Source organism: Bradyrhizobium nitroreducens (genome assembly GCF_002776695.1).
In the GTDB taxonomy this organism is placed as follows: Bacteria; Pseudomonadota; Alphaproteobacteria; order Rhizobiales; family Xanthobacteraceae; genus Bradyrhizobium; species Bradyrhizobium nitroreducens.
The window spans coordinates 1268636-1379292 of the sequence record NZ_LFJC01000003.1 but is presented as its reverse complement, the minus strand read 5'-3'; the positions used below and the strand labels follow the sequence as shown (position 1 = coordinate 1379292).

Below are 110657 nucleotides of genomic sequence, written 5' to 3'. Positions count from 1 at the left end.
GTCCGTCGTCGTCGGCAACGGCTTGAGTCGTGGTGACCGGTGCGGCCGGTGGCGGCGGCATCGCGGCAGCTTGTGAAGGCGGCGGTGGAGGCGCGAGCGGTGCGGGCGAATAGGCCGGCATGTAGGTGCGCGACACGACCGGCTTCGGCTTGTGAACCGGCGGTGCCGACGCAGGTTTCGGCGGCAGCGCAGCGGCGCGTGCGCGCGGGTCAATCGGCCTCGCATCGGCAGACGGTTTCGGCGCAGGCGGTTTCGCCATCTCGCGCGCCATCTGCTCCTGTCCGGCTTTCAGCTCGGCGATGTTGGCCTTGAGCTGCTCGATCTGCTGCGCCATGGCGGCGAGGTCGCGCGTCATCGATTGCACCGACTGCGCGGCATCTGACGCTGTCGCCGCAGGCGCGGCGGCCGCAACCTGAACCGGGGGCGGCGCGGCCGGGGCGGCTGCCGTTTGGTCGACGGCCGCTTGCGCCACTGGCGGAGCGGCTTGTTCTGCAGGCGGCGCGGCTTGCGCGACGGCGACCGGCGCAGTCTGCGCTGTGGAAGGCAGCAGCGACGTCAGCGAAGCCAATGCGGGGGTCCATTCGGCGAGCGCCTGCCTGGCCTTGTCGCCATGCTGCTCCCAGGCGATCGTGGCGGCCGCGCTTGATCCGGCAAACAGGAACGTGACGAACGCACCGCGCAGCCACTTGCGCACGGCGGATCGCTTCTGCGGGCCACGACCCTCGTTCGCCGCGACGCGTATGGCGGTGTCGACCGAGGGCGGTGTCGCCGGCTGCGGCTCCGTAACTGGACTGAACTTGGGCTCCACAGAGATCTTGCGCTCCAGAGAGGCTCTCGGCTCCGGCGCGAATTTCGGCTCCGGTCGCGGCGCGACGTCGGGCGCCAGCGCGGGCGCGACACTGATCGGGCGCGAGGCCAGCACAATGTCGGGCGAAATCTGAATCGCGTCGTGCGGATCGTTGTCCTTGACCGTGTCCTTCACGATCTCATCGACGATTTGCTTGGGGTTCAGCGTCGCGAGCATCGCAGCTCCTCTGAGGCCCAGGCGCTCGAAGCCCGGGTGTTAAGTCCTGGTCGTCCGCATTGGCGCGAGCCGATCTGTTGCAGTGAGCCCATCCAAACGGATGAGCCCGGCCCAATGACGCACGAGTCCAGCCGGGTTTGACCAAAGCAAGGCGAGGGGATGGAGATGATGCGACGCTCTTCCGCCGTTTGTGGTGATGGAACCTCGGTTGCCGAACACGCGCAATTGTTCCGCACTGCCTTGTTTTCAGCACGATTTGGGCAGCATCTCGCGGTGCTGGGGGCGCTGCTATCCGCTATCGGGGGCCGGCGGTGCCAAGATCTTTCATCGCTCTGTTTATTGTTGCCTTGCTGCCGCTGGGCGGCTGCATGCAGACCACGCTTTCGCCGTCGACCGACGCGAGCATGACGCCGCGCGACCGGCAGTTGCTCGCGCATACGCCCTATGCGCAGGCGAACGTGCCCGAGCAATATCTCCGTCACATCGTCGATTACCAGCGCAAGGAGCAGCCGGGTACCATCCTCGTCGATACCGACGCCCGCTACCTCTATTACGTGCTGCCTGACGGCAAGGCGATCCGCTACGGCGTTGCGGTCGGCGAGGAGGCCATGGCGTTCTCTGGCGTCGCGCGGGTCGGCCGCCTGGCAGAATGGCCGGATTGGGTGCCGACGGCAGATATCCAGGCGCGGCTCGGACCGTATCCGGCGCGCGTTCCCGGCGGCCCGGCCAATCCGCTCGGCGCGCGCGGCATCTATCTCTATGTCGGCAACAAGGACACGCTCTACCGCATCCACGGCACCAATCAGCCCGAATATATCGGGCAGGCGATCTCGTCCGGCTGCATCCGGATGCGCAATGAGGACGTGATCGATCTCTATGACCGGGTGAAGCTGAATTCGATGGTCGTGGTGCTTCCGCCCGGACAGAGCGCGCGGGCCGAGGCGGGTGGAAGCTGGCGTGGATAGGGCGGGGCGCGCATGCCGTCCAGCGTCCTGTTCTGCGACAATTTTAGCCATTGTTTTGCGCCGTCCCTAACGTCTCGCGCCTAGCGTGCAGCGAGCAAGGGGGTGCTCGCATGTATCTCGTGAAGAATTCGCCGCGCGCGCTGTTCGCCGCGCTGATTCCGCTGGCCATCGTCGAAGCCGTGCTGCTGGTCTTCGCTCTCGCGGGAGGACAGCTGACCGATCCTGTCGGCGTGCCAGCGCCCGATCAGATTCTGGTGATGTATGCCGGCCGCATGGCGATGAACGCGGCCTTCCTGTTCGCCGGACATATCGTGCTGCGGCAGTGGACTGTCTCGAGCCGGCTCGCCTACGGCCTGATGGGCGGCGTCATGGCGGCATTGAGCTATGGCATCGCGATCCGCAACCACATTCAGCTAGCGGCGCCCGGCGACGGCACGGTGATGACCATTGGTCTGCTGCCGGCCATCGCGGGAATGATCGGTGGCTTCCTCTACGGTCAGTTCGCCGGGCTCAGTCCGGTTGCGCGCGCAGACGGGGAAGTGTCCGCTGCCGACGCATCGGGGAAGCCCCCGCCGCTGGCGTTCAATGGGCCGGTCCGCGTCCGCACGTCGTTCGCGGGCATCGTCATCGCCGCGCTGATACCGACGGTGCTTGCAACTCTGCTGCCCTACACGTTGGTGCCGCTGCTCATGAACGGCTTTGGGGACAAGAGCACCGCACATATCTTCGCGGCGGTGATCCCGGCGCAGACCTTCATGGTCATGATGGTGATCTCTGTCATTCCTTCGAGCATCTTCATGCTCTGCGTTCACCACCTCGCGCGAGCTTCGAGCCGTCGCAATGCGTGGGAATATGCGGCGATCGGCGGCGTGGCGGCATTCGGCTGTGCGCTCTTGCTCGCGTTTGCGTTGCCGCTGCTGGCCCTTCTCGTGGTGCCGGCGGCATTCTGCGGAGCTGTCATGGGCGCGATCTATCGCCGCTTCGCCGGCCTCGAGCCGATGCCGCTACCGGAGGCCGTGATCGCGACCGATCCGAACACGCTGGTCGATGCCGATCATCCGTCGCGCCACCAGCATGGCGTCATTCTCAGCAACTGATCGCCGGGGACAAGGAAATGAAAGAGATTGCGGCGCTCGGCGCGGGATTGGCGATCGCGGCCGTGGCGGCGCTCTGGTTCGCGACCGGTCCTGTGGTGGTGAATGCCGAGATCAAGCCGCTTCAGCCGAGCGCGGATATGCCGGTCTTCAGGCCCGTTCCGACCGCACTGGCCGGGCACGACAACCGGTGACAACTTCGCCCTAGTTTTCAGGCCGGGCGACGCGCCATTGCAGTGTCGTCGCAGTGCCGTTGGCATCGCCCGGCGCCTTGTCCGCGGGCGAGGTGTAGAGCGGGCGATAGCGGTACGCCCACATCCTGCTGCCGTCGTTGCGGCTGATCACGGTGAAGTCGCCGATAGCCTTGGCGTCGGCCGTCGCGGCGAGCGGTACCCAGCTCTCGGTGCATTTGCCGTTGCAGTTCGACGTCTTTCCGGTGGTATCGCGCTCGTAAGTATAGAGCGTCATGCCCTTGAGATCGACGAGCTTAGGGCCCTGCTTGGTGATGACCACCTTTGCCGGCGCGGTCGTCGCCTCGGGTTTCGGCGGAGGAGGGGCATCGCCGCCGCCATGGCCGTTGGCAAGCGCAGGCGCGGTCGAAAGCGCGATGGCCGCGGCCGCGATGAGACACCTGAACATCCGAACCCCCGAACTGCAAAGTTAATCGCGCGTTAAGCGCAGAATGTTGCCGACCGTAGCAGCCGAAGGTTAGTTCCTGGTTTCGCGGGCCTGCGACAATTACGTACAAAGTGCCGGATCACGCCTGAATATCGCGCAGCGGCGCCCGGCTCAGATCGTTGCCGGCGGCAATCGCCTTGCGCAGCAGCCGCATCAACTCCTCGCCCTCTTTCGCGCTGAGGCCGCGCAGCATGATGCGCTGGGCGGACTCCACGGCCGGCGTGATCTTGCGCAGCGTGCGCCGGCCCTCGTCGGTGATCACGAGCTCACGGGCGCGGCGGTCGCGGCTGGAGGCGCGGCGCTCGGCAAGCCCCTTCTGCACGAGGCGATCGATCACGCCCGTGATGGTGGTGCGGTCATAGGCGATCAATCCCGCAAGCGTCACCTGGTCGAGCCCCGGATTGGCCTTGATGGTCGCGAGCGCGGCGTATTGCACCGGCGTCAGGTCGAAGCCGGCGTCTTCGACCTCGGCGAGGAACACCGCGACCGCAATCTGCTGGAAGCGGCGCGCCAGATGCCCGGGCATGTCGTTGTTGTCTTTCACCGAATTCTCCGTTGCGACAAGGACGGCGCGGATCGTTGACAAGTATACTGATCGTCAGCATACTGATCAATATCGAAGAAGACGTTGCCGGGAGAGGTGTCATGCAATTTCATCTGAATGGATTTCAGCCGGGCGATCCGGAGATTGCCGATCCTGCCGAGCGCGTTCAGGTCTCGGGTGCGCAAGGCGCCGTGCCGCGTGAGGTGGATGTTCTCATCGTCGGCTGCGGACCTGCAGGCCTCACGCTCGCGGCGCAATTGGCGCAATTTCCCGATATCAAGACCTGCATCGTCGAGCAGAAGCCGGACCGCCTGCTGGTCGGGCAGGCCGACGGCATCGCCTGCCGCACCATGGAGATGTTCCACGCCTACGGTTTCAGCGAACGGGTGTTGAAGGAGGCCTATTGGGTCAACGAGACGACGTTCTGGAAGCCGGACGAGCGGCGGCCCGAGACGATCATCCGCAGCGGACGGGTGCAGGACGTCGAGGACGGGCTGTCGGAATTCCCGCATGTCATCCTCAATCAGGCGCGCATTCATGACGGCTTTCTCGACGTCATGCGCAAATCGCCGGCCAAGCTCGAGCCCCATTACAGCCGCCGCTTGCTTGACCTTCAGGTCGATCCGGCTGCCGGTCCCGCCGACCACGCCGTGACCGTCCGCCTCGAACGCGTCGACGCCGCGAACGAGGGCAAGGTCGAGACGGTCAAGGCGCGCTACGTGGTGGGCTGTGACGGCGCCCGCAGCACGGTGCGCAAGTCGATCGGCCGCGAGCTGCACGGCGATTCCGCCAACCACGCCTGGGGCGTCATGGACGTGCTGGCCGTGACCGATTTTCCGGACATCCGCTTCAAGTCGTTGATCCAGTCGGCGAAGGACGGCAGCCTGCTGATCATTCCCAGGGAAGGCGGCTACATGGTCCGCATCTATGTCGAGCTCGCCAAGCTCGACATCGGCGAGCGCGTCGCCAATCGCAACATCAGCGCCGACGACGTGATTGCGAAAGCGCAGCGGATCCTGAAGCCGCATACGCTGGAGGTGAAGGAGATCGCCTGGTGGTCGGTCTACGAGATCGGCCAGCGCCTGACCGACAAGTTCGACGACGTGCCGGACGCGGAGATCGCAACGCGCCTGCCGCGAATCTTCATCGCCGGCGATGCCTGCCACACCCACAGCCCGAAGGCGGGGCAGGGCATGAACGTCTCGATGCAGGACGCCTTCAATCTCGGCTGGAAGCTCGCCGGCGTGCTCCGCAAGCAGTGCGCCCCGACCCTGCTGCATTCCTATTCGGCCGAGCGCCAGTCGGTTGCAAAGGAGCTGATCGATTTCGACCGCGAATGGGCCGGCATTCTCGCCTCCGCCGCCAAGGCGGGCGGCGCCGATGCCGCCAGGACGCAGGACTATTTCGTCCGGCACGGCCGCTACACCGCGGGCACCGCGACGCACTACACGCCATCGATCCTCACCGGCGCAGGCTCGCACCAGCATCTCGCGGAGGGCTTCATCATCGGCAAGCGCTTCCACTCGGCGCCCGTGATCCGGCTTGCGGACGCAAAGCCGGTGCATCTCGGTCATGCCGCGCAGGCTGACGGACGTTTTCGGATCTACGCGTTTTCTCCCGCCGAGAATCCCGCAGCATCGGACTCGGCTATACGTCACTTGTGCAAATTTCTCGCGGAGTCCCCGGAATCTCCGATCCGGCGCTATACGTCCGGGACGTCCGATGTCGACAGCGTGATCGATCTGCGCGCGGTGTTTCAGCAGGATCATCGCGAGCTTGCGCTCGAGGCAATGCCGCCCATGTTGCTCCCGAGCAAGGGCCGTTACGGCTTGTACGATTACGAGAAGATGTTCTGCCCCGACCTCAAGAGCGGTCACGACGTTTTCGCCATGCGCGGCATCGACCGGCGGTCAGGCTGCATGGTCGTGGTGCGGCCCGACCAATATGTCGCAAGCGTGCTGCCGCTCGATGACTTTGCCGGGCTTGCGTCCTACTTCGATGCGTTCATGTTGCGGATCAAATGACGGTCCGGCAGCGCCGCTTACGCGCTACGCCGATGAACGGCGGATGAATATTGAACTGCACGCGGTGTGCGGTTCAGTCTTTTGACGGATGAGCCCCTTCTGTGCGGAACGCCCGTTCCGCTGGCGCGTTCCGACTCGCATGAGGAGGAACACGTCATGAAATTCAAGAGCATTATGATTGCCGCATTGCTGCTCGCTCCAACAGCGGCGATGGCCGCGCCGGGCATCGTCACCGTCTCGACCGGCCTGCGCGCCGGGCCGGGGCCGGGTTTTCCACTCGTCGACCGAGTCCCCGAGGGCGCTCGCGTCAACATCCATGGCTGCCTGCGTGGCAATGCCTGGTGCGACGTCAGCTTCTCGGACGATCGCGGCTGGGTGTCGTCGCAATATCTCGAATATCTCTATCGCAATCACTACGTCTATCTGCCCGACTACGTCGACGAGATCGACGTGCCCGTCGTTCCGTTCGTGCTGACATCGTACTGGTCGAGCTATTATGGGGGCCGGCCGTGGTACCACCGCCACGCCTACTGGAATAGCTACTGGACCTCGCACCAGCGCGTTGCGACGCGGATGACGATCGACCCGCGTGCGGCCCGCATCGGACGTGCGGCAACGCGCGATGCGGCGGTCGCTCTGGAACGGGAAGGCGTGCGGGGCAAGGGCGCCGCCGCGATCTCCGGACGTAACGCTGCGAACTCACGGCCCGATGCGGCGATCGGCAAGCGCGACGCGGCGATCGCAAAGCGCGACGCGGCGATCGCGAAGCGCGACGCCGGGATCGCGACGCGCGACGCTGGGAAACGCGATGCTGCGGTTGCCGTCGACCGGACCCGCGCCGGACGGAGCGAGCGTATCGCGCATCAGCGGAGCAATGTGCAGACGCGCAATCCGCGCGATGCCCAGGCACGCATGATGCACGAACGGCAAGCGAGCCCCGCCGCGGCGCATGCCCAGCCGATGGCGCGTGCGCATGAAGCACCGCGTGTGTCCGCCGCACCTGCCGTGCGGCCCGCGATGCCGCATGTCGCGCAGCCGAATGTGAGTCGGGGTTCGCCGATGAATGCCCATGCGCAGATGCCGGCGCCGCATGCGGCGGCACCTGCAATGCCGCACCCCGGCGGCGGTGGCGCCCCCCATATCAATGCGGCGTCGCGCGGTGGCGGTGCACCGGCCGGCGGCCCCGGGCAAAAGCACTGAATCCATCAAGAGCCGCAGCGTCGTTCGAAAAGCCCGGCCCCTCGCGCCGGGCTTTTCTCCGTCATGAGGATGTCGAGAAAATTTAACTCAGTTCTTCGCGGGCAGATTTCATCGATCGTAACATGTCTACCCAAAGCTGTAAGCATCCACTCGGGGCAGCGGGGCACGGGAGGATGACATGAGACAGAGCCAGGCGGAGACGCGCCGCCACAATGTCGCGAAGCGTTCGATGACGAAGGAGGCCAAGCAGCTGGCCAGCCTGATTGCCGGATTGCGCGAATCCCTCGACGGGATCCTCAAGGAACGGACGAGTGCCAAGCTCACCGGCGCCGAGATGGGTCTGCTCGATGAGCGCCGCAACAACCTGCTGCTCACCATCGCAGCCCTCGACGACCGCCTCTCGGCAGTGCAGGGGCTGATTGATCTCGGCCGCCCCCACGTCATCCGCGTGCATTAGCGGATCCCGGACGTGGGATGATCGGTTCCGTCGCCGATGTGACGGGCCGGGTCCCGGCGGCCGATCCTGCGGCAGTTGGAGTCGCGCTTCCGTGGGCACGCCGATGCCGGCCGCGAGCGCCATGCTTTGCGGTTGGCACCAAATTGCCACGCTCCCGGCGAATTGCCGCCAAAGCCCGCTGCCACGAGGAGGCCGGGTGCAGGGCGACGCAAGGGGATGCGAATTGGCCTACAAGATGGTCGCAGAACGCGACAACGAAAAGTATAGTTTCGCCCGCGAGAGCCGGCTGCTCATCGTGGCGAAGGCGAAGGTGTGGGCGAGCGAAGGGTGGCGGGTCGTCATCACCGACCAGGACGGCAAGGCCTACGCGCCGCCCGAGTTCGATCAACTGTTGGCGGCGTGACCGACAGGCGGGCGGGGGACGACGTTTGACACCGCTGTGTGGATTGGGGCGCGACCGGATCGTGCCCCTGATCGGTCTTGCGGCCGCCGGCGTTTTGACGGCGACGGTTGCAGCCGCTCAGAATCTCGACGCCGGCAAGTCGCCTGCGAAGCTCTTCGCCGACGGCTGCGCGACCTGTCATCGCAGTCCGCGGGGCCTCGCCAAGGGGCGCTTCAGCCTGACGCTGTCCTGGTTTCTGAAGGACCATTACGCGACCAGCTCGGACTCGGCCAAGGTACTCGCCGCCTATCTGGAATCGGTCGACGAGCCGTCGCCGAGTGCCCTAGCCAAGCCTGCCAAGAAACCCGCGCGATCCGCACCATCGCGTCCGCCCAAGCCGGCGCAGAGCCAGTAGGCCGCCCGGCTCCTGCTAACCGCGCCGATAGGTCTGCGCGAGTAGCCGCGCGTGCACGGCCCGCAGCTCGGCGCTCATGCGCGTCTGTCCCGTCGTGACATAGGAGAGCCAGGCGCCGTCGGCGGCCAGACGCACGGTTAGCAGATCCGGCGCGCCGTCGGTCGCGCGATGACGCTTCAGGCGCGCCTTGATCCAGTCGTTCCAGAGCTTGCGCAGCGGCGGATCGGTGACGACGACCATGCTCAACGCCGCCCATGGGGTCGCGAAACCGAACGCCTTGCCGGTGAACACGGCATTCACATAGGCCCGCGTGAAGCTGCCGCGTGGCTTCGGATCGGCTTCGACGGCGGCGTCAATCTCGGCATCGACGCGGGCGAGGAGATCGGCAAACAGGCCTTCGATCAGTGCTTGCTTGCTGCCAAAATGGTGAAACAGCCCGCCCTTGGTGACACCGGCCGCCTCGGCGACCGCCTGCACCGTGACGCCGGAGACGCCGTGGTCCATCGCGATCGCCGCGGCGTGGTCGAGCAGGGCGCGCCGGACCTGCTCGGGCTGCTTGGCGCGGGTGTAGCGGCTTTCCGGCATCAATGCGCCGTGGTCTGCGAGAACAGGTTGATGATCACGACCCCTGATACGATCAGGGCGATGCCGACGAAGGCCGCGGCGTCCAGCATCTGGCGGAACAGCACGAAGGAGACGGTGGCGGTCAGGATGATGCCGACCCCGCCCCAGATCGCATAGGCGATGCTCAAGGGGATGACGCGGATCGCGACCGACAGCGCGTAGAACGAGGCGACATAGAACAGCACCATGGCCAGCGTCGGCCAGGGCCGCGTGAACTGCGCGGATTGCTGCAGGAAGGCCGATGCGGTGACCTCGAGAATGATGGCGAGGGCGAGCGCTGCATAGGCATTGAAGGTTGGCGTCATGGTCAGCTCGGGACAAGAGAAAGATACCGCGCGGTAGGTATGTTTAACACGCCGCTCTTGGCTTCGGCCCGCGCCAGGTATCACATGTGAGTGACGGGCCTGCGACATGGGTGAAAAGCGGAACGAAGCCGCCGCGTGATCGCGCGGCGGCTCCAGCTGGTCGTGGTGGTTCGATCCCTGTCAGTTGACCCGTACGGAGAGCTCGACGTCTTCGGCGAACGGCGTCGACATGTAGCGGCTTCCGGCCTTGCGTACGCGCGCCAGATAGTCCGGGCTGTCGTCGGCATTGTCGGCGACGATGATCGCGCCAGTCCCGAGATGGCCTTCGAGCAGATCGAGGATCTCCGGGTAGAGCGCCTTGGCGCCGTCGAGCAGCACGAGGTCAATCGTATCGGGCAGATCGGCGCTGAGCGTCTTCAGCGCGTCGCCTTCACGGATTTCGACGAGATCGATCAGGCCGCCGGCGATGAGGTTCTTGCGCGCCCGAGCCGCCTTGGACGGCTCGAACTCGCTGGTGATGAGGTGGCCGCCGCCATTGTCGCGCAAGCCCGCGGCAAGGTGGAGCGTCGAGATGCCGAACGATGTGCCGAACTCGACGATCGTCCGGGCGCGGGAGCTGCGCGTCAGCATGTAGAGCAGCGTTCCCGTCTCGCGCGAGACCGCGAGCGGGACGTCCTTCAGGCGTCCGTACAGGTCATGGTAATCGGTCTTGCTCTGCATCATCCGCGCCCGGTCTGCATCGGACAAATCGGCGACGGCGGCTCGCATTGCGCCATTTGCTGACTCGGCCTCGTCGAAGAGGCGATCCAGCAGCGGCGCAAGCGATGTGATGGTCGAGGTGGTCATTCGATATCTCCGGAAGGTGGAAGGGAACGTGTGCTTGCGTGCCGACGGAAATACGACTAATTCGTCGCATTTCCTATTCGCATTGCCGGAGAGCGCGATGGCCGAGCGTCGAAGCCGTTCAATTTCCTCGCGAAAACAGCCGCAACAGGTTCGCTCCAGCGAGCTCGTGGCGGCCATTCTCGATGCCGCTGTTCAGGTTCTGGCGAGGGAAGGCGCGCAGCGTTTCACCACGGCGCGGGTGGCGGAGCGGGCCGGGGTGAGCGTCGGGTCGCTCTATCAGTATTTTCCCAACAAGGCCGCGATCCTGTTCCGTCTCCAGAGCGACGAGTGGCGACGCACCAGCGAGCTGTTGCGCGATATCCTCGCGGATCGGAGCAAGCCGCCGCTGGTGCGGCTGCGCGCGCTGGTCCATGCCTTCATCCGCTCCGAGTGCGAGGAGGCCGCAATCCGCGTTGCGCTGAGCGATGCCGCGCCGCTCTATCGCGACGCCCCCGAGGCGCAGGCCGCGCGGGCCGCCGGTGAGGACATCATCGCGGCGTTCATGCGGGAAGCGCTGCCCAAAGCGCCGAATGCGACGCGCGTGCTAGCCGGCGAGCTGATCAAGACGACGCTGAGCGAGATCGGCAAGCGGTTTTCGGAAGCACCGCGCAGCGAGGCCGAGATCGCGCGTCACGCCGGCGGCCTGGCCGACATGTTCTGTGCCTATCTCGGAGAGTTGGCGCGACGCTGAGGTGCAGGCGCTGCATGACTCCGGCCTGGAAGTGCCGCGCTATGATCGCTGCGCTTGCGTCGCGGCGCGATTGTCCTTACGGACCTCTTTCATGCTCGTCATCTCCATTCAAAGCCAGGTGATCCACGGCCATGTCGGCAACAGCGCGGCCGCCTATGCCATCCAGGCGGAGGGCGTGAACGTTGCGGCAGTGCCGACGACGCTGCTCTCCAATCATCCGCGGTACCCGAGCCTGCGCGGGCGGGTGCTGGAGACCGAGCTCGTCGCCGATCTTCTGAGGGGTGTGGAGGAGCGCGGCCTCGTCGACGAGGCGGCCGTGCTCGTGACCGGCTATCTCGGCTCGCCCGGAAATGCCGCCGTGATCGCCGATTTCGTCGAGCGGGCGCTCACGCGGAATGCGAAGCTCGTCTATCTCTGCGATCCCGTGATCGGTGATGACGGCCGCGTTTACGTCGCAGACGGCATTTTGGACGTGGTCCGGCACCGGCTGCTGCCGGCAGCAAACCTGACGACGCCCAACCAGTTCGAGCTCGAGCTGCTCTCGGGCCTCACGATCGCTGACGTCCAAGGCCTGCGCGCGGCGTGTGCGGCGCTGGCGGCGACCGGCCGCATCGATGTCGTCGCCACCGGCTGCACGCTCACCGACACGGCGGCAGGGCAGGTGGAGACGATCCTGTGCGCCGACGGGCAGTTGTCGCGCTTTGCGACGCCGCGCCTGCCGATCCGCCCCTACGGCACCGGCGATCTCCTCACCGGCCTGATTGCGGCCCATCTGGCCAAGGGTGAGGCGACCGAGGCTGCAGTGCGGCTTGCGGTCGAGACGATCTTTGCGGTGCTGGTGCGCACGCAGGAGGCCGGCACGGCCGAGATGCGGCTGGTGCCGTTGCCGATTCCCGGCGCGTAAAGCGTAACGGCGTCAGGTCGCGCGCTTGCCGGCCGATTGAGCCGATTTCTGCGGCTTCGCGGGACCCTTCTGCTCGCGTGCGGCCTGGGCCTTTGGCGGCTTTGCATGGGCCGCGGCGCGCACCACCTTCTTGGACTTCACGCTGGCGACTTGCTTGCCGTCGCCGGTGCCCCGCCGCGAGATGTACTCGGGGCCGTCGACCGGGCCGACATGCGGCGGATCGCGGCCGAGATAGGGCCGGCCGATGCCGTACGCCTTGCCATTGGCATCGACCCACTTCCACAGGATTTCGGTCGAGACCCAGCGTTGTGCGCGGTTATTCCCCTGGGTGCTGACGATATCGGCCGCCATGCCGTGGCCATAGCCGCCGCGCATGCTGCCGCCATGATAGGAACGGTCGGAGGCGGCCTTCAGGCCGCTCGCGATCGACTGGCGATAATCGTCGCGGAATGCGCTGGTAATGCCGGGCGAGAGACCGGCGGCTTCGGCGGCGAGCAGCGTGCGGAAAAGCTTTTGCTTAAAGCTCTTGTCCATGCCGCCGATGACGTAGTCCATCATCGACATGCCGGCGTGCTCGGCCGCCTTCGGATCCTTCCAGCCAAAATCCTCATCGACCAGCTTGGTGAAGCTGCGCATCACCGTGACCGTCTTGCCCTTGCGCTTGACGGTGACGGCGCGGCGCTCCTGAACCTTGATCGAGTCTTCCTTTGCGGTGCGCTGATAGAGCGCCCAGAGATAGCGGTCGATGCAGGCATCCATGACGAAGCATTCGTCGAGCACGGCGACGGTGTCGGCTGGCGGGGATGCCTTGCTCACAGGCGTGACGGGGCCGCTTGCGATCGCCGCGGCGGACAGCGCGTCCGTCGACACGATCTCGGTGGGATCGGCGGATGCCAGCTTGACGGGCTCCGCGGTCGCGGCGGGAGCAGCCTCACTCACGACGGGCTCCGGTTCAGGCGATATCTGCGGTGCGGGCGGTGCCTCCACCGGCAGGATCAGCGCCGGATCGGCCGAGGCGAGCTTGACGGCGGGAGCTGGCGTCTCGGGCGCGGCTTCAGCGATCGTCGGGGCCGGTGCTGCGGCGACGGCAGCAGCAATGTCGGCGGTCAAGGCGATGCCGTCCTCGATCGTCGCAGCGCGCGGCACGTCGGCGAGGTCGAGCCGGCCGAGATCCTTGGCGCGCGAGATCGCAGCCGCATTGGCACCGCTGTTCTCGATGAGGGCTGGAGCATAAGCGGAGAGGGAAAGCGCCAGCCAGCCGGCGAGCACGGCCGACGGGCAAGTGACCGCTACCAGAAGAGACCGCCGATCGTTCATGATCCCTGCCTCCAAACGGTTCTGCCCGAACCCGTCTTGTCCGGACAGTCATGATGCAAACAGTCTGACGCAAACAGTCTTGCACGGAAAGGCACGCAGCGCGTCGATTGTTCGGAGGACCGTGTGGCAGTGCAATGGCGCAAATCCGTGAAAACAGGCTTTTCGGAGGGGTGTTGCCGAGGTGCAACGCGGGTTCCATGAGGGTGTCTCACCGCCGCGTCACGCGCAATCTTGTTGCGGCGGGCGCGCTTGGTCGGCCATGACGCAGGCCTCGCTTTGCCCCCTGGACGCCTTCGAGCCCACCGAACCCCTGAGGCACTATCTTGCGGGCCGCCGCGATTCGCCCAAGGCCTTGGACGCATTAAACATATCGCCATGCACTACGCGCGTTATTGCAATGCAGCAAAGCATGTCGCAATGCAACAAATCAGGCCTAAATATGCTCCGACTCGTCCACTCAGGAGCATCACCAATGAACAAGAAGACTCTGTCGATCGCTGCCGCCATCCTGGCGATCGCGGGCAGCAGCGCGGCTTTCGCTGCCGAACTGCCGACTTACGAGGCCAATGGATTTCCGGTCTCGCCTTTGCAGGTTCGCGTCCTCGGCGCCGCGCATGTCGAGCAGCAGACGGCTGCGCCGACCACGGTCGCCTCGGTCCTCCAGGCCAAGGTCCTCAGCCCTCGCAAGGTGAAGACCGCGACCGTCGGCGTGGCCCGCTAAGCTGATGTTGTGAATGGCAGGTGGGTTCCGCGGAGAGGCGGGATCCACTGCTTCACGTGACGTCTTAGCGGTCGACGTTGCTTGCGCGTCGCGCGATGTCTCGGCGCGATCAATCGATGCCGATGCGCTGATTGAGACTCCGGCCGCGAACAAGTTCGCGTGAATGAGCCGGTGATGTATCTCCGTTCATAACGGACGTGATCCATTTAACGGTTGCTTTGCAGACCGCATCGCTTGATGCGGCTGCCGCGCTTCTGCGGCCTATGTTGCAATCATAATGGAAGGCCGTCATGCCCGTTGCGCAGAAAGTCGTTGCCGCTCCCAGGTCGCCGCGCGCGTTGATTCTCAAGCACGCCACTTTGCTCGCGGCCGCGGTCTTGTTCGTATTCGTGCTCAGCCTGACATACGGGCTCGATCTCAGCCCCGGATTCTTCTGAGCGATCGTCCACAGCGCGCGAGGTTGTGCGCGTGCCAGCCCTGCGGCTGCATGGGTTGAGGCCATTGGCGCGCTGACGTAAGGCTGATCCATGGATCAGCGGACGAGCGGCGCTGAGGCTCTTTCCCAGAAGAACGATGCAGGGCCTGCACTGCTCGGCGTCACTTGCGGCCTTGCCGCGGCGCTGTTCTGGGCGCTCGGCTTTGCCGGCACGCGGCATGGGCTCAAGGTCGGATTCACGCCGGTCGATCTTTTGGTGCACCGCTATGTCTGGTCGGGGATCGCGTTCCTGCCGCTGGTGGCGCGCGCCGGCATCAAGGATCTCTGCGGCATCGGCTGGAGCAGGGGCCTCGTGCTGATGGTGCTCGGCGGCCCCGTGATGTCGCTGATCTCCTACACCGGCTTCCTGTTCGTCCCGCTCGGCCATGGCAGCGTGATCCAGCCCTCCTGTGCGACGCTCGGCGGCCTCCTGCTCGCGGCGTTCGTGCTGGGGGAGCACATCACCGCCTCGCGCCTCGTGGGCGCCCTCGTCATCGTCGGCGGTCTTGGCGTGATCGGCGCGGAATCGATCGGCCATATCGGCGCCGAGGGCGTGCAGGGCGATCTGATCTTCGTGCTGACGGGATTGATGTTCGCCGGCTTCGGTGCGGCCCTGCGGCACTGGCGCGTCTCGGCGGTCTCGGCCGCGCTGGTCATCAACGTGCTGTCGCTGCTGCTGTTGCCGGCCTACATCGCGATTGTCGGGCTCGCCCATGTTGCGGCGATCGGCGTCACCGAAAACGCCATCCAGGCGCTGGCGCAGGGCGTGCTCGCCGGTCCCGCCGCGCTCTATCTGTTCGCGGTCTCGGTGCAGCGCCTCGGCGTTGCCCGCGCGGCCGTGTTTCCAGCCTGCGTGCCGGCGCTGACGCTGCTCACCGGCTGGCTGCTGCTTGGCGAGGCGCCGACGATGTTGCAGACCGCGGGCCTCGTGACGGTGCTGTGCGGGTTTTATCTGGCGCAGCGGCAGCGATAGGTGAAACAAGAAGGCCGCCCGGAAGGCGGCCGCTCAAGTCTCAAGACGTGATGCAATCGAACAGGTAACCCTGCAAGCCAGCCCCGGGTCGTGAAAATCGATACGCGCTGCAAACGCCTGCCCGGCACGTCGAAGCTTATACCGATTTTTCGGCGGGTTAAGAGGGATTGTGCGTTCCGGAGCTGGAACCGGCGTTAGCCTTACCGCGGGCGGCTGGGCCACCCCGTCCGCGCGCTCAAGCCTTCCGCACGAACTCCGACTTCAAGTTCATCGCGCCGATGCCGTCGATCTTGCAGGCGATGTTGTGGCCGTCGCTGGCGTCCTGGAGGCGGATGTTGCGCACCTTGGTGCCGCCCTTCACGACCGAGGAGGAGCCCTTGATCTTGAGATCCTTGATCACGATGACGCTGTCGCCGTCGGCGAGCACGTTGCCGTTGGCATCGCGCACGCCAGCCTCCTGCGCGGCATTCGCGGCCGCCTCCACCGTGCCGCTCCATTCATGGCCGCATTCCGGGCAGACCCAGAGATCGCGGTCCTGATAGGCGTGCTCGGAGTTGCAGGCGGGGCATTTCATCGCGTCAGTCATGGCAGGTCTCATCAAGCGCTTCGTTCGCGGCGCGACCGTAGGGGCCGGAACCAGGAAAGCAAGGGAAAGCTGCGGAAGCCGGGAAGGGCGATCCGTCGAAGGTGCGATATCACCGAAACGGCGCGGCGGCGCGCTGTTGATGCAAATCAACCTCGGCCGCTCGGCCCGTTCTAGGCTTTACCCGTCGGCAAGCCACGACGGGGAATCGCGCGATGTCGCACAGTGCTCGTATCTACATCGGCCTCGCCATCCTCATTGCGTTGTCGGTGCTGTTTCTGTTCAGCGTCGTCCACACCGCTGCCGGGGCCCCGAGGTCCGGTCCGCGCGCGGTCGCCGAAGGGCATCGCCTGGCGCAGGCGTGGTGCCAGACCTGTCACGCCGTCGAGCCGCGCATGGCCGGCTTCTTCGATGAAGCCCCGAGCTTCCAGGCCATCGCCGACCGCAGCGGCACCACCGCGCTGTCGCTCAAGGTGTTCTGGCGGACCAGCCACCAGAACATGCCGAACCTCGTGATCTCGCCGGAGCAGTCGGACGTGCTGTCGGCCTACATCCTGAGCCTGCGCGGCAGGTGAGGGCCCCCCGAGGCCATTTTTGCGAAAACAACCCCATGCACAGTAGACATGTCCTTGATAAGGCTGTCTATTTCGGTTAAGTCGAATGTTCGATTAAGCAGAATTGAGCTTGCGGCGTCGGGCAAAACAGGGGCGGGCCGGCGCACATGGCCGTGCGGGCGTGCGGCATCATCCCGGATTGCGCTGTGCGCCGTCCGGGCTAGGTTGTCGCGGCCATCCGCAGACGGGCCCGCCATGTCTTTCCTCCTCAACATCGATGTTCCCGACGTGGCGCAAGCCACGCGCTTCTACACCGCCGCCTTCGGCCTCACCGTCGGCCGCCGCTTCGGCACCGATTTCGTCGAGCTGCTCGGCTGGCCCGCGCCGGTCTATCTCCTGACCAAGCAGGCTGGCACGTTGGGGGCCGGCAGCGACCACCGCCGCTATGCGCGGCACTGGACGCCGCTGCATGTCGACGTCGTCGTCGAGGATGTCGATGCGGCCGTCGAGCGCGCGCTGCGCGCCGGCGCGATCCTGGAGGCACCCGCGCGCGATGCGCCGTATGGCCGGATCGCGATGCTGGCCGATCCGTTCGGGCACGGGTTTTGTCTGCTGGCGTTCAGCGAGAAAGGGTATGACGCGCTGTTGGCAAGTAGCCCGGATGGAGCGCAAGCGTAATCCGGGAGTTCACCCCTCCAAGGCAAAACCCGGATTGCCGCTTCCGCCTTCGCTCTTCGAGCTACGGCGGACAAGCCGCTCCATCCGGGCTACGCTGCGCTCGCAGCCGAGATCACGGGACGACATGCCGGCAAAGCCGAAACGGAAGCTGAAGACCTACCAGACCTCGCTCGGCTTCTATGACCAGGCGGTGGCCGCGCCCTCGATGAAGGCGGCGCTTCAGGCCTGGGGCGCAAGCTCCAATCTGTTCCATCAGGGCGCCGCGAAGGAGACCGACGATCCCGATATCGTCGCGGCGACGCTGGCAAGGCCGGGGGTCGTGCTCAGGCGCCCGGTCGGATCGGACGGCCCGTTCACCGAAAGCGCCGAGCTGCCGACCGATCTCGCCGATGATGACGCCAGGCCGAGACGCAAGACCCGGAGCAAGATACGGCCGGCCAAGGCCGCCAAGACACCATCCGGCAAGACCGACACTCAGGCCGCCCGCAAGGCCGCCGCGGCATTCGAGAAGGAGGAGCGGCGGCGCGAGGCTGCGCGTGCCAGGGAGGAGGCCGCCCGCGCCAGGGCGCGCGCGCGTCGCGACAAGGCCGTCGCCGCGGCCGAGGCGGCAATGGACAAAGCGAGGCGGCAGCACGAGGCGAAGGCCGAGGAGATCGAAGCCGCGCGCGCCGTGCTCGACGACCGCGCCGAGGCCGAGCAGGCCCGCTGGGACAAGCAACGGGCGAAGCTCGAACAGGCCCTGCGCCGCGCGCGTGCGTAGGGCCTCGCTGCGATCGACGAGCTCGCGGGAGCATTTCCTTTACCATGCCATCCGGTCCCGGCCGAGGCGGCTTCCGGTTAGGAGTTGCAGGAAAGTTCTGCGCTATCCTGGCCCCGATTTCGGCAGGGTTGGAAACGTTGCCGCGAGCTTTCACGGAGCTGTCATGAGCGATCATCGCGCCGCCGTCAGGCACAACACCTTGCGCACCGGCATCGTCGAATTCGACAACGGGGCCGGCAGCACCGTCAGCGTGCCCTGCACGATCCGCGATGTCTCCGCCACCGGCGCGCGGCTTTCGCTCAACAGCTCGGCATGGATCGCGGAAGATTTCACGCTCGTTTTCGCGAGCGGCCTGCGCAAGGCCTGCCGCGTCGCCTGGCGCAAGGAGCGGCTGGTCGGAGCTGCGTTCGCCGACGGCTATGCCAGCGTGGACGAGCAGGCCGCCATGATGACCGCGGACGAGCAGGCCCGGCACCGCCTCGGCATCGGCGCGCGCGTCAGGTGCGCGCGCGAGATGCGCGGCTACACGCAAAGCCAGCTCGCCGAACGCCTCAGCGTCACGCCCGCCTTCGTGGGCGAGGCTGAGCAGGGCGAGGTGGACATTCCGCTGTACCAGCTGATGCACATCGCCGATTTGCTGATGGTCGGTCTCGACGGGCTGGTGGCAGGGCCCGTGCCGGAGGAGGTCGACGCGGCGTAGGGCTACGCTTGCGGAAACGCCCGAGCGAGCGCCTCGTCCTTCGAGACGACCGCTTCGCGGTCTCCTCAGGATGAGGCTGAGCGGCGTCGTGCCTGTTGAAGCTGTTGCCGCGCACGCCGCCTCATCCTGAGGAGCCCGCTTCAAAGCGGGCGTCTCGAAGGATGGCCGCGGAAAAACTCGCGCGAAATTTGCTTGCCTTGCCTGACGTCCTTTTGCACTCTCGCTGCGAAGGAGACCAACGCATGACAAAGATGACCGTCGCCTGCGCGCTCGGAACCGCCCTCGTGCTGGGCGGCCTCGCAACATCCGCTGCCGACGCCCGCACGCGCAAAGCCGTCGTCGTTCGCGCGCCACAGGAGCGCCTCGTCGTCACCGCGCCCGTGCTGCGGCCGACGCCGTGGGATTACAACGTCGTTCCGCGCTATCGCTATCGCCCTGAGGACGACAAGGTCGATCCTTACGGCCCGCCGCTGGTGCCGTCCTATGTCCGCTACGAGGGTTGGCGCTGGCCGTATTGGTGGTGAGCGTCTCCGACGGGACAACTGACCATTCGCAGCCCGGATAAACGATCTGTCCGGGCTACGCTTGACGCGCCCTGACCGCCGTCCGCCGCCGCGTGAGGGGCGCGCTTTCCTGGTCCCCGAGGCCGGTGGCGCGATCGCTTAAAAAATCTAGTAATCTCAATGGCATATCCAGTCGCGGGCGGCGGCGGTCAACAATCGGGCCGAGGCGCCGGTTGAGGCTTTCGCCGAACGGCACCATATTGCTGGAATGTTGAAAGACGCGTTCGAGAACCTCACGGCGGCCGTCACGACGATCAACACGCCGATGCCTGCCAGCATCGACGAAGGAACTCTGCTGGCATGTCTGAAGGGGGAGATTTCCGAGCGAAAAATGGCGCGTGTACGTGCAGGCGTTGTTCGACGAGGTCGATGTATCCGTCATCCACAATCTCGTCGTTGACCGTATCGTGACGTTCGGCGAGTTGTTGAAGGCCATCGACGCCTGGCAGGTCACGGAGTCCGAGAATGAAAGATGGGTCAGGGAGATGGCTTCCTTCGAGGTGGGAAGATCTCCTGCAGAAGGCGCTGGACGCGCTCGATAGTCTGGAGGGCGGCGCCGGACCGTGGACGTTCGGCGGCGGCACCGCGCTGGCACAGATCCTGGATCATCGCATCAGCTACGACGTCGATATTTTCCTGGATTCGAGCAACGACCTGAAGAACCTCGCGCCAAATACGAACCCGGTGACGAAGTCGCTGTGCGATAGTTGGCAATGATTTGTGCTTGATGCATATCGCTTCGCTCCATCCATGCTACGCGCTCTTCAACCGCTCCGCCATGCACTCGGCGATGGCGACCGTGGTCAGGTGGGTATTTGCGCGCGGCACTTCCGGCATGATCGAGGCATCGATCACGCGCAGGCCCGTGCAGCCGATCACCCGGCAGTCGGGATCGACGACGGAACGCGGATCGCTGGCTGCGCCCATGCGGCAGGTGCCGCTGGCGTGCTGGGCATCGCTGCACTCGGCGAACAGCCAGTCATCCAGCTCGGCATCGCTGAACGGCTCGGCCATGGAGCGGCCGCTGTTGCCGTAGTCGACGCGGGATGCGATCTCGGTCACGGCCGGTTGCAGGCAGATGTCGCGCAGGCGGCGGACGCCGTCGCGCATGCGTTCGAGGTCGCGCGGATCGGACAGCATGCGTTCCTCGACCGCAGGGTCGGCCTCCGGGTCGGTCGTGGTGATGCGGACGTGGCCTTGGCTGAAGGCCTGATAGACCGATACGGCGATGCGTCCCAGCGAGACCACGGCCAGCGCCTGCGGCGTGCGGGCGAGATTGCCTGCGATCATGATCATGTCGTTGTCGCCGGCGCCCGCAAGCCCCGACGAATAGCGCAGGCAGCAATTGGTGTGCCGGTGCATCAGCGTCGAGACCTGGCGGTCGTCGCGCAAATGCAAGAGCGCATTGACAATCGGATGGTCCAGCAGGTTCTCGCCGACCGGCAGGTCGGCGCGGACCGGAATGCCGAGCCGCTCCAGCAGCGCGGCGGGGCCGATGCCGGAGCGTTGCAGGATGGCCGACGAATGGATCGCGCCGGCGCAGAGGATCACCTCGCGCGCGGCGCGGGGCGTATAGGACTGGCCGCTGACGCGAACGCGCACGCCGCTGGCGTGCAGCCGGTTGCCCTCGAACACGATGGTGTCGACCAGCGCGTTGCCGACGATGGTGAGGTTGGCGCGGCCGCGCACCGGCTCCAGATAGCCGTCATTGGTGGAGATGCGCAGGCCCGCTTCGCTGTTGATCGCATAGGGCGAGACGCCGGTGCCCTCGGGGGCGTTGTGGTCCTCGCACCAGTCATAGCCCAGCGCCAGCGCCGACGACCGCAGCGCCCGGTCGACATTGCCCCAATCCGGGATCGGCGCGCGATACACCGGGATCGGACCGCGGTCGCCGTGATAGGGCGCATCAGGGAAATTCTTGTCGGTCTCGAGCTTGCAGAAGAACGGCAGCATCTCGTCCCATGACCAGCCGGTGCAGCCCGCGTCCGCCCAGCGGTCGAGATCATCGGGGATGGCGCGGATCGCGATCTGGCCGTTAATGGTCGAGCTGCCGCCCATCGCACGGCCGCGCCAGAGCAGCAGCGGCTCTTGCCGTTCGGTGCGCCGCGCGAGCAGCTTCGGCCAGCGGAAATCGTCATCGCCGATGGCGCGCATCGGGTTCGGGATGCGAATATGCTCCGGCGTGGTCGCCGTGCGCAGATCCTGCCCGGCCTCCAGCAGCAGCACGCGATGGGTGGAGTTTTCGCTGAGCCGCGCGGCCAGGGTCGCGCCGGCGGAGCCGCCGCCGATGACGATGGTGTCGTAGTCCTGCTCAAGCATTTTCGCTTGCTCCATTCCCCGCGCATCATTCTACGCGCTCTTGAACGCGACCCGGCGATGTCGCGTCGTTATCACGACGCGCGGTGTCGATCACCGCGCCGCGTGGCCAACACATAGATCATTGCGCGAGACCGTTTCCAGCCATCCCGCGCACAAAGTTGCGGCGGGGCAGCGATGATAAAACGCGCAGAAAGAGGGGCAGCGCAACCGTCGCGTCGAGATTGCCGCGCAAGGCCGGGAGCAGATCTCAACGGCATGGAGCCCGTCATGCGCGGCGGGGCTTTCGCATATGACTTGTTGCGGCGGCCTGCGCTCACGCCTCGTCCTTCGAGACGGCGCTAACGCGCCTCCTCAGGATGAGGCTCATGGACGTCAGTGCCTGTTGAGACTGGTGCCGCACATTCAGTCCTCATCCTGAGGAGCCCGCCTCAAGCGGGCGTCTCGAAGGATGGCCGCAGGGAACGCTCTCATCTGCGATAGCCCTGTGATGCGCGGGCTGTGAGGTTAACACATTGGTTAGATCTTTGCGGTCATTTTCGCGACCTCAGTCAGCGAGGAGACACCATGTCCGACATCACCATTCCCGGCGGCAAGATCCGTTCCTTCGTCGAGCGGATCGAGAACCTCGACACGGAGATGCAGGAGTTGAGCGAGCAGAAGAAGGAAGTCTTCGCGGAAGCTAAGGGCGACGGTTTCGACGTGAAGATCCTCAAGGAGATCATCAAGCTGCGCAAGGAAGACAAGAACGAGCGCGACGAGCGGGAAAGCCTGCTCGACCTCTACATGCGCGCAATGGAGACGGCCGCGCCGGAGCAGGCGAAGGCGGCGTGAGACGGTCAGGTTGATCGGTGAGGAAGAGACGGTCGCGATCCCCGGGATTGCGGCCGTCATGCGGTGGCAACGACCCAAGGTAAAGCACCGTCATTCCGGGGCGCGCGAAGCGCGAGCCCGGAATCCATTGCGCCACGCGTCGTGCCATCAGATGGATTCCGGGCTCACGCCCAAGCGGGCGCGCCCCGGAATGACGGCGTCGGTCATCAATAGCGGCTGCCGCTGCTCTTCTGCTGGGTGATCCAGTCCGACAATGATTTCGGTTTCGCTTTCACCATCCGGACGGGTGATGCCTTCGCATTGTCGCGGACGCCCTTCGTCGGGCCGGTGCGCGTCGCCTGCGATGCGCCTGCGCCCTTCGAGGCCGCCGTCGCTGCCTCCGCGGCTTCCTTCTCGAGCCGCAGCTGCTTCAATCGCGCCATCTTGAGGCGCTCCGCCTCGACTTCGGGGCGTTCGGCGAGCAGCGGCTTGGCTTGAGCAAGCTCGGCCGGGACCACGACCCCGAGAATGGTCGTCTCGCCGAGCGCCTTGCAGGCCTCCAGCCGATGCAGTCCCTCGACCAGAACGAGCCGGTCTCCATCGAGCCTGATGGAAATGGGGGTCTGTTGCCCGATGTCCAGCATGCTCTCCGCGATCTCCGCGACGGTCTCGGGCTTAAGCGCCTTTTTCTGCTTCGTGGGAACGAAGATCTTCTCGATCGGGAAGGTTTCCGGTTTGGGCATAATGTGACTCCGCTTCTACCGGGCCCGTCGGAACGCATGCCGGGGGAGTCAGGAGTTTAGGGGGGAAGAGGTCGACCGCAAAGGCAATTCGGCGGCTGGGTGCGAGGAACGAATGCAGAAGCGTTCGATTGACCGGCATCACCTCACGCTCAAAGGAGACACGGATGGAACTGTCCGGAAAGAAGATCGCGATTCTGGCCACCAATGGCTTCGAGCAATCGGAACTCGAAGTGCCGCGCGACGCGCTCAAGGCGGCCGGTGCGACCGTGGAGATCATCTCGCTGCAGCCCGGCGAGATCAAGGGTTGGGACAAGAAGGACTGGGGCCGCCCCGTCAAGGTCGACAAGACCCTCGATCAGGCCACTGCTGCCGACTATGACGCGCTCGTGTTGCCCGGCGGTCAGATCAACCCCGACCTGCTGCGCGTCGAGCCCAAGGCGCTTCAATTCATCAGAAGCGTCTTCGATGCCAAGAAGGTCGTCGCCGCGGTCTGCCATGCGCCCTGGCTGCTGGTCGAGACAGGGATCGCGAAGGGCCGCCGGATGACGTCGTACAAGTCGATCAAGACCGACGTCGCCAATGCCGGGGCAAAGTGGGAGGATTCGGAGGTCGTCGTCGACCAGGGCGTCATCACCTCGCGCAACCCCGGTGACCTCAAGGCGTTCAGCGCGAAGATCATCGAAGAGGTGAAGGAAGGGCGCCACATGCAGCGCAGCAGCGCGGCGTAGCCACGATTGCGGTGACGGTGCACTGGATCGACGCCATCCCGCCGCGGTCGTGGTGGAGGGGCGACAGCGAGTGATTTAGTGCACTGGCACCGTAATACGCAAGGGACATTAGGATGAGTTGAGTTATAGCGAACCCATCAATAGCCGTCGCGACATGATGGATTTCGCAAGGGCTCAATCCATTACGGACTCAACGGCCTGCTTTTCCACGAAGGAGGTGTTTGCTGCGCAGTGGCGAAGCTGAAAGGGCTTGCGGCATGACAGCGGCCGCACAATGAAGGGTCCCTATTTCCAACGAGGGCGTGGGGGCGACGACATCCGTCCCTCGATAAAAGTGTCAAGAAGAGAGTAGTGGAATACTGCAATTCGGCTGCGCCAATAGTGCTCGACCGCCGACGTGCTTGTCGCAAAGTTCGTCAGAACAAAACGCTTCTTGGCGCTCAGGTTCCTTCGAACCATATCGGCTGCATGATCGAGAGCGCGCTCGGATGACGCGAGGCCAATCGCAATAAGCCCACCTTGGGCAAACTCACCATAAACGACTGCTTCCATCTCACGGAGGATTGAGAAACCTCTGCTATGAAGCAATTCAAGGCAAAATTCTCGGTGTCTCCGTTCATCTGCTGCGACGAGCCGCACTCCAAATCCGAGAAGCGTCGCTGCGGCCCTTCGATTAGTTGAAACAACGGACATTGTTTCGTTGAGGGTAAACTCGGCGGCCCGGTCTAAGAACGAGAGGACATGTGCATTGTCGACAACAGACAGTGGGCCAACTACTACCAAGCGTTGACCAAGGTGCAGCGGCAGTCGTTCATTCAACGACGTTTGTACAGCCCGCCGCAATAAGTCCTCAGTCGGAGTGGCTCTATTTCCGTGAGATCGTCCCACCAAGCCAAATCCATCTCGCGGAAAGACAGAGAAAAATTCGGCGGCCGTCGTCGGCGCACCGGAAGCCCAAACGACCTGCATTATTCCATCAACGCACGCCTTCACGTAGGTCGCCGCTCGGCTGGATGCGGCAAGCCGTGGCGCTGGCCCCGTGGGCATTTGAAGCACATGATTGCCGATGACAAAAATGTAGTCAAAGGCAGGGCGAAGTGTATCGAGCAGCCGTAGGTCCAATTTGTGTCCGCGACTTACGCCAAACGTTATTGGCAGCGTAACGATCGCGATCTTCACCGATTGGCTAGGACGCGCGCGGACGAACTTGGTTGCCCTATCAATCGTCGCTAGATTGGTGTTGACTACACAGAACGTCACTAAGGGCCATTTTGATGAAGGGCGACTGCCTTTGCTGACCCACGGTGGGATAAGTCGTCGAATTCTGTGATAGGTGCGTCCGGACTTGGTAGCCATTTCGCCAATGCCTGTGAAGGGCGCCAACTCACCATACGGTTCGTCGAAAGTGGGTGCCCGGCTTGATGTGGGCTTTGACGCGCTCAAAAACCGAAAAGCATAAGCGTCAAACCCAAAAGTACTTCCTAGAGAGATCGTATCTGTTAGAGCTTTCCCGCCGAGGCTTGAAACATGCTCACGTACTTCCTCGGGAAGCTCCAACAGCATTGTATGTCCGTCGCCGACTAGCCGAACGTGCTCTAACTCTTGGCTAAGATGCTTTGGAATAGCTTGCGCAAGCTCCCTCTTTGCCACCGGCAGTAATACGCTGCAATCGCGCCAGATGGCAGCTGAAAGCTTGGATCGATGTCGCATCAGATCATAGGACTTGAGCAGAGCTTTAATGTACTGGCTGCGAGCACTGCAAAATCTGGCAATCTCGCTTTCTATTAGTGGGAAATCAGAAAATTTGTTGGCCTGGAGCTCTTGATGCAGTTCCAGCTTCATTGTGGCGAAATCGCAAAAACGAATATCACCCATCAAAGACCGAAATCCCCAGACGGCTTGGTCTCCGGTGTTAATTTCGATCTTTAGAGAACTGTGTTCATGGTCATTGCCTACATCTATTTCGGAAAACGAAATGACGTGGTTGTCGCCGTCAATATTTTGAATGAGGCTGTGGTTGCTGCCTGGACGATCGACCAGAACCGGAATGACAAACGACGGCACGTCTCGAGCGATAATCAGACATCCATTAAGGATAGGCATCGCCTGATCTCATTTCATTAAGCCAGATCGGCGATAGTACTCGAAGCAAAGATCGAAGATCTTGGTTACGTATTCTGATGGTCGTTGGCGATCGATTTGCGGGTAGGGCAGAGCTTCAATCTTCGACCGTGTCAGCTTCGATTGAATGAACGGACTACAGTACAGCGTATCGGGCAGAATAATTGCCTCAATGGCGCCGTCGATCGCGAGCGGTCCCTCGAATTGCAGTTCTATGCCCGAGACCCGGTTGTCCATCGTATTGCTAAGGCGCTGGCTGATCAGGGCAAGATAGCTTTTGGCTTCTAGTTCAGATGGATCAAGAGATACTGCCGGCGCGGATCGAGCTCGCAAATATGCATCAGCAGATTCGAAAAACAGAGAAATCACCCGGCCTGGGGTGTCGGTATTCGGCTCAAGGCCGAAATCGTCGAGTCTCATATCTTTGTGAAACGCGTCTGCATATAAAGCTCTGTGAAATCCGCCGCTGTCGAACGGAAATATTCTTTTAATGGGAGCAACAGCGTTTGATCGAAAGAGTATGCAGACTGGAAGGTAGTGATCTAGCCCGGTGGCGCCTTCATTGGAGTTGATGCGGTACGACGGACGTCCGTAGAAAAAGTAAAGTAATGGCTCGCCTTTGAAGACGTCGCATTCGCGTGGCTCTAAGACGCCGTCTTCGAGAACGTTTGTCATTCGATAAACGTCTGTCGTGTGCACGAGCGGCAGATAGGGCGTGGCGGCAGGCTGCTTTTGAATGAGATTTCTTAGACGTTGCCTAGGCATGGTCAATCTATGCATGAAAGCTGGTCTGGACGCCTGTGCGCTCTGATTGATCAGTCATAATGTACCGTCAAAATTAAACGGGCTCAGCACGCTAAAGCCTCTCAACTATCGATTGCAATAGGCCGTTTGATCTAACTGAAGAAAAAGGGGCCCGCTATAGCGGGCCCCTTCTAGACCAGTCGGCAATGAAGAGCACCTATGGTCTCACGAACACCCCGTCGTGCTGCCGCAAGTATCGCACTTCATACACGTGCCATTCCGCACCAGCGTGAAGTTGCCGCACTCGCTGCACATCTCGCCCTCGTAGCCCTTCGCCTTGGCTTCCGCGCGGCGCTCGGCCTTGCTGGGGGCCGCAACCGCGGCGCTGCCGGCCTTGCTCCACTGAAGTTGCTCCAGCTTCTCCGTGGGGGAGAGGTCGTGCTGGACGTCCTGCTTCAGGGCGACGGCGCCTTCGAGGGCGTCGCCGACACGGGCTGACGCACCGTGGGAGGCGAGGGCGGTGACCTTGCTGCCGCCTGACGGAGCGCTGTCGTTGCCTTGCGCGACCGCGGCGCTGCCGCCGCGCATCACCACGAGGTTGTCGGTCCGCGAGCGGGTGAGGCCGCGCGAGACCAGGCGGGTGGCGTGGTGGCCGCCGTCCTCGTCCGGCTCCTTGCCTTCCTCGACGCCCTTGCCGAGCGCGTCGAAGCCGGTCTCGTTGGGATCGACATGGGCGAGGTCGAAGCGCGACATGTAGCTCACCGCGAGCTCGCGGAAGACGTAGTCGAGGATCGAGGTCGCGTATTTGATGCTGTCGTTGCCTTGCACGGGGCCCGCCGGCTCGAAGCGGGTGAAGGTGAAGGCATCGACATACTCGTCGAGCGGCACGCCGTATTGTAGACCGAGGGAGACCGCGATCGCAAAATTGTTGATGAAGGAGCGGAGCGCGGCGCCTTCCTTGTGCATGTCGATGAAGATCTCGCCGAGACGGCCGTCGTCATATTCGCCAGTGCGCAGGTAGACCTTGTGGCCGCCGACGACCGCCTTCTGGGTGTAGCCCTTGCGGCGATCCGGCATCTTCTCGCGCTCGCGCATCACGATGATGCGCTCGACCAGCTTCTCGACGATCTTCTCCGAGACCTGCGCGGTGCGCGCCGCCATCGGCTTGTCGTGGAAGGCCTCGACCGCATCGTCCTCGTCCTCATCGTCGCTGATGAGCTGCGAGTTCAGCGGCTGCGAGAGCTTGGAGCCGTCGCGATAGAGCGCGTTGGCCTTCAGCGCGAGCTTCCACGACAGCATGTAGGCGGACTTGCAGTCCTCCACCGTGGCGTCGTTCGGCATGTTGATGGTCTTGGAGATCGCACCCGAGATGAAGGGCTGCGCCGCCGCCATCATGCGGATGTGGCTCTCGACCGACAAATAGCGCTTGCCGATCTTGCCGCAGGGATTGGCGCAGTCGAACACCGGATAGTGCTCGGCCTTGAGGTGCGGAGCACCTTCCACCGTCATCGCGCCGCAGATGTGGACGTTGGCCGCCTCGATCTCGCGCTTGGTGAAGCCGACGGCCTGGAGCAGGTCGAAGCCGGGGGCTGCGATCGCCTCGGCACCGATGCCGAGCTGGTCGCGGATGAAGTCCTCGCCAAAGGTCCATTTGTTGAAGGCGAACTTGATGTCGAAGGCGGTCGGCAGGGCCTTCTCGACCTTGGCGATGGCTTCATCGGTGAAGCCCTTGGCCTTCAGCGTCGAGGCGTTGATGCCGGGGGCGTTGGAGAGCGAGCCGTGGCCGACGGCGTAGGCCTCGATCTCCGCGATCTCAGCTTCGCGATAGCCGAGCGCACGAAGCGCGGCCGGCACCGCCCGGTTGATGATCTTGAAGTAGCCGCCGCCGGCGAGCTTCTTGAACTTCACCAGCGCGAAGTCGGGCTCGATGCCGGTGGTGTCGCAATCCATGACGAGGCCGATCGTGCCGGTCGGCGCGATCACCGTGGTCTGGGCGTTGCGATAGCCGTGCTTCTCGCCGAGCTCGAGCGCCGCATCCCAGGCCGCCTGAGCGTGGCTGACGAGGTCTGGCTGCGGGCAGGAGACGAGGTCGAGCGGCACCGGGTTGACGCTGAGCGCCTCGTAGCCGTTGGACTGGCCGTGCGCGGCGCGGCGGTGGTTGCGGATCACGCGCAGCATGTGCGGCGCGTTCTTCTTGTAGCCGGGGAAGGTGCCCAGTTCAGCAGCGATTTCCGCGGAGGTCTTGTAGGTGATGCCGGTCATGACGGCGGTCAGCGCGCCGCAGAGCGCGCGGCCTTCCTTGGAGTCATAGGGCAGGCCCATGGTCATCAGCAGGCCGCCGATATTGGCGTAGCCGAGGCCGAGCGTGCGGAACTCGTAGGAGAGCTCGGCGATCGCCTTCGACGGGAACTGCGCCATCATCACGGAGATTTCGAGCACGACGGTCCAGAGCCGGCAGAGGTGCTCGTAGCCGGCGACGTCGAACCGCTTGGTCTCGGTGTTGTAGAACGTCAGCAGGTTCGCCGAGGCGAGGTTGCACGCCGTGTCGTCCAGGAACATGTATTCCGAGCACGGATTGGAGGCGCGGATGTCGCCGGACGCCTTGCAGGTGTGCCAGTCGTTCATGGTGGTGTTGAAGTGCAGGCCCGGGTCGGCCGAGGCCCAGGCGGCGTAGCCGATCTTCTCCCAGAGGTCGCGCGCCTTCAGCGTCTTCGTCACCTTCTTGGAGGTGCGGGCGTTCAGATTCCAGTCGCCATCGGTTTCCACGGCGCGCAGGAAGTCGTCCTTCAGCGAGACCGAGTTGTTGGAGTTCTGGCCGGAGACGGTGAGATAGGCTTCGCTGTCCCAGTCGGTGTCGTAGGTGTCGAACGCGATGTCCTTGTAGCCCTGCTTGGCGAACTGGATGACGCGCTTGATGTAATTGTCAGGCACGAGGCTGCGGCGCGCGAGCTTGATCTCGCGGCGGAGGGCAGGGTTCTTCTCGGGGTCGAAGCAATCGTCGCCCGAGCCTTCGCAGTTGACGCAGGCCTTCAGCACCGCTTTGAGGTGCTTCTGGTTGATCTTGGAGCCGGTGACCAGCGCAGCAACCTTCTGCTCCTCCTTCACCTTCCAGTCGATATAGGTCTCGATGTCGGGGTGATCGACGTCGACCACGACCATCTTGGCGGCGCGGCGCGTGGTGCCGCCCGACTTGATCGCGCCGGCGGCGCGGTCGCCGATCTTGAGGAAGCTCATCAGGCCGGACGAGCGGCCGCCGCCGGAGAGCTTCTCGCCTTCGCCGCGCAGGCGGGAGAAGTTCGAGCCGGTGCCGGAGCCGTATTTGAACAGGCGGGCCTCGCGGACCCAGAGGTCCATGATGCCGCCCTCGTTGACGAGGTCGTCACCGACGCCCTGGATGAAGCAGGCGTGCGGCTGCGGATGCTCGTAGGCCGACTTGGACTTGGTCAGCTTGCCGGTGAAGGGGTCGACGTAATAGTGGCCCTGGCCGGGGCCGTCGATGCCATAGGCCCAGTGCAGGCCGGTGTTGAACCATTGCGGCGAGTTCGGCGCGACCATCTGCATGGCGAGCATGTAGCGGAGCTCGTCATAGAAGGCCTGGGCGTCGTCGTCGCTCGTGAAGTAGCCGCCCTTCCAGCCCCAATAGGTCCAACAGCCGGCGAGGCGGTCGAACACCTGCTTGGCCGAGAGCTCGCTGACATAGCGTTCCTTCTCGGGAAGCGCGGCGAGGGCCTCGGTGTCGGGCACGGAGCGCCACAGGAAGGAGGGGACGGATTCCTCCTCGACCTTCTTCAGGCGCGCGGCAACGCCGGCTTTGCGGAAATACTTCTGGGCGAGCACGTCGGAGGCGACCTGCGACCACGCGGTCGGGACCTCGACGCCGTCAAGTTTGAACACGACCGAGCCGTCGGGATTCCTGATCTCCGACGTGGTCAGCCGGAAATCGATCCCGGCGTAAGGTGACTGTCCCGAAGTGGTGTGGCGCCGCTCAATCCGCATCGTCTTGCCCCGTCCTATTCTTTGACCGGTCGCCTCCGTTCAGGCGTGCCGGGTCGACATTTCGTTTCGCGGTGCCCCTTTGGCCATTGGCCGTAGGGCTCCGCAGTTCAGCCGGTGGACCCGGCCCTGTTTTTTCCCGGCGCGATGGCGCGATGCGTGCATCGATCCATCCCGCCGGCATATCCACACCCATCCGCCCCCAAGGGGATGTGCGCGACATGCGTTCAACGCCCCACTGTCACAACGTCTACCGATGCCATCCGAGCCTGTTGCCGGCCCGTTCTGGCGCCCGAAGAGTCCGCCTTTCGAGGACAGACAAGCCCTCATCCGCTGCCTTTGGCTGGCTTGGCGGAGTGCCGATTTGCGAGACCCTTTGGGGGAGTGCCGGCGGGACGCAAACTCACTCGCGCCGAACGGACCGAAAGCTAGGACTCTCCGTTGCGCCCGTCAAGAACTAGTGCGAGTTCCTGAATCAAATACTAAATGTGGTGGATTGTGGGGGATAACAGGGGGCCTAGCCGCACCTGTTGTGGAGGCAAGTATCGGTGAGTCCTGAAGGATTCCCAACTGGAAATATTTGCATCCCGTGATGCTGCGGGCGCTTCATCCCGCTGTTCACAGGGCAGGTATATTTTTGGGCGCAGGGATTGCGTCAGCAGGACTCACGTAGCCCTACGGAAGGTGAGGGCAGGCATGCCCGCCGAGGTGGTGGTTAAGGGTGCGAATCCGCGCCAAGCTGACCGTAAGATTTTGCCGGATACCCCCATGCTTGATTCGACTCGGCCGGTGCCGCGACCGCGCATCGCCCCGGCCGGCCTGATGTTCCTCGCGATCACCTCGATCGGCTGGGGTTTCAATTGGCCCGTGACCAAATTCCTGATCGGCGAGCTCCCGCCGTTGACCTTGCGCGGGGTGACGGGGGTGCTCGGCGCGATCCTTCTTGCGCTGCTGGCACTGGTTCGCCGGCAGAGCCTGAGGGTCGAGCCTGGAATCTGGCCGCGCCTGCTCACCGCCGCCGTGCTCAACGTCACCGGCTGGATGGTGCTGATGGGCCTGGCGCTGCTCTGGCTGCCCGCGAGCGAGGCGGCGCTGATTGCCTATACGATGCCGGTCTGGGCCTCGATCATCGCCTGGCCGGTGCTGGGCGAGCGCCCCACAGTGCTGCGCACGCTGGGGCTGGTGATGGCCTTCGTCGGGCTCGCCTCGATCATGGGCGGCAACGGCATCGCCGCCAGCGTCGAGAAGCTGCCGGGCATCATCATGGCGCTCGCGGGCGCGCTCGGCTTTGCCGTCGGCACGGTGTTCTCCAAGAAGTATCCGATCAAGTTGCCGCCGATCACGGCTGCGGCCTGGCAGATCGGCATCGGCTGCCTGCCGATCTCGATCATCGGCCTCTTGGTCGAGACCTCGCATTGGGACAAGGTGACGCCGGTCGGCTGGTGGCTGCTGGTCTATTCGACCGTGGTGCAGTTCTGCATCGCCTATGTCAGCTGGTTCGCAGCGCTGGCGCGCCTGCCGGCCTCGGTCGCCGCGATCGGCACCATGGCGGTGCCCGTCATCGGCGTCGTCGCCTCGGCGATCGCGCTGCACGAGCCGCTGGGACCGGGCCAGATCGCCGCGCTGATCTTCACGCTGGCGGCGGTGGTGCTGGCGACGCGGTGAGCGAACTACTCCGCAGGTGCCATCCGCACCGCGCGGCCGCCGACCTCGACGGCGTGCTTGCGTGCGCTCGCCCAAGTCTTCCAGGCGTGGACGGCGACCCCCAGCGAGCAGATGCCCCAGAACACCGGATATTCGTAGCCGCCCGTGTTCCAGGTCCAGCCGAACCCTTTCACGACCTGGAGCGAGTAGACGGCTACCGCCATCAGCGCGACCGAGCCGAGCGCCGCGAAGCGCGTGCAGATGCCGAGTGTCAGCGCAATGCCGATCGAGATTTCGGCGGCGGCAGCGAGGTAGACCCATGCTTCCGGCGGCGACATGCCGGCGGCAGCGAAGAATTTGACGATGGGCGGATTGAGAACGCCAAGGCCGATGAACTTTGAGGCGGCATGCGGAAAATAGAACGCGCCGCATGCGATGCGGACGATGTTCTCCATCTTCGTGGGATCGAAATTGTCTGCTTTGATCCGGAAATCGTCGGGCGAAATGATCATGACTGTTCTCCTTGCGGAAAACATTGGGCTCGAAAGGCGCAATGCGCCTTGATGCAACTCAAACGCCTGGTGCGCTCTAGGTCTGGCGCGGCTCTCCGGCGCCCAGCGCCTTCCGGATCATCTCCGCCAGCTGGCTTCTCCGATACGGTTTCGTCAGCAGCAGCACGCCGTCGTCGAGCTTGCCGTGATGGACGATGGCGTTGTCGGTGTAGCCGGAAGTGTAGAGCACTTTCAGGCCCGGCCGGCGCCTGGCCACCTCTTCGGCGAGCTCGCGCCCGCTCATGCCGCCGGGGATGACGACGTCGGTGAACAGCAGGTCGAAGGCCTGGCCGGCCTCGATCAAGTCCAGCGCGGCCTTGCCGTCGGGCGCGGCCACGGTCTTGTAGCCGAGGCTCTGGAGCTGCGCGGTGACGAAGTTGCGCACGAGGTTGTCGTCCTCGACGACGAAGATGGTCTCGGCGCCGCCCTCGACCTGCGGCGCGACGACGGGGGCAACCTCCGCGGTACCTTCGCCCGGGGGCAGATAGAGCTTGATCGTGGTGCCGTGGCTTTCCTCGCTGTAGATCTTGATGTGGCCGCCGGACTGCTTGACGAAGCCGTAGACCATGGAAAGGCCGAGGCCGCTTCCCTTGCCGACCTCCTTGGTGGTGAAGAAGGGCTCGAATGCCTTCTGCTGGGTGTCGGGCGACATGCCGGTGCCGGTGTCGCTGACGGCGAGCATGACGTAGGGACCGGCCACCACGTCCGCATGGGCCTGCGCGTAGGCCTCGTCCAGCACGACGCGGTGGGTCTCCAGCAGCAGCTTGCCGCCGTTCGGCATGGCGTCGCGCGCGTTGATCGCCATGTTGAGCACGGCATTGGTGAGCCGGGACGGATCGATATGCGCGGTCATCAGCCCCTGTTCCAGCACGGTCTCGATCTGGATCTGCTCGCCGAGGGTGGGGCGCAGGAGTTTTGCGATGTCGGCGATCGCGGCGTTGATCTCGACGTTGCGCGGCTGCAGCGGCTGCCGGCGCGCAAAGGCAAGCAGATGCTGGATCAGCTCGGCGCAGCGCTCGGCGGCGTCGTCGATCAGCCGCGCCACGCGCTGCAGCTCGGGCTGCTGCTTCAGGCCCTCCACCAGCAGCTCGGTGTTGCCGGAGATCACGGTCAGCATGTTGTTGAAGTCGTGTGCGACGCCGCCGGTCAGCTTGCCGATCGCATCCAGCTTCTGCGACTGGTACAACTGCCGCTCGGTCTCGCGTGACATGGTCGCGTCGTGATAGACCAGCACCGCTCCGGAAATGTCGCCTTGCCCGTCCAGCATCGGCCTGCCGCTGATCATGAGATGACGCGGAGGATTGCCGCTGTGCGGGCGGACGATCATCTCCATGTCCTCGAACTTCTCGCCGCGCAATACGCGCACCGAAGGCAGCTCGTCGGCCTCCATCGGCGTGACGCCGTCGCCGTGAAACACCTCCGACATCGCACGCAGATTGCGCAGGTTCATGCCGGTGCGATGCAGCAGCATGCGCTCGGCGGCCGGATTGGACAGCAGGACATTGCCCTCGGCATCGATCACCAGCACCGCCTCGGCCATGCTGTGAAACGTGCTCTGGAGCACGTTGACCGACAAACGCAGCTCGTCATGCGCGGTCACCAGATGCTCGGTGCGCTCGGCCACCGCCGCTTCGAGCGCCTGCTTGGCGGCCGTGGTCTCGCTCAGCGTGCTCTGCAGCTGCCCTGTGGCGCGCCGGCTCTCGCGCATCACCAGGGCGACCAGCATCAGGATCAGCACGGCGCCGGCGACGTCGATGCCGAGCAGCACGATGCCGGTACGGCGCGAATCCTGGGACCGCGCGGCGAGCAGGCGTTCCTCCTCCGCGCTCAGATGGTCGAGATTGGCCATTACCGTGTCCATGAGGCCGCGGCCCTCGGCCTTGCCGTTGAGCGCGGCAATGCCTGCCTCGTCGTTCGCGGCACGCAGGCGCATCGCCGTCGCGGCGATCTCGACGCGACGCAGCGCGAGCGGTTCGATGCTCTCCAGCAGCGTGACCTGATCGGGGTTGTCGCGCAGGCCGCGCTTGAGCTCGGCAAGGGCCGGCGCGATCTCGGCGTGGACCGCCTCGAACTCGGCGCTGAAGCCCGGGCTGCGGTAGAGTTCAAAGCCGCGCGCGGCACTCTCGGCGCGGCGCAGCAGCACGCGCAGATCGGAGATCTTCTTCTGCACCTGGACGGTATGGTTGACCCAGGCCGCATCGGACCGCGACTTGACGTCGAGGGCGATCGAGGCTGCGGTGATGATCAGGAGGATGGCAAGTCCAGCACCGAGAATGACGCGCTGCGTTGGAATCAAGGGGCTTCTTTCTTGTCCTTCGGCTGCGCGCTCTCGCCCGTGAGGCATTCCCGGATCGTGGTCAGCAGCGTTTCGGGCGTGAACGGCTTGCGCAGGCACCGCGTTGCGCCCAGCTCGAGCGCCATGCGGAGGAAATCGGGAGAGGGCGAGGCGGATGATGCGAAGGCGTAACCGGACATCGCGATCAGCGGAGTAGCCGGCGCGCGTTCATGAAAGATGCGGATCGACTCGAAGCCGCGCATATGCGGCATGAAGATGTCGACCAGCATCACCTCGAACGTCTGCGCTTCCAGCGCAGCCAGTCCTGTTTCACCACCGTCGGCCAGCGTGACGTCGAAGCCCTGACGTTGGAGGAGGACCTCGATGGTCGCGCCGACCATCGGATCGTCATCAACCACGAGAATACGCGGCATGACACTTCCCAGTAGATCGAAGTCCCCACTGTCACTGGTGATATCCGCGAATCGTGGGTCGGGTCAATTTTGGATTGGATCAGGGGAGATATGCACGGTGCGGTGAATACGGGTCCGTTTACGTCGATTTGTACGCATCATCGCCGGCGGCGGCCCGATATGGGCGCCATCGCCGTGACGGATGAATGCGCGAAAAAAGGCGTCGCAGCGCTGCGACGCCTTCCTTCAAACGTGTGCTGAGCAGTTACGGGCAGGGATGCCGCTGGCCGTCATAGCCGAGATAGGTGCCCGAAGCAGGGTCGTACGACTTGTAGCGCTGCGCGCAATACGCCGTGGAATCGCCGCCGCTATCGGGGACCACCGCCACTGACGGCTCATCGTAGTAGCTGTCGCCATAGTAGTAGGGGTCGTCATAATAGCCGCCGCCGTAATAGGCGTAGGAGCCCAGGCCGCCGATCGCCGCGCCGGCCGCAAAGCCCGGCCAGAACCCGCCGCGGCGATGGTGGTGATAGCCTCCACCGTGCCAGTTGTTTCCGCCGTTCCAGTTGCCGCTGCGGCCCTGCCAGGTGCCGCCGCTGGCGGCTGCGAAGTTACGGGCTGCGCCACCGGTGAAGGACGTGCCGCCGCTCGGACGGGCCGCTGCGCCGGCCGCGAAATTGCCACCACCCCCGTGGAAGGCGGCGCCGCCGCCACCCATTCGCGCACCGCCGCCGAAGCCGCCGCCGCCCATGCGCGCGCCGCCACCGAAATGCGCGCCGCCGCCGCCACCACCACGACCGCCATGGCCCTGTGCGAAGCTCGGCGTTGCCAGCGGGAGAACCAAGGCCACCGCCGCAGCGGCACTCAAGACTTTCAGACTTTTCATGATTAAAACTCCTTTTCCCGGAAGCAAACCCTATGAGAAGGCCGGGGTTCCTTGGATCACGCCAGTTTGCGCGTCGATGGAGCCTCGCTCGCGTCCGCTGTACCCGGCATGAATGGATCGCGTCCGATTTGCGGCAGCGCCTGGACCGGTCATCACATCTGCGGAGGCACCGCTGCCGCCGCCGACTGGACATTTCGCCGCCCGGATGGCATCAGGGCCCGACGAAGCAGGGCCCTTGCCGCATGAAACAGTTCTTCCTGAAGTTCTTCACCTGGTGGAATGGCCAGACTTTTGGCACCCAGCTCTGGACCAAGCGGTACGGGGAGTTGGTCGGCCAGGATGAGCAGGGCAATCTCTACTATCGCACCCGCGGCGGGGCGGTCGATCCGACCCTCGGCTTCGAGCGGCGCTGGGTGGTTTACAACGGCTATGCCGAGGCGAGCCGGATTCCGCCGTCCTGGCACGGCTGGATTCATCACGTCGTCGACGTGCCGCCGACGCAGGACAACTACCAGCCGCGCGAGTGGGAGAAGCCGCACCAGCCGAATCTCACCGGCACGGCAATGGCCTATCGTCCCTCGGGCTCGACCCTCGCCAGCGGCAAGCGGCCCAAGGCGACCGGCGACTACCAGCCCTGGACCCCTGGCTAGCTTCAGGCCAACGCGCCAGCCGCCATCGTCGACGTCAGAAGCGGATGCATATGCATCCGCGCCAACAGCTGTGGACAACGGGAACAGCGGGGACGGCGCATGCGCGGCCGTTGCACCAACGCGAGCGATGCGGCTCAATGATCCCATCTTACGGAGATGGGAGACCATCGCGTTCGGTTCGGGCAACAGTTCGCGACTGTCCCGAGATGCAGCGGCCGCCGAGGAAGGACTCGATCGGGAGATAGGCCCCCGGTCTGGAAGCTCCGACATCGCCCGATGGGAATGTGCAGCCGCCGTAAGACAGGAAAGGCCGCTTGGGAAACCGAGCGGCCTTTTTCTGTTGGGGACTTGCGCGACGTCTCGTGCCCCGGACGCAGCACTTCCCACACCGCGCGCCCTGGACATGGAGGCGATCAACGGCCGGCGCTTTCCGCTTCGCAGCGATTCAGATGAAGCGGTGACGAGTTGCCGGCCGGCATCATCTCATAAGGCGGCTTCCAGCCCGGCAGCTCCGTGACACGCCGGCGCCAGTCGTCAATGGCGGGGAAGGCGGCCGCAAGATCGAAGCCTGTCTCCTCGGCCGGATAGTAGAGGTAGCCCAACAGCGAGAAATCGATGATCGTCGGGCGGTCGCCCAGCATGAAGCGGCGGTCGGAGAGGTGACGTTCCACGATCGAGAAGGCGCTTTCGGTGCGCGCACGCAGGTAGGCCAGCACGGCCGGATGGCACGGCTCCGGCACGAAGCATCGCTGAAACCGGTGCTGCGCAAAGCTTGACGTGAATTTGTGATTGTCGAACAGCAGCCAGCGCATCGTCTCGAAGGTCTCCTGGCGGGTCGGAGCGAACACGCCGTGAGTCTCGGCGAGCCACATCAGGATCGCACCTGACTGGCTCATATGCCGGCCATCGACTTCGAGGACAGGAATTTCGCCCATGACGTTGGCTGCGGCCCGCCAGTCAGAAGTGCGGGTCTCACCGCCAGCGAAGTCGACACCGACCGGCTCCCAGTCGAGCCCGGCGCAGTTGAGGAAGAGGGCAACCTTGAATGAATTGCCCGAGGCTCCGACACAATGCAGCCGGTACCGCGCCATGGTCAGATCCTCCCTTGCGCGCGCGGCCGGGAGGCCGGAGCGGCGCACGAGGCGGATTGTCGCGGCAGGCTCCTGCCAACGTCATGTCAGCAGTCCGGTGGTCCAGAGCGTTTGTGCGGCGCCCAGGACACGAGAGTGGAGATTAAGCGACCCGTTCCGCCGCGCGCTTCACGGCCTCGAGGCGCCGCGCCTGGTTTTGCGCGCCCCGTTCCTTCAGCAAGGCCATCACTTCGGCCGATGCCGTATCCGGCGAGCCGGAGTTGAACGGCGGGGCGGGGTTGTATTCCATCTGGAGCTGGATCGCTTCCGCCGTGGTGCGATCGACCAGGATCGACACCAGCGTCAGCGCGAAATCGATGCCCGCGGTGACGCCGCCGCCGGTGATGCGGTTGCGGTCGATGCAGACGCGCGTCTTCGTTGGCGTCGCGCCGAACTGGCTGAGCATCTCCATCGCGCTCCAATGGGTGGCGGCACGGTAGCCCTTCAGCAGGCCGGCGGCGCCGAGCGCCAGCGATCCCGTGCAGACCGAGGTCACGTATTGTGCGCCCGCGGCCTGCCTGCGCAGGAAGCCGAGCACCTCCTCGTCGTTGAGCAGATCGTTGGTGCCGCCGCCGCCCGGCACGCAGATCACGTCGAGCTGCGGGCAGTCCGCGAACGTCGTGGTCGGCGTCAGTGTCAGCACGGAATCGCTCGACACCGGCTCGATCCGCTTCCAGATCAAATGCAGCTTCGCACCGGGCACCATGGCGAACACCTGCAAGGGACCGGTGAAGTCGAGCTGGGTGACGCGCGGAAATATCAGGAGACCGATCTGGAGCGGTGACGACATCGGCGGATCCTTTCAAAGATGAGCTTGACGCGCGCAGAATGGCATGCTGCCTTTGCGTCTTAAATGGCATAATTCCCACTATTTCGGACATTGACCATGATCGGCATTCTGATCTTCCCGGACTTTCAGCTGCTCGATGCGGCAGGTCCGATCTCGGTGTTCGAGGTCGCGGCGCGCTGCGCCGGCACGCCGCTGGCGCTACGAGTGCTGGCGCTGAACGCGGGCCCTGTGCGCAGCTCGTCGGGCGTCGAGATGATGGCGCGTGATTTCAAGTCGGCGAATGCGATCACCACGCTGATCATCGCGGGCGGCGTAGGCGTAACGGATGCGGCGCGTTGCGAGGCAACGCGCGCCTTCGTGCTGCGGCTGGCCAAGCGCGGCGTGCGGGTCGCAAGCGTCTGCTCGGGCGCTTATGTGCTGGCCGAGGCCGGCCTGCTCGATGGCCGCCGCGCCACCACGCATTGGGGGCGCACGCGCGATTTCGTCGCGCGTTATCCCAAGGTGAAGTTCGAGCCGGACCAGATCTTCACCCGCGACGGCAATGTGTGGACGTCGGCGGGCATCACCGCAGGGATCGACCTTGCGCTCGCGATGGTGTCCGAAGATCATGGCGAGGAGATCGCGCAGCAGGCCGCGCGTCACCTCGTGCTGTATCATCGCCGCAGCGGCGGCCAGTCGCAGTTCTCCTCGCTGCTGGAACTGAAGGCGCCGAACGGCCGCTTCGGCGCGCTGCTGTCCTGGGCGCGCGAGAATCTCGACACGAGGCTGACCGTTGAAGATCTCGCCGATCGCGCCGGCATGAGCGCGCGGCATTTTGCCCGGGCCTTCGCCGCCGAAACCGGCACGACGCCGTCGAAGGCGATCGAGCGGCTCCGCCTCGAAGTCGCGCGCGAGCGCGTGCAGTCCTCGCGCGAGGGCATCGAGCTCGTTGCGGAGGCGACCGGCTTCCGCGATCCCGAGCGGATGCGGCGAGCCTTCATCCGCGCCTTCGGCCAGCCGCCACAGGCGCTGCGGCGCGCGGCGCGGGCGGGTTAGGGCGTCGCATCATGTGGACGAAGTCGATCGGCTTGGTCCTGTTCGTCACACTCGCGATGACTGCATTTTGCCTTGGGCAGATTGCGCGACGGCGCTTTCCAAAAACCTACACCACGATCGATAAAGCCCTGTCCTCTCTCGAACTGGTGCTTCTGGCAGCCGTGTTGTTTGGACTGTTTTACCTCACGCGCTGAAAATAGGTTACGGCCGAGCCTCCAGCTTTCCGCCAGCACTGCTCGACATATCCGCGCGCCCCGTCAGCCGCCGCGCGATCGGCATCAGCATGTACGGCGCGAGGTGAATTGGAAACTGCGTCACCGCGAAATAGAGCCAGGTGGCGGGCGGCAATGCGCCGGCCGTTGCCGCCAGCATCAGGCCGAGATTGCGCTGTGACACCATCAGCCCGAGTGCCAGCGCGCGTCCGGTGCCGATGCGGCGGAACAGCAGCGTGGTGACGGCGAGCAGGGCGAAGTAGATCGCGAAGGACAAAGCTGCGAGGCTGATGGTGACAAGCGGCTGAGCGAGGAGGTCGCTGACGACATCGCCCATGACCGCGGCGGCGAAGATGAAGAGGATGATGATGTTGAGGCCGTCGATCGGCGTCTTGTGACGCTGGATTGCCTCCGCGCCGACAATCCAGCGGATGGCGGTCGCGGCCAGCAGCGATGCTGTGAGGATGCCGAGCAGTTTCAGGCCCAGCGTCAGCGGCGTGATGCTGAGCATGTCGCCGAGGAAGAGGCCTGCGAACATCGAGGCAGTGAAGGGCACCAGCGCGGTCGAGGTCACCAGCGTGATCAGCACGAGCGTGGCATCGAGTCCCATCAATGCGGCGAGGGCAGGCGAGGCCATCATCGGTGAGGCCATGCTCTGGAGCATCAGCGCGAGCGAAAGCCCGGGCGCGCGGGCCGTGAGCCCGGTTGCGTGCGCGATCAATCCGACGATCAACGGCACGCCGATCGTGGTCCAGGCCGTGGCAGTTGCAACCAGCGCCGGGCGGCGCAGATGGCTGTAGAGCGCGGCCAGATCGACCCGCATGAAGGAGATGCAGAGCAGGCCGAGGATGGCCTCGGTGAGATACGGACGCAGCAATGCGCCGAGCGGCGGCACCGCGGCTGCGATGAACACGACAGCGGCGACGCCGCGGGTGCCCTGGCTGCCGAGCCAGGTCAGGACGCGCAAAGGAAGGGCGAGAGCAGTTGCGAGGATGGAAGGCATCTATGAGTGTCGGGCTACGGGCTATCCCAATCCCTTCAGCCACGCGCCGATCTCGCCGATAGCGACATTGGCCTGTGGCAGCAGCTTGCCCATCGTAAAGAACCCGTGGAACTGGCCGGGATAATGCTTGAACGTGACGGGCACGCCGGCCTGCTTCAGGCGCGCGGCGTATTCGTTGCCCTCGTCACGCAGTGGATCGGCGCCGGCGGTCAGCACGTAGGCCGGCGGCAGGCCCGCCAGATCTTGCGCCCGTGCCGGCGACGCGCGCCAATCGTGGATGTCCGCGGCGCCGTTGAGGTAGTGGTCGCGGAACCAGCGGATCACCGAATGCGTCAGCAGCACGCTGGTCTCGGGCTCGCTGTGGGAGCCGTGAGTCATGGCGAAATCGGTGGCGGGATAGATCAGCACCTGGCCCGCGAGCGCAGGGCCGCCGGCATCGCGCGCGGCGAGCGCGACGACCGCGGTGAGGTTGCCGCCGGCGCTGTCGCCGCCGATGGAAAGGCGGGCGGCGTCGATGCCGAGCTCGCGTGCGTTGGCGGCAACCCATTTGGTCGCCGCGATGGCGTCATCGGCGGCCGCGGGAAATTTGTGCTCGGGGGCGAGGCGGTAATCGACCGAGATCACGATCAGCGCGCCGGCGTCGGCAAGCTGCCGGCAGGCGACATCGTGGGAGTCGAGATCGCCGATCACCCAGCCGCCGCCATGGAAGAATACCAGCGCCGGCGACAGTCCATCTTGCCGGCGCGGCTCCTTCGGAACGTAGAGGCGGGCCGGAATCTCCCCGTGCGGCGCCGGGATCGCAAGCTGTGCGACGCGGGCAAGTTCGGGCGGCTCGGGGTTGGTGGCAAAGCGGGCCTGCGCGTAATAGGCGCGGGCCTCGGGCGCCGTCAGGGTCTCGTAGGCCGGGCGGCCGGCATCCTGGAAGGCCTTGTAGACGGCAGCGGCATCGGGATCGAGCACAACGGGCATGGGGAGTGACCTCGGGGGTGTTTCCAGTCGGGGGCATTCGGAAGGCGATGCCCGCCTCGCGCCCCTGGGAGGGGCGTCCGACTATCCCATTCGGCAGCCGGTCTGGCCAGACTCGGCCGGGAAGGGCAGGGATGCCGCCCTTCCCCCGCCGTATTCGCCGTGTTAACCGGAGGGCCTGCGAGCGGCGGTATCCCCTGTAGAATGTCCAGCAAGCCCGATTCGCTGTTGAAGCCGCGCGAGATGTTTCGAACCATTACTCTGACAGGTCTTGCGGCGCTTTTGGCCGCCACCGCACTGACGGCCGCGACGCCGGCTCAGGCGCAAATCGGCACGATCTTTTCCGACCCGCCGCCGCTGCGGCCGCCCGGTAATATTCCGCGCGGCCAGCCGCAACCGCAGCAGATCCCCGACGACGACGAAGAGGTGCCGGAGCTGCCGCCGCAGGGCCGCGTGCTGCCGTCGCGCCCCATGCCTCCGCCGCCTCAGGGACGGCAGGGCAATGTGATGCCGGGGCCGGTCGAGACCCAGCCGTTGGCGCCGCCGCCGGGCTCCACCGTCGCCCCACCCAACCAGCCGCCGCCCGTGGCGGTCGCGCCGCCAGGTGGCGCCCAGCCGGGCGCGCCGGGGCGTCAGCCGCAACAGAAGGGCGGACCGGGCGGCGCCGTGCCGCAGACCCCGGCGAGCCTCCAGCCGGGCGACGAGGTGGTCACCGAACCGCCGGCGCAGAAGATCGTGAACAAGAAGGCGACCTTCTCCGGCCTCGACAAGATCACCGGGCGCATCATCAATTTCGACGAGGAGATCGGCGAGACCGTCCAGTTCGGCGCGCTCAGGGTCAAGACCGACGCCTGCTACACGCGGCCGGCGACGGAGGCCGCCAATACCGACGCCTTCGTCGAGGTCGACGAGATCACCCTGCAAGGGGAGGTGAAGCGGATCTTCTCGGGCTGGATGTACGCGGCAAGCCCGGGCCTGCACGGCGTCGAGCACCCGATCTACGACATCTGGCTCACCGACTGCAAAGAGCCGCAGCAGACCATCGCGACCGCTGCACCGGATCCTGCGACCAAGCCGCCGGCTCCGCCGCCGCCCGCACAGAAGAAGGCCGCGCCCAAGCAGGTGCAGCAGCGTCCGCCGCAGCCTCTGCCGCCGATCCAGCCGCAGCAACCGGCGCCGCCGCCGCCTCCGCCGCCAGAGCAGCGGCCGGGTCTGTTCGGTATCCCCGGGTTTGGCCGCTAGGCCAAATCCCCCCGGGTTTGGCCGCCGGGCCAAATCCGCCAGCTTCGGCCGCTAGAGCGTTTTCGAGCGAAGTGGACACCGGTTCGCGTGAAGAAAACGCGTCAAAACAAGAATCTAGAGCTTCGGTTCTGATTCAATCAGAACCGAAAATGCTCTAGTGTCCTGAACCAAAAGTTCGTGGCATTTTAGGCCTTGGCGGGCAAACTGTAAGCGCAGAAGCGCTCGATCGAACTAAGGATGTCGTCGGCTGATTTTGTCCATCGGAACGGCTTTGGTTTGGCGTTGTGAAGTTCGATGAAGGACTTAATGTCGGTGCGCAGCGCAGCCACGCTGCGATAGATACCGCGCCTGATTTTGCGCTCGGTGATGAGCGCAAAGAAACGTTCGACCTGATTGAGCCAAGATGAACTGGTTGGCGTCAGATGCACGTGCCAGCGTGGCCTCTTGGCCAACCAGTTGCGGATCAGCGGCGTCTTGTGGGTTGCGTAATTGTCCATGACAAGGTGAACGTCCAGACTGTCTGGAACAGCGGCTTCGATCTCATCGAGAAATTTGCGGAACTCCACGGCGCGATGGCGCCCATAACACTTGCCGATGACCCGGCCAGTTGCGATGTCGAGGGCAGCAAACAGCGAGGTCGTCCCGTGGCGCTTGTAATCGTGACTGCGGCGCGCCGCCTGGCCAGGCCGCATGGGGAACATGGGCTGGCTGCGGTCCAGCGCCTGGATCTGCGATTTCTCATCGACACACAGTACAATGGCGCGCTCGGGCGGGGCCACATAGAGGCCGACCACGTCGCGAACTTTGGCAACGAAATCTGGGTCGGTTGAGAGCTTGAAGGTCTCCAACCGATGCGGCTGCAGGCCGAAGGCGCGCCATATCCGCTGTACTGTCGAGACAGACAGCCCGCTGGCCCGTGCCATACCGCGTGAACTCCAATGCGTCGCATCGGCAGGCTTCGTCTCAAGGGTGCGGACGATCACCGCCTCGATCCGGGCATCCTCGATGGTGCGCGGCGTCCCTGATCGCGGCTTGTCCAAGAGACCTTCAAGTCGATGCTCGGCGAAGCGCAGACGCCATTTGCTAACCGTGTCAGGATCAATAGCCAGGCGGGCCGCCACGACCTTGCTCTGCTCGCCTTCAGCACAGGCCAAGATGATCCGAGCCCGCAGCGCCAACGCCTGCGCCGTGCTCCGGCGCGACGCCAGCGACGTCAACTCAGCGTGTTCCATCTCATCGAGCCCCAGCGGGGCAAAGCGTCGACCCATAACCGATCCTCCCCAAAATCGAGAGATTCCGCTAGGTTCGAGTCGATTTGGAGTCCGTCGAACTTCAGATTCGGGACACTAGAGCATTTTCGGTTCTGATTGAATCAGAACCGAAGCTCTAGATTCTCGTTTTGACGCGTTTTCTTCACGCGAACCGGTGTCCACTTCGCTCGAAAACGCTCTAGTGGCGCAGGGTCGAAATTGGGGAGGAGCGGAAAAGGGCCGTTAACGCCAGTTGCGCCCGGAGCTCCACCAGGATTTCCGGCGCGACGGGCTGGCGACGCACTTCGGGCCGCTCAGCGTGCTCCATGGCCGCAAGCAGCCCCGACAGCCAAAGCCGGCTACCTGCCTCGCTTCGCCAATTCTGGTGCTGCCGTTCTGGCCGCATCGCTTGCCTCGCTCCCTGTTGCCGGACGCGGGAGACAATCCCCGGCACGGCCGCCTGTTCCGCTCATACCCCCGAAAGAATCCGGGGAGATGTGATCCACTTCACATAAGTCTGGTCGGACCTGTCCTAGACCGTCGCCATGAGCAAAGAGACCCAAACCTCATTTGACGTGCAGGACGACCTCCGCACCGATTTTGCCCTGATCGTCACCGGCGTCGGGGCGGCTCTGGTTGCGCTGGTCTATCTCCTGCTGGTCTGAAGCGAGCCGAAGGCTCCCGGCGCGTGCCTTTTTGGCGCGCTCTTCGATACGTCTGCGCGCCAATTCATTAGGTTCAGGGTTTCGGGATATTTCCGTGGCGTGGTCGCGGCCGCTTTTGGGCCGCGCAGGTTCCGCAAAAATCCGTCAAGCGCGGCGCGTGCTGCGGCTGCTAATCATCCACCGCTTTTAAGATCGGTTGATAGCGGCCAGCTTTTGCTTCCGCTTTGGTCTGCGGCGGCGCTTTATCCCGGCCCCGCATCCGCCCAAGAAAATTGCTAAGCACGTCCGACCATGGCCCTGACTGATTCGAACGTCCTCAAACTCGCGCCCGATGCCGGAACTCCCGCCTATCGGAGCGCTCCGCATAACATCGAGGCGGAGCAGAGCCTCCTGGGCGCGATTCTGGTCAACAACGATGCCTTTTACCGCGTCTCCGACTTCCTGGAGGCGAAGCATTTCTTCGAGCCGCTGCACCAGACCATCTTCGAGACCGCCGGCAGCCTGATCCGGATGGGCAAGATCGCAACGCCCGTCACCCTGAAGACCTTCCTGCCCGCCGACACCGATGTCGGCGGCATGACCATCGGGCAGTATCTTGCGCGGCTCGCCGCCGAAGCGACCACCATCATCAACGCGCAGGACTACGGGCGCACCGTCTACGACCTGTCGCTGCGGCGCGACCTGATCGGCATCGGCGAGGACATGGTCAATGTCGCCTATGACGCACCGGTCGACTTCCAGCCGCGGGCGCAGATCGAGGACGCCGAGCGAAAGCTTTATGAGCTCGCCGAGTCTGGCCGCTATGACGGCGGCTTCCAGAAATTCTCGCAGGCGCTGGCGGTCGCGGTCGATCTCGCGGCCAAGGCGTTCCAGCGCGACGGAAAGCTGTCGGGCATCTCGACGGGCATGCGCGACCTCGATACCAAGATGGGCGGCCTGCAGCACTCCGACCTCATCATCGTCGCGGGCCGTCCCGGCATGGGCAAGACCTCGCTTGCGACCAACATCGCCTACAATGTCGCACGCGCCTACGTCCCGGAACTCCAGGCCGACGGCACCACGAGGGCCGCCAATGGCGGCGTGATCGGCTTCTTCTCCTGCGAAATGTCGGCCGACCAGCTCGCCACGCGTATCGTGGCCGAGCGCACCGGCGTTCCCTCCTCCCACATCCGCCGCGGCGGCATCTCGGAGGCCGATTTCGAGAAGATCCGGGAGGTCTCGATCGAGCTGCAATCCCTGCCCTTCTATGTCGACGCCACCGGTGGCCTGTCGATCGCGCAGCTGATGGCGCGCGCGCGCCGGCTGAAGCGCCAGAAGGGCCTCGACCTGCTGGTGATCGACTACATCCAGCTGCTCTCGGGCTCGGGCAAGCGGAGCGATAACCGCGTGCAGGAGATCACGGAGATCACGACCAGCCTGAAGGCGCTGGCGAAGGAACTCAACGTTCCCGTGATCGCGCTGTCCCAGCTCTCGCGCCAGGTCGAATCCCGCGACGACAAGCGGCCGCAGCTCTCCGACTTGCGTGAATCCGGATCGATCGAGCAGGACGCCGACGTCGTGCTGTTCGTGTACCGCGAGGAATATTACCTCGCGATGAAGGAGCCCCGCCCGGGCACGCCCGAACACGAGAAGTGGCAGCTTGACATGAGCCTTGCGCACGGAAAGGCAGAGGTCATCATCGGCAAGCAGCGCCACGGCCCGACCGGCACCGTCGATCTGGCGTTCGAAGCTTCGGTCACGCGGTTCGGCGACCTCGCGCCTGACGCTCAGCTGCCGGCTCGCAGCGGCAACGACTACTGAGTTCCTTGAACCGAGCCTGCCTCTTGCGTAAAACGACGCCATGACAATGGCGTCCGACCCGAAAACGATCTCGCAATCCGGCCTCCTCTCCGCGGAAGCCAATCAGGCTGCCGCGCTCGCTGCCTATGGCGGCGTGCTGACCGTCGATCTCGACGCCATCATCGCCAACTGGCGCAAGCTCGAGAAGACGGCGGTGCCGGCCGAGTGCTCGGCGGTGGTCAAGGCCGACGCCTATGGCTGCGGCGCCGAGCAGGTCGCGCGTGCCCTGAGCAAGGCCGGCTGCAAGACCTTCTTCGTCGCCACCATCGAGGAAGCGCGCAAGGTGCGCGCGGCCGTCCCGGAGCCCACGATCTACGTGCTCGGCGGCTATTTCCAGAACACCGGCGAGCACTACGCCAAGATCAATTGCCGTCCTGTCATCGGCGACCTCAACGAGCTCGCCGAATGGGACGTGTTCTGCCGCCGCACCGGCTGGACCGGAGGCGCGGCTATTCACATCGACACCGGCATGAACCGGCTGGGCCTCACGCTTTCGGAGGCGCAGGCCATCATTCCCCGCATCAACGCCGGCGATCACGGCATCACGCTGGTGATGAGCCATCTGGTCTCGGCCGAGCAGCTCAACAGCCCGGTCAATGCGAAGCAGCTCGCGGCCTTCCGCGGCATCGCCAGCGAGTTCTCCGGCGTGCCGGCGGCGCTCGCCAATTCCTCCGGCATCTTCCTGGGGGCGCCGTTCCAGTTCGACCTGGTGCGGCCGGGGGCTGCGCTCTACGGCGTCAACCCGACGCCGGAGGCAGACAATCCGATGCAGCCGGTGGTGGACCTCAAGGCACGCATCGTGCAGATCCGCAACGTCGAACGCGGCGAGAGCGTCGGTTATGGCGGCACATGGACTGCGCGGCGGCCGACCAAGCTCGCCATCATCGCGGTCGGCTATGCCGACGGCTATTTCCGCGCCGCCAGCTCCAATGACGGCACCCGCGGTGCCGAGGTGATCGTCGCCGGCAAGCGTTGCCCGGTCGCGGGCCGAATCTCCATGGATCTGATCGCGATCGACATCACCGATCTGCCGCCGAATGCGGTGCGGCGCGGCCATATGGTGACGCTGCTCGGCGAGGGCATCACCGTCGACGAGCTCGCGCATCATTTTGGCACCATCGGCTATGAGGTGCTGACCAGCCTCGGCCACCGCTACGCCCGCATCTACAAGGGCGGCAATGTCGAGGAATCGCTGGCGAAGCCGGACCCCGCGCCGAACGCCGCGCAGCCGCCCTCGCCGCCGCCGATCGAGCAGCCCACGGCCCCGCCGCCGCTACCGGGCTGAGTTCTCGTGCCCCCGGGCGCAGCGCCGCGTGACTTCGACGGTGCGCTGCTGGGCCCGGGCCCATCTCTCAACATCGGACCGTGCGGCCCTCTGGGTCCCGGCTCGCGCTCCGCGCGTCCGGGACACGAGGCCGGTTCGCTTACTTCTTCTTCCTGTTGTCCAGCGCCGACTTGCAGGTGGCGCTGAGCTGGTCGTGCTTCTCGCTGAGGCAGGCGACGATGCGACCGCCGCCCGGCGCGATGCCGGCGCAGAATTTGTCATAGTCTGCCTTGCAGGCGCCGCGCGGGTCGGAGGATTGTGCCGACGCAAGCCCGGAGAGCGCGACGGCGACGACGATGGCGGCAAAGTTCAACTTGGACATGATGTCTCCGGTATGGGGCGGCAGCAGCCGGTAGCTCTACATGAAGATCGCGACATTCAACATCAACAACATCAACCGCCGCCTGCCCAATCTCCTGGCATGGCTGCGCGCGGCGAAACCCGATGTCGTCGCACTTCAGGAGTTGAAGGCAAGTGATGGCGAATTTCCGGCGGCGGCGATCGAAAAGGCCGGCTATGGCGCGGTGTGGCACGGACAAGGAACCTGGAACGGGGTCGCCATCCTCGCCCGCAAGGCCGAGCCCATTCTCACCCGCGACCGCTTGCCGGGAAGACCCGGCGATCACGAAGCCCGCTATATCGAGGCCGCCGTACGCGGCATCATCGTCACCAGCATCTATCTGCCGAACGGCAATCCGCAGCCGGGTCCGAAATTCGACGCCAAGCTCGACTGGTTCGCGCGCCTCAAGCGCCACGCCAAGACCTTCATCAAGCAGGATCTGCCCGTCGTGCTCGCCGGCGACTACAACGTCGCGCCCACGGAGATCGACATCTATCCGACGCGCTCATGGGACAAGGATGCGTTGATCCAGCCGAAGAGCCGCGCGGCCTATGCCTCGCTGGTCGAGCAAGGCTGGTGCGACGCGATCCGCGCATTGCACCCGGACAAGCGCATCTACACGTTCTGGGACTACAAGCGGAACCGGTGGCCGCGCGATGCGGGCCTGCGGCTCGATCATCTCCTGCTCAGCCCTGCCATCGCCCCGCGCCTCGCCAAGGCCGGCGTCGACAGACGCGTCCGCGGCGAGGATGGCGCCAGCGATCACGCGCCGGCATGGGTGGTGTTGCGGTGACGGCCTAGCCCCATCAGGGTCGAATCATGGACACGCTACGCCTTGCCCCTACAAGAGCAGCGAGAGCGTCGGCTCACCACAAATTCTTGCCGTCGATCATGTTCACCGGCACCGCATCGAGATCGAAATCATCGAACAGGCGCGCGTTCACCGCGACCTTGGGATTGTCGAAATCGGGTTTGCCGGTCGACCAGTCCGGCGATTCCGAATAGGTGCCGCAGCCGCACGTCGCGCAGAAATGGTGTTTGACCGTGCGGCCTCCCCAGAGATAGGTCGCGACATTCTCCGGTGGCGACAGCAGCCGAAACTGCGCCGGCGTGTAATAGGCCCACAACGCGCCGCGCTTGGCGCAGAGCGAACAGGTGCAGCGCGTCACGCTCGAAGGCGCCTCCGTCACCTCGAACACCGTCTCACCGCAATGACAGCTTGCCTCGATCGGCATGACCCGCGCTCCCCGTTTGTCAGGAGATGGTCGTAGCCGGCCCCTGCTGCCAACATGCTGTCAGCAGCGCAACCTTAGGGAACTTCGTTCGCGGAGAGCCGCTTGGCATTGGCGGCGACGTGCTCCCGATAGCGCTGGACGATGGCTGCCGGCGTTGCCCCGGCAAGCAGGCTCACGGTTGCCTCGAACGCCGCGGCGATCTTCTCGCTGACCATCAGCACAGCTTCCCGCCCGGCCGCTTCGTCGCCATGGCTGAGCTTCTCGCAGCGCAGCCGCACCACCTCGCCCGCCTCCAGCGCCAGCATTGTGCCGGCAACCCAGGGAAAGCCGTTGTCGGACCCGCTGAGCACTGCGTGGCGGTCGAGGGCGGAGAATGAATGGTGGTCGGGCATCGCGAGCCTCAAATTCTTTGAGCGGACGCTCCGACCAATACGCGTCAAATTCTAAGGATCCGGCCGGGGAACCGGTTGGATTGGGCACCCCTGCAACATCAGCCGTTAACCAAGGCCCTTGACGCGATATGCGTGGCTGACCGCGAATGAAGCCGTGACGGCCGTGCGCGGCTGTCACGGTCAATGCAAGATCAGGAAGAACATTCCATGCGTCTCGTCATCGGATCCGACCACGCCGGCTGGCTGCTCGAGCAGACCGTGATCGACCACATCCGCAAGCTCGGCCACGACGTCCATTCGGCCCATTAGTGCGTCGGGCATGACGACGTCAACGTCATGTGCATCGGTGCGTGGATCGCCGGCGCCTGGCTCGCCGTCGATCTCGTGTCCTCATATCTCTCCGCTGAATTCTGCACCGACGAAGACTTCCGCCGCAGGGTGGAGAAACCGCGCGTCATGGACGAGCAAGGCTGACGGCGCGCTGCTGCTCTTCTTCCGTCACTGCGAGGAGCGAAGCGACGAAGCAATCCAAAAATGCATCCGCGGAGAATATCTGGATTGCGGCGCTGCGCTCGCAATGACGGTGCTAGACTGCTGCGATTCCCGGAGCGTCCCCTTGGCCTTCCTCTTTGTCCTCGCCGTCGGCCTCGTCGCCGGCACCATCTCAGGCATCGTCGGCACCGGCTCGTCGATCATGCTGATGCCGGTGCTAGTCTATGCCTATGGGCCGAAGGAAGCGGTGCCGATCATGGCGGTCGCGTCCGTGATGGCGAATTTCTCGCGCATCCTGGCCTGGTGGCGCGAGGTCGACTGGCGGGCCTGCGCGGCCTATTCGGTTACGGGGATTCCGGCCGCGGTGCTGGGCGCGCGCACGCTGCTGGCGTTGCCTTCGCATGCCGTCGATCTCGCCATCGGCGTCTTCCTGATCGCGATGGTGCCGGTGCGGCACTGGCTGGCGCAGCACGACCTCAAGGCCAATCTCTGGCATCTGGCCATCGGCGGCGCGGTGATCGGCTATCTCACCGGCATCGTGGTCTCGACCGGTCCGCTCAGCGTGCCGCTGTTCCTGTTCTACGGTCTGTCCAAGGGCGCCTTCCTCGCCACCGAGGCCGCGAGCTCGCTCGGACTCTATTTCGCGAAGTCCGTCACCTTCGAACGTTTCGGCGCGTTGACCGGCGAGGTCTTCATGAAGGGCCTGATCGCGGGTGCCTCGCTGATGTCGGGCGCATTCATCGCAAAACGCTTCGTGCTGCACCTGAAGCCGGACGTGTTCCGCCTGCTGATGGACGCGATCATGATCGCCGCCGGGCTCTCGATGCTGTGGAACGCGACGCAGCCATAAGCCGCCGCGATCAGGCGAATTCGGGTGCGATCGGCGGGCTGTCGGCGAGGACGCGGGTCTCGGCCGCCGGCCGCTTCTCGAGCCCATGCAGCACGGCATCGAGCGGCTGCGGCCGCTGATAGAAATAGCCCTGCCCGAACCTCACGCCCATCTCGCGCATGGCCTCGGCCTGTTCGGCGCGCTCGATGCCCTCGGCGACCAGCGTGAGCCCGAGCGTGCCCGCGAGCGATGCGATCACGCCGACGATCGCCTTGTCTTCCGCGCTGTCGGGGATTTCGCTGATGAACGCCTTGTCGATCTTGACCTTGTCGAGCGGGAAGCGCCTGAGATGCGCCAGCGAGCTGTAGCCGGTGCCGAAATCGTCGAGCGCGATCGTGGCCCCCAGGCGCCGCAGACGATGCAACGTCTGGGAGGCGCTGGCGATGTTGTTGATCAGCGAGCCCTCGGTGATCTCGAGCTCCAGCAGCGAGGGCGCAACGTCGAAGCGCGCGCAAGTCGCGCGCAGCTCGGCGGCGAGCGAATGATCGGCGAGCTCGGAGGGCGGCAGATTGATCGCGATCCGGATCTGCGGCCTGCCGGCAGCCGCCAGGCGTTGCAGCGCCCAGCAGGCATCGGTGAGCACGTAGCGGGTCAGCCGTGCATTGTTGCCGCTGCGCTCGATCAGCGGCAGGAATTCGGCCGGACCGATCACCCCATGGTCGGGATGGCGCCAGCGGATCAACGCTTCCAGGCCGACGATCTCCTGGCTTTCGAGGTCGACCTGGCTCTGGTACCAGACCTCGAACTGCCCCTCGGCAAAGCCCGCGGGAATCGCGAGCTCGAGATCCCTGCGGCGGCGATAGTCGCGCTGCAGCGCCTCGTCCAGCACGGCGACCGTGCCGGGCGCCTTGCTCTTGGCATGATAGAGCGCGATGTCGGCGAGCGTCGGCAGATGCGACAGCTCCGGATCGTCGGCGCGGCGCACGGCAAGGCCGATGCTGGCACGCGGCACGACCTGCTTGTCATGAAGCCGGATCGGCTCGGAAATGGCGGTAAGCACCTGCTGCGCGAAAGCGTGCGCCGACGCTTCGTTGCTGACCTCGGGGCGGATGACGACGAATTCGTCGCCGCCGAGCCGGGCGACCCAATCCTCGGCCTCGACCGAGGTGCGAAGACGCCGGGAAATCTGCACGAGGAACTCGTCGCCGGCCTCGTGGCCGAACGTGTCGTTGATGCCCTTGAAGTCGTCGAGATCGATGAAGCAGAACGCGACCAGCGCGTCCGGCCTGCCTCCATCGCGGCTCGCCACGGCCAGCCGCTCCGTCAGGGAGCGCCGGTTGGGCAGCCCCGTGAGCGGATCGTGCCCGGCCATGTGCCCGAGCCGGTCGAGCGCACCCGATGTCGTGTGCTGCATGGCGTTGAAGGCGCGCGCGAGCTGGCCGAATTCGTTGGAGGATTTGACCTCCGCCGGATAGGCCCGGCCGTCCTGCTTGCTGCGCTGTATCGCCGACATCATGGCCGCCAGCGGCCTGCCGATGAAGATATTGGCGGAGATCCGCATGGCGATCAGGGTCGCAAACGTTGCGAGCAGGCCGACCACCAGCAGCAGCACCAGCCGGCTGCCCGCGTTCGCGTAAAGCGCCGCGTGGGAATAGGCGATCGCGATGCGGCCGGCCTGAACGGCGGCCATGTTGCCGTTGCTGTAATGGATCGGACGCGAGACCTCCGCGATCGACGGGCCCTCCGAGCGCGCCACCACGCGGGCAATCGCAGCGCCGGTATCGTCATAGACGGCCGCTGCCGCGATGGTCTCGTCGTGCATGATCTCGTTGAGCACGCCCGTGACCTGGTCGTAGCGCATTTTCCAGAGCGGCTCGGCGATCAGCTCGGCCCGGCTCTCGGCGACGCGGGCCATGCGGGCGTCGAGCTGCCTGATCTGCGACCAGAAGCTCGAAGCCTCGACGCCGGCGGAGGCGAGCAATTGCACCAGCAGCAGAACGGGCACGGTGGCCCATATCATGGCGCGAACGACCGGTCGCAGGCGCGGCGCGTCCGGCCCGTTGCTTTCAGGATCGGTCATCGCCTCATCCTTGCGCATCAGTCGGCGGCGCCTTCGGGAACTGGCAGGGACGAAATAAGCGCGTCGAGGGAAAAGTCATAGTCACCGCAGCGGCCCGCCTTCGCCCTGAATCGCGCAAAGTCGATCCGGCCGAACGCACGGGTCTTGATGAGGTCACGGACCGAATCGAGATTCTGGCGGGTGATCGCCGACGTCTTGACCTCGACCCGGGGTGAGACCGCCGCGAAATCGCAGCCATCGGCATAGTCGCGCAGCAGGACGATCGACCAGCCGCCGAGCAGGAAATGCCCGCCGTCGGTCAGCAGCAGGCGGCCTGCCCTGATCTCGCGCAGCGCGTCCTCCGACCAGTTGAGGCCGACCAGCTGGATGTCGCGGCCGGGCACGAGGCCGGCGGCGACCACCGCGCGCAGCGCACCCAGCGCCATCGGATCGTTCCCGGCCCAGATGCCGGCGGGCCGGATCTCCTTGCGCGAGGCCCAGCCCAGATAATTCGTGGTGACCTGCTCGGCCTCCGACTGCGTCCAGTTGGCGAACAGCAGCCGGTCCACCACGACGTCGGGCGCGGCATCCACCGCCAGCTTGAGACCGGCATTGCGCGCGATCGAGGCGGGCGTGATCTCGTCGCCGCCGATGCCGAGAAGGTGGATCTTGCCATCCGGGCTCTGCCATTTCTCGGCGCGCGCCGTCGCGATCAGCGCGTTGGCCATCCGCGCGCCCGCGGTCTGAAGATCGGTCGTGATATCGCCGAGCCAGGTCTTGAGCTTCTGGCGCGGCGGTCCGAGACGTACCGCATCCTCGCCGATCAGCGTGTTCGAGAGCAGCAGCGTCTTGACGCCCGCAGCCTCGGCCGCCTCCAGGATCGGGACGGCCGCGGATTCCTCGTTCGACAGGATGAGGAAGTCGGGCTTGTCATGACGCGCCACCACGCCGAGGCCGAGCTCCTGCATGGTGCGGTAATTGCGTTCGCTGGTCAGCACCTCGACATGGGCGTCGAGCCTGCGGCCGGCGGCCTGCATGCTCTGCGCGACCATGTCCCAGAACACCTCGCCGGTCTTGCCGGGATTGATGAAGACGATCTCGAGGGGCTTCGCAGGAGGATTGGCAAGGCTCGGGCCGGCGGGCGCGAAAACGCCGCAGGCGGCGCCCACAGCGAGCAATAGTCGCAGGAATCTCGTCATTTCACTTCGCCGCCCCAGATGGTTCCAAGGTTGGACCTGCGTCCGCTAACACTTCGCAAAATCCACCCGGCCACAACGGCATAGAGCTAATGAAAGGTATATCTGCCGCGCCGAATTGAGGTATTCGAGGCGGCGGCGATCACCCTCGTCATTCCGTGCTATCAGCAAGCTGAAACCGCGACTCAAGCGTCCCCCATGGCCAAGAACACGCTTTCCTTCGTCTGCCAGAACTGCGGCGCGGCCTATAACCGCTGGCAGGGCAAGTGCGAGTCCTGCGGCGAGTGGAATACGCTCGCGGAAGAAGACACCAGCGGCAGCGTCCCGGTCTCGATCCGCTCCAAGCGCAAGGGGCGAACGTTCGCGCTGGAGAGCCTTGCCGGCAAGAGCCCGGATGCGCCGCGACTGTCCTCAGGCATGACCGAGCTCGACCGCGTCACCGGCGGCGGCTTCGTCCGCGGCTCGGTGCTGCTGGTCGGCGGCGATCCCGGCATCGGCAAATCGACGCTGCTGACACAGGCGACCAGCATGATGGCGCGCGCCGGCCACCGCATCGTCTACATCTCCGGCGAAGAGGCGGTCGCGCAGGTGCGGCTGCGCGCCGAGCGGCTCGGCCTGTCGGATGCGCCGGTGCAGCTTGCGGCCGAGACCTCGGTCGAGGACATCGTCTCGACGCTGTCGGAAGGCGCCGTCCCGCGCCTCATCGTGATCGACTCGATCCAGACCATGTGGACCGACACCGTGGAATCGGCCCCCGGCACGGTGACGCAGGTGCGCGCCTCGGCGCAGGCGCTGATCCGCTTTGCCAAGAAGACGGGCGCGGCCATCATCCTGGTCGGCCACGTCACCAAGGACGGGCAGATCGCAGGTCCCCGCGTGGTCGAGCACATGGTCGACGCGGTGCTGTCGTTCGAGGGCGAAGGCTCGCAGCAATTCCGCATCCTGCGCGCGGTGAAGAACCGCTTCGGCCCGACCGACGAGATCGGCGTGTTCGAGATGACGGGCCTGGGCCTGCGCGAGGTCACCAACCCTTCCGAGCTGTTCCTGTCCGAGCGCGATCTCGGCACGCCCGGCACCGCAGTCTTCGCGGGTATCGAGGGCACGCGGCCCGTTCTGGTCGAATTGCAGGCACTGGTGGCGCCGACCTCGCTCGGCACGCCGCGGCGCGCGGTGGTCGGCTGGGACCCGAGCCGGCTATCGATGGTGCTGGCGGTGCTGGAAGCCCATTGCGGGGTCAAGCTGTCCGGTCACGACGTCTATCTGAATGTCGCCGGCGGCCTGCGCATCCACGAGCCAGCGGCCGACCTCGCCGCCGCCGCGGCCCTGGTGTCATCCTTGGTTAATGCGCAATTGCCGACGGATGCGGTCTATTTCGGCGAGATCTCGCTGTCCGGCGTGGTGCGCCCGGTGGCACAGACCCCGGCCCGGCTGAAGGAAGCGGCGAAACTCGGCTTTCAGCGCGCCGTGCTGCCCGAATCGGCCCGAGGCGAGACCGGTGGCGACGCAGGATTGTCGTTGAACGCGGTCAACAGCCTGACCACCTTGGTCGCCGAGATCGCCGCCCGCGGCTCCCGCCGGGGCGAATCGAATGCGCCAGCGGAGAAAAATGCCACACCGGCAAGATTCCGCCGTGGAGAGGGTTAGCCGGAGGTGACGCCGGAGGCCCCCGCCGCTATACAGCCGTCACAAAAGCAGCATGGGATTGCGTGGTTGCGGCCTTGCCGGGAACGCCGTCTGCCCCTCTTTTAGGGCAGCGGCCAAGCACCGATTCGCTAGAGCACCTTTGACGTACGAGCGGACCAGACCAGCCGATGCCAGTAACCATCCTCGACCTGATCCTGCTCGGTGTGATGCTGATCTCGGGCCTGCTCGCCATGGTCCGCGGCTTCATGCGCGAAATCCTGTCGATCGCGGCCTGGGGCGCGGCGGCGATCGTGACGCTGTACTCCTTCTCGAAACTGCTGCCGACCGCCAAGACCTATTTCAACAACGACACGGTGGCGAGCGTCGTCGTGGTCGCGGGCGTGTTCGTCGGCACCCTGGTCGTGGTCTCCGTGATCACGGTCCGGATCTCCGACATGATCCTGGATTCGCGCATCGGCGCGCTGGACCGCACCCTGGGTTTCCTGTTCGGCCTGGCTCGCGGGCTTTTGATCGTCGTGGTCGCGTTCCTGTTCTTCACCTGGCTGGTGCCGGACAAGCAGCGCCCGGACTGGGTCACGGGGGCAAAGTCCCGTGTGGTGCTCCAGGGAACCGGGGATTGGCTGATGGCCCTCTTGCCTGACGACCCCGAGAACACCATCTTGAAGAGATTCAAGAAAAACAAACCAGATGATGATCAAGCTGATTCCGAGCAGCAGCCTTCGGGCAGTGGCGACGGATACAGTAAACCTGCTCGTGACAGTTTGAAGAAACTGATCGAGAAACCTGCGGCGCGTTGATTGCCCTTAGAGAGAGGCGCGGACGAGATGCGACACCCTGACCAGGACGCCCAACTTGATCTCGATCCAAACGCCGGCCCAGGTCCGGCCGCGCTAGAGGTTCAGGACGATCTGGAGGGGGATACGCTGCGCGAGGAATGCGGCGTCTTCGGCATCTACGGCCATCCTGATGCTGCCGCCATCACCGCGCTCGGTCTGCACGCCCTTCAACACCGCGGCCAGGAAGCCGCAGGCATCGTCTCCTACGACGGCAGCCGCTTTCACAGCGAACGCCGGCTCGGCCTCGTCGGCGACACCTTCTCCCGCCGCGAGGTGATCGACCGCCTGCCCGGCAACATGGCCGTCGGCCATGTCCGCTACTCCACCACCGGCGCCACCATCCTGCGCAACGTGCAGCCGCTGTTCGCCGAGCTCAATGCCGGAGGCCTTGCGGTCGCCCACAACGGCAACCTCACCAACGGCCTGACGCTGCGCCGCGAGCTCGTGAAGAGCGGCGCGATGATGCAGTCGACCACCGACACCGAGGTGATCCTGCACCTGGTCGCGCGCTCCAGGCGCAGCCGCTTCATCGAGCGCTATATCGACGCGCTGCGCGAGATCGAAGGCGCCTATGCGCTGGTCTCGCTGACTAACAAGAAGCTGGTCGGTGCGCGCGATCCGCGCGGCATTCGTCCCCTGGTGCTTGGCGAGCTCGATGGCTGCCCGATCCTGACCTCGGAGACCTGCGCCCTCGACATCATCGGCGCGCGCTTCATCCGCGACATCGAGCCCGGCGAAGTCATCGTGTTCGACGAGAACGGCCAAGACATCCACAAGCCGTTCCCGCCGATGGCGCCGCGCCCCTGCATCTTCGAATACATCTATTTCGCGCGTCCCGATTCCGTGGTGCATGGCCGCTCGGTCTACGAGGTCCGCAAGGCCTTCGGTGCCCAGCTCGCGCGCGAGAGCCACGTGCCGATCGACGTCGTGGTGCCGGTGCCGGATTCCGGCGTGCCCGCCGCGGTCGGCTACAGCCAGCATTCCGGCGTGCCGTTCGAGCTCGGCATCATCCGCAACCACTATGTCGGCCGCACCTTCATCCAGCCGACGCAGGCGATCCGCGAATCCGGCGTGCGCATGAAGCATTCGGCCAACCGCGCCGCGATCGAAGGCAAGCGCATCATCCTGATCGACGACTCGCTGGTGCGCGGCACGACCTCCAAGAAGATCGTGCGCATGATGCGCGATGCCGGCGCCAAGGAAGTACACTTCCGCCTCGCTTCGCCCCCGATCCTCTATCCTGATTATTACGGCATCGACCTGCCCGATCGTGGCGGTCTTCTGGCGGCGACGCACTCGCTGGAAGAAATGCGCGAGATCATCGGCGCCGACTCGCTCGCCTTCCTGTCGATCGACGGCATGTACCGCGCCATGGGCGAGCCCGGCCGCGACCCCGCCAATCCGAAATTCTCGGATCACTGCTTCACCGGGGCCTATCCGACCCACCTCACCGACCAGACCCAGACCGAGCAGCAGCCGCGGCAATTGTCGCTGCTGGCGGAGGCGAGCTGACCTTGAGTTGTCATTCCGGGGCGCGCGCAGCGCGAACCCGGAATCTCGACATGGTTTAGTCACCTCTGGATTCCGGGTTCGATGCTTCGCATCGCCCCGGAATGACGGCGTGATGGGACTTGTCCCGGCCATCCACGCCTGTAAAACCCCGCCATGACAAAACCCCTCGCTGACCGCATCGCTCTCGTCACCGGCGCCTCGCGCGGCATCGGCTTCGCCACGGCCCTCGCGCTGGCGAAGGCCGGCGCGCACATCGTGGCCACTGCGCGCACGCAAGGCGGGCTGGAGGAGCTTGACGACGAGATCCGCAAACTTGGCGGCAGCGCCACCCTGGTGCCGCTCAACCTCACCGATACCGACGGCATCGCGCGTCTCGGCGCCGGCCTGCACGAGCGCTATGGCAAGCTCGACATCCTCGTCGGCAATGCCGGCGTGCTCGGCCCCTCCTCGCCGATCGGTCATATCGAGCTGAAGACCTTCAACGACGTGATGGCCGTCAACGTCTCCGCGAACTTCCAGCTGATCCGCTGCATGGAGCCGCTGCTAAAGCAGTCCGATGCCGGCCGCGCCGTGTTCATCACCTCGGGCGCCGCCAACAAGGCGACCGCCTATGTCAGCCCCTACGCTGCCTCAAAGGCCGCACTGGAGACGCTGGCGCGCGCCTGGGCGCAGGAGACAGCGAACACGAAGCTGCGCGTCAACCTGTTCAACCCCGGCCCGGTCCGCACCCGCATGCGCGCCACGCTGATGCCGGGCGAAGACCCGGCGACGCTCGACACACCCGAGCAGGTCGCCGAATTCATCGTGCCGATGTGCGCACCCGACTGGACCGAGACCGGCAAGTTCTACGACTACAAGACCCGCACCCTGATGAGCTTCCGCGCGCCGGCCTGATTGACTTGGGCACCTCCCCGCGTTTGACTGCCCGCGCTCACGCGGCAGCAAGCCGCGAGCCAAAAAAGGGAGGTCGCCATGGCGCCATGGCATGGTCGCGCAGGTCATGCGCGTGCGGTCGGAAAAATCTCTCGCGCTGTCCTCATCCTGATCGCCGCCCTCGCCTTCGTGCTCCCAGGCATGGCGAGAGCCGGCGATGTCCCGACCTTCGCGGTCGATCCCTCCTGGCCGAAACAGCTGCCCAACAACTGGATCCTCGGCCAGGTCGGCGGCATCACCGTCGATGCGCAGGGCCATATCTGGGTGATCCATCGCCCGCGCTCGCTCACCGACGACGAGAAGGGCGCAAGCCTCACTCCGCCGCGCTCGAAATGTTGCGTATCGGCGCCGCCGGTGCTCGAATTCGACGCCGACGGCAATCTGCTGCGATCCTGGGGCGGTCCGGGCCAGGGCTACGAGTGGGTCGGCCGCGAGCACGGCATCGAGGTCGACGAACGCGGCTTCGTCTGGGTCGGCGGCAATGCCGACAACGACAACGCCATCCTGAAGTTCACGCTCGACGGCAAGTTCGTCGCCCAGATCGGCAAGATCGCCCCGAGCCTTGGCAGCAACGACACGACGCAGCTCGGCAAGCCTGCCGAGACCGCGATCGACAGGGAGGCCAACGAGATCTACGTCGCCGACGGCTACGGCAACCGCCGCGTCATCGTGTTCGACGCGACGACGCTCGCCTACAAGCGGCACTGGGGCGCCTACGGCAACAAGCCCGATGACACCAAGCAGGCGGCCTACGACCCCAAGGCCCCCGTGTCACAACAATTCGGCACTCCCGTCCATTGCGTGAAGCTCGCGAGTGACGGCCTCGTCTATGTCTGCGACCGCATCAACAACCGCATCCAGGTGTTCAGGAAGGACGGCAGCTTCGTGAAGGAGTTCTTCTTCGAGAAGAACACGCTCGGCAACGGCGCGGTGTGGGACATCGCGATCTGGCCCGATCCGAAGCAGACCTGGCTGCTCAGTGCCGACGGCGAAAACAACGAGATCAGGGTGATCAGGCGCGAGGACGGCAGCGTGGTCGGCAGCTTCGGGCATAGCGGCCGCAATGCCGGGCAATTCCACTGGGTGCACGCCATGGCGATCGACGCCGGGGGTAACGTCTATACCGCCGAGGTCGACACCGGAAAGCGCATCCAGAAATTCAAGCTGACCTCGGACGCGCTCAAATAGCGTCTCAACGCATTTTGCACAAAAGTTAACCGACGGATGACGCTACGACGCAGCATCATCCGGCTTTAGGCGCATTGCCGCCGGCGCTGGGACAGGCTAGAGCCATCACAAGGACCAAGACTCCGCAAGAGAGCCGTCCGCATATTTGACAATGGAGGAAACCTTTTATGACGACGACGTTCGCGCGCCGCTCCGCGGCCCTTCTGGCTTGTGCCGCCTTCGGTTTTGCAACATCCGCTTACGCGCAGGACAAGACCGTCAAGATCGGCGTGCTCAACGACATGTCGAGTCTCTATGCCGACATCGGCGGCCCGAACTCCGTGGTCGCGATCAAGATGGCGGTTGAGGATTCCGGCCTGCTCAAGAAGGGCTGGAAGATCGACGTCATCAGCGGCGACCATCAGAACAAGCCCGACGTCGGCGTCAACATCGCCCGGCAGTGGATCGACAACGAGAAGGTCGATGCGATCGCGGATACCCCGAACTCCGGCGTCGCGCTCGCGGTCAGCAACCTCGTCAAGGAAAAGAACGCGGTGCTGCTGAATTCCGGCGCCGCCTCCGCCGACCTGACCGGCAAGGCCTGCACGCCGAACACGATTTCCTACACCTATGACACCTACATGCTGGCCAACGGCACCGGCAAGGCGTTGACCAAGGCCGGCGGCGACAGCTGGTTCTTCCTGACCGCGGATTACGCTTTCGGCCACGCGCTCGAACGCGACACCACGGCGGTCGTGACCGCCAACGGCGGCAAGGTGCTCGGCAGCGTCAAGCATCCGATCAACACCGCGGACTTCTCGTCCTTCCTGCTGCAGGCGCAATCGTCCAAGGCCAAGGTCGTGGGGCTTGCCAATGCCGGCGGCGACACCACGAACTCGATCAAGCAGGCGGCCGAATTCGGCATCGTCTCCGCCGGCCAGAAGCTCGCGGCGCTGCTGCTGTTCATCAACGACGTGCACTCGCTGGGCCTCAAGACCGCCCAGGGCCTGACCTTCACCGAATCGTTCTACTGGGATCTGAACGACAAGACCCGCGTATGGTCCAAGCGCTTCTCGGCGCTCGCCAGCAAGAACGCGATGCCGTCGATGACCCAAGCCGGCAATTACGCGATGGTGCTGCACTATCTGAAGGCGATGGACGCGCTCGGCGGCAATCCCCATGATGGCGCCAAGGTCGTCGCCAAGATGAAGGAGCTGCCGACCGACGATCCGCTGTTCGGCAACGGCCCGCTGCGGCAGGACGGGCGCCGCCTCATCCCCGCTTACCTGTTCGAGGTGAAGAAGCCCGAGGAGTCGAAGGGACCGTGGGACTATTACAAGCAGATCGCCACGATCTCGGCGGAAGACGCAGCCAAGCCGCTCAAGGACAGCGATTGTCCGCTGGTGAAGAAGTGACCGCATAGCGGTCGCGCATACCCACCGACATCATGCCCGGGCTTGTCCCGGGCATTTTCGTTGCTGGGCTCCAAAAACGCTGCCGGGTGGGCAAAGCGAAGCGTGCCCACGACTTGCCTGCGATCCGCGAGAGATGGTGGGCACGGCGCTTGCGCGCCTTTGCCACCCTACGAGACCGTCTACGAAGCCGTCTTCGTCGCACCCAGCGTCCGCACCGCGATCGCCACGCAGACCACCATCAGCATCGCCGCAAGCAGGAACGGCGCGCCGGGCAGATGCAGCGGCGCGCTGACGCCGATGAAATAGGAAAAGGTCAGCGTGAACAGGAACGGGCCGACGAGCTGCGAGACGCTCTGCACGCTCGCAGTCGCGCCCTGGAGCTGACCCTGCTGATCGGGCGCGACCAGCCGCGTCATCAGCGCTTGCGAGGCGGCGCCCGAGATGCCCCACAGCGCCAGAATGGGAATCCCGATCCAGGAGAGCGGCCCGGTCGGCGCAGCGCCGAGGACCAAGAAGCCGAGCGCGCCACAACACAGGCCGAGCAGCAGCGCGTTTCGCTCGCCGAGCACGCGCACGATGGGGCCGATCGCGAGCCCCTGCACCACCATGGCGCAGATCCCGACCATCGCCAGCGTCAATCCCACGGTCTTGGAATCCCAGCCGTAGCGATAGGTCGCATAGAGTACGAAGGTCGAGGGCAGCACGACATGGGCGACCTGCGCGATGAAATTGACGACGGACAACGCGGCAAGCATCGCATTGGAGCGCAGCAGGCGGAGCGCACCGACCGGACTGGCGCTCCTCCAGCGGAACGGCGCGCGCTTGTCGGGCGCGAGCGATTCCGGCAGGACGAATAGCCCATACAGCGCATTGGCGAAGCTGAGGGTGGCCGACGCCCAGAACGGCAGCCGCGGATCGATGTCGCCGAGCAGGCCACCCAGCGCTGGCCCGAGGATGAAGCCGGCGCCGAAGGCTGCGCCAATCCGGCCGAACACCGCCGCGCGCCGCTCCGGCGGCGTGATGTCGGCGATATAGGCAAACGCAGTCGAGATGCTCGCCGAGGTGATGCCGGAGATGACGCGGCCGACGAACAGCCAGACCAGCGACGGCGCCAGTGCCATCAGCACATAGTCGGCAGCGAGCCCGAAATTCGACAGCAGCACCACCGGCCGCCGCCCGAAACGATCCGACAGCGCCCCGAGCAGCGGCGAGAACACGAACTGCATCAAGGCCCAGGCCGTGCCGAACAGGCCGAAGATGCGGGCCGCATGCGCGGTGTCGTTGTCGACGAAGCTTTCAATCAGCTTGGGCAGGATCGGCATGATCACGCCGAGCGCGAGCATGTCGAGCAGGATGGTGATGAAGATGAAGGCGACGGCACCACGCCGGACGGGCGCAGCGCTCTGCGCTGTCACCTCGCCGGCGCCCTCGCTCACGACGGCCGCTTGCGCTTGTGCGCGAAGGGATTGGCCTTCTCGCGCAAGGTGATGCGCACCGGCGTGCCCGGCAGATCGAAAGTCTCGCGCATCGAATTGGTGAGGTAGCGCAAATAGGACTGCGGCACCGCGTCGGCGCGCGAGCAGAACAGCACGAAGCTCGGCGGGCGTGCCTTGTTCTGCGTGATGTAGTTCAGCTTCAGCCTGCGGCCGGACACCGCGGGCGGCGGATTGGCCTGGATCGCCTGCTCGAACCAGCGATTGAGCGCCGAGGTCGGCACGCGCCTGTTCCAGACCGCGTAGGCGTCTTGGATCGCCTGCATCATGCGGTCGATGCCCTCGCCCATCAGGCCCGAGACGGCGACGATCGGCACGCCCTTGACCTGCGGCAGCCAATGGTCGGCGTCGCGGCGGAGGCCGGAGATTGCACCGCCACCCTTGGTCTCCATCAGGTCCCATTTGTTGACGGCGAGCACGACCGCCCGGCCCTCGCGCTCGATCAGATCGGCAATGCGCAGATCCTGCTCCTCGAAGCGGTTCTGCGAGTCCATCACCAGCACGACGACTTCGGCAAAGCGCACCGCGCGGAGCGCGTCGGCAACCGAAAGCTTTTCCAGCTTCTCCTCGATGCGCGAACGTCGGCGGAGACCTGCGGTGTCGAACACGCGGAAATCGCGGCCCTTCCAGTTGATCTCGACCGCGATGGAATCCCGCGTGGTCCCGGCCTCCGGGCTCGTCAGCAGCCGCTCCTCGCCGAGCAGATGGTTGATCAGCGTCGACTTGCCGGCGTTGGGCCGGCCGACGATGGCAACACGGATCGGACGCGTCGCGGCCTCCTCCTCCGTGAGCGGCGCGCCCTCGTCGTCCTCGTCCTCGTCCGCGTCGACGGGCTCCGGCATCAGCTTGGCGAGCGCGTCGTAGAGCTCGCCCATGCCCTCGCCGTGCTCGGCCGAGATCTGGATGGGATCGCCGAGGCCGAGCGCGAAGGCTTCCATCGCGCCGGCATCGCCATGCTTGCCCTCGCTCTTGTTGGCGACCAGCAGCACCGGCTTGTTGGCCTTGCGGGCGAAATCGGCGAAGGCGCGGTCGGTGGGCGTGAGGCCGATGCGGGCGTCGATGACGAAGAACAGCGCATCGGCCTGCGCAATCGCGGCCTCGGTCTGCTCCTGCATGCGCGCAGTCAGCGAGCCCTTGGCGCCCTCGTCGAGGCCGGCGGTATCGATGATGGTGAACTCGAGGTCGCCGAGCCTCGCCTCGCCCTCGCGGCGATCGCGGGTGACGCCCGGCAGGTCATCGACGAGCGCGAGCTTCTGTCCGACCAAACGGTTGAACAGCGTCGATTTGCCGACATTGGGCCGGCCGATAATGGCTATCGTGAAGGACATCGGTCATTCGTGCGCTGCGAGGGCCGCGCCTGTCAATGCAGTGGAAAAACTAGCGCGAGAAGCTGCCGCTCGGCAGCGGCGCCGGGAAGCCGCCCTGCGTCTGCTGCTGCGTGGTCTGGGTCGGTTGCGCCTGCTGGACCGGCTGGTCCGGCGGCGGTGCGGTGGTGCGCTTGCGGACGATCTTGTGCTTGGGGGGCGGAGCGGCCGTGGCCGGCGCCGCCTCCGGCTGGGCCTCGCCGTCGACCTCGCCGGCGGGCGCCTCCGCCGGCGCAACGGCTGCAGCGGCCGGCTGTCTTGTGTGCTTCGCCTTGGCCCCCTTCGCCGGCTTGGCCGGCTCGGGCGGCGGCTCCGCAGGCAATGCCGCCACCGCAGGCGCATTCGGGTCGGGCTGCTGCTGCGCGCCCTTGTACAGATCCTTCGGCACGCCCTGCTCGAGGCCGGGGACACCTTCCGGGAAGACCGGCTTGCGGTCGCCCGGCAGCTTCTTCTTGGTGTCGAGGAAGTCGAGCATGTCGCTTGGATCGAAGCTGGAGCAGCCGCCCAGGACGCCCGTGAAGGCGATCAGGACGGCGGCTGCGATCAAGCGTGGCGTGCGGCGCATCTTGTGTCTCGTTTACGTCAGAGAACCGTCGTCAGCTGTTCTTGCTCAGCTCTTGGCGACGGGCGGAAGCAGAGCCTGGAGCGCCTCGGCGCGCGAGCGCAGGCCGGGCGGTGTCTCGCCGTCCTCGGCGATCGCGTCGAGCCACTTGCGGGCCGCGGTCATGTCGCTGTTGCGCCAAGCCGACAGTGCAAGCATCTCGCGGGCGCTGTGGCGGAAGGTGGACTTGGACTTGGGCGCTGCAGAGGGCTCCAGCCGCTGCTGCATGTCGGCATAGGACGCGCTGTCGAGCAGCAGGCCGGCGGCGCGGATCTTCGCCAGATCCTGCCACTCACCGCCCACGCCGCGATCGGCAGCAATGTCGTCATACATTTTCGCGGCAGCCTTGGCATCGCGGGGCGCCGCCTCGGCCGCGGCGCGCAGCCGCGCCAGGGTGCGATAACCCGACGGCGCCTTGGCGGCGAGCTCGGCGAAGGCAGCTTCCGCCTCGGCGTGCTTGCCCTGCTCGGACAGCTCGGCGGCCTTCTCGAAGACGGCGCCGGCCTCGGCGGCCTTCTTGGCCTCCAGATATTGATAACCGCGCCAGCCGCCGACAGCGGCCACGATCAGCACCATCAGGGCGATGAAGTAGATCGAATACTTGTCCCACAGCTTCTTGAGCTGTTCGCGACGTACTTCTTCGTCGACTTCGTCAAATAATTCAGACACTTATGCTAATCCCATGCCCGGCCGGGTGCGCGCGCCGAAGCGTCCGCGTCAGGAATCCCGTCCCCCACGTGGCGGCGAGGTACCCTAACGATATGGCGCTGGCAAGGCAAAGCGAGCCCGATCAAGGCGTTAACCACCCGGGAGAGCCCGGATGGACCTGCCCGGCTCAGGCCCCCAACAGCTCCCGCAACTGCCGCTTCAGCACTTTGCCATTGGCATTGCGCGGCAGCGGGTCGGCCGTGATCGCCAGGGTTTCGGGAACCTTGTAGTCGGACAGACGCTCGGCGCACCACGCCCGCAGGTCCGCGTCCGCCACCGGTCCGCGCGTCACCACCACGGCGTGGACGCGCTCGCCCAGCACCGGGCAGGCCTTCGCGATGATCGCACTCTCGACCACGGCGGGATGGCCAGCCAGCACGGATTCGACCTCGGCCGAATAGATCTTCAGGCCGCCGCGATTGATCATATCCTTCTGCCGGTCGAACACGCGGACAAAGCCCTGCGCATCGACCGAGCCGAGATCGCCCGAGTGCCAGAATCCGCTGGTGAAGCTTTCGGCGGTGGCCTTCGGATTGTTCCAATAGCCCTTGATGACGGAGGCGCCCTGGATCCAGAGCTCGCCGATCTCGCCGCGCGGCAGCTCGCGGCCATCAGGATCCATCGCAACGATGCGCGCGCCGGGGCACGGCAGTCCGACGCTGTCGATGTGGCTCTCGGTCAGCTCGCCCGGCATGATCGTCGAGGGGGACGTCGTCTCGGTCGCGCCGTAGCAGTTCATCAGCTTCAGGCCGGGAATCTTCGCCTTGAGCTTCTCGATGGTGGCAACCGGCATCGGCGCGCCGCCAAAGCCGCCGATGCGCCAGCTCGACAGATCATAGCTGTCGAAATCGGCCTGCAGCAGACAGAGATTGTACATCGCCGGCACCATCACGGTGTAGGTGACACGCTCGCGCGCGGCGAGCTTGAGATAATCGGCCGCCTTGAACTCCGGCATGATGATCAGCGCGCCGGCGCAGCGGATCATGGTCGTGATGTTGGCGACGACGCCGGTGACATGGCCGAGCGGCACTGCGGCGATCGACCGGTCCGCCTGCGTCAATCGCAGGCAGGACACGAACACCATCGAGGAATGGACGATGTTGCAATGGGCCAGCATCGCGCCCTTCGGCTTGCCCGTGGTGCCCGACGTGTAGAGGATCATCGCGGTGTCCTCCTCGCTCACCTCGACCGGCGCCGGCGCCGGGGCGTTGTCTGCGAGCGCGGCGAAGTGCGAGCGCGCCGGATCGTCGTCGACGGCGATGCGGCGGATCAGATCAGGCACATCCTGCGCGTCGGGCAGCCGCTCGGCGAGCGAGGCTTCATGGACCAGGATCTTCGCGCCGCAATCGGTCAGCACATAGGCGATCTCCGGCTTCTGCTGGCGCGTGCTGAGCAGCACCGTGACGAGCCCCTCATGCGCGGCGGCGAACAGCAGCAGCGGAAATTCGATGCGATTGCCGAGCAGGATCGCGACGCGATCGCCGCGCTGCAATCCCAACTTGCGAAAACCCGCGGCGATCCGCCTCGCCTGCTCCACGGCCTGCCGCCAGCTCAGCCGGACATTGCCTGCGATCAAGGCCTCGCCATCGCCATTGCGGGCGCAGGCGTCCGCGATCATCGCCCACAGGCTCGCCGGCCGGTCGCAAAAGGCCGGCACCACCCGATCGCCGAACCGCGCCTCGAGCCGCATCGGCGGGATCTGAGATTGCGACCAGTCCATCGAAACGCCCTCGGCTTGTTGTGTTCTCACCTTCCGCGCACGGATATCCCGATCAGGTCTTGTGCCGACCGGCTAGACGCCGATCACGGGAACGCCAATCACGACCGGATGGAACGCGAACGCCAGCGCGAGATAGGCGACGATGCCAACTGCGACGGCGATCAGATCGTTGGTGACCCCACCGACCGGGATCGGCGGTCCGCCGGCGTCGGTGCGATGCTTCAGCGAGATGCGGTCATAGACCGCCCAGCCCAGGAACGAGCCGAACAGGATCATGGAGCCGAGATCGCCATTGGCCAAAAGATGCGCCGCCGCCCACAGCTTGATACCGGCCAGCATCGGATGCTTCAGCGTCGCGTAGATGCGACCGCGCAAATAGGAGGCGACCACCATGATCACCGCGGGCAGCATCAGGGCGATCGTGATGTGCTTCATCGCCTTCGGCGGATACCAGACGTCGATCCAGCCGGAGCTGCGGTAATGGGCAAAGCCCCAGATGATCAGCGCGAGCCCCGCGAACGAGACCAGCGCGTAGAGGATCTTGTAAGTCCCCTCGCCCAGCTTCGCGATCGCCTGCGCGCGCGCGTCTCGTTTCGTTGTGAAAACATGGGTGGCAAAGAACAGCACCAGCCCCAGGATCATGACCAGCAGACCCACGACATCCTCCCCGCAAAGCAGCCCCCGGCTCTGAGGTATCATCGATTGACCGCCGGTCGCAACTGATGCGCTACTGACCAATCTGCCGGTTGTCGACGTAGCGGATCGCGATCGGCCGCCCCGCCAGGGCACCACCGAGGTTACTGGTGAATTTCAGCGGTAGACAGGCCTTCAACGATGAATTGATCGCATTGAGATAGCTGGTGCGGATATCCGCCGGCACGCCCGCCGTTGCAAAGGTCAATCGCGGCGGCCCGATCAGGCCGCCCGCCTTGTTGAAGCTGAAGCGCACCGCCATCTGCATGCCCGCCCTCGCATTGTCCGCCGGCGGCGACCAGCAGGTGCGCAACTCGGCGAAGAGGTCGCCGATCGTGTCGAGATCGTGATCCGGCTTCCGGTATTTGGCGCGATCGGCCTCGGACGGCACGCTTTCGATCGTCAGCTGAAGATTTTGCCCATAGGGATAGTCTATCTCGGGGATACAGGGGCCGGGCTCGAGCGGGCTGCAATAGGACGGTGTGCAGGGTCGGCCGTCGAGCACGCTGCACGGCTCATGCGCGAACGGGATCGGATTGATCTGGCGCGGGCGCGCGTCCGCGGCGATCGCTGATGTCGCCAGCAGGAAGAGAACAAGGAAGCCGCGCCACATGGAATGAACTCGGGATGTCACGAGAAGAAGTGGCATTGCCCATGAATGCGTCAACCCCGCGCGCATTCACATGCTCGCGCGCGAGAGGGCGCGTTGCGCCCTACCCCTTCTTCTTGACGTCCTTGACGTTGGTGAACTCGATGCCCTCGGCGCGCTCCTTGGTGTAGCCGAGATAGAACTCGTTCCGTGCCAGATAAACGGGATCGCCGTCGACGTCGTCGGCGATGCTGGAGGTGTTGGCGGCGATGAAGGCATCGAGCTTCTTGCGGTCCTCCGAGGAGACCCAGCGCGCCAGCTGGAACTCGCTGACTTCGAACTCGACCGGCAGGGAATATTCCGCCTCCAGCCGCGCCTTCAGCACGTCGAGCTGCAGCGCGCCGACCACGCCGACCAGCGCCGGTGCGCCGTCGCGCGGGCGGAACACCTGCACCACCCCCTCTTCCGACATCTGCTGCAGCGCTTCCTTCAGCTTCTTCGCCTTCATCGCGTCGGTGAGACGGACGCGGCGGACGATTTCCGGCGCGAAGCTCGGCACGCCGACGAAGTTGAAATCCTCGCCTTCGGTCAGGGTGTCGCCGATGCGCAGCGTGCCGTGATTGGGAATGCCGACGACGTCGCCGGCAAAGGCTTCGTCGGCGACCGAGCGGTCCTGGGCGAAGAAGAACTGCGGGCTCGACAGCGGCATGCTCTTGCCGGTACGCACCAGCTTGGCCTTCATGCCGCGGCTGAGCTTGCCCGAGCAGAGGCGCGCGAAGGCGATGCGGTCGCGATGGTTCGGATCCATGTTGGCCTGGATCTTGAACACGAAGGCGCTCATGCGTGGATCGGTCGCCTCGACCTTGCGCTGGTCGCTGTCCTGCGCGCGCGGCTCGGGCGCGAACTTGCCGAGACCTTCCAGCAAATCGCCGACGCCGAAATTGCGCAGCGCGCTGCCGAAATAGACCGGCGTCAGATGTCCCTCGCGGAACGCTTCGAGCTCGAACGGTTTGGAGGCCTCGGTGACGAGCTCGAGCTCGTCTTTTACCGCCGAGACATCGAGATTGGCATTGAGCTTGGCCAGTTCCTCGATCTCGATCTGCTGCGCCGCGCCGGTCTTGGCGCCGCCGCCTTCGAGCAGGCGCACGCCGCCATTGACGACGTCATAGGTGCCGAGGAAGTCACGACCGCGGCCGACCGGCCAGGTCATCGGCGTGGTGTCGAGCGCCAGCGTCTTCTCGATCTCGTCGAGCAGCTCGAACACGTCGCGGCTCTCGCGGTCCATCTTGTTGATGAACGTGATGATCGGGATGTCGCGCAGGCGGCAAACCTCGAACAGCTTTCGGGTGCGCGCCTCGATGCCCTTGGCGGCGTCGATCACCATGACCGCGGAGTCCACCGCCGTCAGGGTGCGATAGGTGTCTTCCGAAAAGTCCTCGTGGCCCGGCGTGTCCAGCAGGTTGAACACGAGGCCTTCGAACTCGAAGGTCATCACCGAGGTCACGACCGAGATGCCGCGCTCGCGTTCGATCTTCATCCAGTCCGAGCGCGTGTTTCGCCGCTCGCCCTTGGCCTTGACCTGGCCGGCGAGATTGATGGCGCCGCCGAACAGCAGCAGCTTCTCGGTCAGGGTGGTCTTGCCGGCGTCAGGATGCGAGATGATCGCAAAAGTCCGCCGCCGCGCCACTTCAGCGGCAAGCGGGGAACGGGCCGGCGATTCGGCGGTGGTGGCGGCGATGTCGGACATGGCGGGAGCGTTTGGCAGGGAAACTGGGCCTGATCAAGCCTCATTTGGTGATTGCGGAGCCTTCCGGCCAGCCCCATATCGGATCTGATAAAATAGTCTTGGGAGGGACGGCCCTCCTGCTCATCAGCATCTGCCTGCGGGGACGGCCCTGCCGTGAATGGAGGGTCGTCATGGCCTGGAGCATCCTGTTCGTCGCCGGCCTTCTCGAAATCACCTGGGCGATCGGCCTGAAATATACCGAGGGATTTACCAAGCTCGTTCCCTCCGTGGTCACGCTCGCGGCCATGGCCGGCAGCGTCATCCTGCTCGGCCTCGCCCTCAAAACGCTGCCCGTCGGAACCGCCTATGCGGTCTGGACCGGCATCGGCGCGGTCGGTACCGCGACGCTGGGCATCATCCTGTTCGGGGAGCCGGCCACGGCGCTCCGCCTCGCCAGCATCGGGCTGATCGTGGCCGGGATCGTCGGGCTGAAGCTCGTTACCTGACGAAGAGCTGGACCACCCACCAGGTCAGCGCCGCGACGATGGCCGAGGCCGGGATCGTGATCACCCAGGCATAGACGATCGAGCTTGCCACGTTCCAGCGCACGGCCGAGACGCGCCGCGCCGCGCCGACGCCGACGATGGCGCCGGTGATGGTGTGGGTGGTCGAGACGGGAACCCCGAGATAGGTCGCCATGAACAGGGTCGCGGCGCCCCCCGTCTCGGCGCAAAAGCCCTGCATCGGCGTCAATTTCGTGATGCGCAGTCCCATGGTGCGGACGATGCGCCAGCCTCCCATCAGCGTGCCCAGCGCCATCGCCGCCTGGCAGGACAGCACCACCCAGAAAGGCACCGAAAAGTCGCTGCCGAGATGGCCCTGCGAATACAGCAGCACCGCGATGATGCCCATGGTCTTTTGCGCGTCATTGCCGCCATGGCCGAGCGAATAAAGCGAGGCGGAGGCAAATTGCAGGATGCGGAAGGCGCGGTCGACCGCAAACGGCGTCGAGCGCACCGAGGCCCAGGACACGATCGCAACCAGCATCATCGCGAGCAGGAAGCCGACCAGCGGCGACAGCACGATCGCCAGCACCGTCTTGGTCAAGCCGCTCCACACCGCCGCGGAGATGCCGGCCTTGGCCATGCCGCCGCCGACGAGCCCGCCGATCAGCGCATGCGAGGACGAGGACGGGATGCCCAGCGCCCAGGTCACGAGGTTCCAGACGATGGCGCCGACCAGCGCCGCGAAGATCACCTGGGCATCGACGATCGCGGGGTCGATGATGCCGGTGCCGATGGTCTGGGCGACGTGCAGCCCGAACACCATGAAGGCGACGAAATTGAAGAACGCAGCCCAGAATACCGCGAATTGGGGCCGCAGCACGCGGGTCGAGACGATGGTCGCGATCGAATTGGCCGCGTCGTGCAGGCCGTTCAGGAAATCGAACAGCAGCGCGACGGCGATCAAGCCGACCAGGACGGGAAGACCCAACGCGGCATCCACGGCAACCCCGCCCTAAACTTGTTCGATGACGATGCTGTTGATCTCGTTCGCGACGTCGTCGAAGCGATCGGCCACCTTCTCGAGGTGGTCGTAGATCTCGACGCCGACGATGAAATCCATCGCATTGCCTTCGCGATGCTTGAGGAACAGTTCCTTCAGCCCGATGTCATGGAGATCGTCGACGCGGCCCTCCAGCTTGCCGAGCTCTTCCGTGATGGCGGTCAGCATGGCCACGTTCGGGCCGATCGACTGCATCAGCGGCAGCGCACGGCCGACCAGATTGGCGCATTCGATCAGAAGTCCGCCGATCTCGCGCATCGGCGGCTCGAAGCTGCGGACCTCGAACAGCATCACGGCCTTGGCCGTCTGCTGCATCTGGTCGATGGCGTCGTCCATCGACGTGATGAGGTTCTTGATATCGCCACGGTCGAACGGGGTGATGAAGGTGCGGCGCACCGCCGTCAGCACCTCACGGGTGATGTTGTCGGCATCGTTCTCGAACTGGTTGACCCGCTGGCAATAGACCGGCGTCTCCTCGCCTCCGTTGAGCATGCCCTGCAGCGCGATCGACCCCTGGATCACCGTCTGGATATGCCGATCGAACAGGTCGAAGAACCGTTCTTCCTTGGGCAGGAACGCGCGAAACCATCGCATCATGGGGATAGGCTACCGGTTGGAAATGGCCCGGCCCGTCAGGGCCGTCATGAAACTGTCATAGACCATTTTCGATCCGCGTGCGTGTCATCTCACGCCCGCGGAGCCGGATCATCCACCGGATTATCGCGCCAGTAAAACTGGCGCGATATCAATGATTTAGAGTGATCGCCGGAAGTAATGCGCGATTTCGCCGATGACGCCGCGGCGGAAGGTGAGCACGCAGATCACGAAGATCGAGCCCTGGATCACCGTCACCCACTGGCCGAAGCCGGCGAGGTATTGCTGCATGGCGATGATCACGAAGGCGCCGACCACGGGACCGAAAATGGTGCCGAGGCCGCCGACCAGCGTCATCAGCACGACCTCGCCCGACATCGACCAATGCACGTCGGTGAGCGAGGCGTTCTGCGCCACGAACACTTTCAGTGCGCCGGCGAAGCCGGCCAGCGTCCCGGACAGCACAAAGGCCAGGAACTTGTACTGGTCGGTCCGGTAGCCGAGCGAAATCGCGCGCGGCTCGTTCTCGCGGATCGCCTTCAGGACTTCGCCGAACGGCGAGTTGATGATGCGGAAGATCAAGAGGAAGCCGGCGAGGAACCCGACCAGCACGACGTAATAGAGCACCGTCGGTTTGGAGAGATCGAACACGCCGAACATGTGTCCCTGCGGGATGCCCTGGATGCCGTCCTCACCGTGGGTGAACGGGGCCTGGAGGTAGATGAAGTAAAGCAGCTGTGACAGCGCCAGCGTGATCATCGAGAAATAGATGCCCTGGCGACGGATCGAGATGTAGCCGGTGATGAGCGAGAGCACGAAAGCCGCGGCGATGCCGACGAGGATGCCGAGCTCGGGCGGCAGCGCCCACACCTTCAGCGCATGCGCGCTGCAATAGCCGGCTGTCCCTAAGAACATCGCGTGGCCGAACGACAGCAGGCCGCCATAGCCGATCAGGAGATTGAAGGCGCAGGCGAGCAGCGCGAAGCACAGCGCCTGCATCACGAAGAACGGGTAGACGCCCGTGAATGGCACCGAGGCCAGCAGCAGCGCCATCACGACGAAAACGATCATCTCGTCGCGCATCGCGCGCGGGGTTGCCGGCAGCGTATCGTCCGTCAGGGTTGTCATATCAGGCCGCCCTTCCCGTCAGTCCCGTTGGCTTCACCAAGAGCACCAGCACCATCAGCACGAACACGACGGTGTTGGAGGCCTCGGGGTAGAAATACTTGGTCAGGCCCTCGATCACACCGAGCGCGAATCCGGTGATGATGGAGCCCATGATCGAACCCATCCCGCCGATCACAACCACCGCGAACACGACGATGATGAGGTCGGCGCCCATCAGGGGCCGCACCTGGTTGATCGGTGCCGAAAGCACGCCGGCCAGCGCGGCAAGGCCGACGCCGAGGCCGTAGGTGAGCGTGATCATGCGCGGGACGTTGATGCCGAAGGCGCGCACCAGCGTCGGGTTTTCGGTGGCGGCGCGCAGGTAGGCGCCGAGCTGCGTCTTCTCGATCAGGAACCAGGTCGCCAGACACACGACCAGCGAGAACACGACGACCCAGCCGCGATAGATCGGCAGGAACATGAAGCCGAGATTCATGCCGCCCTTGAGCTGGTCCGGAATCGCATAAGGCAGGCCGGAGGAGCCGAAATAGTTCTGGAACACGCCCTGCACGATCAGCGCGATGCCGAAGGTCAGGAGCAGGCCGTAGAGGTGATCCAGGCCAGTCAGCCATTGCAGCATGGTCCGTTCGAGGATCATGCCGAAAATGCCGACGATAATGGGCGCAAACAGCAGCGCCCACCAGTAGTTGATCCCGCCAAGATTCAAGAGGAAATAGGCGACGAAGGCGCCCATCATGTAGAGCGCGCCATGGGCGAAATTGATGATGTTGAGCATGCCGAAGATCACGGCAAGCCCGAGACTGAGCAGCGCGTAGAACGAGCCGTTGATCAATCCCACCAGTAGCTGAGCGTATAGAGCCTGCATCGATCCCGCACCCGATCCCTTCGGCGTTCCCTTGAAAGTCGCCCGCAAGCCTCAGAGGCCTGCGGGCCGTTGTCTTACTTCTTCAACAGCGCACACTTGCTTTCGGACAGCGGCGTGAAGGCCTGGTCGCCTGGCACCGTGCCGACCAGCTTGTAGAAGTCCCACGGCCCCTTGGACTCCGAGGGCTTCTTCACCTCGAACAGATAGGCGCTGTGGATGGTGCGGCCGTTGGGCTGAATCTCGCCCTTGCCGAACAGATCGTCCTCCGTCGGCATCGACTTCATCTTCTCCACGACCTTGACGCCGTCATGCGGATTGCCGCCGAGCGCGTCCAGCGCCTTGAGATAGTGACGCACGCCCGCATAGACGCCGGCCTGCACCATGGTGGGCGGCGCGTTGTTCTTCATCTTCTCGGCGAAGCGCTTCGAGAACGCCCGGGTCTGGTCGTTCATGTCCCAGTAGAACGTCTCGGTGAAGTTGAGGCCCTGCGCCGTCTCCAGCCCGATCGCCTTGATGTCGGTGAGGAAGAGCAAGAGCGCCGCGAGCTTCTGACCGCCCTTGCCGATGCCGAACTCGGCCGCCTGCTTGATCGTGTTGGTGGTGTCGCCGCCGGCATTGGCAAGACCGATGATCTTTGCCTTGGAGGACTGCGCCTGGAGCAGGAAGGACGAAAAGTCCGGCGTGTTCAGCGGATGCTTGACCCCGCCGATCACCTTGCCGCCGTTGGCGGTGACGACCGCCGTGGTGTCACGCTCGAGCGCCGCACCGAAGGCGTAGTCCGCGGTCAGGAAGAACCAGCTGTCGCCCCCCGCCTTGACCAGCGCCTGGCCGGTGGTGTGGGCCAGCATGTAGGTGTCGTAGGTCCAGTGCACGGTGTTGGGCGAGCACTGCGCGTTGGTGAGGTCGGAGGTCGCCGCACCCGAATTGATGTAGACGCCGTTCTTTTCCTTGACGACGTTGTTGACGGCGAGCGCCACGCCGGAATTCGGCACGTCGACGATGATGTCGACCTTGTCGACGTCGAACCACTGCCGCGCGATCGCAGTGCCGATGTCGGGCTTGTTCTGGTGGTCGCCGGAGATGATGTCGATCTTCCAGCCCTTCGCAGCCAGGCCGGAATCCTCGACGGCCATCTGGGCGGCGAGGGTCGAGCCGGGACCGCCGAGATCGGCATAGAGACCGGACTGATCGGACAGCGCGCCGATCTTGACGGTCTTGTCCTGCGCGGACGCGACGCCTGTGACGGCGAAGGTGAGCGCGGTGGTCAGCAACAACGATGCAATCGACTTCGTCTTCATGCAACTTCCTTTTTGAATTTTCTCGTTGGCAGTTCTTCTGTCTGAGCACGATTGTCCCGGAAAACCGCCACACGGATCATGATAGCGCGGCCCGCCGGTTTCAGATCATGCTCTAGACACCCAAATAGGTGTGGAGCTTGTCCATGTTGGCGGCAAGCTCGGCATTGGAAAACCCGTCAATGATCTTGCCGTGCTCGACCACGTAGTAACGGTCGGCGACGGTGGATGCGAAGCGGAAATTCTGCTCGACCAGGAGGATCGTGAAACCTTCCTTCTTGAGCCGCGCGATGGTGTGGCCGATCTGCTGGATGATGACGGGGGCAAGGCCCTCGGTCGGCTCGTCCAGCATCAGGAAGCTCGCGCCGGTGCGCAGGATGCGCGCGATCGCAAGCATCTGCTGCTCGCCGCCGGACAGCTTGGTCCCCTGGCTGTTGAGCCGCTCCTTCAGGTTCGGGAACAACTCGAAGATCTGCTCGAGCGGCAATCCGCCTTCACGGACCACCGGCGGCAGCATCAAATTCTCGCGCACGTCGAGGCTGGAGAATATGCCCCGCTCCTCCGGGCAGAACGCGATGCCACTGCGCGCGATCTTGTCGGAGGTCGCGCGGATGATCTCCTGGTTGTTGAACTTCACCGACCCGGTACGCTTGCCGATGATGCCCATGATCGACTTCAGCGTGGTCGTCTTGCCGGCGCCGTTGCGCCCGAGCAGGGTGACGACCTCGCCCGCATTCACGTCGAAGTTGATCCCGTGCAGGATGTGAGACTCGCCGTACCATGCTTCGAGGTTGCGGACTTGAAGGATGTTTCCGCCGGTCGCGGCCTTGGCCGGAGCCTCGGCGATCGCAGTGTCAGGCATGACCGGCTCCCAGATAGGCTTCCTTGACGCGCTCGTCCTTGGTGAGCTCCGAGTAGTGGCCCTGCGCGAGCACCTGCCCGCGCGTCAGCACGGTGATGATGTCAGAGAGGTTGGCCACGACGCTTAAGTTATGCTCGACCATCAGGATGGTATATTTCGCGGAGATGCGCTTGATCAGCGCCGCGATCTTGTCGATGTCCTCGTGGCCCATACCGGCCATCGGCTCGTCCAGCAGCATCATCTCAGGGTCGAGCGCGAGCGTCGTTGCGATCTCAAGTGCGCGCTTGCGTCCATAGGGCATCTCGACCGCGGGCGTGTTGGCGAATTCGCTGAGGCCGACATCGCTCAAGAGCTCGCGTGCGCGATCGTTGAAGCGGTTGAGCACCGACTTGGAGCGCCAGAAATCGAACGACGAGCCGTGCTGGCGCTGAAGCGCGACACGGACGTTCTCCTGCGCGGTGAGATGCGGAAACACCGCCGAAATCTGGAACGAGCGGACAAGCCCCATCCGAGCCACGTCGGCGGGCGCCATCGCGGTAATGTCCTGCCCCTTGTACAGGATTTTTCCGGCAGACGGTTTGAGGAACTTGGTCAGAAGATTGAAGCAGGTGGTCTTGCCGGCCCCGTTCGGGCCAATCAACGCATGAATGCTTCCACGGCGAACCTTGAGCGCAACGTCGCGGACAGCGAAGAAGCCCGCGAACTCCTTGGTCAAGCCTTCCGTTTCGAGAATAAACCCATCGGCCAAACAGATTTCCCCCTGCCCGCGCCAGCTGCGTGGCTGTGCTTGTTGCTTCGACTTTCCGGAGGCCTTGGATCAAGTCCTTGGAGCCAATCCTTGGAGCCCATCCGGAACGCCCTCTCCGGGCGCGGAATATGCCGGAGGTGACGGGGGTTAGGCAAGGCGGAAAGCTGAGCAGATCAGGCCTCCGGCTGGGATACAAATGCTCCCTTAGTCGGAGGCGTTGATGTCGTGCCTGCCCGGCCTCCCGGTTCGCAAAGGCGCCGGTCGTCAAGTCGTCGTTAACGGTCTTTCGTTCCGGGCGCCAGCCTTCATCAAAAATTTTCCCGCAAGCGCGATCATGCGCGGGTCTTGATGGTCTGGAATATTGTCTTGGATTTCACCAGCGCCGCTCCGTCCGTCGTCAAGTCGATCAGGCAACGTGATCTCCTGAACACGTGGCTACGACTTTATGCGCGCGAGCGGATCGCACCCGCGGTCTGGGAGTATCAGCCTGCGCGGCTCGAGGAAGAGCTGTCCGATCTCATCTATTATACGGTGGACGCTTCGACGCCGGTGCCGCGGCTCACCATCCAGAGCGAAAACACGCGCATCTCGCGTGCCTATGGACATACCGGCAAGGGCGTGCTGCTCGACGACTATCTCGGGCCGAGACTCGCGCCCTACGTGATGCCGATCTATTACGAATGCGTGGCGCGCGGGCTGCCCGTCTACAGCGTTGCCGACGTCGACGACATCTACGGGCGCATCGTCGCTTATGAACGGCTGCTGCTGCCTTTCCAGACCGACGGCAAGGTCTGTCACGTCATCGCTTCGGTCAAGACCTTCTGCGAGGACGGCGGCTTCGAGATCAAGAATCTGATGCGCGGAAATGACGCGCTACCGCGTCCGAAGCTGCGCGCCGTGATCGATCAGGAGCTGTTTCATCGAGCGCCTGGCCGCATTGCGGCGGCCGAAGTCGTCGAGTTTGCGGACCAGCCGGATGCCGGCATCCCCACCGAGATCATCGAGCTGAACTAAAGCCCGACGAGATCTGGATGAAGCGTCATCGCGATTTGGCGCCGACCTCCTTGGCGTAGACATCCGGCTTGAAGCCGACCAGCAGCTTGCCGCGAATCTCCAGCACCGGCCGCTTGATCATAGATGGTTGCGCTAGCATCAGAGCCAGCGCCTTCTTCTCGCTGAGGCCCTCCTTGTCGGCATCTGGCAGCTTCTTGAACGTCGTCCCGGCGCGATTGAGCAGCGTCTCCCAGCCGACCTTGTCGCTCCACTGCTTGAGCTTGTCCTTCTCCACGCCCGCCGTCTTGTAGTCGTGGAATTCATACGCGACGTCATGCGTGTCGAGCCAGGCTCGCGCCTTCTTCATGGTGTCGCAGTTCTTGATGCCGTAGATGATGTTGGGCAAGACCAGTTCCTCGCGCATGCGTGGTGCTTCGGCTGCGGCGTTGTACGAAACTCCGCCTCGCGCGACAATATCGCCAACGACACCGACTCGCCGAACGGACATCCCATGCACGTCACGCACGATCCCGCAGCCGCCGCCGCGCCGACCATCGACTTCAACAGCTTCCTCGCGGTCGATATCCGCGTCGGCACGATCGTCGACGCCAAGCCGTTCCCCGAGGCGCGCAAGCCGGCGTTTCGGCTGTGGATCGACTTCGGACCCGCCATCGGCGTGCGCAAGAGCTCGGCCCAGATCACCGAAAACCATCCGCTCGAGACGTTGGTCGGGCAACAGGTCGCGGCCGTCGTCAATTTCCCGCCGCGCCAGATCGGGCCGGTCGTCTCGGAAGTGCTGACGCTCGGTTTCCCCGATGCCGACGGCAAGGTCGTGCTGGTGCAGCCGAGCAAGCCCGTGCCGAACGGCGGACGGCTGTTCTAGCGACCGGCAGCTCAGGCGGCAGCGGCCATCGCCGGCATTCGCCATGACATGACCTTGCTCGCTTCTGGCCGCTTCGGCGGCACGGACTTGACCCAGCCTCTCCCTGGCAATAAAAATGACTGATCGATCGTTTTTTATATTGCGTGACGTATGGGGCGCCGAGCTAGGCCACGCCTTAAAAAGATCGACCGGTCAGTTATTTAGGGACGGCCAATGCCCAAGATCAGCGACAAGCAGCGGGAAAGCCGGCGCCAGCAGATCCTCGAAGCCGCCCTCGCCTGTTTCGCCGAGGACGGCTTTCACCAGACCGGCATGGCCGACATCGTCAAGCGATCCGGCTTGAGCCACGGCGCGGTCTATCTCTATTTCCAGAGCAAGGACGATCTGATCGAGGCGCTCGCCGACGACCGGCATCGCCGCGAAGCCGTGCTCAATTCGGTCGCGCAGGGATCGGGCGATCCGATCGAGGGACTTCACGCGCTGGTGCGCGTCTACGCGCAATGGCTCACCGATCCCGCCGGCGAAGCGCGCCGCCGCGTCGGCATTCATGGCTGGGCCGAGGCCCTGCGCAACCGCCGCGTCCGCAACAGCGTCGTCGAAGGCATCGACATGCCGCGCGCGCTGATCGTCGCGCTGGTCGAGCGTGGCCAGCATGACGGCCTCATCAAGCCTAATCTCGGCGCGGACGCCATCGCGCGGGTGCTGATCGCGATCTTCCAGGGATTCGTGCTGCAGAAATGCTGGGGCGAGGATGTCGACGTCGAGACCTGCATGGCGGCTGTCGCCACCGTGATCGAAGGGTTTCGCACGACGAAGCCCGATGTCAGGCGACGAGCCAGGACGTAGGCCATGTCGTGGCTTCACGAGCTCCTCGCCGGTGGCGGCGTCGGCCTGGTCGCCGGGCTGGCGTCGGGCTTCACGGGTACGAGCCCGGGCGGCGGCCTCGTGATCTTCTCCGTGCTCTTGCTCGGGGCCGAGCAACACGTTGCCCAGGGCACCTCGCTGATCGCGCAAATTCCGCCGACGGGTCTCGCCGGAATACGCCGCTACTGGCAAGGCGGCAATCGCAGCCCCCTGCCGTGGATCATCTGGATCGGCTTGGGATTTGTGATCGGCGGCGCCGGCGGCGGCTATGCCGCGACCGCGGTCTCCGATGTCGTCCTGCAATGGACCTACGTCGTCTATCTGGTCGCGCTGATCGTGCTGTTGATCCTGCGCCGCGACCGCAAGGACGGCAGCCTTGAAGCGGGTAACCGCGATGACCTTCACTGGCTGCCGCTGGTCCTGATCGGCACGATTGCAGGCTTTTCCTCCGGCTTCATGGGCATCGGCGGCGGCCTTGCGATCACCGTCGGCCTCGCCGCCGGACTTCGCGTGCCACAGCATCAGGCGCAGCTCGTCAGCCTCGTCTTCTCGGTGGTCCCGACGAATCTTCCGCCGGCCTGGATCTATTGGAGCCAGGGGCTCATGGTCGGCTGGCCGGCCATCATCGGCATTCTCGCCGGCCTCTGGATCGGCACCGACCTCGGCGCACGCTTGGCCAACGGCGTGAGCCGATCGGTGCTCCGCCGGGCCATGATCGCGCTCGTCTCGCTGATGGCGGCCTACATGACCTACAAGGCGCTGACCTGAACTACGGCCGCTCCGGAATGTTCAGCCCGCGCTGCACCGCCGGTCGCGCAAGCCCCCGTTCGAGCCAGGCTCCGACCGACTTGAACTGGGTGAACTCGACGAGGTCGCCGGCACCATAGAAGCCGATCAGATTGCGCACCCAGCCGAGCATGGAGATGTCGGCAATGCTGTAGTCGTCGTCCATGAACCATTGCCGGCCGGAAAGATGCGCGTCCATCACGCCGAGCAGGCGCCTGGCTTCGGCGACGTAGCGGTCACGGGGCCGCTTGTCCTCGAAATCCTTGCCGGCGAATTTGTGGAAGAAGCCGACCTGGCCGAACATCGGCCCGACGCCGCCCATCTGGAAGTGCAACCATTGCAGCGTCTGGTAGCGGCGCGCGGCATCCTCGGGCAAGAGCTTGCCGGTCTTCTCCGCGAGATATTGCAGGATCGCGCCGGACTCGAACAGCGGCAGCGGCCTGCCGCCGGGACCGTTGGGATCGAGGATCGCCGGGATCTTGCCGTTCGGATTGAGCGAGAGAAACTCGGGCGTCTTCTGATCGTCCTTGCCGAAATCGACCAGATGCACCTCATAGGGAAGTCCGGTCTCCTCCAGCATGATCGAAACCTTGACGCCGTTCGGCGTCGGCAACGAATAGAGCTGGAGCAGCTCGGGATGCTTGGCCGGCCAGCGCTTGGTGATGGGAAAGGCGGACAGATCGGACATCGGGACTCCGGCTGCGTTCGTGAGATGCCGCCTAATCTAGGCGAGCGGACGAACGGCGCAAGGTCGAACCGTCACCGCATTACAGTCGTTTCAGCACATGGTTGGTGGCGTGCACCGCATCGCGCTGGGCGCGTTGCTCGATAAAGAGCTGGCCCGTGATGAGCAGTGCTCCGGTGAAAACTAGCGCGAGCATCGCGGTCGCGAACTGACTGACATCATTCATCGCACGAGCTTCTCTGTCCTGTTGTTCGAACGGGGAACGCAGATCGGCCGCCGGCAGTTCCTGCAAGCTTCGAATAAATTGCCTCTTTTTCCCGACATGAGGCCGGGCAGTCCCCGGTTCAGTAATTGATCTCCATCCGCAGCCCGCGCGGATCGAGATCGCCCCCGCCGACGCGCTGCGTGCTGTCGCGCGCTGCGACCGCGCAGGCGCAGGCATCGATGAGATCGTCGCGGCCGATGCCGGTGCCGTGGCGAAGCGTCAGCCATCGCTCGATCTTGGTGAAGCCGCGATCTCTCAGCAGCGCAATGCGCTGCTCGCGGCCGCGCGGTGATGTCTTCGGTTCAAGCCGCACCTGCCCTGCCAGATTCCAGAACACCAATTCCGGATGCGCTTCGCCGATCGTCGCCTGCCTCTCCGGAGTTATGAAATCATCAATCTCCTTAAGTTTTTCTCTGATGTTCCAGAGCTGAGAGGATGCACCTTTGTCACCGCGCTTCCAATATTCCTCGTTTGCGGTCGCCATACAGCAGAATGTCCAGAGATCACGGCGCGCGCCGAGAAAGACAGCGGGGCCAATCAACTTACGTGCAAGCTTGTCACACGCACGGTACCCTTCGGTCGGTAGTCCGATCGGCATATCGATCATCGCACGCGCATGCGGCATCGCGAGCAGACGTGTCAGGCCCGGTGAATAGTCGAAGCCGTGATCGCCGCGTTCGTCGATCCAGGCCGCAACCCAGCCGAAACGAAATCCATCGAGGCCGAGATAGTTCGGCACGTCATGCATCCGTCGTTTTCGATTTCTTCGCGCGCATCGCTTGACATCCGCAAGTTGCGGGCGTATGTCCCGCGCCCTCGCAGACACTTCCGTTTGCGACCAACACCATGAACCGAGCGATGTCACTCCGCTACGAAAGAATTGTCAGCATGCCGAATAGCTCCAAGCTATTCGATTACGCATGCCCGGCTCATGGGAGCGATCTTGCCTGACCGCAAGATCGACAGTCCGCTTCTCACGGACCCTCCCGAGCCTGCCGCTCCGGAGGGTTTTTTGTTGCCCGCCGCGCGGCCCCATCGAACGACCCGGCCACGGCCGGAACGAGAGACCCGGATCTCGGGGCTCGCGCTGGGAAGGCGCGTGTCCAAGCGCGCGGGGCCTGCCGGAGGGAACGAGGCGATCAGCCGGACACCGATGGCAGAGCGAACCCTGATGGTTCGCAACACGCGGCGCGTCGACAGCGCCGCAATCGAATTTTTCTAACTCGGTTTACCGCGTGTGATCGCGGCTCAACCGACGCTGGTGGTGAAGATGCCGGATACTTCCTCCACGGCCAAGCGGGGATAGCCTCCCGCCTTTGACACACGCACCGGGATGCGGCCTCGGAAAAGGCTTGCACGCGGCCCGGCGCAGGATCTGACCGCAAGGAAACATCCTGTGTTGTCGTCACTGACGCCGACATCGCCCGTTCCCCAGCGTACCCATCAACGGCCGATGCGAAAGCACCGGCCTGGCGGTGGTGAAGATGTCTGTTACTTCGTGGTAAAGGCGCGAAAGCGCCGAGCAGGTTCGACTCCTGCGCGCCGAAAGGCGGATCGCCCGCAAGGGCAGCAACAGCATCGATCGTTCCCCGCCAACCCCATCACGGTCCGTGGTGAAGATTTCTGTTACTTCGCCTATCACGCGAGAGGTCGCGGGTTCGAATCCCGCCCGGTGTACCATGCACCGGTAGCTCAGTGGCCAGAGCGCTTTCCGGCAAGCTGTCGCTTGCCGGGTCTCAGAATCGCCTGTTCCCGGATCGTGTCCCCTTAGCCACCGCCGGTGGTGAAGAGCGCTGTTACTTCGTGAATCACACTGTCGAAGGTTCGACTCCTTCCGGGCGAAAGTCCGTAGCTCAGCGGTAGAGCATGTGGAGCCCCTCGTGGGCAGAGCAGCCTCGCCTGTTCCCCGGCACCCGTTTCCTGTCCCCATCAACCCAAGAGGAGGCCATCATGGTCAGGCTCAACAAGATCGTTCGCGCCTTCACGCGGGAGGGCGCGCGCGCCGTTCGCTTCACGCCCGAGATGGAGCTGAAGCGCGCGCTGATGAACTGCCTCCTGTGGGAGGACCAGTTCTACGAGGACGGCGTCGCGATCGCCGACCGCATCAAGTCGCTCGTGCCCAAGGTCGCGCCCGCCAAGGTGGCGCAGCTTGCGATCGAGGCGCGCGAGGTGATGAAGCTGCGGCACGCGCCGCTGCTCGTCATCCGCGAGATGGCCCGCAGCGAGAAGCACCGCGCCCTCGTGGCCGACACGCTCGCCCAGGTGATCCAGCGACCCGACGAGATGACCGAGCTGCTTGCGATCTACTGGGCGGATGCACTCGGCCCCATGCAGCAGCGCAAGCGTCAGCCGGTCTCGGCGCAGGTCAAGAAGGGCCTTGCCCGCGCCTTGACCAAGTTCGACGCGTACCAGCTTGCCAAATGGGACCGCGACGGCGCGGTGCGGATCAGGGACGTGCTGTTCCTGGTGCACGCCAAGCCGAAGGACGCCGACCAGGCCAAGGTGTGGAAACAGCTCGTCGACGGCGAGCTCGCTTCCCCCGACACCTGGGAGGTCTCGCTCTCGGCCGGCAAGAGCAAGCGCGAGACCTTCGAGCGGCTGATCGCCGAGCGAAAGCTCGGTGGCCTCGCGCTGCTGCGCAATCTGCGGCTGATGCAGACTGGGCAGGTCTCGCGCGAGACCATCGCAGGTGCGATCGAGGCGATGCGGACGGATCGTATCCTGCCCTATCGCTTCATCACGGCGGCGCGCTATGCGCCGGACTTCGAGCCCGAGCTCGAGGCTGCGATGCTCAAGTCGGTCAAGGACCATGTGCGGCTTCCGGGCCGGACGCGGCTCCTGATCGACGTGTCGGGCTCGATGTTCGCGACCCTCTCCGCGCAGTCGGAAATGACGCGCGCGGAGGCGGCGTGCGGCCTTGCCATTCTCGCCCGCGAGATCTGCGACGAGGTCGAGATCTTCACCTTCAGCAATGATGTCGTGAAGGTCCCGCCCCGCCGCGGTTTCGCGCTGCGGGACGCGATCATCAACTCGCAGGCGCATGGCGGGACCTATCTCGGCAAGGCCGTGACGGAGATCGACCGCAAGGGCGATCGCCTGATCGTCTTCACCGACGAGCAGAGCCACGACCATGTGCCCGAGCCCAGGGCGCGCGGCACCATTGTGAACGTGGCCTCGTATCAGCACGGTGTCGGTCACGGCGCCTGGACCCGCGTCAACGGCTTCTCCGAGGCCGTGGTCGCGTGGATCGCAGCGTCGGAGACGGCATTGAACTGATGCGCGACGACAACGGCCCCGGACGCGACACGCGCCCGGGGCCTTCAAATTCTCTGAAATGATGCGCCCGCCCCGGCTATGGTGCGCACGGAATGACAAGGACGTACGACCATGCGACGACCCGATCCCTACATGGAACGCGCCCGCGAGCTCTGCCTCGCCGCCGGCGTCGATCCCGACTCGCGCGTCGGCGAAGGACGCGGCCAGCCCGCTTGGTGCCTGTACAAGGACGCCGCGCGCAAGGAGCATCTTGCCCGCGAGGCCAATGCGACCGCGAGCTCGATCGCCGAGTTCCGGATGCAGGATGCCCGCTTTGAGAATGCGCCGCTGAAGGTGTTCGGCCCGCACGAGGATGCGACGATCGCGCAGATGCGCAATTGCATGGCGGTCGGCAACGTCGTGTCCGGCGTGATCTGCGCCGACGGCCATCTCGGTTACGCCCAGCCGGTCGGCGGGGTCATCGCCTATGAGAGGCAGATCAGCATCTCCGGCGTCGGCTTCGACATCGGCTGCGGCAACATGGCGGCCCGGCTCGACACGCGCTTCGACGACATCGCAGTCCGCGTGCCCACGATCATCCGCGACGTCGCCAGGACGATCTCGTTCGGCGTCGGCCGCGCCAACGCCGAACGGGCCGAGCATGCGCTGTTCGACGACGGCGATGCCTGGCGCGAGAGCGACATGGAGTCCTACCGCCAGAAGGCGGTGAGCCAGCTCGGCACGGTCGGATCGGGCAACCACTATGTCGACCTCATGCGCGACGAGGAGGGCTATGTCTGGATCGGCGTCCATTTCGGAAGCCGCGGTCTCGGGCACACCTCCGCGACGCGCTACCTCAAGGCCGCCGGCGGCAAGGACGGCATGAACGTCCCGCCCGCCGTGGTCGACGAGGACAGCGAGCTCGGCCGCCGCTACATCGCAGCGATGCAGCTCGCCGGGCGTTACGCCTATGCGGGTCGCGAGTGGGTCGTCGAACGCGCCCGCCAGATCATCGGCGGCAGCGTCACTGAGAGCGTGCACAACCACCACAACTACGCCTGGCGTGAGACCCACGACGGGCGAGACCTGTGGGTGGTGCGCAAGGGCGCGACCCCGGCGTTTCCCGGCCAGAAGGGATTCGTCGGCGGCTCGATGGGCGACGACGCCGTCATTCTCGAAGGCGTCGACAGTCCGGAAGCCAAGGCTTCGCTCTATTCGACCGTTCACGGCGCGGGCCGCATGTTCGGACGGAGGGAAGCCAAGCGCCGCTTCTCGCGCGCGGAAATGGACCGGTGGCTCAACGAGCGTGGCGTCACCCTGATCGGTGCCGACCTCGACGAGAGTCCGATGGCCTATCGCCGCCTGCCTGATGTGCTGGCGCAGCATGCCGGCACCGTGAAGGTGCTGCACACGCTGCGGCCGTTCGCCGTCGCCATGGCCGGCGAAGGCGAGTTCGATCCGTGGAAGGACTGACACAGTGGGCGGGAGGCATTCACCTCCCGCCCGCAACTGCTATGATTTTCCGTCGCCGAGATGCCGCTCGAACAAGCGCTGCGCCAGCAACGCGTGACCGAGCGTGCCGCCGGCACGGACCGCCGCCGCGATCAATGCGGCTTCCGCCACTTCCTCGCGCGTCGCACCGGCCTTGGCCGCCTGCCCCGTATGCACGTCGAGGCAATACGCGCATTGCGTGGTCAGCGCGACCGCGAGCGAGATCAGCTCGCGATATTTCGGCGGGATCAATCCGTCCTTGCGCTCGACCGCATGGTTGAAGGCCAGGAATGCGTTGGCCTCGACCGGTGCGAGCGCAACGAACGCCGGAATCGATTTCAGATCGTCGGAGCTTTGATAATCGGCCATATCTCACCTCGTCAGATATTCGCGCATCAGTGCGCGGGCACGATGCAGACGAGCCTTGACGGTTTGCCTGGTCGCACCGAGCGCCATGGCTATTTCATCGATGGTCATCTCCTTGACGTCACGCATCAGCGCCACATCGCGATAATGCGGCGGCAGCGCCTCGAACGCCGCGGCTACGTCGAGACGCAGGTCGGCTTCAGGCCGCAGCAGCAACGCTGCTTCCACCTCACTCTCATCGACAGCAGGAGCAAGACCTGCCCGGCGCGCCAGCCGCAGGCATTCGCGGCGAACCACGCTGAACAGCCAGGCAGAAAATGCCAGCAGCGAACGGATGGTGCCGACGTGACGGAACAGGATCCAAAGCGCCTCCTGCGTCGCATCCTCGGCATCCGCCGAGCTGCGGCAGGTCGCGCGTGCATAGCGTCGAATGTCCGGCTGTGCCGTCTCGAGCAGCGAGGCGATCGCGTGGGGATCGCCGAGCCGCGCGGCCTCGAACAGCTTTGGTGAGATCGCAGCCGCGCTCACGACACGCCCCCTCGCTCGATCCCCGCCACCGCGCACATCGGACAATAGCCGACGACGCCGGTCAGCGCGAAGCCGGCGCCGCCCAGCGCCACCAGCCATGCCGTCGCGCCGGCCAGATAAACCACGGCCGCAATCGCCACTGCGACGCCCAGAGCAATTCGCATGGTCTGGTGCAGGCCGCCGATATTCTTCCTGTAAAATGCCATCGCATCCTCCGACATGAGCCGAGGCCAAGTGCCTCGACTATCAAGAGGACGCTCCGGCCGAAAAGGATTCGCGGGCGCGCGCAATTTTTTTCGCGCGCTCAGCCTCCGACGGCCTGATAGGCCAGGCGCTTGAACTCGAAGAAGAATGGATTCCAGAAGCCCATATAACGCTGGGCCATCAGGACGCCCGCGGTATTGGCCTCCGGGCAGATCCACCAATGGGTGCCGGCGAGGCCGCCCCACTGAAATTCGCCGGTGGAATTCGGCGGATCGAACGGCGTCGGCGCGAAGGTGACGGCGCCGCCGAGGCCAAAGCCCTTGCCGGGGATCGGGCCGAGATTGGCAAAGCGGATGGTCTGCCCCGCGGGCAGCTGGTTCGTCATCATCTGCCGCAGCGTTTCCGGCTTCAGTAGCGCATCCGACCCAGGCAGCAGCGCGCGCACCAGCGCGAGCATGTCCGGCAGGGTCGAAACCAGGCCCCCGCCGCCCGAGAGCCGCGGGAACGGCCGGCGATAGGCCTGCGGAAACGGCAGATTGTCGGCGCGCGTGAGGCCCGGCTTCATGGGATCGAGCACGTCGGCGCCAGTGTAGAGCGCAACCAGCCTGCCCTGCTGCGCCTCGGGAACGTCGAAGCCGGTGTCGGTCATGCCGAGGACATCGAAGATGCGCGCCTTGAGGAAGGCATCGAGGGACTTGCCCGAGACGACTTCCACGACGCGGCCGAGCACGTCGGTAGCAACGGAATATTCCCAGCCCGTGCCGGGATGATAGGACAGCGGCAGATCGGCCAGCTTGTCGATCATATCAGTGAGCGACGTCAGCGGATTGAGCACGCGCGCGTCGTTGTAGCCTTTGAACAGCACCGTGCCGGGATCGAAGATGCCGTAGCTGAGGCCCGACGTGTGGGTCAGGAGCTGACGGATCGTGATCGGGCTTTTGGCCGGCTCGACATCGGCAAGGCTCGACGCGCCCTGCTTGAGCACCTTGCGATTGGCCAGCTGCGGCAGAACCGTCTCGACGAGGTCATCGAGCCCGATGCGTCCCTCCTCGACCAGCAGCATGATTGCGCAGGTGACGAAGATCTTGGTGTTGGAGAAAGCGCGGAAGACATGGTCGGGCCGCAGCGCCGTGCTTGCTTCGCGATCAGCCAAGCCGACGCATTGCTGATCGACCACCTCGCGTCCGCGCAGCACGGCCCAGGATGCGCCCGGAATGATCTCCTGATCGACGTAGCGCTGCATTGCCGTCCGCACGGCGGAAAAATCGATCGTCCTGGCGTCCATGTGTTTCCCCCAAATTTTGGTTGGGACGGATATAGCGGATATTCGCAGGAAATGAAGGGCGCCCTGGAGGGTGGCCTATCCTTCCCTCATGAACGCCGTCACGTACAGCCGACGCCGGATCCGCATGCCCTGCCGCTGGTACAGCGCGATCGCCGAATTGTTGTTCGAAAACACGTGCAGGAACGGAATTTCGCCGCGCGCTTCGATCCGTCGGGCCACCGCCGCAAGCAGCGCCTGAGCGTAGCCTCGCCCGCGATAGTCGGGATGCACGCAGACCGCCGTCATCTCGACGAACTTTCCCGGCTTCATCCGCTCACCCGTCATCGCGACCAGCTCGCCGCCGGCGCGGATGCCGAGGAAGGTGCCGAGCTCGTGGGTGCGCGATGCGAACGGCCCGGGCTTGGTCAGCTCGACCAGCGCCGTCATGGCAGGCACGTCGGCCGGCCCCAGCGTGACGATCTCGGCATCGCGCAGCGGACTGTCGGCGGGCGAGCCGATCATCTGTTCGCCGGTCTCGGCCAGCACGACCTTGAAGCCGGCGGGCATCTCGACCGGCTCCGGCGTGAACAGTGCGGCGACCTGCGTGCCCGACAGGAGATCGCGGAGCGCGGCAAAGCTCGCCGGGGACATGTCGACCATGTCGGCAAACGGCGTCATGTCGATGGGGTAACGCAACGCCAGCGGTCCGCCTTCGGCCAGATGCTTGTGGCTCGTCGTCAGCGCGCTCCAGATCGGGCGATCCAGCAACGCCTCATCACTATCTGACACCGGCCTAATCCTTGTCGAAGCTGACGATGACAGCGGCGTTGGCGATCAGGATGGGATCGTTGGCGACTTCCGTCGCCGATGGAATCTCCAGCCCGCCCTTGACCGTGGTGACGGTCACGGTGCCGTAGGGAAGCTCCTTGGCAACGGCTTCCTTGTCCACGGCCTCCGGGTTGGGCACGCCGATCGTGACGTCGACGAACATGTCGTTCGCGGTCTTGCCGATCATCCGGAAGAAGCCGAGGCTGGAATGCCGGATCGCGTCCGACACCGCCCGCTTTGCCGCCTTGGTGGCGTCCCGGCCGTGGACGTCGACGCCCATGCCCATCTCGGTGACACAACGAATGCGAGGCATTTTCTATTCCCGTGGTTGGTGTGGTGATCAAGAATGTCTGCGATCAGGCCGCGCGACACAAGTTGTAGTTTTTCTCGTGTCCCGGACGCACTGCAACGCCATAGCGCGTCGAAGACGCGCGTAAACGCGCTGATGGCGTTGCGGCGCAGAGCCGGGACCCAGGAAGCCATGGAGTTTGCTGATGCATGGGTCCCGGCTCTGCAGCGCACCGCAGAAGAGGCACTGCGCTGCGTCCGGGGTACGAGACCGCTGTCATCACGCTTTCGTCTTCTCATGCGCCCGCAGCTCGTCGACGAGCACCCGCACGTTCTCCGAATAATCGATCGGGATCACGACCAGATGCACGCCGCCCTGCTTGAACGCAGCGTCCAGCGTCGGGCCAAAGCTGTCGACGCTCTCGATCCGGTGGCCCTTGGCACCATAGGCCTTCGCGTACTGGACAAAATCCGGATTGCCGAACGTCATGCCGAAATCGGCGAAATGATCGACCGCCTGCTTCCAGCGGATCATGCCGTAGGCATTGTCCTCCAGCACCAGCACGACGAGGTTGAGCTTGAGGCGGACCGCCGTCTCCATCTCCTGGCTGTTCATCATGAAGCCGCCGTCGCCGGCGACCGCGAGCACGCGACGGTCGGGATAGAGCATCGCGGCCATCATCGCCGACGGCAGGCCCGCGCCCATGGTCGCCAGCGCATTGTCGAGCAGCAGCGTGTTGGCGACGCGGGTGCGGTAGTTGCGCGCAAACCAGATCTTGTACATGCCGTTGTCGAGCGCGACGATGCCGTTCTCCGGGATCACCTGGCGGATGTCGTGCACGATGCGTTGCGGCGTCGGCGGCCAGCGCGCCTCGGTGGCGCGGTCGGCGATGTGGGCGAGGATCTCCTCGCGCAGCGGCAGCAGCGCCGCAGCCTGCGGCAGCTTGCCTTCGAGCCGGTCGGCGAGCAGCTCCAGGCTCGGGCCGACGTCACCGACGACTTCGGCGTCCGGGAAATAGACCTGCTCGACACTGGCCGAGGTGTAGCTGACGTGAATGACCTTCGGTCCCGACGGCCCCATGATGAAGGGCGGCTTCTCGATCGGATCGTGGCCGATCGCGACGATCAGGTCGGCGGCATCGATGGCGTCATGGACATAGTCACGCTCCGACAGCGCGGCGGTCCCCATATAGAGATTGGTGCCGCCGGGCACGGTGCCCTTGCCCATTTGCGTCGTGAAGAACGGAATGCCGGTGCGCCGCACGAAGCTTGCGATACCGTGGGTCGAGCGCGGCCGGCTGGTCGCCGCACCCATCATCACCAGCGGACGCTTTGCGGCCAGAATCATCTCGGCGGCGCGGTCGAGCGCGGCGCGATGGGCGACCGGGATCTCGATCGGATGGACCGGAATCATGGGGACGCCAGGCACCTCGTCGCCGGCGATGTCCTCGGGCAGTTCGAGATGCACCGGGCCCGGACGCTCCTCCATGGCGACGCGAAAGGCATCGCGCACCACGGTCGGAATGCTGGAGGCGCTGACGATCTGCCGCGACAGTTTTGTCAGCGGCTTCATGGTCGCGACCACGTCCACGATCTGGAAGCGCGCCTGCCGGCTGCTCATGATCGGCTTCTGGCCGGTGATCAGGATCATCGGCATCGCACCGAGATGCGCATAGGCCGCGCCCGTCGATAAATTGAGCGCACCGGGGCCGAGAGTCGACAGGCAAACTCCGGGCTTGCCGGTCAGCCGGCCATGCGTGGCGGCCATGAAGGCGGCAGCCTGTTCGTGGCGAGTCAGGACCAGCTCGATCTTGGAAGTGCGGAGCGATTCCACCACATCGAGGTTCTCCTCGCCGGGGACGCCGAAGATACGGTCGACACCTTCGTTCTCCAGCGCGGCGACAAACAGGTCCGATCCCTTCACCTTGCGCTCCTGCCCGCTCATGTCGCCTCCGCCTGCTGCCTGCTCCCATGCTCGGGGAACGACGACATGGTAACGGTCCGTGGCATATGCACAACTCACAAAGAGGCGCGCAACTGCATCAACCCTCAGCTGTTCCCGCCCAGACGTTGCAAGTCGCGTGCAGCATGCTATCGCTCGCGTCATGACGCCGAGAAATTTCGAAGCACGCTGCCTGGGCCTGCCGGGCGCCACCAAGGTGGTGCAGTGGGAAGGCTCCTCCGTGTTCAAGGTCGGCGGCAAGATGTTTGCACTCGGTGGCGGCTTTGCCGCAGGCTCCGGCGGCTACATGTTCAAGGTCTCGGACATGGCCTATGCGATGCTGATCGAGCATGGCGTGGCGCGGCCGGCACCGTACCTCGCACGCGCCAAATGGGTGCAGCTCGTCGGCAACAATTCGCTGCCCGATGCCGAGCTCGCCGGCTATCTCGTCCAGGCCCATGCGCTGATCGTGGCAAGGCTGACGCGGAAGGCTCGCCGGGAACTGGGGCTCGGCTGAACCGGCTGAATTGACCTCCGGACGATACCTGACTAAAGTCAGGTATCATGCTGGACTCGATCTCGCGCGTTCGCCGCTTCAACCGCGCCGTCACCTCCGCCGTCGGGGCCCTCGATACCTCGTTCCTGGGGCGCGGCCGCCCGCTCGGCGCGGCGCGGGTGCTCAATGCGATCGGGCACGGGCGCTCGGACGTGGCGGAGATTCGCGACTATCTCGGCCTCGATTCCGGATTGATGAGCCGCCTCTTGCGCAGCCTCGAGGACGAAGGACTGGTCGAGACCGAAGCCCATCCGGACGATGCGCGCCGGCGTGTCGCAAGATTGACGCGAACGGGCCGGCGCGAGTTCGCAGCCTATGAGGCGCTATCGAACGCGCAGGCCGACGGCTTCCTTGCACAACATTCACAACGCGAGGCGCTGCTGGCGGCGATGGACCTGATTGCTTCCACCCTGACGCGCGAGCGAATTGCTCTGGATGAGATGGATCCGCGATCCGACGAGGCCCGCTATTGCCTCGCCGAGTACTATGCCGAGCTCGGCCGCCGCTTCAGCCAAGGCTTCGACGTTTCTCTGTCGAGGGATCCGGACGCCAAGGACATGCGCCGCCCGCGCGGCACCTTCATCGTCGCGATGTCGGATACGCTCCCGCTCGGCTGCGTCGGCCTGAAGGGAACGGATCACGGCTACGCCGAGATCAAGCGGCTGTGGGTCGCCCCCGCCGCGCGCGGATTGCGGCTCGGCCGGCGCCTGATGGACGCAGCCGAGGACGCCGCACGCAAGCTCGGCATCGCGCTGTTGCGGCTCGACACCAACAGCGCACTGCCCGAGGCCGGCCAGCTGTACCGCTCGACGGGCTGGCGCGAGATTCCGCGCTTCAACGACGATCCCTATCCGGACCTGTTCTTCGAAAAGCGCCTCTAGGCGGGACCTATTCGCAAGCCTCGCGCGTTAGGATCGAAGCCCAAGAGGGCTTCGATGAGCTTCGACATGACACGAAATGACCTCGCCGATCTCTACCGCGCCTATATCGCCTGCCTGAACCGGCAGGATTGGCCCTCGCTCGGCCGGTTCGTGCATGACGACGTCGTGCACAACGCCCGGTCGCTCGGCCTCTCCGGCTATCGCGCGATGCTGGAGCGGGATTTTCGCGAGATCCCGGACCTGCGCTTTGACATCGCGCTGCTGATCGCAGACCCGCCCTGCATCGCGGCGCGCCTGCAGTTCGATTGCACGCCGGTCGGGACGTTCCTGGGGCTTGCCGTCAACGGCAGGCGCGTGTCGTTCAGCGAGAACGTGTTCTACGAATTCGGCAACGACAGGATCCGGCAGGTCTGGTCGGTGATCGACAAGGCCGCGATCGAGGCGCAGCTCTGACGCCGCGCCTCGATCCGAAGCTCACGCGGCCGCCGGGACCACCTGTCCTTGCGGCTTTGCGAACGGCTTGAACGTCATCGCCACCAGGAAGGCGCCGAGGCCCATCGCCCAGGAGGCGATGTAGAGCCAGGCGTAGCTGGAGAAGGCGTCGTAGATCAGACCGCCGGCAAGCGGGCCCGTGGCCATGCCGAGGCTGCCGGCCATCGCCGCGCCGCCGATCACCGTGCCCATCATCTTGAGCGGAAAGTTCTCGCGGATGATCACCGCATAGAGCGGCATGGTGCCGGCATAGATGAAGCCGAAGATGGCGCCGACCGCGTAGAAGGTCGCGAGCTGATGCGCGAACACGTAGGCGAGCGCACCGAACGCCTGCAGCAGCAGGCCCGAGACCAGCACGCGCTTGGCCCCGAACCGGTCGCCCATCAGACCGAACGCGATGCGGCCGCCGAGGCCGGCAAACCCCTCGATGCTGTAGATCGTCACCGCCGCGATCAGCGGAATGCCGCAGCTCACGGCGTAGCTGACGGTGTGGATGATCGGGCCGGAATGGGTGGCGCAGCAGAAGAAATTGGTCGCGAGCAGGATGAGGAATTGCGGCGAGCGCAGCGCCTCGCTTCTCGACATCTCGCCCTGCCCGGCCCCCTCGCCCATCGGGGCGGCCGGGCCTTGTGCGAGCGCCGGCGGACGGCGTACCAGGAACGAGACCGGGATCATGATCGCCCCGACCACCAGCGCCACGATCTGCATCGCGGTGCGCCAGTCGTGGCCGGAGACGAGCCAGGCCGCGAACGGTGCCATCGTCATCGGCGCCATGCCCATGCCGGCCGACACCAGCGACACGGCGAGGCTGCGATGGGTGTCGAACCAGCCGGTGACGGTCGCCATCATCGGCGCGAAGATCGCAGCGCAGGACGCGCCGACCAGAAGGCCGAACACGAACTGGAACGCAAGCAGCGAGGTGGCGTGGCTCGCGGCGAACAGGCTGAGCGCCAGCACGGTCGATCCCGTCAGCACCACCGGCCGCGGCCCGAACCTATCAGACAGCGTGCCCCAGGCCATGCTGGTGAGGGCCATCGCCAGAAAGCCGATCGTCATCGCGCTGGAGATGCCGGTCACCGACCAGCCGGTGTCCTTGGTGATCGGCTGCAGGAACACCGGCAGCGAAAACATGCCGCCGATCGCGACGCAGCCGAGCAGGCCGCCGGCGGCGACGATCACCCAGCGATAAGTGGAAGAGTTCATCTTTGGCCTCCGCATCAGATCTTGTCTGAAGGGAAGACGAATGGGAACTGCGCCGGCCGACAGGGGATCACGCAAGTTTTTGCAGCACCCGCCAAACAAAAATCGCGAAAACAACCCCATGCACAGTAGCCGGCCTCTGCGGGATCAAGGACTTAGCGAACGCAGTCGATGAGCTGAAGGTGGCCCGCCGCGATTTGACCCGTCGGGCAAAACACCGGCGTCGCTCCCGGTCAAACCTCGAACAAGGCCTTGACGTCCTCCTCGCTGAGCGCCGAAGCGATCTGTCCTTCGCGCTCGAACAGGCCGTCAGCCAGCGCGCGCTTCCGAGCCTTGAGCTCGTCCATCTTCTCCTCGATCGTGCCGGCCGCGACCAGTCTGTAAACGAAAACGGCCTTGTCCTGCCCGATCCGGTAGGCGCGATCGATGGCCTGCTCCTCGACTGCGGGATTCCACCAGGGATCGAAGATGATCACGGTGTCGGCAGCGGTGAGATTGAGGCCCACGCCGCCTGCCTTCAGGCTGATGAGGAATACCTGCGCCGCTCCGTTCTGAAAGGCCTCGATCGCGGCTTTCCGGTCCTTGGTGTCGCCAGTGAGGAGACTGTAGCGCAGGCCGTCGGCCTCGAAGCGGCGCCGGATCAGATCGAGCATGGAGGTGAACTGGGAGAAGACTATGATCTTCCGGCCCTCGCTCAACAGCTCCGATACCATCTCGATCAGGCGCTCGAGCTTGGCCGATGGACGTTCCACGCCGTCACGCAGCTTCAGCAGCTCCGGATCGCAACAGGCCTGCCGCATTCTCAGCAGAGCTTCCAACACCACGATGTGGCTCTTGGCGAGGCCACGCTCGGCGATCGCCTGGCGGACCTTGCGCGACATCGACAGTCGGACCGAATCGTAGAGGTCGCGCTGCGGGCCCTCGAGCACGATCGTCTCAATGATCTCGCTCTTGGGCGGCAGTTCCGTCGCGACTTCAGTCTTGGTCCGGCGCAACAGGAAGGGTTTGACGCGCTGCGCCAGGGCTGCTGCACGAATCTTGTCGCCGCGCTTCTCGATCGGCGTGCGCCATTGGCGCGAGAACGCCGTCTTGTCGCCGAGATAGCCTGGATTTGCGAAACTCATGATCGACCACAGCTCGCCGAGGTGATTTTCCATGGGCGTGCCGGTGAGACAGAAGCGATGCTCGGCCTTGATGTCCCGCAGCCAGCGGGTGGTGGCGGCGTCGGGATTCTTGATCGTCTGCGCTTCGTCCAGCACGGCGATATACCAGTTCCGCATCAGAAGCACTTCCCGATCCCGCGCGATCAAAGGATAGGTCGTCAGCACGAGATCATGCTCGGAAATGGAGCCGAACCTCTCCTTGCGGTCGGGCCCGTGGAGAACGAGCACGTTCAAATCCGGCGCGAATTTCTGCGCTTCGGCCGACCAGTTGGTCATCAGGCTGGTCGGTGCAACGACCAGCACCGGGCTTGTCAGCCGCCCCCGCTGTTTTTCCAGCGCGATCAGAGCGAGGATCTGGATCGTCTTGCCAAGGCCCATGTCGTCAGCCAGCACGCCGCCCAATCCGCTCTCGCGGAGCAGGTCGAGCCAGGCGACGCCCAGGGCTTGATAGGGCCGCAGCGTCGCGCGGAAAGTCGGCGGAACGTCCGGCGTCGCCAAGCCCCGCAGCTGAAGCAGATTGGCGAGGCGGCGCAGATTGTCGGCACCGCGAAAGACGAAACTCTCGTTCTCCAGTCCCAGCAGCGGAACGACATCCGCTTGCGACAGCCTGATCTTCTTCGAGCCATCGGCAAGAGTGCCGCTCAGATGCAGGCTATGCAGCGCCAGCACCAAGGGAAGGAAGCGATCGGCAGCCAGTGCCAGCTTGCGGCCGTCTGCCAACGGCAGATAAAACCGCTCGCCCTTCTCCGCGAGTTGTCGCAGCCGGTCTGGCGTGAAGTCGGGCGCCGAGACCAGCGCGGCGACGTGCGGGGCGAGGTCCTGGCGTTCGCCGTCGATGTCGATGCCGAGCGCCAGCTCGAACCAGTCGATGCCGCTGGATTCCAGCACGGCATCGAAATCGCCCGAGGAGTCCGCAAGCCGGAAGGGAAAATCGTCGTCGATCAGGATCTCGAAGCCTTCCGACTTCAGCTGCTCGGCATGATGCGCGAGAAATTCGAACCAGCGGTCCTGGTCGCGCAGCGTGAGATCCATGGCATGGCGGAAGTCCAGCGCCGGAAAAGCGGTTCGCGCGTCGACGAGACCGACGTCGACCAAACGCTTGCGCGCCTGCCTCTCCTTGCCCTGGCGTCGCGTGATCGCGAACAATTGTCCGGCCTGAAACAACTCCACCCGGCTCGGTCGCTGGTTCGGATCGATGTCGAACCCGCCATAGCGGAAGCCGAGGCTGGCGACCGCCGCCGGTCCGCGCGCTTCGCCTTTGTCGCGGTAGTAGTGGAAGCTCGCGAGGTGTCCGAGCCGGAGCCGCAGCACGGGGCGAGGATCTTCTTCGATCGTCACCGCAACGGTCGGCGGCGCGGGCAAAACGCCATGATGAGGCTCGGGCAGCTTCTGGGCGAGGCGGCGCGACACTTCCTCCACCTGCGCGCGCGGGATGGCTGGAGCGGACAGGAGCTGAAAGGCCAATCGTGGCGGCAGGCCGAGCTGCGCCGGTCCGATCAGCCCGGAGGCTTCATCGACATAGACCGGCGGCTCCGCATTGAGCCCAATTGCTCCGGCTACCAGGAGACGAGGTGTGAGACCGCGCTTTCCCGCCGACTGCCATTCGATCCTGCCCTCGCGTGCGTCCCCCCACTTCAGCGGCGCGCCCTTGTGATCTAGCCAGAACGCCCGGCCGGTCGCGACAATCCGCTTCAGCAACTCCTCCGGATAGGGTCCCTGCTCGTAATAGCTGCGGCTGCCGGCTGCCGCCTGCGTCACGATCTCGATGTCGACATCGCGGAAATATTTCGGCGCCCGCTCGGGCTTGAACTCGTACAGGCTGGGGCTGGTATAATTGCCGGCGAAGCCGCCGGCCTTGAGCACGCGAACGGATCGCAAGGACAATTCCAGCTGCGGCATCGTGTGTTCTGACGGCTCAAGACAGTACAGCAAGGATTGGCCCTCATCCCCAGCGCCGCCCCGCGCTGCCCGGCCGACGCTGTCGATCCAGTTGGTGAGCTCCAACGAGAGAACAGGAGGTGCCGTGGGCATTTCGCGCGCGGCTGGCGTGCTCGGCGCCGCGACCTCCTTCCCGCTCAAGGCCTGCAGAAGCGTTGCGGCGACGTGCTTGCAATTGAAGTCCATCGGACAATCGCAATCGCCATCGAGGCTGGTTAGGTCGTCACCGCTGAACGTCAGAGCGATATCGACCTGGTATCGGTTGGACCCGCTGCCCCGCACCTCCGCGGTGACATGCTTCAGGTCGTCGCTCACCTTCAGCTTCGAGACGCGGCCCTGCGCCTGATAGGAGACCGCCTTCTCCATCGCCGATCGGCTGAAGTAGGTATAGATCGACTTGCGCTTGAGAACGTCAGAAAGCACTTGCGGCAATTCCAGTCCTTTGAGCTTCCAGCATAGCGGCTCGCCCCGGATCGTTGTAGCAGCAACGTCAAGGTTCCCCACAGCCGCCGTTCCCCCGCCGTATGAAGGACTTGCCGACCTCTGCGGCGTGCTCCACCATTACCCTGGGGACTTGCAGGAACTATCCATGCCAAAGATCGACATCGCTGCCGTGCCAACACGCAAAGGCTCCGGCTATCCGGCTCCCTTCAACGCACCTTGCGCCGAACGCAGCCGCCAGCGGCTCGGCGATGCCGGCGGTCTCAAGGATTTCGGCATCAACCTGATGCGCCTGCCCCCGGGCGGCTGGTCGAGCCAGCGGCACTGGCACTCGCACGAGGACGAGTTCGTCTACATCCTCGAAGGTGAAGTGACGCTGATCGAGGACGGCGGCGAAACCGTGCTGCGCGCGGGCGATTGCGCCGCCTTCCAGAAAGGCACCGGCAACGGCCATCACATGATCAACCGCTCCGAAGTGACGGCAGTCTATCTCGAGGTCGGCTCGCGCTCGCAGGACGACCTCATCACCTGCTCCGACATCGACATGATGAGCCCGGCGTCCGACGGCCGGTTCCTGCACAAGGACGGCACGCCCTATCCGGACGCGTGAATGCCCGCAGGAAAGTCTCACATGGCTGGGCTGCGGCGCCACGCGCCGACCATGAGCCAGACCGCCGAGACCAGGAAGTAGAGCGCGCCGACCGCAGCATAGCCGGCGACGTTCGCAATCGACGGGATTGACGGCATCGTGGCCTGAAAGATGAAGAAGCCGCCAGCGAGAGCCGATTGGCCGCCGCTGAGCACCATGGCCCATTGCGCACCGTAATGCTTCCAGCGCCGCAACGCCGTGCCGAGCTGCAGCAAGCCCGACAGCATCGCCCAGGCGCCGAAGATCCCGAGCACCCAGTTCATGCTCACCCGCAGGGCCAGCGCGACTGCGAGCGCGGTCAGCAGGCTGACCAGCACGTTCAGGGCCTGAGTTCGATTCTGATTCAATCCGCCGCTGCAGAGCGCGTCGAGATAATTGGCGGCGGCATCCCACGCCGGATATGCGACGAGCAGCGTTGCGGCGACGACCGCCGAGGATGGCGCGATGGCCAAGGCCGCGATGACCCAGGCGAGCGAAAACGCCGCCCGCAAAAAGTAATACTGCTTCAGCCATTGCGCGCGGTCGGCGATGTCCGAGGTCATTTCGCGATCAATCATGTTTATGCCTTCCTACTAGTTGGTAGATTTATTCGGAGAGTTATTTCGACCCGGCTGCACAGCCGGGTTCGCGCCGCGTCCGTCAGTGCCTGGTGGACAGCCGGTCCAGCAGCGGCCGGGTGATCGTCCCGAACATCTTGGGATCGCCATAGGCACGCGCCGACAGCATCGCGCCGTGGACGGTCGCCATGAATCCTTCAGCCTCGACCTTCGCAGTGGACGAAAGATGCAGCCGTCCCTTCCGCTTGCCCCGCTCCAGCACCGATGTCAGCCACGACGCCAGGGCCCGGAAATGCGCGCGGACTTCCAGCGCCACTTCCTCGGGGAGGATCGGAAGCTCGCTGGCCAGCAGCGCGCAAACGCAGAACGGAGCGGTCGCTTCAGTGACGCATGCTTCCCAATAGGCCACATAGTTTTCGAGCTGGTCGCGCGGGTCCGCGACGTTGCGCTCGAGTGCTGCCAATCCCGCCTGCGCCTCCGCGCGATAGCGCGACACCAGGGTGCGGACCAGATCGACCTTGCTGGCGAAATGATGGTGGATGCTCGGCTTGCGAATGCCGACCACGTCGGCGATGTCGGCATAGCTGAAGCCGTTGTAGCCGCCGGCGATGATCAGCGAGCGGGCGCAGGCCAGGATGTCGTCGGATGTCGAGGAAACATTGGACATGCCGATAACCTACCTTCCAGTTGGTAGATGATCAAGCTCGGGTGCTTCAACCATCCGTGAGCGGCCAGAGCGGCCGCGCGCATATCGGAATGCGCTTGCGCGGCGCGCCTGCTGGTCTCCACGCAGGGAACGTCAAGTCGCCATCAATCCACCGCCAGGACAACCTTTCCGAACCCTCCACCGCGCTCCACGCTGCGATGGGCATCGACTGCATGTTCCAGCGGAAATACCCGGTCAACCAGCGGTTCCAGCCCGCGCGACATAAACAGCGGCAGGAAATCTTCGGAGAAGCGACGAACCATCGCCCGCTTGTCATCCAGGCCGCGCGATTTCATGACGGTGCCGACCAATCGCAAGTGGTTGTGCAGCAGAAGGTTGAGCGGAATCGAGGCGACTTGTTGTCCGCTCAAAATGCCGACTTGAACCAGTATTCCGCCGGGCCGAAGGCTGCGAACGTTGCGCGACAGGTAGTCGCCGCCGACGAAATCGATGATGGCGTCAACGCCACGATGATCCGTCAGCCTCGCGACGGCGCTCTCGAAATCATCAGCCCGGTAGTCGATCACGGTAGCGGCGCCGATCTTGCCGACATCCGCCAACCGCGAAGCGTTCGCGGTTGCGTAGACGACGGCGCCCAGCGCACGGGCGACCTGCACGCAAGCGGAGCCCACTCCGCCCGCGGCGCCGTGAATGAGCACGGTTTGACCATGCCCGACGCGCGCGAGATGCGAGACCGCTTCGACCGCCGTGACGAACGATTCCATGATCGCCGCGCCCTCGACGAACGAGACATTGCCTGGAAGCCTCACCGCCATGCGACGGTCGACCAGGGCGAACTCCGCATATGCTCCTCCGCCCACGATCGCCATCATACGTTCCCCGATAGAGACGTCGTCGACTTCGCTGCCGACGCCAACGACTTCACCGGCCAGTTCGAGGCCGAGCAGATTGCTCTCGCCAAAGCTCTGGCTGCCGTAAGCACCGTTTCGTTGCAGAATATCCGCACGGTTGACCCCCGCCGCCCTCACACGCACCAGCAGGTCCTGGGGGCGGACCTCCGGCCTCGGCACTTCGGCCAGGCGAAGAACCTCCGCCGGACCGAAGCTGTCATAGACGACACCTCTCATTTCGCCTGCTCCTGCGCCCGCGCCATGGCGCGTCGCGCGATGCTGGCGGCGAACAACGGCGTCTCGCGGCGATTGTGGTCGTTTCCGGCTGCCTGGCGCGCTTTGGCAGCGTCTTCAAAGGACAGGCCGTGCTTGTCCAGGAATGCCATGAAGACATCGGTCGGGTGTGCCGTGACGCTGTTCGAATAGCGGGTGCGTCCTCCATCGATGGTTTCGGCCTTCAGCTCCCAGATCACGTTGACCTGGGTCCTGCCATTCGCCGTGAACACGTCCGAGATGGAATTCATGCGGCAGTAGGTCTTGCCGGCCTCTTCCGCGACATAGTGCTGGATAACCAGCCCGGTGCCGATCTGCTCGACGTTGATCATCGTGCGGCGTCCGTCGTCGGTGGAGCTGACGCCGGCCGCAACGTGATCAGGCGGGCAGCAGCGCAGATATTCGGCTTCGGAGAGCGTGAACAGCCATTCGGCGATGTCCACTCGGTCGAGCGGCACGTCGATGACCGCGGTATAAGTCGATTGCGACAGGATGCGATCGAGTACCTTCATGATAATCTCCTTTGATCAATGGCTTAGGCCGGTAGGCCCGCCTTCGAGGGAGGAGATAGGGCTTTTGAGGTTTGATGATAATGAACGTTGAGCTCGAAACCCTTTTGCGAAAGGCGCAAAGATGAGAGATCCGCGTTTTGCGGAGCATCTGGCAATCTATGTCGACGTGGTTCGTGGCGGCAGTTTCTCCAGCGCCGCGCGTCATCGCGGTGTGACGCCGTCGGCCATCGTCAGGCAGATCGATGCGCTGGAGCATAGTATCGGCGTGCCCCTGCTGGTGCGCTCGACCCGCGCGCTCGCAGTGACCGATGCCGGAGAACGACTGTTCGAACGCGCGCAGAGATTGCTTGATGATCTGGCGGACACGCACGCCGAGATCGCCGCTTTCGATGGTGCGGTCGCAGGCGTTCTTCGCCTTGCCTGCTTTCCGACCTTTGGCAAGCGTTACGTGATTCCTACCCTCGAAACGGTCATGCGGGATCATCCCGGCCTCATGATCGAGCTCGATCTCACCGAAAGGCTCGCCGACCCCGTGCTGGAGCGGCTGGACGCAGTGATCCGGATCGGCGAACTTGCCGACAGCACCCTCATCGCGACCAAGCTGGCGTCGCAGACCAGGATATTGGTCGCCACTCCGTCCTATCTCGATCGTCATGGTACGCCGACCGAAGGGAAACACCTCGCCGGCCATCGGCTGATCGACAAATTGCACGGTGCCGACCTGCTTGGCTGGACGGACGTGCTTGGTCACCCCACGGGCGCAGCGCCCGGGCAGCAAGCCGTGTTTCGATGCGATGATTTCGAAGCGATGCGTCTCGCGGCACTCGCCGGCATTGGTGTCGCATTCCTCGCTGACTGGGTGGTCGGCGCAGATATACGCGCCGGCACGTTGAGACGAATCCCGATCGACGACGAACCGTGGAATGAGACGAAAACCGGCATCTATTTGTTGCGGGCCCTGGCTCAGCCATCTGCCAAACTGACGATCCTGACCGCCGCCCTGCGGGACTCAATCGGGTCGCCGCCGGTGTGGGTGTAGCACGGACCGATCTCATCATGACCATCCACCCCATCGTCCGCTACCCCGACCGCCGGCTCGCGATGCCGGCACGGCCTGTGACCGCGTTCGACGACGGCTTGCGCGAGCTCGCAGCCGACCTGCTGGAGACCATGCGCGCCGCGCCCGGCATCGGCATCACCGCGCCGCATATCGGCGTGCCCTTGCGCGTCGTGGTGCTCGAGCTCGACGCCAGGGACGGCGCCCTCACCTACGTCAATCCGGTCATCGAATGGGCCTCGCCCGAAATGATCATGCACCGAGAAGGCAGCGTCTCGATGCCCGGGGTCAACGACGAGGTGCAGCGCCACGCCCAAGTGCGGATCAGCTACCACGATGTCGACGGCAATATTCAGACCGAGGAATCGGATGGCTTGCGCGCCGTCTGCCACCAGCACGAGATCGACCAGCTCGACGGGATGTTCTGGATCCAGCGGCTGTCGCGGCTGAAGCGGGAACGGCTGGTGAAGAAGTTCGAGAAGCTGGGGCGGAGTTCGTAGGGTGGATTAGCGAAGCGTAATCCACCAATCTGGGCGCGACAAAACGAGAGATGTTGGATTACGCCGGCGACTACGCTTCGCGCAGCCGCCCGCTAATTCACCCTACGCGTTCTCCATCCTCATGCCCGCTTGCCGCCCCTTTTGGTGATCGGCGCGTTGCGGCGCTCGCGTTTGCCGCGGGCGATCTCGGTTGCCAGCGCGTCGAGCTTCGGCTCCCAGAAATTCCGGAACTGACCGATCCACGCATCCACCGCGCGGAGCCCGGCAATGTCGACCGAATAGAGCCGCCGTTGTGCCTCGGCCCGAACGTTTGCAAAGCCGCTCTCTCGCAGCACCTTGAGATGCTGCGAGACGGCCGCCTGGGTAATCCCGAACTCGGCTCCGATCAATTCGACGACCTCACCGGAGGCCATCTCGCCGCGCGCCAGCAGTTCGAGGATGCGGCGGCGCACGGGATCGGCGAGGACCTCGAAAACGTGCATCAGCTTCCTGTGCCGGGATGAGCGATGTCGGGCGGCATCTCGCCGCGATAGAATGCGATGGTGCGATCGGAGCGCGCTTTCGCCGCCTCCGGATCGACCCCGCTTGCGACATGCGCCGCGCGCCAATATTCGCCGCTGGTCGTCATGAATTCCTTGCCTTCCGGCGAGCGCATCCAGGCTTCCGCCGTCTCGTGATCGACCGATGCGCCGCTCGCAACATATCGATCGAGCCCTGCAAGCGCGAGGTCCCAGCCGATCCCCACCGCACCCGGGCCGAACTGATTCCAATGATCCTCGATGATCGCCGTATGCTCGAGCGTCAAACGCGCCTGGCTGCGTTCGGCTGCCAGCCTGACGTCGATCCAGCTCACCGCGCCGCCGAATTCCCATGTCGCAGCGAAATGGGTCGGCGGCGTACACGCCGTGATGGTGCCGCCCGCATTGCCCTTGACCTGGTACCTGCCGCCGAGCTGGAGGTCACCCTCGACCGCGGCAAACCAGCGCGGAATGCGCTCCCGGCTGGTCACAGCGTCCCAGAGATCGTCGACGCTGGTGTCGTAGAGCCGCGTCAGCGTCACGACACTCGCGGGCTTGCCGTCCTTCTCGAAGTTCGTCACCGAACGCGTGACAAGCCCCAACACCCGGGCGACGTCGATCTGCATTGGATTCCTCCCGATCGTTTTGTTCGACGATGAATATCGACCTTCACTAATATAAGTCAATTCTTATATTCGGCCACTCCGCTGCGTCAAACCGCCTCGCAGGCGCCCTGAACCAAACACCCGCTCAAGCGTCTATCCGTCCCCCACCAGTGCTGGCAGACGGAAGCCGTTCATGAAAGTTCGCAAATTCACCCTGCCCCTCGATCTCCGCCGTCGTCGCCCGGCTTGACCGGGCGAGCCAGTGCGCCGCGGCCTCTGGGCTCTTTCACGATCGCATCTGGAATACCGGATGCCCCGGTCAAGCCGGGGCATGACAGCCATTGTGTGGTGCAAGCGTGCGACGCGCGCCCTACCCGCTCGCCATCAGCGCCTTCGCCAGCGCCATGTAGGCCGGCAGCGTCGCGGGATCGTTGGCGGCGTTGCCGGCGACGGGGTGCGAGGCGTAGCGCGCGATCACCATTTCGGCCTTGGGATCGACATAGATGCCCTGGCCGTAGACGCCGCGCGCCATGTAGGCGCCGTGCGCGTTGTGCGTGATCCACCATTGATTGCGATAGGACGCGCCCGGCAGCGTGGTGTAGCCGGCCGGCTTGAATTTTTCGGGATCGCCGCCGCGCGCGATGTCCTCGACCACCTGCGACGGCACGATCTGCCGGCCGTTGAATCGGCCGTGATTGCGCATGGTCTCGCCGAAGCGAGCGAGATCGCGCAAAGTCGTGGAGAGACCGCCGCCGCCGCTCTCGGTGCCGATGCGGTCGACGTGGTAGTGCGCGTCCTCTTCCGCCCCCATCGGCTGCCAGATCCGCTCGGAGAGCAGTTCCGCCAGCGTCAGGCCGCTGACGCGCCGGCATATCCACGCGAGCACGTCGGTGTTGACGGTCTTGTAGGCAAAGGCCTTGCCGTGCTCGCCCTGCTTCTTCTGCGCGATCAGGAAATCGAAGATGTTGGTCGCACCTTCATAGTCCGGCGGGATCGGCGCCATGCCGTTGGCGCGCCGCAGGCCCCACACGTCCGAATTCTTGTCGGTGTAAACCTCGGTGTAGGCGAGCCCCGTGGTCATATCCATGACCTCGTGCACGCGCGCGTCGCCAAACGCGCTTGTCCTCAGCTCCGGTACATACTCGGTGACGGGCGCCTGCGGATCGATCCTGCCCTCGGCGACCAGAATGCCGGCGAGCACGCCGGTGAAGGACTTCGTCACGGACATGCCGATATGCGGCTTGTGCGGCTTCAAGGCGCCGAAATAGCGCTCATAGATCAGCCTGCCCCGATGCAGCACCGCGATGCCGTCGGCATACGTCTCCTCCAGCATCTTTGCGAAGGTCATCGGCCGCCCGTCCATCGTGGTCGAGGCGACTGCACCGATGTCGTGATCCGCCCGCGGCAGCGGCGAGGCCGGCCCTGCCCCGCGCCAGACGTTCGCGGTGGGAACGAGCTGGCGGATGTTGCTCCACGCCCAGCGGAGCTCGGGGAAATTACGGAAGGAGCCGTCCTGGAAGGTGATGAGGCGGTCGGGCGCCGGCGGGAAGCCGCGCATCCAGCCGAGGGCTTCGGGATCGGTCTCGGCGGCGGTTGCGGGGGAATGATTGGTGGTGGTCGCGACGGACATGAAGGCAGGCTCCGGAGAGGACGATTTTACTCGCGTATCATGAGACAGCGAAACCCACATCCCGCGTTTGTGCCGGGGGGCCGTGCGGTACCTCCTGATGACGACAGGTCCGACGACCGCCCGCTCGCAGTCTCGTGAACGGCGCCGAGGCTTCTCGATTGACCTGCCTCAAAGTGACGAACTGGGCTGTGATCCATCCTTTCATCGGCAGTCCCGTCGGAAGCGCATCAAGGCAGCCGGCACCAAGCACTGCATGATGCCTGGAGCGAGAACGACACATGGCCTACGCGACCACCTACCCCTATACGGGTGAAGTCCTCAAGACGTTCCCTACCGCAAGCGATGCCGAGGTCGCCCGCGCGATCGACGCGGCGCATGCGGCCTTCCTCGCCTGGCGCGAGACGCCCTACGCGGCACGCGGCGCGATCCTGCAGAAGGCGGCCGACCTGCTGCGCAAGGACGCCGACGCCTACGCTAGGCTGCTGACGCTCGAAATGGGCAAGCTGTTCACCGAAGCGAAGGCCGAAGTCGAATTGTCGGCGAAGATCTTCGAATATTACGTCGCCAATGCCGAGCGCCTGCTCCGGCCGGAGAAACTCACCGTCGCCGATCCCGCCGAGGGCGAGGCCGTCATCGTCTGCGAGCCGCTCGGTGTGCTGCTCGCCATCGAACCCTGGAACTTCCCCTACTACCAGATCGCCCGCATCGTCGCGCCGCAGCTTTCGGCGGGCAACACCATGCTGCTCAAGCACGCCTCCAACGTGCCGCAGAGTGCGGCGGCGTTCGAACGGCTGATGCGCGAGGCGGGGCTGCCCGAGGGCGCCTTCATCAATCTCTACGCGACGCGCTCGCAGGTCGAGACCATCATCAACGACCCGCGCGTGCACGGCGTGGCGCTAACAGGCTCCGAGGACGCCGGCGCTGTCGTCGCCGCGCAGGCCGGCAAGGCGCTGAAGAAATCGACCATGGAGCTCGGCGGCGCGGATGCGTTCGTCGTGCTGGCGGACGCCGACATGGCCAAGACGATCAAATGGGCGGTGTTCGGCCGTCACTGGAACGGCGGCCAGGTCTGCGTCTCCTCCAAGCGCATGATCATCGTCGATGCCGTCTATGACGAGTTTCTGGCGCGCTACCGCGAAGGCGTGGCCGGACTCAGGGCCGGCGATCCTTTCGCGCCCGAGACGACGCTCGCACCGCTCTCCTCGCAGGCGGCGGCGGACGAGATCAAGGAGAAGATCCGCCAGGCCGTCGCCCACGGCGCCAAGGCCGAGCAGGTCGGCCCGCCCGTCCCCAACCAAGGCGCCTTCGTGCAGCCGACGATCCTGACCGATGTCGGTGAGGACAATCCGGCGCGCTATTGGGAATTCTTCGGTCCCGTCTCGATGCTGTTCCGCGCCAGGGACGAGAACGACGCCGTGCGCATCGCCAACGATTCCCCGTTCGGCCTTGGCGGCTCGGTGTTCACCGCAGACACCAAGCGCGGCGCAGACGTCGCCAGGAAGATCTCGACCGGCATGGTGTTCGTCAACCATCCGACCAAGGTCGAGGCCGACCTGCCCTTCGGCGGCATCCGCCGCTCCGGCTACGGGCGCGAACTGTTGGGGCTCGGCCTCAAGGAGTTCGTCAATCACAAGCTGATCGACGTCGTCGACATCGACGCGCGGTTCTGACGGCGCCGCGTGCTTCGCCCGCGCCGGACCGGTGCGGGTGAAGCGGCGCCTGTCCCGATAGCCTTACGTGCTCATTGCTTGAAGCAATGCTCGCGGTGCCCCTTCAGAAAATGCGGATGAGGTCGATCCGACGGTCTTCTTGGCTCAAGCGCACGACCGGTTTTGTTGATGACCGATCGAACTCCTTCCAAGTCGTTTGTCTGGCGCGAGATCAATATGTCCAGATCATCGGACAGGCTGATCAAACCACGATCAAACATCCAATGGGCGGTACCCGACAGCGCGATCCCGTTGCTCAGGATGTCCGGGCCATTTGCCTCCACAGGACGAATATGCGCACCCTGGGCGTTACGCCCGTAACGTTCGCCGTGGCTTCCGTAGGCGTACTTGCCTTCGGTGCCCTACTGCACGCCACCGGTAAGAATGTTGCCGTGGTACGTGATGCGGTCGGTGCTGCTGGCGTCTTCGATCCGCAACTGGCGAGGGGATCCATCTCCGGCTTGAACAGGTCACTAAAGGCGCGAAACAGCAACCACGCAGGAGCGCCTTGGTCTAGACCTCCAAAGCCAGCTTGAGGTCCCCGCAACAACAGCAACCGTCAAAGGCGGACCACATTCTTGGTGCAAGCGAAGCATCATCTTTCCCTCAAGCTTTCTTGCCTATACCGCAACAACGGCGACATCACGTACTCGATGATCCTTCGCTGCCCCGTCTTGATCTCCACCGTCACCGCCATGCCGGGCGCGAGGTTCACCATCTTGTCGTCGACCTGCATCTTGGTGCCTTCGAGCGACACGCGCGCGGCGTAGAGCAGCTCCTGGCCGGCGGGCTCGCTTGATTCCGAGAGTGCGCCGCCCTGCTTGGCAGCGCCCGTCCCGCCCGGCGGCTTGTCCTTGATGATCGCATCGCGCGACACGCTGATGACCTTGCCGTGCAGCAGGCCGTAACGTGTGAAATTAAACGTA

At 64.8% G+C, this 110657-nt stretch carries 112 protein-coding genes and 3 pseudogenes (1 of these 115 cut by a window edge); 50 read left to right on the top strand and 65 right to left on the bottom strand.

Features of this window, described 5'->3' with window-relative positions; translation table 11 throughout:
* Window positions 1-1024: the 5' portion of a hypothetical protein gene (locus TSA1_RS06955; protein ID WP_100175703.1), read on the bottom strand. The gene continues 32 nt to the left of window position 1, outside the view; 1024 of the gene's 1056 nt are visible here — the first part of the coding sequence; its start codon is at window positions 1022-1024; its stop codon lies beyond the left edge, outside the window.
* A gap of 368 nt (window positions 1025-1392) precedes the next feature.
* On the opposite strand from TSA1_RS06955, the gene TSA1_RS06950 reads away from it, so the two are divergent.
* From TSA1_RS06950 to TSA1_RS39570, 3 genes are all read left to right on the top strand, one after another.
* Window positions 1393-1989 (top strand): L,D-transpeptidase, encoded by a 597-nt coding sequence (locus TSA1_RS06950; protein WP_430649761.1) that lies wholly within the window; start codon window positions 1393-1395, stop codon window positions 1987-1989.
* A 110-nt stretch (window positions 1990-2099) separates the two neighbouring features.
* Window positions 2100-3086, top strand: a complete 987-nt coding sequence (locus TSA1_RS06945) for a hypothetical protein (protein ID WP_100175701.1) — start codon at window positions 2100-2102, stop codon at window positions 3084-3086.
* 17 nt (window positions 3087-3103) lie between these two features.
* A complete protein-coding gene (locus TSA1_RS39570) occupies window positions 3104-3277 on the top strand; it encodes a hypothetical protein (RefSeq protein WP_174718789.1) in 174 nt (57 codons plus the stop codon).
* A 10-nt stretch (window positions 3278-3287) separates the two neighbouring features.
* Here TSA1_RS39570 and TSA1_RS06940 read toward each other — a convergent pair whose 3' ends face one another.
* Window positions 3288-3722, bottom strand: coding sequence for a COG4315 family predicted lipoprotein (locus TSA1_RS06940; protein ID WP_100175700.1), 435 nt, complete (start codon window positions 3720-3722; stop codon window positions 3288-3290).
* Window positions 3723-3840: 118 nt separating this feature from the next.
* Window positions 3841-4305 (bottom strand): MarR family winged helix-turn-helix transcriptional regulator, encoded by a 465-nt coding sequence (locus tag TSA1_RS06935; protein ID WP_100181009.1) that lies wholly within the window; start codon window positions 4303-4305, stop codon window positions 3841-3843.
* A 101-nt stretch (window positions 4306-4406) separates the two neighbouring features.
* Between TSA1_RS06935 and TSA1_RS06930 the strand changes: the two genes are divergently transcribed.
* From TSA1_RS06930 to TSA1_RS06910, 5 genes are all read left to right on the top strand, one after another.
* Window positions 4407-6329: an FAD-binding monooxygenase gene (locus TSA1_RS06930; RefSeq protein ID WP_100175699.1), complete on the top strand. Its 1923-nt coding sequence runs from the start codon at window positions 4407-4409 to the stop codon at window positions 6327-6329.
* Window positions 6330-6485: 156 nt separating this feature from the next.
* Window positions 6486-7529, top strand: a complete 1044-nt coding sequence (locus tag TSA1_RS06925) for an SH3 domain-containing protein (RefSeq protein ID WP_100175698.1) — start codon at window positions 6486-6488, stop codon at window positions 7527-7529.
* Window positions 7530-7707: 178 nt separating this feature from the next.
* A complete protein-coding gene (locus TSA1_RS06920; RefSeq protein ID WP_100175697.1) occupies window positions 7708-7986 on the top strand; it encodes a hypothetical protein in 279 nt (92 codons plus the stop codon).
* Window positions 7987-8182: 196 nt separating this feature from the next.
* Window positions 8183-8389 (top strand): hypothetical protein, encoded by a 207-nt coding sequence (locus TSA1_RS06915; RefSeq protein ID WP_174718788.1) that lies wholly within the window; start codon window positions 8183-8185, stop codon window positions 8387-8389.
* Window positions 8390-8423: 34 nt separating this feature from the next.
* On the top strand, window positions 8424-8783 hold the full coding sequence (locus tag TSA1_RS06910; protein WP_430649794.1) for a hypothetical protein: 360 nt from the start codon (window positions 8424-8426) through the stop codon (window positions 8781-8783).
* A gap of 15 nt (window positions 8784-8798) precedes the next feature.
* Here the strand turns inward: TSA1_RS06910 and TSA1_RS06905 are convergent, their stop codons facing one another.
* The 3 genes from TSA1_RS06905 to TSA1_RS06895 form a co-directional block, all read right to left on the bottom strand.
* The gene (locus TSA1_RS06905) at window positions 8799-9368 is read right to left on the bottom strand and encodes a TetR/AcrR family transcriptional regulator (RefSeq protein ID WP_100175696.1); all 570 of its coding nucleotides are present in this window, start codon (window positions 9366-9368) and stop codon (window positions 8799-8801) included.
* Window positions 9368-9712: a DMT family transporter gene (locus tag TSA1_RS06900; protein ID WP_100175695.1), complete on the bottom strand. Its 345-nt coding sequence runs from the start codon at window positions 9710-9712 to the stop codon at window positions 9368-9370. Before TSA1_RS06900 ends, TSA1_RS06905 begins: the two co-directional genes overlap by 1 nt.
* A 180-nt stretch (window positions 9713-9892) precedes the next feature.
* Complete coding sequence (locus TSA1_RS06895; protein ID WP_100175694.1) at window positions 9893-10558, bottom strand: O-methyltransferase; 666 nt, start codon at window positions 10556-10558, stop codon at window positions 9893-9895.
* A gap of 97 nt (window positions 10559-10655) precedes the next feature.
* Here TSA1_RS06895 and TSA1_RS06890 point away from each other — a divergent pair, with 97 nt between their 5' ends.
* A complete protein-coding gene (locus tag TSA1_RS06890) occupies window positions 10656-11288 on the top strand; it encodes a TetR/AcrR family transcriptional regulator (RefSeq protein WP_100175693.1) in 633 nt (210 codons plus the stop codon).
* A 91-nt stretch (window positions 11289-11379) separates the two neighbouring features.
* A complete protein-coding gene (pdxY, locus tag TSA1_RS06885; protein WP_100175692.1) occupies window positions 11380-12192 on the top strand; it encodes a pyridoxal kinase in 813 nt (270 codons plus the stop codon).
* A gap of 12 nt (window positions 12193-12204) precedes the next feature.
* On the opposite strand, the gene TSA1_RS06880 is transcribed toward pdxY, so the two are convergent.
* Complete coding sequence (locus tag TSA1_RS06880; protein ID WP_100175691.1) at window positions 12205-13509, bottom strand: hypothetical protein; 1305 nt, start codon at window positions 13507-13509, stop codon at window positions 12205-12207.
* 472 nt (window positions 13510-13981) lie between these two features.
* On the opposite strand from TSA1_RS06880, the gene TSA1_RS06875 reads away from it, so the two are divergent.
* Both TSA1_RS06875 and TSA1_RS06870 read left to right on the top strand, forming a co-directional pair.
* The gene (locus TSA1_RS06875) at window positions 13982-14230 is read left to right on the top strand and encodes a hypothetical protein (protein WP_100175690.1); all 249 of its coding nucleotides are present in this window, start codon (window positions 13982-13984) and stop codon (window positions 14228-14230) included.
* Between the two features lie 527 nt (window positions 14231-14757).
* Window positions 14758-15678 carry a DMT family transporter gene (locus TSA1_RS06870; RefSeq protein ID WP_100175689.1) on the top strand — a complete coding sequence of 307 codons (921 nt, stop codon included), beginning with the start codon at window positions 14758-14760 and terminating at the stop codon, window positions 15676-15678.
* Between the two features lie 235 nt (window positions 15679-15913).
* Here the strand turns inward: TSA1_RS06870 and TSA1_RS06865 are convergent, their stop codons facing one another.
* Window positions 15914-16264 (bottom strand): zinc ribbon domain-containing protein YjdM, encoded by a 351-nt coding sequence (locus TSA1_RS06865; RefSeq protein ID WP_100175688.1) that lies wholly within the window; start codon window positions 16262-16264, stop codon window positions 15914-15916.
* Window positions 16265-16476: 212 nt separating this feature from the next.
* Between TSA1_RS06865 and TSA1_RS06860 the strand changes: the two genes are divergently transcribed.
* The 5 genes from TSA1_RS06860 to TSA1_RS06840 all read left to right on the top strand — a co-directional run bounded on the left by TSA1_RS06860 (window position 16477) and on the right by TSA1_RS06840 (window position 19477).
* Window positions 16477-16836 carry a c-type cytochrome gene (locus TSA1_RS06860; protein WP_174718787.1) on the top strand — a complete coding sequence of 120 codons (360 nt, stop codon included), beginning with the start codon at window positions 16477-16479 and terminating at the stop codon, window positions 16834-16836.
* A gap of 234 nt (window positions 16837-17070) precedes the next feature.
* Window positions 17071-17493, top strand: a complete 423-nt coding sequence (locus TSA1_RS06855; protein ID WP_100175687.1) for a VOC family protein — start codon at window positions 17071-17073, stop codon at window positions 17491-17493.
* 124 nt (window positions 17494-17617) lie between these two features.
* The gene (locus TSA1_RS06850; RefSeq protein ID WP_100175686.1) at window positions 17618-18253 is read left to right on the top strand and encodes a cell envelope biogenesis protein TolA; all 636 of its coding nucleotides are present in this window, start codon (window positions 17618-17620) and stop codon (window positions 18251-18253) included.
* Between the two features lie 163 nt (window positions 18254-18416).
* The gene (locus TSA1_RS06845; protein WP_100175685.1) at window positions 18417-18953 is read left to right on the top strand and encodes a helix-turn-helix domain-containing protein; all 537 of its coding nucleotides are present in this window, start codon (window positions 18417-18419) and stop codon (window positions 18951-18953) included.
* A 242-nt stretch (window positions 18954-19195) separates the two neighbouring features.
* Window positions 19196-19477: a hypothetical protein gene (locus TSA1_RS06840; protein WP_100175684.1), complete on the top strand. Its 282-nt coding sequence runs from the start codon at window positions 19196-19198 to the stop codon at window positions 19475-19477.
* Window positions 19478-19532: 55 nt separating this feature from the next.
* Here the strand turns inward: TSA1_RS06840 and TSA1_RS38775 are convergent, their stop codons facing one another.
* A complete protein-coding gene (locus tag TSA1_RS38775) occupies window positions 19533-19898 on the bottom strand; it encodes a hypothetical protein (RefSeq protein WP_145984278.1) in 366 nt (121 codons plus the stop codon).
* Window positions 19899-19981: 83 nt separating this feature from the next.
* On the opposite strand from TSA1_RS38775, the gene TSA1_RS38770 reads away from it, so the two are divergent.
* Window positions 19982-20233 (top strand): nucleotidyl transferase AbiEii/AbiGii toxin family protein, encoded by a 252-nt coding sequence (locus TSA1_RS38770; RefSeq protein ID WP_145984277.1) that lies wholly within the window; start codon window positions 19982-19984, stop codon window positions 20231-20233.
* Between the two features lie 36 nt (window positions 20234-20269).
* Here TSA1_RS38770 and TSA1_RS06830 read toward each other — a convergent pair whose 3' ends face one another.
* Window positions 20270-21835 carry a GMC family oxidoreductase gene (locus tag TSA1_RS06830; protein ID WP_100181006.1) on the bottom strand — a complete coding sequence of 522 codons (1566 nt, stop codon included), beginning with the start codon at window positions 21833-21835 and terminating at the stop codon, window positions 20270-20272.
* A 564-nt stretch (window positions 21836-22399) separates the two neighbouring features.
* Between TSA1_RS06830 and TSA1_RS06825 the strand changes: the two genes are divergently transcribed.
* Complete coding sequence (locus TSA1_RS06825; RefSeq protein WP_100175683.1) at window positions 22400-22666, top strand: DUF2312 domain-containing protein; 267 nt, start codon at window positions 22400-22402, stop codon at window positions 22664-22666.
* A 206-nt stretch (window positions 22667-22872) separates the two neighbouring features.
* On the opposite strand, the gene TSA1_RS06820 is transcribed toward TSA1_RS06825, so the two are convergent.
* Window positions 22873-23388, bottom strand: a complete 516-nt coding sequence (locus TSA1_RS06820) for a ParB N-terminal domain-containing protein (protein WP_100175682.1) — start codon at window positions 23386-23388, stop codon at window positions 22873-22875.
* Between the two features lie 164 nt (window positions 23389-23552).
* On the opposite strand from TSA1_RS06820, the gene TSA1_RS06815 reads away from it, so the two are divergent.
* Window positions 23553-24116: a type 1 glutamine amidotransferase domain-containing protein gene (locus TSA1_RS06815; RefSeq protein WP_100175681.1), complete on the top strand. Its 564-nt coding sequence runs from the start codon at window positions 23553-23555 to the stop codon at window positions 24114-24116.
* A 285-nt stretch (window positions 24117-24401) separates the two neighbouring features.
* On the opposite strand, the gene TSA1_RS38765 is transcribed toward TSA1_RS06815, so the two are convergent.
* From TSA1_RS38765 to TSA1_RS06800, 3 genes are all read right to left on the bottom strand, one after another.
* Window positions 24402-26219, bottom strand: a complete 1818-nt coding sequence (locus tag TSA1_RS38765) for a hypothetical protein (RefSeq protein ID WP_145984276.1) — start codon at window positions 26217-26219, stop codon at window positions 24402-24404.
* 9 nt (window positions 26220-26228) lie between these two features.
* Window positions 26229-27002, bottom strand: coding sequence for a hypothetical protein (locus TSA1_RS38760; RefSeq protein ID WP_145984275.1), 774 nt, complete (start codon window positions 27000-27002; stop codon window positions 26229-26231).
* 204 nt (window positions 27003-27206) lie between these two features.
* A complete protein-coding gene (locus tag TSA1_RS06800) occupies window positions 27207-30977 on the bottom strand; it encodes a vitamin B12-dependent ribonucleotide reductase (RefSeq protein ID WP_100175678.1) in 3771 nt (1256 codons plus the stop codon).
* 765 nt (window positions 30978-31742) lie between these two features.
* Here TSA1_RS06800 and TSA1_RS06790 point away from each other — a divergent pair.
* A complete protein-coding gene (locus tag TSA1_RS06790; RefSeq protein ID WP_100175677.1) occupies window positions 31743-32639 on the top strand; it encodes a DMT family transporter in 897 nt (298 codons plus the stop codon).
* A gap of 5 nt (window positions 32640-32644) precedes the next feature.
* On the opposite strand, the gene TSA1_RS06785 is transcribed toward TSA1_RS06790, so the two are convergent.
* The 4 genes from TSA1_RS06785 to TSA1_RS06770 all read right to left on the bottom strand — a co-directional run bounded on the left by TSA1_RS06785 (window position 32645) and on the right by TSA1_RS06770 (window position 36743).
* On the bottom strand, window positions 32645-33130 hold the full coding sequence (locus tag TSA1_RS06785) for a DoxX family protein (RefSeq protein WP_100175676.1): 486 nt from the start codon (window positions 33128-33130) through the stop codon (window positions 32645-32647).
* Between the two features lie 76 nt (window positions 33131-33206).
* Complete coding sequence (locus TSA1_RS06780) at window positions 33207-35465, bottom strand: CHASE3 domain-containing protein (RefSeq protein ID WP_100175675.1); 2259 nt, start codon at window positions 35463-35465, stop codon at window positions 33207-33209.
* The gene (locus tag TSA1_RS06775; protein ID WP_100175674.1) at window positions 35462-35878 is read right to left on the bottom strand and encodes a response regulator; all 417 of its coding nucleotides are present in this window, start codon (window positions 35876-35878) and stop codon (window positions 35462-35464) included. Before TSA1_RS06775 ends, TSA1_RS06780 begins: the two co-directional genes overlap by 4 nt.
* Before the next feature lie 244 nt (window positions 35879-36122).
* On the bottom strand, window positions 36123-36743 hold the full coding sequence (locus TSA1_RS06770; protein WP_100175673.1) for a BA14K family protein: 621 nt from the start codon (window positions 36741-36743) through the stop codon (window positions 36123-36125).
* A gap of 242 nt (window positions 36744-36985) precedes the next feature.
* On the opposite strand from TSA1_RS06770, the gene TSA1_RS06765 reads away from it, so the two are divergent.
* On the top strand, window positions 36986-37393 hold the full coding sequence (locus TSA1_RS06765) for an NADH:ubiquinone oxidoreductase subunit NDUFA12 (protein ID WP_100175672.1): 408 nt from the start codon (window positions 36986-36988) through the stop codon (window positions 37391-37393).
* A 413-nt stretch (window positions 37394-37806) separates the two neighbouring features.
* On the opposite strand, the gene TSA1_RS06760 is transcribed toward TSA1_RS06765, so the two are convergent.
* Window positions 37807-38484, bottom strand: a complete 678-nt coding sequence (locus tag TSA1_RS06760) for a glutathione S-transferase family protein (protein ID WP_100181005.1) — start codon at window positions 38482-38484, stop codon at window positions 37807-37809.
* 142 nt (window positions 38485-38626) lie between these two features.
* Entirely contained in the window at window positions 38627-39313 is a 687-nt protein-coding gene (locus TSA1_RS06755) for a DJ-1/PfpI family protein (protein WP_100175671.1), read from the bottom strand.
* 96 nt (window positions 39314-39409) lie between these two features.
* Between TSA1_RS06755 and TSA1_RS06750 the strand changes: the two genes are divergently transcribed.
* A complete protein-coding gene (locus TSA1_RS06750; protein ID WP_100175670.1) occupies window positions 39410-40348 on the top strand; it encodes a GlxA family transcriptional regulator in 939 nt (312 codons plus the stop codon).
* 11 nt (window positions 40349-40359) lie between these two features.
* Window positions 40360-40542 carry a hypothetical protein gene (locus TSA1_RS06745; protein WP_100175669.1) on the top strand — a complete coding sequence of 61 codons (183 nt, stop codon included), beginning with the start codon at window positions 40360-40362 and terminating at the stop codon, window positions 40540-40542.
* Window positions 40543-40549: 7 nt separating this feature from the next.
* On the opposite strand, the gene TSA1_RS06740 is transcribed toward TSA1_RS06745, so the two are convergent.
* Window positions 40550-41563, bottom strand: a complete 1014-nt coding sequence (locus TSA1_RS06740; protein ID WP_100175668.1) for a Na+-dependent transporter — start codon at window positions 41561-41563, stop codon at window positions 40550-40552.
* 21 nt (window positions 41564-41584) lie between these two features.
* On the bottom strand, window positions 41585-42532 hold the full coding sequence (locus TSA1_RS06735; RefSeq protein WP_100175667.1) for an alpha/beta hydrolase: 948 nt from the start codon (window positions 42530-42532) through the stop codon (window positions 41585-41587).
* Window positions 42533-42733: 201 nt separating this feature from the next.
* On the opposite strand from TSA1_RS06735, the gene TSA1_RS06730 reads away from it, so the two are divergent.
* Window positions 42734-43771, top strand: coding sequence for a DUF2155 domain-containing protein (locus TSA1_RS06730; protein ID WP_174718786.1), 1038 nt, complete (start codon window positions 42734-42736; stop codon window positions 43769-43771).
* 185 nt (window positions 43772-43956) lie between these two features.
* Here TSA1_RS06730 and TSA1_RS06725 read toward each other — a convergent pair whose 3' ends face one another.
* On the bottom strand, window positions 43957-45039 hold the full coding sequence (locus tag TSA1_RS06725; protein WP_100174551.1) for an IS630 family transposase: 1083 nt from the start codon (window positions 45037-45039) through the stop codon (window positions 43957-43959).
* Window positions 45040-45977: 938 nt separating this feature from the next.
* Here TSA1_RS06725 and TSA1_RS06710 point away from each other — a divergent pair.
* On the top strand, window positions 45978-47486 hold the full coding sequence (locus tag TSA1_RS06710) for a replicative DNA helicase (protein WP_100175664.1): 1509 nt from the start codon (window positions 45978-45980) through the stop codon (window positions 47484-47486).
* Between the two features lie 46 nt (window positions 47487-47532).
* A complete protein-coding gene (gene alr / locus TSA1_RS06705; RefSeq protein ID WP_174719282.1) occupies window positions 47533-48810 on the top strand; it encodes an alanine racemase in 1278 nt (425 codons plus the stop codon).
* Between the two features lie 139 nt (window positions 48811-48949).
* On the opposite strand, the gene TSA1_RS06700 is transcribed toward alr, so the two are convergent.
* On the bottom strand, window positions 48950-49171 hold the full coding sequence (locus tag TSA1_RS06700; RefSeq protein WP_100175662.1) for a cysteine rich repeat-containing protein: 222 nt from the start codon (window positions 49169-49171) through the stop codon (window positions 48950-48952).
* 40 nt (window positions 49172-49211) lie between these two features.
* Between TSA1_RS06700 and TSA1_RS06695 the strand changes: the two genes are divergently transcribed.
* Window positions 49212-49982 carry an exodeoxyribonuclease III gene (locus TSA1_RS06695; RefSeq protein ID WP_100175661.1) on the top strand — a complete coding sequence of 257 codons (771 nt, stop codon included), beginning with the start codon at window positions 49212-49214 and terminating at the stop codon, window positions 49980-49982.
* A gap of 73 nt (window positions 49983-50055) precedes the next feature.
* On the opposite strand, the gene TSA1_RS06690 is transcribed toward TSA1_RS06695, so the two are convergent.
* Window positions 50056-50424 (bottom strand): GFA family protein, encoded by a 369-nt coding sequence (locus TSA1_RS06690; RefSeq protein WP_100175660.1) that lies wholly within the window; start codon window positions 50422-50424, stop codon window positions 50056-50058.
* Between the two features lie 74 nt (window positions 50425-50498).
* The gene (locus TSA1_RS06685) at window positions 50499-50816 is read right to left on the bottom strand and encodes a hypothetical protein (protein ID WP_097665933.1); all 318 of its coding nucleotides are present in this window, start codon (window positions 50814-50816) and stop codon (window positions 50499-50501) included.
* 207 nt (window positions 50817-51023) lie between these two features.
* On the opposite strand from TSA1_RS06685, the pseudogene TSA1_RS06680 reads away from it, so the two are divergent.
* Window positions 51024-51290 (top strand): annotated as a pseudogene (locus TSA1_RS06680) (RpiB/LacA/LacB family sugar-phosphate isomerase).
* 142 nt (window positions 51291-51432) lie between these two features.
* Entirely contained in the window at window positions 51433-52158 is a 726-nt protein-coding gene (locus TSA1_RS06675; RefSeq protein WP_100175659.1) for a sulfite exporter TauE/SafE family protein, read from the top strand.
* A gap of 10 nt (window positions 52159-52168) precedes the next feature.
* On the opposite strand, the gene TSA1_RS06670 is transcribed toward TSA1_RS06675, so the two are convergent.
* Window positions 52169-54235: a putative bifunctional diguanylate cyclase/phosphodiesterase gene (locus tag TSA1_RS06670; RefSeq protein ID WP_100175658.1), complete on the bottom strand. Its 2067-nt coding sequence runs from the start codon at window positions 54233-54235 to the stop codon at window positions 52169-52171.
* Entirely contained in the window at window positions 54235-55395 is a 1161-nt protein-coding gene (locus tag TSA1_RS06665; RefSeq protein ID WP_100175657.1) for an ABC transporter substrate-binding protein, read from the bottom strand. The genes TSA1_RS06670 and TSA1_RS06665 overlap by 1 nt, the downstream gene beginning before the upstream one ends.
* A gap of 195 nt (window positions 55396-55590) precedes the next feature.
* On the opposite strand from TSA1_RS06665, the gene radA reads away from it, so the two are divergent.
* The 6 genes from radA (at window position 55591) to TSA1_RS06635 (ending at window position 62899) form a co-directional block, all read left to right on the top strand.
* Complete coding sequence (radA, locus tag TSA1_RS06660) at window positions 55591-57036, top strand: DNA repair protein RadA (RefSeq protein WP_100175656.1); 1446 nt, start codon at window positions 55591-55593, stop codon at window positions 57034-57036.
* Window positions 57037-57203: 167 nt separating this feature from the next.
* Complete coding sequence (locus TSA1_RS06655; RefSeq protein WP_097665957.1) at window positions 57204-57833, top strand: CvpA family protein; 630 nt, start codon at window positions 57204-57206, stop codon at window positions 57831-57833.
* A 27-nt stretch (window positions 57834-57860) separates the two neighbouring features.
* Window positions 57861-59384 (top strand): amidophosphoribosyltransferase, encoded by a 1524-nt coding sequence (purF, locus tag TSA1_RS06650; protein ID WP_100175655.1) that lies wholly within the window; start codon window positions 57861-57863, stop codon window positions 59382-59384.
* A gap of 153 nt (window positions 59385-59537) precedes the next feature.
* A complete protein-coding gene (locus TSA1_RS06645) occupies window positions 59538-60278 on the top strand; it encodes an SDR family NAD(P)-dependent oxidoreductase (protein ID WP_100175654.1) in 741 nt (246 codons plus the stop codon).
* 78 nt (window positions 60279-60356) lie between these two features.
* Window positions 60357-61505, top strand: coding sequence for an NHL repeat-containing protein (locus TSA1_RS06640; protein WP_100175653.1), 1149 nt, complete (start codon window positions 60357-60359; stop codon window positions 61503-61505).
* A 167-nt stretch (window positions 61506-61672) separates the two neighbouring features.
* The gene (locus TSA1_RS06635; RefSeq protein ID WP_100175652.1) at window positions 61673-62899 is read left to right on the top strand and encodes an ABC transporter substrate-binding protein; all 1227 of its coding nucleotides are present in this window, start codon (window positions 61673-61675) and stop codon (window positions 62897-62899) included.
* Window positions 62900-63078: 179 nt separating this feature from the next.
* On the opposite strand, the gene TSA1_RS06625 is transcribed toward TSA1_RS06635, so the two are convergent.
* The 8 genes from TSA1_RS06625 to TSA1_RS06590 form a co-directional block, all read right to left on the bottom strand.
* Window positions 63079-64335 carry a TCR/Tet family MFS transporter gene (locus TSA1_RS06625; protein WP_100175651.1) on the bottom strand — a complete coding sequence of 419 codons (1257 nt, stop codon included), beginning with the start codon at window positions 64333-64335 and terminating at the stop codon, window positions 63079-63081.
* A complete protein-coding gene (gene der / locus TSA1_RS06620) occupies window positions 64332-65720 on the bottom strand; it encodes a ribosome biogenesis GTPase Der (RefSeq protein WP_100175650.1) in 1389 nt (462 codons plus the stop codon). Before der ends, TSA1_RS06625 begins: the two co-directional genes overlap by 4 nt.
* A 49-nt stretch (window positions 65721-65769) precedes the next feature.
* Window positions 65770-66321, bottom strand: coding sequence for a hypothetical protein (locus tag TSA1_RS06615; RefSeq protein WP_100175649.1), 552 nt, complete (start codon window positions 66319-66321; stop codon window positions 65770-65772).
* A 45-nt stretch (window positions 66322-66366) separates the two neighbouring features.
* Window positions 66367-67026: a tetratricopeptide repeat protein gene (locus TSA1_RS06610; protein WP_100175648.1), complete on the bottom strand. Its 660-nt coding sequence runs from the start codon at window positions 67024-67026 to the stop codon at window positions 66367-66369.
* Window positions 67027-67192: 166 nt separating this feature from the next.
* Entirely contained in the window at window positions 67193-68785 is a 1593-nt protein-coding gene (locus TSA1_RS06605; RefSeq protein ID WP_100175647.1) for a class I adenylate-forming enzyme family protein, read from the bottom strand.
* A 72-nt stretch (window positions 68786-68857) separates the two neighbouring features.
* Window positions 68858-69442: an NnrU family protein gene (locus TSA1_RS06600; RefSeq protein WP_100175646.1), complete on the bottom strand. Its 585-nt coding sequence runs from the start codon at window positions 69440-69442 to the stop codon at window positions 68858-68860.
* Between the two features lie 70 nt (window positions 69443-69512).
* A complete protein-coding gene (locus tag TSA1_RS06595; protein WP_142251171.1) occupies window positions 69513-70091 on the bottom strand; it encodes a hypothetical protein in 579 nt (192 codons plus the stop codon).
* A gap of 100 nt (window positions 70092-70191) precedes the next feature.
* Complete coding sequence (locus tag TSA1_RS06590; protein ID WP_100175644.1) at window positions 70192-71814, bottom strand: peptide chain release factor 3; 1623 nt, start codon at window positions 71812-71814, stop codon at window positions 70192-70194.
* Between the two features lie 170 nt (window positions 71815-71984).
* Here TSA1_RS06590 and sugE point away from each other — a divergent pair, with 170 nt between their 5' ends.
* Complete coding sequence (gene sugE, locus TSA1_RS06585) at window positions 71985-72299, top strand: quaternary ammonium compound efflux SMR transporter SugE (protein ID WP_100175643.1); 315 nt, start codon at window positions 71985-71987, stop codon at window positions 72297-72299.
* Here the strand turns inward: sugE and TSA1_RS06580 are convergent.
* The 7 genes from TSA1_RS06580 to TSA1_RS06550 form a co-directional block, all read right to left on the bottom strand.
* Window positions 72292-73299: an inorganic phosphate transporter gene (locus TSA1_RS06580; RefSeq protein ID WP_100175642.1), complete on the bottom strand. Its 1008-nt coding sequence runs from the start codon at window positions 73297-73299 to the stop codon at window positions 72292-72294. The genes sugE and TSA1_RS06580 overlap by 8 nt on opposite strands.
* 12 nt (window positions 73300-73311) lie before the next feature.
* Window positions 73312-73956: a DUF47 domain-containing protein gene (locus tag TSA1_RS06575; protein ID WP_100175641.1), complete on the bottom strand. Its 645-nt coding sequence runs from the start codon at window positions 73954-73956 to the stop codon at window positions 73312-73314.
* A 156-nt stretch (window positions 73957-74112) separates the two neighbouring features.
* The gene (locus tag TSA1_RS06570; protein ID WP_100175640.1) at window positions 74113-75081 is read right to left on the bottom strand and encodes a branched-chain amino acid ABC transporter permease; all 969 of its coding nucleotides are present in this window, start codon (window positions 75079-75081) and stop codon (window positions 74113-74115) included.
* Between the two features lies 1 nt (window position 75082).
* Window positions 75083-75946, bottom strand: coding sequence for a branched-chain amino acid ABC transporter permease (locus TSA1_RS06565; protein ID WP_097665989.1), 864 nt, complete (start codon window positions 75944-75946; stop codon window positions 75083-75085).
* 74 nt (window positions 75947-76020) lie between these two features.
* A complete protein-coding gene (locus tag TSA1_RS06560; protein WP_100175639.1) occupies window positions 76021-77244 on the bottom strand; it encodes an ABC transporter substrate-binding protein in 1224 nt (407 codons plus the stop codon).
* A 112-nt stretch (window positions 77245-77356) separates the two neighbouring features.
* Window positions 77357-78103 (bottom strand): ABC transporter ATP-binding protein, encoded by a 747-nt coding sequence (locus TSA1_RS06555; protein WP_100175638.1) that lies wholly within the window; start codon window positions 78101-78103, stop codon window positions 77357-77359.
* Window positions 78096-78851, bottom strand: a complete 756-nt coding sequence (locus tag TSA1_RS06550; RefSeq protein WP_100175637.1) for an ABC transporter ATP-binding protein — start codon at window positions 78849-78851, stop codon at window positions 78096-78098. Before TSA1_RS06550 ends, TSA1_RS06555 begins: the two co-directional genes overlap by 8 nt.
* 348 nt (window positions 78852-79199) lie before the next feature.
* On the opposite strand from TSA1_RS06550, the gene TSA1_RS06545 reads away from it, so the two are divergent.
* Entirely contained in the window at window positions 79200-79865 is a 666-nt protein-coding gene (locus TSA1_RS06545) for a hypothetical protein (RefSeq protein ID WP_100175636.1), read from the top strand.
* A 25-nt stretch (window positions 79866-79890) separates the two neighbouring features.
* Here TSA1_RS06545 and TSA1_RS06540 read toward each other — a convergent pair whose 3' ends face one another.
* The gene (locus TSA1_RS06540) at window positions 79891-80250 is read right to left on the bottom strand and encodes an ArsC family reductase (protein WP_100181004.1); all 360 of its coding nucleotides are present in this window, start codon (window positions 80248-80250) and stop codon (window positions 79891-79893) included.
* 105 nt (window positions 80251-80355) lie between these two features.
* Here TSA1_RS06540 and TSA1_RS06535 point away from each other — a divergent pair, with 105 nt between their 5' ends.
* The 3 genes from TSA1_RS06535 (at window position 80356) to TSA1_RS06525 (ending at window position 82359) form a co-directional block, all read left to right on the top strand.
* Complete coding sequence (locus tag TSA1_RS06535) at window positions 80356-80727, top strand: tRNA-binding protein (protein ID WP_100175635.1); 372 nt, start codon at window positions 80356-80358, stop codon at window positions 80725-80727.
* Between the two features lie 213 nt (window positions 80728-80940).
* The gene (locus TSA1_RS06530) at window positions 80941-81573 is read left to right on the top strand and encodes a TetR/AcrR family transcriptional regulator (protein ID WP_100175634.1); all 633 of its coding nucleotides are present in this window, start codon (window positions 80941-80943) and stop codon (window positions 81571-81573) included.
* A 3-nt stretch (window positions 81574-81576) separates the two neighbouring features.
* Complete coding sequence (locus TSA1_RS06525) at window positions 81577-82359, top strand: sulfite exporter TauE/SafE family protein (RefSeq protein ID WP_100175633.1); 783 nt, start codon at window positions 81577-81579, stop codon at window positions 82357-82359.
* Between the two features lies 1 nt (window position 82360).
* Here the strand turns inward: TSA1_RS06525 and TSA1_RS06520 are convergent, their stop codons facing one another.
* The 3 genes from TSA1_RS06520 to TSA1_RS06510 all read right to left on the bottom strand — a co-directional run bounded on the left by TSA1_RS06520 (window position 82361) and on the right by TSA1_RS06510 (window position 84066).
* Entirely contained in the window at window positions 82361-83065 is a 705-nt protein-coding gene (locus TSA1_RS06520; protein WP_100175632.1) for a glutathione S-transferase family protein, read from the bottom strand.
* A gap of 79 nt (window positions 83066-83144) precedes the next feature.
* Entirely contained in the window at window positions 83145-83354 is a 210-nt protein-coding gene (locus TSA1_RS06515) for a hypothetical protein (protein WP_100175631.1), read from the bottom strand.
* Window positions 83355-83406: 52 nt separating this feature from the next.
* Window positions 83407-84066 carry a DUF429 domain-containing protein gene (locus TSA1_RS06510; protein WP_100181003.1) on the bottom strand — a complete coding sequence of 220 codons (660 nt, stop codon included), beginning with the start codon at window positions 84064-84066 and terminating at the stop codon, window positions 83407-83409.
* 1211 nt (window positions 84067-85277) lie between these two features.
* On the opposite strand from TSA1_RS06510, the gene TSA1_RS06500 reads away from it, so the two are divergent.
* Window positions 85278-86603 carry a TROVE domain-containing protein gene (locus TSA1_RS06500; protein WP_100175629.1) on the top strand — a complete coding sequence of 442 codons (1326 nt, stop codon included), beginning with the start codon at window positions 85278-85280 and terminating at the stop codon, window positions 86601-86603.
* Between the two features lie 111 nt (window positions 86604-86714).
* The gene (locus tag TSA1_RS06495; protein WP_100175628.1) at window positions 86715-88055 is read left to right on the top strand and encodes an RtcB family protein; all 1341 of its coding nucleotides are present in this window, start codon (window positions 86715-86717) and stop codon (window positions 88053-88055) included.
* Window positions 88056-88094: 39 nt separating this feature from the next.
* Here TSA1_RS06495 and TSA1_RS06490 read toward each other — a convergent pair whose 3' ends face one another.
* The 7 genes from TSA1_RS06490 to TSA1_RS06460 all read right to left on the bottom strand — a co-directional run bounded on the left by TSA1_RS06490 (window position 88095) and on the right by TSA1_RS06460 (window position 93496).
* On the bottom strand, window positions 88095-88442 hold the full coding sequence (locus tag TSA1_RS06490) for a carboxymuconolactone decarboxylase family protein (protein ID WP_100175627.1): 348 nt from the start codon (window positions 88440-88442) through the stop codon (window positions 88095-88097).
* 3 nt (window positions 88443-88445) lie between these two features.
* The gene (locus TSA1_RS06485; RefSeq protein ID WP_100175626.1) at window positions 88446-88967 is read right to left on the bottom strand and encodes an RNA polymerase sigma factor; all 522 of its coding nucleotides are present in this window, start codon (window positions 88965-88967) and stop codon (window positions 88446-88448) included.
* Window positions 88964-89173, bottom strand: a complete 210-nt coding sequence (locus TSA1_RS06480) for a YgaP family membrane protein (RefSeq protein WP_174718784.1) — start codon at window positions 89171-89173, stop codon at window positions 88964-88966. The genes TSA1_RS06485 and TSA1_RS06480 overlap by 4 nt, the downstream gene beginning before the upstream one ends.
* Before the next feature lie 98 nt (window positions 89174-89271).
* On the bottom strand, window positions 89272-90456 hold the full coding sequence (locus TSA1_RS06475) for a serine hydrolase domain-containing protein (RefSeq protein ID WP_100175624.1): 1185 nt from the start codon (window positions 90454-90456) through the stop codon (window positions 89272-89274).
* Between the two features lie 75 nt (window positions 90457-90531).
* The gene (locus TSA1_RS06470; RefSeq protein WP_174718783.1) at window positions 90532-91224 is read right to left on the bottom strand and encodes a GNAT family N-acetyltransferase; all 693 of its coding nucleotides are present in this window, start codon (window positions 91222-91224) and stop codon (window positions 90532-90534) included.
* 4 nt (window positions 91225-91228) lie between these two features.
* The gene (locus TSA1_RS06465; RefSeq protein ID WP_100175622.1) at window positions 91229-91576 is read right to left on the bottom strand and encodes a Lin0512 family protein; all 348 of its coding nucleotides are present in this window, start codon (window positions 91574-91576) and stop codon (window positions 91229-91231) included.
* 255 nt (window positions 91577-91831) lie between these two features.
* Window positions 91832-93496 carry an acetolactate synthase large subunit gene (locus tag TSA1_RS06460; protein WP_100175621.1) on the bottom strand — a complete coding sequence of 555 codons (1665 nt, stop codon included), beginning with the start codon at window positions 93494-93496 and terminating at the stop codon, window positions 91832-91834.
* A 160-nt stretch (window positions 93497-93656) separates the two neighbouring features.
* Between TSA1_RS06460 and TSA1_RS06455 the strand changes: the two genes are divergently transcribed.
* The 3 genes from TSA1_RS06455 (at window position 93657) to TSA1_RS06445 (ending at window position 95383) form a co-directional block, all read left to right on the top strand.
* Window positions 93657-94010, top strand: coding sequence for an MmcQ/YjbR family DNA-binding protein (locus tag TSA1_RS06455; RefSeq protein WP_100175620.1), 354 nt, complete (start codon window positions 93657-93659; stop codon window positions 94008-94010).
* Between the two features lie 47 nt (window positions 94011-94057).
* A complete protein-coding gene (locus tag TSA1_RS06450) occupies window positions 94058-94930 on the top strand; it encodes a bifunctional helix-turn-helix transcriptional regulator/GNAT family N-acetyltransferase (protein ID WP_100175619.1) in 873 nt (290 codons plus the stop codon).
* A 66-nt stretch (window positions 94931-94996) separates the two neighbouring features.
* Window positions 94997-95383: an ester cyclase gene (locus TSA1_RS06445; protein WP_100181002.1), complete on the top strand. Its 387-nt coding sequence runs from the start codon at window positions 94997-94999 to the stop codon at window positions 95381-95383.
* Between the two features lie 21 nt (window positions 95384-95404).
* On the opposite strand, the gene TSA1_RS06440 is transcribed toward TSA1_RS06445, so the two are convergent.
* The gene (locus tag TSA1_RS06440; protein WP_100175618.1) at window positions 95405-96625 is read right to left on the bottom strand and encodes an MFS transporter; all 1221 of its coding nucleotides are present in this window, start codon (window positions 96623-96625) and stop codon (window positions 95405-95407) included.
* Window positions 96626-96855: 230 nt separating this feature from the next.
* Window positions 96856-100146 (bottom strand): DEAD/DEAH box helicase, encoded by a 3291-nt coding sequence (locus TSA1_RS06435; protein ID WP_100175617.1) that lies wholly within the window; start codon window positions 100144-100146, stop codon window positions 96856-96858.
* Between the two features lie 166 nt (window positions 100147-100312).
* On the opposite strand from TSA1_RS06435, the gene TSA1_RS06430 reads away from it, so the two are divergent.
* Complete coding sequence (locus TSA1_RS06430; RefSeq protein WP_100175616.1) at window positions 100313-100774, top strand: cupin domain-containing protein; 462 nt, start codon at window positions 100313-100315, stop codon at window positions 100772-100774.
* Between the two features lie 17 nt (window positions 100775-100791).
* Here TSA1_RS06430 and TSA1_RS06425 read toward each other — a convergent pair whose 3' ends face one another.
* The 4 genes from TSA1_RS06425 to TSA1_RS06410 all read right to left on the bottom strand — a co-directional run bounded on the left by TSA1_RS06425 (window position 100792) and on the right by TSA1_RS06410 (window position 103712).
* Window positions 100792-101370, bottom strand: a complete 579-nt coding sequence (locus TSA1_RS06425; RefSeq protein ID WP_245448138.1) for a DUF308 domain-containing protein — start codon at window positions 101368-101370, stop codon at window positions 100792-100794.
* 82 nt (window positions 101371-101452) lie between these two features.
* The gene (locus tag TSA1_RS06420; RefSeq protein WP_100175614.1) at window positions 101453-102037 is read right to left on the bottom strand and encodes a TetR/AcrR family transcriptional regulator; all 585 of its coding nucleotides are present in this window, start codon (window positions 102035-102037) and stop codon (window positions 101453-101455) included.
* A 143-nt stretch (window positions 102038-102180) separates the two neighbouring features.
* Window positions 102181-103164 carry an NAD(P)H-quinone oxidoreductase gene (locus TSA1_RS06415; RefSeq protein ID WP_100175613.1) on the bottom strand — a complete coding sequence of 328 codons (984 nt, stop codon included), beginning with the start codon at window positions 103162-103164 and terminating at the stop codon, window positions 102181-102183.
* Window positions 103161-103712, bottom strand: coding sequence for a hypothetical protein (locus TSA1_RS06410; protein ID WP_100175612.1), 552 nt, complete (start codon window positions 103710-103712; stop codon window positions 103161-103163). Before TSA1_RS06410 ends, TSA1_RS06415 begins: the two co-directional genes overlap by 4 nt.
* Before the next feature lie 121 nt (window positions 103713-103833).
* Between TSA1_RS06410 and TSA1_RS06405 the strand changes: the two genes are divergently transcribed.
* Both TSA1_RS06405 and TSA1_RS06400 read left to right on the top strand, forming a co-directional pair.
* Window positions 103834-104751, top strand: a complete 918-nt coding sequence (locus tag TSA1_RS06405) for a LysR family transcriptional regulator (RefSeq protein WP_100175611.1) — start codon at window positions 103834-103836, stop codon at window positions 104749-104751.
* Window positions 104752-104768: 17 nt separating this feature from the next.
* Window positions 104769-105269 (top strand): peptide deformylase, encoded by a 501-nt coding sequence (locus TSA1_RS06400; RefSeq protein ID WP_100175610.1) that lies wholly within the window; start codon window positions 104769-104771, stop codon window positions 105267-105269.
* 119 nt (window positions 105270-105388) lie between these two features.
* On the opposite strand, the gene TSA1_RS06395 is transcribed toward TSA1_RS06400, so the two are convergent.
* The 3 genes from TSA1_RS06395 to TSA1_RS06385 all read right to left on the bottom strand — a co-directional run bounded on the left by TSA1_RS06395 (window position 105389) and on the right by TSA1_RS06385 (window position 108022).
* Window positions 105389-105751 (bottom strand): ArsR/SmtB family transcription factor, encoded by a 363-nt coding sequence (locus tag TSA1_RS06395; RefSeq protein WP_100175609.1) that lies wholly within the window; start codon window positions 105749-105751, stop codon window positions 105389-105391.
* Window positions 105751-106413: an SRPBCC family protein gene (locus tag TSA1_RS06390; RefSeq protein WP_100175608.1), complete on the bottom strand. Its 663-nt coding sequence runs from the start codon at window positions 106411-106413 to the stop codon at window positions 105751-105753. Before TSA1_RS06390 ends, TSA1_RS06395 begins: the two co-directional genes overlap by 1 nt.
* Before the next feature lie 349 nt (window positions 106414-106762).
* Complete coding sequence (locus TSA1_RS06385; protein ID WP_100175607.1) at window positions 106763-108022, bottom strand: serine hydrolase domain-containing protein; 1260 nt, start codon at window positions 108020-108022, stop codon at window positions 106763-106765.
* 278 nt (window positions 108023-108300) lie between these two features.
* Here TSA1_RS06385 and TSA1_RS06380 point away from each other — a divergent pair, with 278 nt between their 5' ends.
* The gene (locus tag TSA1_RS06380) at window positions 108301-109692 is read left to right on the top strand and encodes an NAD-dependent succinate-semialdehyde dehydrogenase (RefSeq protein WP_100175606.1); all 1392 of its coding nucleotides are present in this window, start codon (window positions 108301-108303) and stop codon (window positions 109690-109692) included.
* 71 nt (window positions 109693-109763) lie between these two features.
* On the opposite strand, the pseudogene TSA1_RS06375 reads toward TSA1_RS06380, so the two are convergent.
* Together TSA1_RS06375 and TSA1_RS06370 are read right to left on the bottom strand one after the other, a co-directional pair.
* Window positions 109764-110030 (bottom strand): annotated as a pseudogene (locus tag TSA1_RS06375) (HNH endonuclease); the annotation flags it as partial.
* A 296-nt stretch (window positions 110031-110326) separates the two neighbouring features.
* Window positions 110327-110657, bottom strand: a pseudogene (locus TSA1_RS06370) (HlyD family type I secretion periplasmic adaptor subunit); the annotation flags it as partial.

Bases quoted from the DNA above. Each gene is read 5' to 3' on its own strand.
- TSA1_RS06750 (WP_100175670.1), top strand. From the start codon at position 39,410: ATGATCGGCATTCTGATCTTCCCGGACTTTCAGCTGCTCGATGCGGCA.
- TSA1_RS06685 (WP_097665933.1), bottom strand. From the start codon at position 50,816: ATGCCCGACCACCATTCATTCTCCGCCCTCGACCGCCACGCAGTGCTC.
- TSA1_RS06770 (WP_100175673.1), bottom strand. From the start codon at position 36,743: ATGAAAAGTCTGAAAGTCTTGAGTGCCGCTGCGGCGGTGGCCTTGGTT.
- der (WP_100175650.1), bottom strand. From the start codon at position 65,720: ATGTCCTTCACGATAGCCATTATCGGCCGGCCCAATGTCGGCAAATCG.
- TSA1_RS06480 (WP_174718784.1), bottom strand. From the start codon at position 89,173: ATGGCATTTTACAGGAAGAATATCGGCGGCCTGCACCAGACCATGCGA.
- TSA1_RS06740 (WP_100175668.1), bottom strand. From the start codon at position 41,563: ATGCCTTCCATCCTCGCAACTGCTCTCGCCCTTCCTTTGCGCGTCCTG.
- TSA1_RS06390 (WP_100175608.1), bottom strand. From the start codon at position 106,413: ATGCAGATCGACGTCGCCCGGGTGTTGGGGCTTGTCACGCGTTCGGTG.
- TSA1_RS06575 (WP_100175641.1), bottom strand. From the start codon at position 73,956: ATGATGCGATGGTTTCGCGCGTTCCTGCCCAAGGAAGAACGGTTCTTC.
- TSA1_RS06890 (WP_100175693.1), top strand. From the start codon at position 10,656: ATGGCCGAGCGTCGAAGCCGTTCAATTTCCTCGCGAAAACAGCCGCAA.
- TSA1_RS06500 (WP_100175629.1), top strand. From the start codon at position 85,278: ATGGTCAGGCTCAACAAGATCGTTCGCGCCTTCACGCGGGAGGGCGCG.
- TSA1_RS06800 (WP_100175678.1), bottom strand. From the start codon at position 30,977: ATGCGGATTGAGCGGCGCCACACCACTTCGGGACAGTCACCTTACGCC.
- TSA1_RS06645 (WP_100175654.1), top strand. From the start codon at position 59,538: ATGACAAAACCCCTCGCTGACCGCATCGCTCTCGTCACCGGCGCCTCG.
- TSA1_RS06865 (WP_100175688.1), bottom strand. From the start codon at position 16,264: ATGACTGACGCGATGAAATGCCCCGCCTGCAACTCCGAGCACGCCTAT.
- TSA1_RS06605 (WP_100175647.1), bottom strand. From the start codon at position 68,785: ATGGACTGGTCGCAATCTCAGATCCCGCCGATGCGGCTCGAGGCGCGG.
- TSA1_RS06735 (WP_100175667.1), bottom strand. From the start codon at position 42,532: ATGCCCGTTGTGCTCGATCCCGATGCCGCTGCCGTCTACAAGGCCTTC.
- TSA1_RS06695 (WP_100175661.1), top strand. From the start codon at position 49,212: ATGAAGATCGCGACATTCAACATCAACAACATCAACCGCCGCCTGCCC.
- TSA1_RS06595 (WP_142251171.1), bottom strand. From the start codon at position 70,091: ATGTGGCGCGGCTTCCTTGTTCTCTTCCTGCTGGCGACATCAGCGATC.
- TSA1_RS06460 (WP_100175621.1), bottom strand. From the start codon at position 93,496: ATGAGCGGGCAGGAGCGCAAGGTGAAGGGATCGGACCTGTTTGTCGCC.
- TSA1_RS06840 (WP_100175684.1), top strand. From the start codon at position 19,196: ATGACAAAGATGACCGTCGCCTGCGCGCTCGGAACCGCCCTCGTGCTG.
- TSA1_RS06400 (WP_100175610.1), top strand. From the start codon at position 104,769: ATGACCATCCACCCCATCGTCCGCTACCCCGACCGCCGGCTCGCGATG.
- TSA1_RS06410 (WP_100175612.1), bottom strand. From the start codon at position 103,712: ATGAAGGTACTCGATCGCATCCTGTCGCAATCGACTTATACCGCGGTC.
- purF (WP_100175655.1), top strand. From the start codon at position 57,861: ATGCGACACCCTGACCAGGACGCCCAACTTGATCTCGATCCAAACGCC.
- TSA1_RS06730 (WP_174718786.1), top strand. From the start codon at position 42,734: ATGTCCAGCAAGCCCGATTCGCTGTTGAAGCCGCGCGAGATGTTTCGA.
- TSA1_RS06830 (WP_100181006.1), bottom strand. From the start codon at position 21,835: ATGCTTGAGCAGGACTACGACACCATCGTCATCGGCGGCGGCTCCGCC.
- TSA1_RS06745 (WP_100175669.1), top strand. From the start codon at position 40,360: ATGTGGACGAAGTCGATCGGCTTGGTCCTGTTCGTCACACTCGCGATG.
- TSA1_RS06930 (WP_100175699.1), top strand. From the start codon at position 4,407: ATGCAATTTCATCTGAATGGATTTCAGCCGGGCGATCCGGAGATTGCC.
- TSA1_RS06635 (WP_100175652.1), top strand. From the start codon at position 61,673: ATGACGACGACGTTCGCGCGCCGCTCCGCGGCCCTTCTGGCTTGTGCC.
- TSA1_RS06850 (WP_100175686.1), top strand. From the start codon at position 17,618: ATGCCGGCAAAGCCGAAACGGAAGCTGAAGACCTACCAGACCTCGCTC.
- TSA1_RS06560 (WP_100175639.1), bottom strand. From the start codon at position 77,244: ATGAAGACGAAGTCGATTGCATCGTTGTTGCTGACCACCGCGCTCACC.
- sugE (WP_100175643.1), top strand. From the start codon at position 71,985: ATGGCCTGGAGCATCCTGTTCGTCGCCGGCCTTCTCGAAATCACCTGG.
- TSA1_RS06870 (WP_100175689.1), top strand. From the start codon at position 14,758: ATGGATCAGCGGACGAGCGGCGCTGAGGCTCTTTCCCAGAAGAACGAT.
- TSA1_RS39570 (WP_174718789.1), top strand. From the start codon at position 3,104: ATGAAAGAGATTGCGGCGCTCGGCGCGGGATTGGCGATCGCGGCCGTG.
- TSA1_RS06490 (WP_100175627.1), bottom strand. From the start codon at position 88,442: ATGGCCGATTATCAAAGCTCCGACGATCTGAAATCGATTCCGGCGTTC.
- TSA1_RS06495 (WP_100175628.1), top strand. From the start codon at position 86,715: ATGCGACGACCCGATCCCTACATGGAACGCGCCCGCGAGCTCTGCCTC.
- pdxY (WP_100175692.1), top strand. From the start codon at position 11,380: ATGCTCGTCATCTCCATTCAAAGCCAGGTGATCCACGGCCATGTCGGC.
- TSA1_RS06775 (WP_100175674.1), bottom strand. From the start codon at position 35,878: ATGCCGCGTATTCTCGTGGTTGATGACGATCCGATGGTCGGCGCGACC.
- TSA1_RS06530 (WP_100175634.1), top strand. From the start codon at position 80,941: ATGCCCAAGATCAGCGACAAGCAGCGGGAAAGCCGGCGCCAGCAGATC.
- TSA1_RS06445 (WP_100181002.1), top strand. From the start codon at position 94,997: ATGACACGAAATGACCTCGCCGATCTCTACCGCGCCTATATCGCCTGC.
- TSA1_RS06825 (WP_100175683.1), top strand. From the start codon at position 22,400: ATGTCCGACATCACCATTCCCGGCGGCAAGATCCGTTCCTTCGTCGAG.
- TSA1_RS06875 (WP_100175690.1), top strand. From the start codon at position 13,982: ATGAACAAGAAGACTCTGTCGATCGCTGCCGCCATCCTGGCGATCGCG.
- TSA1_RS06785 (WP_100175676.1), bottom strand. From the start codon at position 33,130: ATGATCATTTCGCCCGACGATTTCCGGATCAAAGCAGACAATTTCGAT.
- radA (WP_100175656.1), top strand. From the start codon at position 55,591: ATGGCCAAGAACACGCTTTCCTTCGTCTGCCAGAACTGCGGCGCGGCC.
- TSA1_RS06725 (WP_100174551.1), bottom strand. From the start codon at position 45,039: ATGGGTCGACGCTTTGCCCCGCTGGGGCTCGATGAGATGGAACACGCT.
- TSA1_RS06535 (WP_100175635.1), top strand. From the start codon at position 80,356: ATGCACGTCACGCACGATCCCGCAGCCGCCGCCGCGCCGACCATCGAC.
- TSA1_RS06465 (WP_100175622.1), bottom strand. From the start codon at position 91,576: ATGCCTCGCATTCGTTGTGTCACCGAGATGGGCATGGGCGTCGACGTC.
- TSA1_RS38765 (WP_145984276.1), bottom strand. From the start codon at position 26,219: ATGCCTATCCTTAATGGATGTCTGATTATCGCTCGAGACGTGCCGTCG.
- TSA1_RS06405 (WP_100175611.1), top strand. From the start codon at position 103,834: ATGAGAGATCCGCGTTTTGCGGAGCATCTGGCAATCTATGTCGACGTG.
- TSA1_RS06545 (WP_100175636.1), top strand. From the start codon at position 79,200: ATGGTCTGGAATATTGTCTTGGATTTCACCAGCGCCGCTCCGTCCGTC.
- TSA1_RS06590 (WP_100175644.1), bottom strand. From the start codon at position 71,814: ATGTCCGACATCGCCGCCACCACCGCCGAATCGCCGGCCCGTTCCCCG.
- TSA1_RS06450 (WP_100175619.1), top strand. From the start codon at position 94,058: ATGCTGGACTCGATCTCGCGCGTTCGCCGCTTCAACCGCGCCGTCACC.
- TSA1_RS06820 (WP_100175682.1), bottom strand. From the start codon at position 23,388: ATGCCCAAACCGGAAACCTTCCCGATCGAGAAGATCTTCGTTCCCACG.
- TSA1_RS38770 (WP_145984277.1), top strand. From the start codon at position 19,982: ATGAAAGATGGGTCAGGGAGATGGCTTCCTTCGAGGTGGGAAGATCTC.
- TSA1_RS06570 (WP_100175640.1), bottom strand. From the start codon at position 75,081: ATGACAACCCTGACGGACGATACGCTGCCGGCAACCCCGCGCGCGATG.
- TSA1_RS38775 (WP_145984278.1), bottom strand. From the start codon at position 19,898: ATGACGGATACATCGACCTCGTCGAACAACGCCTGCACGTACACGCGC.
- TSA1_RS06950 (WP_430649761.1), top strand. From the start codon at position 1,393: ATGCAGACCACGCTTTCGCCGTCGACCGACGCGAGCATGACGCCGCGC.
- TSA1_RS06415 (WP_100175613.1), bottom strand. From the start codon at position 103,164: ATGAGAGGTGTCGTCTATGACAGCTTCGGTCCGGCGGAGGTTCTTCGC.
- TSA1_RS06425 (WP_245448138.1), bottom strand. From the start codon at position 101,370: ATGATTGATCGCGAAATGACCTCGGACATCGCCGACCGCGCGCAATGG.
- TSA1_RS06700 (WP_100175662.1), bottom strand. From the start codon at position 49,171: ATGTCCAAGTTGAACTTTGCCGCCATCGTCGTCGCCGTCGCGCTCTCC.
- TSA1_RS06690 (WP_100175660.1), bottom strand. From the start codon at position 50,424: ATGCCGATCGAGGCAAGCTGTCATTGCGGTGAGACGGTGTTCGAGGTG.
- TSA1_RS06855 (WP_100175687.1), top strand. From the start codon at position 17,071: ATGTCTTTCCTCCTCAACATCGATGTTCCCGACGTGGCGCAAGCCACG.
- TSA1_RS06760 (WP_100181005.1), bottom strand. From the start codon at position 38,484: ATGGCGCGGTACCGGCTGCATTGTGTCGGAGCCTCGGGCAATTCATTC.
- TSA1_RS06945 (WP_100175701.1), top strand. From the start codon at position 2,100: ATGTATCTCGTGAAGAATTCGCCGCGCGCGCTGTTCGCCGCGCTGATT.
- TSA1_RS06615 (WP_100175649.1), bottom strand. From the start codon at position 66,321: ATGCGCCGCACGCCACGCTTGATCGCAGCCGCCGTCCTGATCGCCTTC.
- TSA1_RS06475 (WP_100175624.1), bottom strand. From the start codon at position 90,456: ATGGACGCCAGGACGATCGATTTTTCCGCCGTGCGGACGGCAATGCAG.
- TSA1_RS06845 (WP_100175685.1), top strand. From the start codon at position 18,417: ATGAGCGATCATCGCGCCGCCGTCAGGCACAACACCTTGCGCACCGGC.
- TSA1_RS06385 (WP_100175607.1), bottom strand. From the start codon at position 108,022: ATGTCCGTCGCGACCACCACCAATCATTCCCCCGCAACCGCCGCCGAG.
- TSA1_RS06920 (WP_100175697.1), top strand. From the start codon at position 7,708: ATGAGACAGAGCCAGGCGGAGACGCGCCGCCACAATGTCGCGAAGCGT.
- TSA1_RS06710 (WP_100175664.1), top strand. From the start codon at position 45,978: ATGGCCCTGACTGATTCGAACGTCCTCAAACTCGCGCCCGATGCCGGA.
- TSA1_RS06655 (WP_097665957.1), top strand. From the start codon at position 57,204: ATGCCAGTAACCATCCTCGACCTGATCCTGCTCGGTGTGATGCTGATC.
- TSA1_RS06670 (WP_100175658.1), bottom strand. From the start codon at position 54,235: ATGCGCAAGGATGAGGCGATGACCGATCCTGAAAGCAACGGGCCGGAC.
- alr (WP_174719282.1), top strand. From the start codon at position 47,533: ATGGCGTCCGACCCGAAAACGATCTCGCAATCCGGCCTCCTCTCCGCG.
- TSA1_RS06905 (WP_100175696.1), bottom strand. From the start codon at position 9,368: ATGCCGGAAAGCCGCTACACCCGCGCCAAGCAGCCCGAGCAGGTCCGG.
- TSA1_RS06430 (WP_100175616.1), top strand. From the start codon at position 100,313: ATGCCAAAGATCGACATCGCTGCCGTGCCAACACGCAAAGGCTCCGGC.
- TSA1_RS06765 (WP_100175672.1), top strand. From the start codon at position 36,986: ATGAAACAGTTCTTCCTGAAGTTCTTCACCTGGTGGAATGGCCAGACT.
- TSA1_RS06520 (WP_100175632.1), bottom strand. From the start codon at position 83,065: ATGTCCGATCTGTCCGCCTTTCCCATCACCAAGCGCTGGCCGGCCAAG.
- TSA1_RS06565 (WP_097665989.1), bottom strand. From the start codon at position 75,946: ATGCAGGCTCTATACGCTCAGCTACTGGTGGGATTGATCAACGGCTCG.
- TSA1_RS06940 (WP_100175700.1), bottom strand. From the start codon at position 3,722: ATGTTCAGGTGTCTCATCGCGGCCGCGGCCATCGCGCTTTCGACCGCG.
- TSA1_RS06455 (WP_100175620.1), top strand. From the start codon at position 93,657: ATGACGCCGAGAAATTTCGAAGCACGCTGCCTGGGCCTGCCGGGCGCC.
- TSA1_RS06895 (WP_100175694.1), bottom strand. From the start codon at position 10,558: ATGACCACCTCGACCATCACATCGCTTGCGCCGCTGCTGGATCGCCTC.
- TSA1_RS06555 (WP_100175638.1), bottom strand. From the start codon at position 78,103: ATGCCTGACACTGCGATCGCCGAGGCTCCGGCCAAGGCCGCGACCGGC.
- TSA1_RS06880 (WP_100175691.1), bottom strand. From the start codon at position 13,509: ATGAACGATCGGCGGTCTCTTCTGGTAGCGGTCACTTGCCCGTCGGCC.
- TSA1_RS06815 (WP_100175681.1), top strand. From the start codon at position 23,553: ATGGAACTGTCCGGAAAGAAGATCGCGATTCTGGCCACCAATGGCTTC.
- TSA1_RS06860 (WP_174718787.1), top strand. From the start codon at position 16,477: ATGTCGCACAGTGCTCGTATCTACATCGGCCTCGCCATCCTCATTGCG.
- TSA1_RS38760 (WP_145984275.1), bottom strand. From the start codon at position 27,002: ATGCCTAGGCAACGTCTAAGAAATCTCATTCAAAAGCAGCCTGCCGCC.
- TSA1_RS06395 (WP_100175609.1), bottom strand. From the start codon at position 105,751: ATGCACGTTTTCGAGGTCCTCGCCGATCCCGTGCGCCGCCGCATCCTC.
- TSA1_RS06640 (WP_100175653.1), top strand. From the start codon at position 60,357: ATGGCGCCATGGCATGGTCGCGCAGGTCATGCGCGTGCGGTCGGAAAA.
- TSA1_RS06525 (WP_100175633.1), top strand. From the start codon at position 81,577: ATGTCGTGGCTTCACGAGCTCCTCGCCGGTGGCGGCGTCGGCCTGGTC.
- TSA1_RS06900 (WP_100175695.1), bottom strand. From the start codon at position 9,712: ATGACGCCAACCTTCAATGCCTATGCAGCGCTCGCCCTCGCCATCATT.
- TSA1_RS06665 (WP_100175657.1), bottom strand. From the start codon at position 55,395: ATGACGAGATTCCTGCGACTATTGCTCGCTGTGGGCGCCGCCTGCGGC.
- TSA1_RS06790 (WP_100175677.1), top strand. From the start codon at position 31,743: ATGCTTGATTCGACTCGGCCGGTGCCGCGACCGCGCATCGCCCCGGCC.
- TSA1_RS06380 (WP_100175606.1), top strand. From the start codon at position 108,301: ATGGCCTACGCGACCACCTACCCCTATACGGGTGAAGTCCTCAAGACG.
- TSA1_RS06440 (WP_100175618.1), bottom strand. From the start codon at position 96,625: ATGAACTCTTCCACTTATCGCTGGGTGATCGTCGCCGCCGGCGGCCTG.
- TSA1_RS06755 (WP_100175671.1), bottom strand. From the start codon at position 39,313: ATGTCGTCACCGCTCCAGATCGGTCTCCTGATATTTCCGCGCGTCACC.
- TSA1_RS06420 (WP_100175614.1), bottom strand. From the start codon at position 102,037: ATGTCCAATGTTTCCTCGACATCCGACGACATCCTGGCCTGCGCCCGC.
- TSA1_RS06925 (WP_100175698.1), top strand. From the start codon at position 6,486: ATGAAATTCAAGAGCATTATGATTGCCGCATTGCTGCTCGCTCCAACA.